The following is a 115343-nucleotide window of genomic DNA, read 5'->3' as shown; positions in this document are numbered from 1 at the left end:
GCCGGACAGTTGAACCAATGTGCTTCACAGATCATCTTTCCTTATGTGTTTGATGGAACGGCTGCAGAAGCTCGCACACAACTGGGTATCTATGGGGCTTGTATCAAGATTGCCATGATCATGGTCATGATTACTCAGGCTTTCCGTTATGCTTATGAACCTTTCGTATTCGGCAAGAGTAAGGATAAGGACAATAAAGAGACTTATGCCAAGGCTATGAAATTCTATATCATCTTCACCTTACTGGCTTTCCTCTGCGTCATGGGCTACATGGACATCTTGCGCCATATCGTAGGAAGAAGTTACTGGGAAGGTTTGGAAATCGTACCTATCGTGATGGCTGCCGAAATTATGTTCGGTATCTTCTTCAACCTAAGTTTCTGGTACAAACTTACCGACCGTACCATCTGGGGAGCTTATTTCAGTGGTATCGGTGCTGTGGTTCTCATCGCCATGGACATTTTGATGATTCCACGATTCAGTTACTGGGCCTGTGCTTGGGCTGGATTTGTTAGCTATGCTGTGAGCATGATACTCAGTTATATTTCGGGTCAGAAATACTACCCAATCAATTACCCGATCAAGGACATCATGATTTACATTGTTGTGGCTGTGCTGCTCTTTGCCGGTATTTCACTGACCAATGCTCAACTGCCAACCATCGCAGCACTTGCCATCAACACGTTGCTCATCATCGCCTTCATCACATTCATAGTGAAGCGTGACTTCCCGTTAAGCAGTCTCCCTGTCATTGGCAAGAAATTTAGAAAAGAATAATTATCTAATCTTATATAAGAATGAAAAAAGCGACTTTATTTTTAGCCGGTTTGATGGCTTTCTCTATGCAAAGCAAAGCCGATGAAGGTATGTGGACGCTCTACAATCTGCCTCAACAGGTGTATGAGACGATGGTAGACGAAGGTCTTCAGATGCCTTACAATGAACTGTACAACGGAGAGAATTCTCTGAAGAACGCCGTAGTCAACTTCTCGGGCTATTGCTCAGGCGTCGTTGTTTCACCAGACGGACTTGTGTTCACAAACCACCACTGTGGCTTTGAGGCCATCCGCTCTCACTCTACCGTAGAACACGACTATATGCTGAATGGCTTCTATGCCAAGAGTTATGCCGAAGAACTGCCTAACCCAAATATGTTCGTAAGTTTTATGCGCGAACAGAAAGACATCACGGAACTGGTAGAACAACTTGGATATGACAAGAAAAACAAACAAGAACGTGAAACTCTCATCGACTCTCTGGAGAATGCGATGACGAAACAAGTGAAAGAGAAAGACTCTACTCTGCACGTGAACATCGATGCTTTCTATGAGGGCAATAAGTGGTATGCCACTACTTACCAAGATTTCACCGACCTGCGCCTTGTGTTCACTGTTCCAAAGAGCATGGGTAAGTTTGGTGGTGAAACCGATAACTGGATGTGGCCGCGACAGACTTGCGATTTCTCTGTTTTCAGAATCTATGCTGATAAGAATAATCAGCCTGCCGCTTACAGCAAAGATAATGTACCTTATCACCCTAAACGCTGGGCTAAGGTAAGTACTGAGGGTTACAAGGAAGGTGACTACGCCATGACCATCGGTTACCCAGGCAGTACAGAACGTTACCTCTCAAGTTATGGTATCCAGATGATGCGCGATGCCAGCAACACCCCTCGTGCTCAGGTACGTGGCGTCAAGCAGGAAGTGATGACTCGCCATATGCGTGCCGATGAAGCTGTACGTATCAAATACGATTCTAAATTTGCTCAGAGTGCTAACTACTGGAAAAACTCTCTCGGTATGAACAAATGTATCGATTCTATCGGTATCGTTAACCTGAAACGTGAGTATGAGAAGAAGCTCCGCGCTTGGCAGGAGAATACCAATACAAACATCAAGAAGGTGGATTTCGATGCTTTGGAAAGTCTATACAAAAGACTGACTGAAGCTAGATATGTATACACCAACTTATACGAGAGTTTTGGCCGTTCCAGTGCCGTAGAATTCAACACTCGTGCCATGAAACTGATGCGTGGCATGGAAATCAAGGGCGACAGCAAGAAGGCAAAAGACCAGTATCAGGTGTTCGAGGATAATTCTAAGGAATGGGACGCAAATCTCGATAAAGAGGTAATGGCTGTTCTACTAAAGAACTATTGCGAACACGTAGATAAGAAATGGTGGCCTTCTATCTATCAGACCATTGATAAGAAATTCAAAGGCGATTACCAAAAGTATGTTGATTATCTCTATGACAAGAGTATCATCATGAAGTCGGGCAAGAAGATTTATTGCAACCGTAAGGAGTTTACCAAAGACCCAGGCATCAAATACGCACTTTCATTGATGGATATATACGCTCAGTTGAACGAAATCATGCCACCACTGATGGATTCTATCAACGAACAAGAAAAACGCCTCTGTGCTGCCAAAATCCGTATGGAAGAAGATTTACCACACTATAGTGATGCTAACTTCACCATGCGATTGAGCTATGGACAGGTTGGTGGCTTTGAACTGGGCGGTAAACCTTCAGGCTATTTCACCACAGCTGAGAGTATAGTGAAGAAGATGAAGCAAGGCGAAAACGGCGTCTTTGACTATAAGGCAGAACCTATCATGCAGACTTTACTTAGTGCTAAGGATTTTGGAAGATACCAGGACAAGAGAAGTGGTAAGATGCAACTCTGTTTCTTGACCAATAACGATATCACCGGCGGTAACTCAGGGTCTCCAATGTTCAACGGCAAAGGTGAACTCATCGGTTTGGCCTTCGATGGCAACTGGGACAGTCTGAGCAGCGACATCAATTTCGATAAGCGTTTGGCTCGTTGTATCGGTGTCGACATTCGCTATGTGCTCTTCATGATGGATAAGTGGGGACATGCCGACCGACTGATCAAAGAAATTGATGCCAAGTGATAGACTTGGGTAAAGGATAAAAAAAAGGATGAGAGTTTTTCTACTTCTCATCCTTTTGTGTTTATAATATCAAACTTGTTTTTGTATATCGCCGTTTTTGCTCTCAACAGGCAGTCAACAATTCTTTGATAGCTTCAAGCGTATCAGCAATAGCAATATAGTCATGATAATCGCCACGGATAAAGCCTTTTGCCTGTAAGTCATCAAGTGCTGCAATCAACGGATTCCAGAAGCCTTTGACATTATATAGAATCACTTTCTTATGATGATAGCCGATAGTGTGGGAGGCTGCCATCGAAAACACTTCATCGAGCGTACCTATACCTCCCGGCAAAGCGATGGCGACATCACTCTGCGCAAGCATCAAGTCCTTACGGTCGCTTAAATTGTCACAAGGAATTTCTACATCGACGAAATCGCTCACCCTGCCCGAAGTCTCCACCTTAGAAGGAATCACACCTATCGTCATCGCACCACCTTGCTTACAAGCCTTGGCGATACATTCCATCAAACCCATGTTACAACCACCGAAGACCAACGTATGGCCTTCCGCAGCCATCCAATGCCCCAACTCCTCGGTAGCCGAGAAGAAATCAGGGTCGATATTTCTATTTGCTGAACAATAAACTACTATTTTCATAGAAACAAAGGTAGTTAAAAGAAAATAAATATAATACAAAAATAAAGAAAAAAAGATGTAACTCACTAAAAATCACTATCTTTGCACCGCTTTAAAGATAATCACGACGATTATCAAAGAAAACAAGAGAAAGAAATACGCCCGATTTAAATGGCTGGGAGGGCGTTACCTTTCATCATTTAAATTAAGGTTAAAGATTGAAGACATTTGAAGAATTAGGCGTAAACGAAGAGATTCGACGCGCCATCGAGGAAATTGGATTTGAGAATCCAATGCCTGTTCAGGAAGAAGTAATCCCGTATTTACTTGGTAATAAAAATGACGTAATAGCACTTGCTCAGACGGGAACGGGCAAGACTGCTGCTTATGGTTTACCTGTTTTGCAGAAGGCTGTCCCTTCTGACAAAACCACTCAAGCTGTTATACTTAGTCCTACTCGTGAGCTCTGTCTACAGATTGCCGACGAACTCAACGCCTTTGCAAAGTACATTGATGGCTTGCATATCGTTGCTGTATATGGAGGTACCGATATCGGTCCGCAGATTCGTACATTGAAGCATGGTGTACAGATCATCGTGGCTACACCGGGACGACTTCTCGACTTGATGAATCGTGGTGTCGCCAAATTGGATGAGGTTCGTAACATCGTACTTGACGAGGCCGACGAGATGCTCAACATGGGTTTCTCTGAAAGTATCAATGCCATCTTCGAAGGTTTGCCAGAAGATCACAACACATTGCTCTTCTCGGCTACGATGAGTAAAGAGGTAGAGAAGATCGCCAAGAACTATTTGCACGACTACAAAGAAATCGTCGTAGGCAGTAGAAACGAAGGTGCCGAACACGTCAACCACATCTATTATCTTGTACACTCTAAGGATAAATACTTGGCACTGAAGCGTATCGTCGACTTCTACCCACGCATCTTCGCTATCATCTTCTGTCGCACGAAGTTAGAGACCCAAGAGGTTGCCGACAAACTCATCAAAGATGGTTACAACGCAGAAGCTCTGCACGGTGACCTGAGTCAGCAACAGCGCGACCTCACCATGCAGAAGTTCCGTCAACATACTGTTCAATTCCTTGTGGCTACAGACGTGGCTGCTCGTGGTCTTGATGTTGATGACCTCACCCATGTCATCAACTACGGATTACCTGATGACATCGAGAGTTATACTCATCGTAGCGGTCGTACCGGTCGTGCCGGCAAGAAGGGAACATCTATCAGCATCATCCACACCAAAGAGAAATGGAAAGTTCGTCAGATAGAGAAACAGATCGGCAAGGATTTCGTTGATGGTGAATTGCCAAGCCCTGAGGAAATCTGTAAAAAGCAGCTCTACAAGGTGATGGACGACATCATGAAGACTGATGTGGACGAGGAGCAGATAGCGCCTTACATGGAAGAAATCGACCGTCAATTCGAATATATCGACAAGGAAGACATCATCAAGAAGATGGTAGCCATCACTTTCGGACGATTCTTGGATTATTATCAGAATGCGCCAAAGATAGAGAAGCCGACAGGTCGCCGCAGCGAAGATGGAAAAGGTCGCGAGCGCAAACGTAGTGATCGTTCTTCCGGTGGTCGTCGCAGACGTGAGGCGGAGGAAGGTTACAAGCGTTTATTCATCAACCTCGGTAAGGACGATGGTTTCTATCCTGGTGAGGTGATGCAGTTCATCAACAAGAACGTACGCGGTCACATCGAGATTGGTCATATCGACTTGATGAGTAAATTCTCATACATTGAGGTACCTGAGGAGAGTGCTAAAAAGGTGATGAAAGGTTTGGACGGTTCCACCTACAAGCGCCGCACTGTAAGATGTAATGATGCCGACGAAGGTGGTCACGGAAGAGACGCTCGAGGAAAAGGTCGTGGTCGTGGAAAGGACAACACGCGTGGTAAGAGAAATGTACAGAACAAACAAGAGGAAAATTGGCGTGATCTGATCAAGGGCAAGCCTTTCAAACTGAAAGGTGAGAATCCGGATTTCTCAGAAGAGGGATGGGCACGCAGAAGACCCAAGAAGAAATAATATATAGAAAGCAAATAAGCAGCGCCATATAGCGTTGCTTATTTGCTTTCTAATGCCTATAGTTGTTGCGTTATCAATTTGAATTCACGCTCTTAGAATTTCATCTTCGCACCAAATTCCGGTGAGATGTAGTTATAGATGTCTTTGCAGCACTCTGCAGAGAAGAGTTGACCGCACTCTATAATCTTATCCCATTGTTCTTCTGTGAGTCCTCGATCGATGTCGTCACGAGTGATTCCGTATTTCAACATACCGTAGATGAAACCAGCATTGAAATTGTCACCGGCACCAATGGTGCTCACGGTCTGGGTGTTGCGTACAGGATAGCTCTTCTTGAATCCGTTTTCTGCACGTACCTCAATAGGTTTTGCCCCTTGGGTACAAATAAACTTCTTACAATAGAAACTAATCTCTGCATTGTAAACTTTATCAGGATCTTGCATATTGTAGAGTACACCGAAATCTTCATCACTACCACGAACGAAATCGGCATATTCCAGATTTTCAATGAGATTAGGTGTAATCTTCATGATTTCATGCTTGTGTGAACTGCGGTAGTTTACGTCATAATATAGAATGGCGCCTTTGTTGCGTGCGTTCTCCAAGAAACCTGCTACCTGTGGACGAATCACAGGGTTGATGGCAAAGAATGATCCGAAGATTACGATGTCGTCTTTCTGTACATCCGGGTCTTGAAACTCTAACTGGTCGTGTGGATGATCTTTATAGAAAATGTAATCAGGATGATTCTGTTCATCAAGGAAGGCCAATGAAACTGGTGATTTGCTTTCTGGGAATACGGCTATATTATCAGCATTGACGCCATTATCACGCAAAAACTTGATAACATATTCGCCTATACGGTCGTTTCCGGCCTCACTGATAAAGGTTGTATTTATTCCTGAACGTCCCAATGAAACTGCTGCATTAAAGGCTGAACCTCCAGGTACTGCACTCACGGGTTGATTGTCTTTGAATATAATATCGAGAACTGTTTCTCCTATTCCTATTACTTTACGCATAATTTTATTCTTTACGTGCAAATATACGAAAATCTGAAAACAAAGAACCTTAAACTCACAACTTTTTTGTAATTTTGTGATTGAATATGAAATATAATACTTTTACACTGGATAACGGACTTCGAATTATCCATCTTGATAGTTCTTCACCTGTGGTTTACTGTGGCTACGGAATCAATGCGGGAACACGCGATGAATTGCCGGGAGAAGAGGGACTTGCCCATTTCTGCGAACATGTGACCTTTAAAGGTACCACGCATCGCAAGGCTTGGCATATCCTGAACTGTCTGGAAAGCGTGGGAGGTGACTTGAATGCTTTTACGAACAAAGAGGATACGGTGTATTATGCTGCCATCCTGCAGGAACACACTGACCGTGCTGTTGACTTGCTGACTGATATCGTCTTCCATTCTGTCTATCCGCAAAACGAAATCGACAAAGAGGTTGAGGTTATCTGTGATGAAATTGAAAGCTATAACGATTCTCCATCAGAACTCATCTATGATGAATTCGAGAATGCTATCTTCTTTGGCCATGAACTGGGACATAATATTCTAGGAACAAGTGAGAAGGTGAAGGCGTTCACTACCGAAGATGCTCTGCGTTTTACCCGTAAGTATTACAGACCAGAAAACAGTATCTTCTTTATCTATGGACATGTGGACTTCAAGAGGTTGGTGCGCAGACTAGAGAAGGCTACTAGTGATTTCGGTAAGTGTGAACCTTTCGTGGAACAGAAAACTGCGAATGTGTTGGCACCTTATGAATCTCAACAAATTGTGGTGAACAAGGGTACGCATCAGGCTCATGTAATGATCGGAAATAGGGCTTATAATGTCTTTGACAATAAGAGAATAGGCCTTTATCTGCTGAATAATATCCTTGGTGGACCAGGAATGAATGCCAAACTGAATCTAAGCCTCAGAGAGCACCATGGATTGGTATATACCGTAGAAAGTAGTATGGTGAGCTATGGGGACACCGGTTTATGGTGTACTTACTTTGGATGTGACCCGGAAGATGTCAATAAATGCCGCAGACTGGTAAGAAAAGTGCTGGATAAGTTTATGGCTTCACCTATGACCGAAAGTCAGTTGCGCGCTGCTAAGAAGCAAATCAAGGGTCAGATTGGTGTGGCCCGTGACAGTAGAGAGAACTTTGCTCTTGACTTCGGAAAGAGTTTCTTGCATTACGGTTGGGAGAAGGATATCTCTGCACTCTACAAGCATATTGATGAGGTTACTCCGGAACTCATCCAACAGGTGGCACAGGAGATATTCGCAGAGGATCAGTTAACGACGCTCATCTACAAATAGTAGATAGATTCGTTACCTTCATTGAACAATAAATCGAGAATACTGAGATTAGGCTGAAATCCAAACTTCTGTTCGTATACTTGATAATATCTCTGTGGAGTGAAATCTGCATCTTCACCGGGATGTTTCGGACGAATAACATCTCTGAAATCGACTATATCTGTAAGATTGTCCGATGATAGATATTCATCGGTCAGTTCTATATGCGGGGTGATATCCAATAATTCACACATCTTTTGTGTGATCTCCATATTGAAATCGAACAGGAAGTCCCAGCGTTTCTCAAAGAAGGGACGTATATCATCTTGATAATATTCAAAGAAAGGACTTTCACCATAAGCTGACAACAAGGCATTCCAATGCAGATGACGCCAATTGCCATGATCGCTGATTTTGACATCCTTCAATGCAGTTTTGTCTAATCGCAGGCCTTCAGGTTTCTCTACAGGAATACTTAATGCCTGCAAACCATTTGTCGTAGCTATGATGCAACGATTACGATAAGTCTGCTTGACGAAATTATCATGCTGTTCTATCTTACTGTGGGAATAGCGATTGAGCTTCTGGTACCACTGTATAGGACCAAAATAGGTGGAAGAAAGTAATGCTGTTGTCAAAATTCTAAATTGAATAAGCGGTAAGCGCGACCTGTAAACTGATGCTTATGCACCAAAGCCTTCCGTTTACCTGATTTTACAAGATAATATTTGCAATCGGTACAACGGCACCGCTTGCAACAGATATGAGGGATGACATAACGCTCTGAATCCAATGTTATCGTATCTCCAGGAACGGCTATGATCTGTCCGATACGATAACTCGTACTGTCATCATAAACGACGTTATCGCCTCGCTGATAAGGCATACGGGTAAGGCGATTTACAATCACCCTGTCACCTTTATTGAATTCTGGAGTATATTCAGAACTAGGGACTGTGAAGATTGTAAATGCCCACGCGCGTACTGCCAACATAGCTAAGGAAGCTATGAGTAGCGCCAATATGAACTTGACGCTATTTTTTATCATCTTTATTTAATAGTATCTACAAATTTAAAGAGTCGGTTCCAACGTATTCCATTGAATCCTGGATGATCAGGACTGTGGCTCCACCAAATAAAGATTGGTTTACCTACGATATGATCCTCAGGAACAAATCCCCAATAACGGCTATCGGCTGAGTTGTGACGATTATCACCCATCATCCAATAATAGTCCATCTTGAAGGTATACTTGTTGGTAAGTTTACCATTGATATAGATTTTACCGTTCTTTACGTCTAACTGATTACCTTCATATACACGAATAGGACGCTCATAGATCGCGATATTCTTCATATTCAGAATAATCGTAGATCCCTTCTTTGGTATCCATATTGGTCCATAATTATCGCGTGTCCAACCTGTTACTGCATTCAAAGGATAAAGGTCTCCCGTATATGCGTCTGTATTCAGATGTATGTCAGCAACGATATCCTTGCGTGACTTCAACACCTCATAAGTATGCTTTGTCATTGGCATACAGCCACTTGTATTTAGGCTCTGGATATCTTCTACAGTAATACCAAGTTGGTCTATCAATGCGTCTGGCAACTGCCCTTTGAGTTTCATATAGTATGAATACTGCACGTTATCAGGCTCCTTATTGGCTTTACCATTTAGATAAACGATTCTGTTCTTGATCTGAAGTGTCTGACCAGGAAGACCTACACAACGTTTCACATAATTCTCGCGACGGTCTGTAGGACGTGAAATGATATCACCGAACTCACCAGGATTATTCACAATATAGTTGCGGCCTACAGCATATACCGTGGCGAAATAATCGCGCTGCTGCTGAGGATTCATGGTTTTCGGATTCTCTGCCAAACCATTCTGCTCCAACAGCGAGTTACCGAAAGAATAACACATCTGATAGTAGTCGTCAGACTGCTTCTCGTTAACAAGGGTATCACCAGCTGGATAGTTGAACACTACAATATCATTCAATTGTACCTTACCAAATCCTTTAACACGACGGTAATCCCAATGTGGCCACTCGAGATAACTCTTCACATTTATCAATGGAAGTGTGTGCTGGGTAAGTGGCATCGTAAGAGGGGTCTGAGGGATTCTCGGTCCATAACTCATCTTACTTACAAAAAGATAATCTCCAGTAAGGAGACTCTTCTCTAGAGAAGAAGATGGGATGACATAGTTCTGGAAGAAGAACTGATTGATGAAATACACAGCCACCAAGGCAAAAACTAATGCATCAACCCAACTCATCAGAAACTTCACTGGGCCTTCTGAGTCTTTCCACCATTGCCAATGGATTTTCTTTGAGATATAAGCATCATAGATAAAAGGAACGACAACAAGTCCAAGCCAACTCTTTACCCAAACGAGAAACAATAGATATAGGGCGAGAACAACGCAGAATTTAACCCATTGCAACTTCTTGTTAACAGGCTTCTTTCCACCGTTTACATCATATTTTACCTTCTTATAGAGAGACTTATATATAATATTCGACATATCTGCAAATTAGATTAGAACTTAAACAAATCAGAAGTGGTAAGAAGACCTGTATGTTCCTTGGTGTACTCTGCGGCGAGTACTGCACCAAGAGCAAATCCCTTACGAGAATGTGCATCATGGGTAATAACTATCTTATCAGCATCTGAATCATACGAGATGGTATGAATGCCAGGAACTTCATCATGACGAATACTGTTGACAAGCAACTCGTCTGACTGATGTTCCGCACTGCCTTCTATCTTACCATCATCCCATACCGTGGTACCTTTCTTCCATTCTTTCTTACGATCAATATTATCAAGGATTTCCTCGGCCAAAGTAATCGCTGTTCCTGATGGTGCATCGAGTTTGTGGATATGATGTGTTTCCTCCATCTCTACATCGTACTGAGGGAAACCATTCATGATCTTTGCCAAATACTTGTTGACTGCTGAGAAGATGGCTACTCCGATGGAGAAATTAGAAGCCCAGAATAGGGTTTGCTTTCCATCTTTGGTAAGAGCCTCAACATCGGCCTGATGGTCTTTCATCCAACCTGTAGAACCACTAACGACCTTCACATGATGCTTAAAAGCCTTGAGATAGTTATCGTAAGCAGCAGTAGGATTTGTAAATTCTATAGCTACATCAGCACTTGCAAATTCTGGAGAATCGAAGTCCTGTGGGTTATCAACATCGATTTTACACACAATTTCATGGCCACGCTGCAAGGCGATCTGTTCTATCATATGACCCATCTTGCCGTAGCCGATTAAAGCAATTTTCATATTAATTCGAATTAATTCTATCGCAAAGATACACTTTTCCCGCCAATTTTTCACTATAACTGATACAAAATAAGAAAAATTTATGTAGTTTTGTACTTCAAAAATAAAAATATCACAAAATGGAGCTTTTATTACATTATGTATGGAAGCATAAATTGTTCCCTCTCAGTAAACTGAAAACATCTGATGGGCATCCCGTAGAAGTGATAGATCCTGGCTTGCATAACCAAAATGCTGGCCCCGACTTCTTCAATGCTAAGGTAAAGATAAACGGAACTTTATGGATAGGAAATATTGAGATCCATGATAAGGCCAGCGACTGGTTTCTGCATGGCCATGACCATGATTCACGATATAATAATGTCATCCTCCACATATGTGGAATACTTGATGCTGTGGCAAAAACTGAAAATGGTGATTTACTTCCACAATTGCAGTTACCTATACCAGACTTTGTCCTCGATCATTATCAAGAACTTTTGAGCATTGATGCATATCCTCCTTGTTACAAGATTATCCCTGAGCTGTCAAAGTTTATGCTCCATTCCTGGATGAGTGCGCTACAAACGGAGCGACTTGAACAGAAAACTGAGGCTATCAACAGGAGGGTGAATTTATGTAATGGATCTTGGGAATCGGGATACTTCGTGACACTGGCCAGAAACTATGGATTTGGTATCAACGGAGATGCTTTTGAACAATGGGCCTTGAATATTCCTCTCCATGACGTGGACCATCATCGAGACGATTTATTCCAAATAGAGGCTATTTTTATGGGACAAGCGGGACTACTCGATCCCGAAGCCATCCCGGAACAATACCGAACAGAGGCTGCTAAAGAAGGGTACTTTGAGAAGCTACGCAATGAGTATTTATATCTCGCTCATAAGTTCTCTCTCAAACCTATGAATCGGAATCTGTGGAATTTCCTACGATTAAGGCCACAAAACTTTCCACACATCAGAATTTCACAGTTGGCTAACCTTTATTATCTCCGAAAGGCGGGACTTAGTCAGATCATAGAGGCAAAGGATGTTATAGAACTTTACGATATCCTCAAGGTTGGGGTTACACCTTATTGGGAAACGCATTACACTTTTGGATCGCCCAGTGAGAGAAACAAGAAGAGTCTTTCTCCTTTCTCGATCAACTTACTGCTCATCAACACTGTGGTTCCTATATTATTTGCTTATGGTAAGCACAAGATGGATGAGAAACTTTGTGACAAGGCTTTCGATATTCTCGACAGACTAAAGCCTGAGAATAATCGAATTGTGAGAATGTGGCATCAAGTGGGAATCAATGTGGAAAATGCTAGCGATAGTCAGGCTCTCATTCAACTCAAGAAGGAATATTGTGACAAAAAGGATTGCCTAAGATGTAGAATAGGTTATGAGTATCTGAAAGCACCCAATATAAAAAAATAACAAAAAAGTACAGATATATGAGTAAATACATCTATGAGACCGAAATGGAAGTAAGAGATTATGAGTGTGACATCGAGGGTATCGTCAATAATGCGAACTATTTGCATTATTTCGAGCATACACGTCATCGCTTTCTGATCTCTACAGGAGCCAGTTTTAGCGAAATGCACGAACGGGGTATTGATGCTGTAGTGGCCAGAATGAATCTGCAATATAAGACACCACTTCGTTGTGACGACTGGTTTATCAGTAGATTATGGCTGGAAAAACAGGGAATAAGGTATATCTTCCATCAAGACATCTTTAGAAAAAGCGATGAGAAGTTGTGTTGTAGGGCTACCGTAGAACTGGTTTGTCTCATCAATGGCAAACTTGGAAACAGCGAGGATTACGACAAGGCTTTCGCTAAATATATAGAACTATAATAAAACATATAAAATTGGATCAGCAGGAGATATTATACAGCATTGCGCTGACGAGAATTAATTATTTCAAACTTACAGGATTACTTCAACTCTATCGGAAATTAGGTTCTGCTACCTCTGTGATAGAACATAGAAATGATATTCTGGATATCATCCCAGACGCCTCTCCCCGATTGATCGATGCGTTGAAAAATATCGATGAGCCTTTGAAAAGAGCTGAAGTGGAACTAAAATACGATTCTGAACACAATATACAGGCTTTGCCTCTGAACGATGAACGTTATCCTCAGCGACTGAAAAATGTAGACGATGCTCCTATCGTGTTATTCTATAAAGGTAATGCGAACCTGAATCCGCAAAGGGTGATAAACATCATCGGAACAAGACAATGTACAGTATATGGACAGGATCTTATCAGAAAATTTGTTGCTGACTTAAAGGGACTCTGCCCTAATACGCTTATTGTAAGTGGACTTGCCTATGGTGTTGATGTCAATGCACACCGGTTTGCCTTACAAAACGGTTTTGAGACTGTTGGTGTATTAGCTCACGGACTGGATACACTTTATCCTTCTGCGCATCGGCAGACGGCCAACGAGATGATTCATCAAGGTGGATTGCTCACGGAGTTCCTCACCATGACAAACGCTGACAAAATCAACTTCGTAAGAAGAAACAGAATCGTCGCTGGAATGTCGGATGCTTGTATCCTCGTAGAAAGTGCTGCAAAGGGTGGCGGACTGATCACTACAGAGATCTCTCAAAGTTATGGCCGTGACGTCTTTGCATTCCCTGGCAGAATCGGTGATCATTACAGCGAAGGTTGTAACAATCTGATCAGGGATAATGGGGCTGGTCTCATCACTTCTGCTAAGGACTTTGTCAATGCCATGGGATGGCAGGATGACGCAAAACTCGCTAATGCGCAGAAAAAAGGTATTCAACGGGAAATGTTTCCTGAATTAAACGAAGATGAAAAGACTATCGTAAGAATACTACAAAAGAACAATGATCTCCAGATTAATATTCTTACCGTCCAGGCTAATATCCCTATCCATAAACTTACCGCCCTACTCTTCGACCTTGAAATGAAAGGTGTCGTCAAGGAACTTGCTGGCGGTATGTATCATCTGCTAAATATCTGAAAACAAAGAAAAACGTCCATGTGAGCAACTTTTGTTTGCACATGGACGTTTTTCTTGATTATTACTTACCGTTATTTGCTCTTGGTAGCTCTGATGAAATAGGCAATCAAGAGAACATAGGCTGCAAGTGAGCAAACCTCTGACAGTGGATTCGTCCACCATTGATCTGCAACAGAGACCTCTACTCCACCAAACTTGAGTAATGCACTAACAACGCCCATCAGCGCACCACCGGCTATAAATCCACTGGCAAGCAATGTTCCTTTCTCTCCACGAGCCTTGTTTACGTCTTCGTCCTTTGACCGTGTGGTTACATACCAGTTGATAGCACCACCCACTACTAATGGTACATTCAGTTCCAAAGGAATAAACATACCTAATGCAAAGGCTAATGCTGGAATGTGACAACGATCCAAGATAATCGCAATCAGGGCACCAATACCATAAAGTATCCATGGGGCACCCACTCCATTCATCAATGGGTCGATAACTGCGGCCATGGCATTTGCCTGAGGTGCAGCCAACTGTCCGCTGGCAAAACCATAGGTCTCGTTGAGCAACATCATCACGCCGCCTACTGTGGCAGCACTAACCAATGTTCCTAAAAATTTCCATGTCTCTTGCTTCTTTGGAGTTGTACCCAACCAATATCCTATCTTGAGGTCGGTAACAAAACTACCAGCCATTGACAATGCTGTACATACAACACCACCCATGATAAGAGCGGCAAGCATACCTCCAGGACCCTTGAGTCCTACTGCTACCATGACTACGGAAGCTAGAATCAAAGTCATCAGTGTCATACCGGAAACAGGATTGCTGCCTACAATTGCTATGGCGTTGGCAGCCACTGTGGTAAAGAGGAATGCAATGAGTGTTACCAATAGGATTCCTACGATGGCAAACAACAGATTATCCATAACACCCATCCAGAAGAAGATAAAGGTAATAAGGATTGTGACGGAACTACCAATAGCTATAATTTTGAATGAGATGTCGCGCTGGGTACGCTTCACAGATTCCTGATTTCCACCTTGACCCTTCAACTCACGAGAAGCCAGTCCCACTGCACTCTTGATGATACCCCAGCTCTTGATGATACCCAGAATACCAGCCATGGCGATACCGCCAATACCAATAGAACGGGCATATGACTTAAAAATTTCTTCTGGACTCATCGCTCCTACAGTCGATGTAATCGATGGATCCCACATATTCAATACTTGATCATGAAACAGGATGCTCATTCCTGGAACGATAAGCCACCATACTGCAAGACTTCCAAAGCAGATATACAAGGCATATTTCAAACCTACTATATATCCCAAACCTAAAACAGCAGCACCTGTATTTACCTTAAATACCAACTTTGCCTTATCGGCCAACTCTTGACCAAGTCCGATAACGCGACTTGTGAAATTCTCATTCCACCATCCAAAAGTAGCAACGATAAAGTCGTATAGACCACCCACAAGTCCTGCTATAAGCAAAGGCTTGGCCTGATCTCCACCTTTTGCACCACTTACCAATACTTGGGTTGTTGCGGTGGCTTCAGGGAAAGGATACTTGCCATGCATATCGCTCACAAAATATTTACGGAATGGTATCAAAAACAGAATACCCAAGACACCACCCAGTGCAGAGGCCATAAAGACTTTCAGAAAACTCGTGGTCATCTCTGGATATTTAGCTTGAAGGATATAGATAGCTGGCAGCGTAAAGATGGCACCAGCTACGACAGCTCCCGAACAAGCACCGATACTTTGGATAATGACATTTTCACCCAAAGCCTTGTTACGATGAGTTGCCGTAGATACTCCTACTGCAATAATAGCTATAGGAATAGCAGCCTCAAACACTTGCCCGACCTTTAAACCAAGATAAGCTGCCGCTGCAGAAAACAACATAGCCATCAAGATTCCCCAGGTTACCGACCATACATTCACTTCAGGATACACCTGACCAGACTTCATAATAGGAGTATATTCCTCTCCCTCTTTTAGTTCCCGAAAGGCATTTTCGGGAAGTTGAACATTTTCGTTCTCGTTATTTTCCATAAGAGTATTATTTATTTTTGTTTTATCCACAACAAATCAGCGCCAAAGATACGCATAAAATTCGAGAAATCAGTCAGTTTGGTTTGTAATATAAACGATTTTGATTAATTTTGCAGCCAGAATGAGAATAGGTAATTTAGAATTTGGAGAAAAGCCACTCTTCCTCGCTCCTATGGAAGATGTTACTGATATAGGCTTCCGCAAGCTGTGCAAACGTTATGGCGCAGCCATGGTATATACTGAGTTTGTGTCGGCTGATGCTATCATCCGCAGCATCAATTCAACCCTTAAGAAGATGGTTGTAAATGATGATGAGCGCCCTGTTGGCATACAAATTTATGGCAAAGAAGTAGAACCTATGGTAGAAGCTGCCAAGATTGTTGAGCAGTTTCATCCTGACGTCATCGACATCAACTTTGGATGTCCTGTCAAGAAGGTTGCCGGAAAAGGGGCGGGAGCTGGACTACTTAAGAACATTCCTTTGATGCTAGATATCACACGTGAGGTGGTAAAGGCTGTAAAGACTCCTGTAACGGCAAAAACTCGACTGGGATGGGATGCCAACAATCTTATTATCACCGATCTTGCAGAACAGTTACAAGACTGTGGTATTCAGGCACTCACTATACATGGTCGTACGCGTTCACAGATGTACACCGGTGATGCTGATTGGTCATTGATTGGTGAGGTAAAGAAGAATCCTCGCATTCATATTCCGATCATCGGAAATGGTGACATCACTTCTAAGGAAAAGGCTAAAGAGGCTTTCGATAAGTTTGGGGTGGATGCTGTAATGATTGGAAGAGCTACTTTTGGACGACCTTGGATTTTCAAAGAGATACGTGATTATCTGGATGCTGACGGAACTTTACCTGATGACTATCTGCCATTATCTCTCGATGATAAGATTGATATTCTGGAAGAGCAACTCAAGATCAATGTTGAACGCATTGATGAATATCGCGGTATTCTGCACACCAGACGTCATCTGGCTGCAAGTCCAATATTCAAAGGTATCCCTGATTTCAAACAGACGCGCATAGCCATGCTCAGAGCTACAAAGACCGATGAACTTATCGGAATCTTGGAGGAATGTAGAAAGATCCTAAAAGAAGTATCCCTTACCTAAGTCTAAGATAGAATTACAAAAACAAGAGAAAAGTTGAATTCACACTGTAGGATCTCTATAAAATAAAAAATACATATACCATTACGTAGATCAACGCAATGATATATGTATTTCCATTAAGTAAAGTGAGTTTAAAAGTGGGTCTCGATATAATCAAAGAACCAACGGTCAAAACTTTTTTCTACCTGAGTCTTTTTCTGGAGGTTTTGCGTATTCGCATCCAAATTCAATTCATTAGATTTCATATTCTTGTATCCTTTATTTTGCGCTGCAAAGGTACTTAATTTATATCAAAGGAAAACATACATTCTATTTTTTCTTTTCTGAATTTATGCAATCGATTTCACAGATTGTCTCTCATGAATACGATCCCATCGTAAATAAATTCCTGCCAAAATCGTACCGGATATAGAATGCCAGGCACAACTAATGGCACACGGAAGTACGGCCAATGGTTGGGCTGCAAAGAAATTACCTGCCAAAACCGTTGCTAAACCTGCATTCTGCATTCCTACCTCAATACTTATCGTACGCTTCTTGGCTACACTGAACCCTGCGGTCTTGCCTGCAAACCAACCTAGAATATATCCTAACGAATTGTGACAGAAGACAACAGCAAAAGTCCAAAGGAACAACATCAATCCACGATTGAGCAAATCATCGTGTACCGTGGAGATAACACCACCTACGATAAAAGCAAGACAGATGACACTAACTCCAGGCATCAAACTTTGAATGGTTGGAAATATGGCTTTCTTCGCATATACATAATTGAGAAAGCAACCAATGGCAACTGGTATGATCGTTACCATAAGTATGTTCGTAAACATACCAATGGCGTCTATGGCAATAATCTGACCAGCGACAAGTTTCATCAGAAAAGGCGTCATAAAAGGAGCCAACAAAGTAGATGCACAGGTCATACCTACAGAGAATGCCACATCGCCATGACAGAGATAACTCATGATATTGCTAGAGACACCACCTGGGCAACAACCTACAAGAAGAATACCTAAGACTAATGCAGGCTCCAAATGCCATACATTCACCAACAGATAAGCTATACCTGGCATGATGAGAAATTGTGCACATGCTCCTATAAAAATATCAAACGGACGACTGACTAGAATCTTGAAGTCTTGCGTGGTAAGCGTAAGGCCCATCGTCAGCATGATAATACCAAGTATCACCGTTTGTGTGTTACCTCTCACCCAGTCAAATAAATGAGGGAAAAACATAGTTACAATCGCAATTACAATAATAAATGCCGACGTATAATTAGCAAGCCATCGGCTGCATGCCTGTAAAAACCTCAACATACTTATAATCCTTAATTAAATTTTGAACACGACTGCAAAGTTATAACAAAAACACGAGTACAACAAATAAACAGTAACTTAATTATTACATTTACTTTCAATTTATCCGAAATACGAATATTTAAGTTATAAAATCATTATTTTTTCATTAGAATTGGAACAAGTAACTTTGTAGATGGTTTTGATATGTCTGTTCATATGTAACTACATGATTCCTATAACATTGTGGTAAACTCGTGAATTTATTACGTGTACCACGGCCGTGGTACAACTGTACGTCGAACGTGGTACAACTGTGCGACGGCCGTCGCACACGTATACCACGGCCGTCGCACACCAAACGAAGGTATATTTTCAGGACAACGTACCCATATATGACCAGTAACAGCCCTAGAATGTCTTAATCTTGAGATGTTGAGAGACATATAGAATATCCAATTCTTCAAAGATGAAAACAGGACAGTATCTTATCAAGAAAAGAAAAAAATACAGAAAAAACAACTTTATACTGTATTTTTTGTAACTTTGCAGCAAAAGATAGAAAAAATAGAATGGACGAAGATTTCGATATCAGAAACGAAAATATATCCTCGGCTGAAAAGGAGTTTGAAAATGCTCTCCGCCCTCTAAAGTTTTCAGACTTTAGTGGACAGCAGAAGGTTGTAGACAACCTCGAAGTGTTTGTAGAGGCTGCCAAATATCGTGGTGAGCCTCTTGACCATACACTCCTTTACGGTCCTCCTGGTCTTGGTAAAACGACGCTGAGCAATATCATTGCAAATGAATTAGGCGTAGGATTCAAGATTACCTCAGGACCTGTACTCGACAAACCGGGTGACTTAGCTGGTATCCTTACTTCCTTGGAGCCTAACGATGTGCTATTCATCGACGAGATACATCGCTTATCACCTGTGGTAGAGGAATATTTGTACTCAGCAATGGAGGATTATCGAATAGACATCATGATTGACAAAGGTCCTTCGGCACGTAGTATACAGATTGATTTGAATCCTTTTACCCTCGTAGGTGCAACGACCAGAAGTGGACTCCTTACGGCTCCGCTCAGAGCTCGTTTCGGTATTAAGATGCATCTGGAATACTATAATCCAGAAACGCTGCAGAAGATTATCAAGCGAAGTGCTATGCTACTGAAGATGCCTATCGAAGACAATGCTGCTGTGGAAATCAGCCGTCGAAGTCGTGGCACGCCTCGTATCGCAAACGCTATGCTACGACGAGTACGCGATTTTGCACAGGTAAAGGGTAATGGAACCATTACAAGTGAGATTACTCAAACTGCTCTACAAGCGCTGAACATCGACCAATATGGTCTGGACGAGATAGACAACAAAATATTGCTCACCATCATCGACAAATTCCGTGGTGGACCTGTAGGTATCTCTACTATCGCCACTGCAATCGGTGAGGATGCTGGCACCATAGAGGAGGTGTATGAACCGTTCCTGATCATGGAGGGATTCATCAAGCGTACTCCAAGAGGAAGAACTGCTACGAGACTGGCTTACGACCATCTAGGAAGAAATCCTTATAATAGCAATGTGATGGAACCAAATCTTTTTTAATAATGAGAATAGGTGTTTTTACAGGAACTTTCGACCCTTTTACCATAGGGCATCAGAATATCGTGGAGAGGGCTTTGCCTCTCTTTGACAAACTTGTAATTGCTGTGGCTGTAAGCAAATTGAAACATACACAGGATGAGATTTCGGAAAGACTGAACAATATTCAGACACTATATGCTGATAATAAGAATATCAAGGTCGTTGCCTATAGTGACTTGACTGTGGATATGGCCAAAAGAGAAGGCGCCAATTTCATTGTCAGAGGTGTAAGGTCGGTAAAAGACTTTGAATATGAACGCGAGCAGGCGGAAATCAACCGACGACTGAGCGGAATTGAGACTGTACTGCTATTCTCTGAACCAGCTCTATCAAGTATCAGCAGTACATTGGTAAGAGAATTGCAATTCTTTGGAAAGGATGCAAGTGAATTTATAGCAAAAAGAAAGGAGAAATAATTATGATTACTTATAATGCAGATGGCATTAAAATGCCAAAAATCAAAAAACGTGAGACCACAGCTTGGATTAAGGCTGTAGCTGCAACCTACGGAAGAAAGGTTGGTGAGATAGGTTACATGTTTGTAAATGATGAAAAGATTCTCGAGGTAAACAACGAATATCTGGGACACGATTACTATACCGACATCATTACTTTCGACTATGATGAGGATGACATTATCAATGGTGACCTTGTCATCTCGCTGGACACCGTGAGAACCAATGCAGAAAAGTTTGCTAAAGACTATACAGAAGAGCTGTATCGCGTGATCATCCACGGTATACTACATCTATGCGGTATCAACGACAAAGGCCCGGGAGAGCGAGAAATTATGGAGGCTAATGAGAATAAGGCATTAGATATCCTCAGAGAAATGAGAAAATAAAAATATCAGGGTTCTATTTTCACAGAACCCTGATATTTTTTGTTCATCCGATAAATGTATAGATCTTATCGGATAAACCTTTTTTATTTACGCGATATAGAGCAAATTTCTACTTTTTGATTACTTCCAATGCTCGCTGAATGATATCATCTGTTTCGTTTATAATCTGGAAGTATTCGTTCATATCAAACAAATCACGGGCTATGAGGGCCTTAAGTTGTATCTTCAGACTTGGAAGTGTTTTCTTGAGTTCGGCATCATCCTTAGCTTGTATCTTCTGTTTATTTCCTTCTGAAAGAATTGTATCTATCAAGCTCTGTGGAATTTCATATTTCTTATTAAAGTCCTCAAAACTGGTATATTGTTTCTTAAGATCTTTACGATGATTATCGATATACTTCAGATCTTCATTGACTATGATTCCCTTAATAGACAACTGACGGAACAAACGGGTGTAACGTGTGGTGTCTAGAGGTACGAATTCATCGGGCATGATACCACCACCTCCATAAACCAAACGATGTTTGCGCAAAGTACGGTAAACTGAGCTACTATCTAAATGGATAGAATCCTTGTTAGATAATTCACCATGATTATAACGGTTCTCAAAATCCATCTCATAATCCTTCAGGTCGCCTTTGCGATAAGGTTTCTGAATACAACGGCCACTTGGCGTATAATAATGAGCCACGGTGAGGCGAATCATACTACCATCATCGAATGGGATAGGACGCTGCACAAGTCCCTTACCGAAAGAGCGACGACCGACAACAATACCACGATCCTGATCCTGAATAGCTCCTGTGACAATTTCTGCCGCAGAGGCAGAGAACTCATCGATAAGGACTACAAGTTTTCCTGTAACAAAGCTTCCCTTGCCATCAGCACGATATTCCTGGCGAGGCACTTGACGTCCCTTGGTATAAACTACCAAATCACCCTCATGAAGAAATTCATTAGCAATAGCAGCAGCCGACTGCAGGTACCCCCCTCCATTCTGCTGAAGATCAAGGATAAGACTCTTCATGCCCTGTTGCTTCAACGTTCTTAGTCCGTCTGCAATTTCCTGAGGACTGGTCATTCCGAAACTACTCAATCGAATATAGCCAACTTGTGGACGAATCATATAGACTGCATCGACAGTCTTCAAAGGAATCTTATCACGCGTTACTGTGAAATAAAGTACATTCTTGACACCACGGCGAACAACACCTAATTTGACTTTTGTATTCTTTGGTCCACGAAGGCGTTTCATCATATTCTCTTTGCTCATTTTAACGCCCGCTATGGCCGTATCTTCTACTGAGACGATACGATCACCGGCAAGGATACCAACCTTCTCTGAGGGGCCATTTAAAACGGGTTGAATTACCACTAAAGTATCGGCAATAACATTGAACTGTATGCCAATGCCCTCGAAATTACCATTGAGCGACTCACTCATCGACTCGGTTTCCTTGGCTGTGGTATAAGATGAATGAGGGTCTAACTTCTCCAACATGCCCTGAATAGCATCTTCTACCAATTTATTTTCATTGACTGAATCAACATACAAATTGGAAATTGCAATCTCTGCCTGCTGCAATTTGCTTAATGGAGATTTATTACCCCAGTTGAAACGTAATTGTGCTTCAACTGGCATGAATAACATAAAGAGCAAGATGGTAACCATCATTGCTCTTTTATTTGTATTGATTACGTATTTCATGTTTTTCTAAAATTTACTAGATGAGAACTCTGTATACTTTGAAAGTATTTAATCCATAGGAACAGAGTCTTCTTCTGGAATATCTTCTTCGATCACCAAATTATCGATAATAAAGTTCTGGCGCTCCATCGTATTTTTACCCATATAATACTCCAAGAGTTTTTGTACCTGATCGTTTTTGTGCAAAGTTACCTGTTCAAGGCGCATATCTGAACCGATGAAATGTACGAACTCTTCTGGAGAAATTTCTCCAAGTCCTTTAAATCGTGTAATCTCAGGATCCGGTCCTAGGTCTTGTATGGCCTGTCGACGCTCTTCATCTGTATAGCAATAATGTGTTATGAAATCACTTTTCTTTTCTCTCTTTTCAAGTTTTTCATCTGCATCAGCTATCACTTGCTTATTTTTTATCTTCGTGCGACGATTTCTTACACGGAAGAGTGGCGTCTGGAGTACATACACATGCCCTTTCTTGATTAAATCTGGGAAGAACTGGAGGAAGAATGTAATAATGAGCAGACGGATATGCATGCCATCGACATCGGCATCTGTTGCTACAATCACCTTATTATAACGCAGGTTATCCAGTCCATCCTCGATATCCAAAGCAGCCTGTAAGAGGTTGAATTCCTCATTCTCGTAAACCACTTTCTTGGTAAGGCCAAAGCTATTAAGAGGTTTGCCACGCAATGAGAATACAGCCTGCGTATTCACATCACGGCTTTTGGTGATACTTCCACTGGCAGAGTCGCCCTCGGTGATAAAGATACAACTTTCTTCCTTTCGATTATTCTTGCTGTCACAATAGTGAATACGGCAATCGCGTAATTTACGATTGTGCAGATTAGCCTTTTTAGCTCTCTCACGGGCCAATTTGGTGACACCTGCCATTGCTTTACGCTCGTGTTCACTTTCCTTGATCTTGTTTTCTAGTACTTCGGCTACATCATTATGGATATGGAGGTAATTATCTACCTCTTTCTTGATAAAATCACCAACATATTTATTAATGCTGTCGCCATCTGGAGCCATCTGGGTACTACCTAGTTTTATCTTGGTCTGGCTTTCGAATACTGGTTCCTCTACATTCAAGGCGATAGCCGCTACAATACCATTTCGGATATCGGTATACTCGTAATTCTTATTGAAGAACTCCTTAATGGTCTTGGCGATATGTTCCTTGAAGGCGCTCTGATGTGTACCACCCTGAGTAGTGTGCTGTCCGTTGACAAAACTATGATACTCCTCACCATACTGATTGGTATGGGTAAAGGCTATCTCTATATCTTCACCTTTCATATGGATGATCGGATAAAGGCCATCCACGGTCATATTATCGGTCAACAGGTCTTCGAGACCATTACGACTCTTGATGCGTCGACCATTATACATGATGGTGAGCCCGGAGTTCAGATATGTGTAATTGCGAAGCATAGTTTCCACGATATCATCATGAAAACTATAGTTTTTGAATAAAGTGTTATCTGGTTGGAAATAGATGTAGGTACCATTTTCCTCCTCTGTCTTATGTGTCTTGTCGCTCAACTTGACACCTTTCTCAAAGACGAGCTCACGTACCTTTCCATCACGAAATGACTTTACTTCGAAATGGCTACTCAGCGCATTAACAGCCTTTACACCGACACCATTCAAACCAACGCTCTTCTTGAATGCCTTGCTATCATACTTACCACCCGTATTAAGCATACTCACGGCCTCTACAAGTTTTCCCTGAGGGATTCCTCGACCATAGTCACGCACTGAAACACGAAGATTTTCTTCAATCTCCACTTCGATGCGATCACCGGCATTCATCTTAAATTCATCTATAGAGTTGTCTATAACCTCTTTCAGAAGCACGTAGATACCATCTTCCGGTAGATTTCCATCACCAAGACGACCGATATACATACCAGGACGGGTTCTGACATGCTCCATATCGGATAGATGACGAATATTGTCGTCCGTATATTCTACAGACTGCTGGGGCTGAATCTTTTCGTTTTCTTCTGACATATCTTGATTATTTTATCTCTTTTTTATAACATCTGCGGCGCTTATGCTGGATTGTCTCCAAATATTGCCACTGGCTCTGCACCTTCTCATTGGTCTCCATCTCTACCTGAGACTCTCCCCATTCAAATCCGTATTTCTGATAGATTGGGATAAGATGAGCGAACATCAAGGCATTGGCACCCTTCTGACGATATTCTGGCAAGACTCCGATCATCTCCATATCAACAATCTTGGTCTTATGGAACTTAAGAGCACGCAACAGATGCCACCATCCTAAAGGTAACATACGACCTCTGTGACACTTTTGTACAGCCTTTGACAATGATGGCAGGGTAACACCTACACCAACGAGCTTTCTGTCTGCATTCCAGTCTTCTATCACCGGAATAAGATTCAGGTCGGCAAAAGGCAGATACATCTTGATATACTGGTCTATCTGTTTATCAGATAACTCAGAATAGCCATATAGATCCTTGAAGGTTTCGTTAATCAACTGGAATATCTTCCGACCGTATCCTTCCTTCCATATTTCATGCTTGGTAAGAATATGGACATGCAGATTGTAGCGTTTCTCTACCATCTGGGCAATCTTCACATACTTCTCAGGAACGGTCTTTGGAACTAATAGTTTGAACTCTACATAGTCATTATCTTTTACCCATCCTTCCAGCTGCTCCATGTGCTTGGAATAGTAAGGATAGTTATAAATAGTTGCAAAGGTTCCTAACTGATCGAAACCTTCTATTAACATTCCTTCTGGATCAAAGTCTGTAAAGCCCAACGGACCGACAACCTCGTTCATTCCTTTGCTGCGACCATAGTCTTCAACGGCTTTGAAGAGGGCCTTGGACACGTCTAGATCATCTACAAAATCAACCCATCCAAAACGCACGATCTTACGATCCCAGCGCTTATTAGCTTTATGATTAATGATAGCCGCAATGCGACCAACTAATTTTCCTTCTCTATAGGCTAAGAAATATTCTGCTTCGCAAAATTCAAAGGCTGCATTTTTATCTTTGCTCAACGTATTCACATCATCTGCAAATAATGATGGTACGTCATATTGATTGCCTTTGTATAAATCGTAATGAAACTCGATGAAAGTTTTAAGATCTTTCTTGGTTTCTACTTTTCTTATTTCTATCAATGACATTATCTGAGTTATTATGCTTTAAAATGCAAATTTAAAAAAAAATGAGCAAAAAGCAAAATAAAATACTATTTATCGTTGATTTAACGTGACTTCGATAGTTTGTTCGACTTTCTGCCTGAAAACAAACTGCGTGAAACGTCATCGCCATAGGGGTAAGAATTCTATGACAGTTTCTTTGTAACATATAGAATATGCCCACCATCGTTATTCGTCGTGGCAAATATATATACATCTCCCCCATCCTTGATTTTAAGACGCTTACGCAAAGTGGCAACATCCATCGGGAAATTACGAACTGTTATATTTGCTTTGGAAATGCCTACTAATGCTTTCCGTAATTCCTTTTTGTTCATTGTCGTGATAGTTTCTATAACGAATTTCCGACCTGGGAATTCCTCTACGACAGAATCTGAAACATATAAATGAGAATTCTTGCCAACAGCTGTTATGGGAAATCTCTTGGAAAGGACATCAAAACATCCGGCTTTCATAATGGAACTATTGGGCTCATATAGGTAACTGACCATATCAACCTTTTTCCAACTGCTGTCTACAACCTCTGCTTCAGTATACACAAAATCCACTTCATCATTAACACAATGAATTTCGAGTGTTTTTGTGTTTTTTGCCGACATTACCAAAAGGAGTTCTTTACATTCATTGCCTACGGATATGATATGTACCTCTATAGTGTGCTTTAATTTACGTACAGCATCATGCCAATCAAGCATTGGGGAAAGCTTTACGATAACGAAATCGGCCTTTGAGAGGAGTGTTTTTTCTATATCCAAAACATTAGGAGAACAATCTTCTATGCTAAACACTCTGGCACCATGATTATCTCGTCGAGCTGGATCCAGAAAGATGAGGTTTACTGGAGAGATTTGACGGAGATACTCAACGCCATCTGTACATACGACATGGGTATGATCTAGCTGTAAACATTTGAAATTATGTATCGCATTACGACATAGATGAGCTTGCTGCTCTACATAAGTGGCTGAATCAAATGACTGGGCTAAATAGGAAAAATCCACTCCAAAGCCTCCTGTCAGATCTACCATCGAATGCAAGTCTGTCAATAATCTGCTTACGAGAGAGGCTTTATAACGCGCTGTAGCCTCGCTAGAGCATTGTTCCATAGAAATATGAGGTGGATATACTATTCCATCGACAGAAGCCCAATATGGGAGCTTCTGAGCTGCTTTCTGCCGGCCTTCTATCTGCTCAAGAGCAAACATAAAGTCAACATCAGGGTATTTGTCTGACTTGAAAGCCAGATCTTTCACACGAGCAGAGGCGTGTTCTCTGATAAAATCCCATGTGGCAGAATTGATATCTCCTAGTTCTTTCATATTATTTGATTACTTGATAGTATTTCTTTGCTTCATCACGTGAACACAAATTAAAATGCCACCATTCTGTTGGCAAAGGTCTCCACCCTGCGTGCTTCATAACACGGCGCAGGAGTCTTCGATTTTGCCAAGCCTGCTCATTTATCTTATGCTGTGCTACAAGATACGTCTCGTTGTCAATATGCGCAGCATCGCCCATATAGTCTACCTTTGTACCCATACTGATCGTATCGCCATTCAACTTACACAGGGAGATGTCTACTGCCATTCCATAGTTGTGCATTCCTCCGCCATGGGCCGGGTTGGAAACATAATAATACTTACTGGTATTCTTAACTTTGTTCCACATCTTCTGTTGAATACTCATCGGTCGAGCTGCATCAAAGATTATCAGACTGAGATCTGGACGAATTGTTTTAAGATAGGTTTGGGCCTCTTTTAACGCTTTCGCTGCCTTGGGATGGAGATATGCTTCTTTCAGGTCGCCATATAGCACAACATTGCAGAAATTATCAGGACGACTATACATAAGACTCACAAAAATACTAGAGTCAACATCCTTAACATTGATATATCCTTGCTTATATAACGATAAGGCTGTTTTACTGAGACCTTTGAAAGCAGGAGCAACAGTCTTGCCTGATGATTTCTTATAATTTGCCTTATGATATGGTTTTTGCGCTTTGGAACTACACGAGATACATAAGATAAGAACAAACAGATAAAGTATTTTTTTCATATCGCAAAGATATAGATTTTTTGAAAGATATCAAAATATAATTCATAGAAAAGCCCTCAACTGAGAACAGTTGAGGGCTTATTTATTGTCCCCGAAAGGACGACATAATCAATTAATCAGCCAACTTAGCCTTGATGAACTCGCGATTTAAACGAGCAATATTGGCAATTGACTCATTCTTTGGACATTCTGCCTCACAAGCACGGGTATTAGTACAGTTACCAAAACCGAGTTCTTCCATCTTAGCAACCATTGCCTTAGCACGGCGTGCTGCCTCTGGACGACCCTGAGGAAGAAGTGCGAGCTGACTAACCTTAGAAGAAACAAACAGCATTGCTGATCCGTTCTTACAAGCTGCTACACAAGCACCACAACCAATACATGTAGCGCAATCCATAGCCTCGTCAGCATTTTCCTTAGGAATAAGAATCGCATTAGCATCTTGAGCCTGACCTGTACGAACTGAAGTATAACCACCAGCTGCAATAATCTTATCAAATGCAGAACGATCTACCATACAGTCCTTGATAACAGGGAAAGCTGCTGAACGCCAAGGCTCTACTGTGATAACATCACCATCCTTGAAACGGCGCATATAAAGTTGACAAGTTGTTGCACCCTGAGCAGGTCCATGTGGATGACCATTAACATATAGTGAGCACATACCACAGATACCCTCACGACAATCGTGATCGAAGACAAAAGGCTCTTTGTTGTCCTCTATCAGCTGTTCGTTTAGAATATCCAACATCTCGAGGAATGAAGTATCACCAGGGATATCCTTCATCTCAAAGGTATCAAAATGACCCTTCTCTTTAGGTCCGTTCTGACGCCATACTTTCAGTGTAAATGAAATATTTGTATCCATTTTTGAAATTCCTTTTTAAAATTACTTCTTGTAGTTACGAACCTGAACCTTAATATACTGGTAATCAAGGTTTTCCTTGAGAAGCTCAGGAGCTTTCTCGTCAGAACCTGCATACTTCCAGCAAGCTACATACATGTAGTTCTCATCATCACGCTTAGCCTCACCTTCTTCTGTCTGGCTCTCCTCACGGAAATGGCCACCACAGCTCTCGTTACGCTCTAATGCGTCATAAGCGATAAGCTCGCCCATTGTAATGAAGTCTCTCAAGTGAATAGCCTTATCAAGCTCTACATTCAAGCCTTCCTTAGCACCTGGAATACGAACATGCTCGTCGAATTCCTTGCGAAGATCCTTCAACATAGAAAGTGCCTTCTTCAAGCCTTCTGCATTACGGGCCATACCTACGTAATCCCACATGATATGATAGAGTTTCTTATGGATAGAATCTACACTCTCATCACCCTTAATATTATAGATGCGGTCAATCTCAGCCTGAACTGCCTTCTCTGCCTCCTCAAACTCAGGAAGATCTGTAGAGAAACGAGGAACCTGAATCTGATCTGCAAGATAGTTCTGCATGGTGTAAGGGATAACGAAGTAACCATCGCTAAGACCCTGCATCAAAGCTGATGCACCAAGACGGTTAGCACCATGATCAGAGAAGTTACACTCACCAAGAGCGAACAAACCTGTAATTGATGTTTCCAACTCGTAATCTACCCAAAGACCACCCATTGTATAGTGAATAGCAGGGAAAATCATCATTGGGTTGTCATGTGGATCAACATCGGTAATCTCCTGATACATATCAAAAAGGTTACCATAACGCTCATCTACACGCTGACGACCTAAGCGCTCAAATGCCTCAGAGAAGTCAAGGAATACTGCCAAGCCTGTATTGTTTACACCATAACCTGCATCTGTACGCTCCTTGGCTGCACGAGAAGCTACGTCACGAGGAACCAAGTTACCAAATGCTGGATAACGACGCTCCAAATAGTAATCGCGATCCTCTTCTGGGATATCACGACCCTTGATCTCACCACGCTGAAGTTTCTGTGCGTCCTCAAGTTTCTTAGGAACCCAGATACGACCATCGTTACGAAGTGATTCTGACATCAAGGTCAACTTACTCTGCTTATCTCCATGAACTGGAATACAGGTTGGGTGAATCTGTACAAAACATGGATTAGCAAAATATGCACCCTTACGATATGCCTGAATAGCTGCTGTACAGTTACATCCCATAGCGTTGGTAGAAAGGAAATAGGTGTTTCCGTAACCACCAGTAGCAAGACAAACTGCATGAGCAGAATAACGCTCCAACTTACCTGTTACAAGATTCTTGGCAATCACACCACGACAACGACCGTCAATAACAACAATATCCTCGATCTCTGTACGTGTATGAAGTTCTACAGTACCATTGTTTACTTCCTTCATCAAAGAAGAATAAGCACCCAAAAGAAGCTGCTGACCAGTCTGACCCTTTGCATAGAATGTACGGCTTACTTGAACACCACCAAAAGAACGGTTAGCAAGCATACCACCATATTCACGGGCAAAAGGAACACCCTGAGCAACACACTGGTCGATGATGGCTGCACTTACTTCTGCCAAACGATAAACATTTGCCTCACGAGCACGGTAGTCACCACCCTTGATTGTATCGTAGAATAGACGATATACAGCATCGCCATCATTCTGATAATTCTTAGCAGCATTTATACCACCCTGTGCTGCAATAGAGTGAGCACGACGTGGAGAATCCTGGATACAGAAATTAATTACATGGAAACCCATCTCACCAAGAGAAGCTGCAGCAGATGCACCAGCCAAACCTGTACCAACAACGATGATATCAAGTTTACGCTTGTTAGCTGGGTTTACAAGCTTCTGATGAGCTTTATAGTTAGTCCATTTCTCAGCCAAAGGGCCTTCAGGAATCTTAGAATCTATCTGTGACATAATCTTATATTCTTTAAATATTATGCTTTATACATTAAATTATTAGGCACAAAGGTTTGTAAGTCCAAAAACAAAAGCTAGAACAATTACAACAAAAGCAATCATCAAAATTGATACGTAGATCAATCCAATACACTGCCAACGCTTCAGCCAAATCTTTCCGCTTATACCAAGAGTCTGCATTGCACTCCAGAATCCATGAGAAAGATGGAACCAAATAGCAACAAGCCAAATGATATATAATACAACAAATACTGGATTTGAGAATGTCTGCTGAATCAGCTCATAACCATGTGTAGGAGGAATTGGAGTTGCAATACCTGCTAACTCTGCAAACATCATGTTGTACCAGAAATTGAATAAGTGAAGACCAAGGCCTAAAACAATGATAATACCGAGAACCAACATGTTCTGGCTAGCCCAACTTACTTCTGGACGACGACTTGTAACAGCATAACGCTCAGAGCCACGAGCACGAAGATTCTGAGCTGTCAGCATAAATGCATACACAATATGAATGCAAGCAAGTGCTGCCAATCCAATAGTGCCAATTACAGCATACCAATTAGATCCCAAAAATGCACAAACTGTGTTATAGGCATCTCCTGAGAAAAGAGCTACAGCATTCATGCACAAGTGGAATGTCAAAAATAGAATAAGGCAAATGCCGGTTAACGACATTACAACTTTTCTACCAATAGGTGAATTGATTAACCACATAAATGATTGATTTTAAAATATTTAACTGTTAGAAACTAATATCTTTTTTCTTTACAAAAGGAAATCGCATCAATAGAAAAACCTATCTTCTATATACCTCTTTTTAAGTATTATTTCTTCTCTTTTGCTGCAAAATTACTATAATTTAGTGATAAAACAAAGGGATTTCAACAAAAATTCAATTTTATTTCTTACTTTTGCGGAAAAATAAAAAGGATGGCTTTATTTCCTTTTTTAGTTAATTATTCTACAGGTTATGGAATTTTATTATGATGTAGTTGTTGTCGGCGGCGGTCATGCCGGATGCGAAGCGGCGGCGGCCTCTGCTAATATGGGGGCTAAGACTTGTCTGATAACAATGGATATGAACAAAATCGCACAGATGAGTTGTAACCCGGCAATCGGAGGTATTGCCAAGGGACAAATCGTACGAGAAATTGATGCTCTTGGTGGACAAATGGGAAAGATTACAGACCAGACTGCCATTCAATTTCGTATGCTAAACATTGGAAAAGGACCTGCTGTATGGAGTCCTAGAGCCCAATGTGATCGTGGTAAATTCATTTGGGCTTGGAGAACAGAACTTGACAACACTCCGAACCTTGATATTTGGCAAGATCAAGTAAATGAACTCATCGTCAAAGATGGAACTGCCATCGGAGTAAAAACCGTTTGGGATGTCGTATTCTATGCTAAAAGTATTGTCGTCACAGCTGGAACTTTCCTTAATGGATTAATGCATATTGGGCGAAACAAGCTTGAAGGTGGAAGATGCTCAGAGCCTGCTGTTCATAACTTTACGGAGAGTATTACACGATGGGGTATCAAATCTGCAAGAATGAAAACAGGAACTCCTGTGAGAATTGATAAGAGAAGTGTTCATTTTGAAGATATGGAAGAACAACCTGGAGATCTCGATTTCCATCAATTTTCATATATGGGTCCGCATCGTGTATTAAAGCAACTTCCTTGTTGGACAACTTACACGAATAAGGAGGTTCACGAAACCCTGAAAGGCGGACTGGCGGACTCTCCTCTTTTTAATGGTCAGATACAAAGTACAGGACCTAGATATTGCCCTTCTATCGAAACCAAACTTGTAACATTCCCAGATAAAGGCTCTCATCCTCTTTTCCTAGAACCTGAAGGCGAGGAGACTAACGAGATGTACCTGAATGGTTTCTCTTCTAGTATGCCTATGGATGTACAGCTGAATGCCATTCACAAGATTCCGGCTCTAAGAGATGCAAAAATTTACAGACCTGGCTATGCCATCGAATACGATTATTTCGACCCTACTCAACTTAAGCACTCTCTTGAATCTAAGATTCTGAAGGGCTTGTTCTTTGCAGGACAGGTAAACGGAACAACCGGATACGAAGAAGCTGGCGGACAAGGATTGGTTGCTGGTATCAATGCTGCAATACATTGCAACAATGGTAATCCTTTCGTAATGAACAGAGACGAAAGCTATATTGGCGTTTTAATCGATGATTTAACAACAAAAGGTGTTGACGAGCCATACAGAATGTTTACCTCTAGAGCCGAATACAGAATCTTATTAAGACAAGATGATGCTGACGCTCGTTTAACAGAGAAGAGCTACAACTTGGGGTTGGCAAAAAAAGACCGATATGATTGGTGGATGGAGAAAAAAGAAAATATCAATAAAATCATTGAATTCTGCAAAAATACATCCGTAAAACCGAAAGATATTAATAATCAACTGGAGAAATTAGGAACAACTCCACTTCATGGCGGTTGCAAAATCATCGACTTGATTGTCCGTCCACACATCAGTTTAAATCAATTATCTACCATTATCCCATCTTTGCACGAAGTTCTACAATCTCCAAACAACAGAAAAGAGGAAATTGCTGAAGCTGCAGAGATAAAGATGAAATACAAAGGTTACATTGATCGCGAAAATTTGGTTGCAGACAAAATGCACAGACTGGAGAGCATTAAAATCAAGGGACATTTCAAATATAGCGAAATTCTGGAGATATCAACAGAAGGCAGACAAAAGCTACAAAAAATAGATCCAGAAACACTCGGCCAGGCAAGTAGAATTCCCGGAGTTTCCCCGAGTGATATCAATGTTCTTCTTGTATTAATGGGAAGATGAGCATCCAAACACAGATATCGTTTCACGTGAAACATACGAAATGATAAATTGCTAAAAACCAATAGATTACGCATTAAAGAGAAACGTAAAACTTCGAAGAAAAGAAAGAAAAAAAACATTATATATATGAATAAGCAAATACTTTTAGACAACCTCCGTAGCATTCCAGATTGGCCAATAAAAGGAGTAAATTTTCGAGATGTTACTACCCTCTTCAAGAACTCTGAAGCTCTTAAAGAGATTAGCGACGAAATGTATGAATTATACCAAGACAAAGGTATCACCAAGATTGTAGGAATAGAAAGTAGAGGATTTGTTATGTCTTCAGCACTAGCCGTTAAATTAGGTGCTGGCGTAGTTCTTTGCAGAAAGCCCGGCAAACTTCCATGTAAAACAGTTCAAGAAAGCTATGCCAAAGAATATGGCATAGACACCATCGAAATCCACGAAGATGCCATCAACGAGAATGATATAGTTCTATTACACGATGATTTACTCGCAACTGGCGGAACAATGGAAGCTGCATGCAAATTGGTTAAGAAATTCCATCCTAAGAAAGTATATTGTAATTTCATCATCGAATTGCATAAGGAATTCCCTAATAGCAGAAAGATTTTCGAAGATAATGGAATAGAAGTAACTTCTTTACTTAAATTCTAATATCAACATACAGAAGGGGAATATAGGTGTCATACCTATATTCCTCTTTATTATTTAACGCGTTTCACGTGAAACACACATTCTCATAAATGCCTATAAACAAAGGAGAAAGCGTATGAACAAGCAAGAAAAAGAACAGTTAAATGCTTATCTAAAAAACATAGTGTTGAATATGCCAGAGAAGCCAGGAAGCTATCAATACTATGACGAGAATCATAACATTATATATGTAGGCAAAGCAAAAAATCTAAAAAAGAGAGTTTCTTCATACTTTCACAAAGAAGTAGATAGATTTAAAACAAAGGTGTTAGTATCGAAGATAAGAGACATATCATATAGCGTGGTAAACACAGAAGAGGATGCTTTGTTACTGGAAAACGCATTAATAAAGAAATATAAGCCTAAATACAATGTGCTTTTAAAAGATGGAAAAACATACCCTAGCATATGTATTACAAACGAATATTTTCCAAGAATTTTCAAGACGAGAAGCATAAATAAAAAATATGGCTCATACTATGGCCCATATCCACATATCACAGCCATGTATCAGGTATTGGAGCTCATCAAAAAAATATATAAGCCTCGGACATGCAGAATGACCATAACCAAAGAAGGCGTCAAACAAGGAAAATATAAGCCTTGTCTGGAATATCATATCCACAACTGTTATGCTCCATGCATTAATAAAATAAGCTACGAAGATTATCAAGAGAACATAAAGCAATCCCGAGAGATTCTCGAAGGTAACACGAGGAATGTCAGCAATCTTCTTTATAAGATTATGCTTAAAAATGCAGAGTTGCTCAAATTTGAAGTTGCAGAAGAAATTAAAAAGAAATACCTAATACTACAAGATTTCGTTGCCAAGAGCGAAGTTGTTAGTTTTACGATAAAAGAAGAAGATATATTCACCATCGTTGATGATGACAACAACAATAATGCTTACATCAACTATATCCATGTTAAGAACGGAACAATAAACCAGAGTTTTACTTACGAATATAAGAGAAAGCTAAATGAAAGTGATGAAGAACTACTGATAACCGCCATACCAGAGATTCGAGAAAGATTTAAGAGTACAGCCAAAGAGATACTTGTACCTTTCTATATAGACTGGAAGATCAAAGATGCCGAGTTCTTTGTACCGCAAAGAGGCGACAAAAAACATCTGTTAGACTTATCTGAAATGAATGGAAAACAATATAAATTTGATAGGCTAAAACAGGCTGAAAAACTAAATCCAGAACAGAAGCAAACAAGATTAATGAAAGAACTTCAAAACAAATTGAAGTTAAGCAAAATGCCATTCCAGATAGAGTGCTTTGACAACTCTAACATATCAGGTAAAGATGCCGTAGCAGGATGTATTGTATACAAAGGTATGAAGCCTTCCAAAAAGGATTATCGGAAATACAATATCAAAACCGTTGAAGGCCCTGATGACTATGCAAGTATGAAAGAAGTCGTGAGGAGAAGATATACAAGAATTCTGGAAGAAGGGGGAACTTTACCCGACCTTATTATAACAGATGGAGGCATTGGTCAAATGGATGTTGTAAGAGCTGTTGTTGAAGGAGAATTAGGCCTAAACATACCAATCGCCGGTCTTGCTAAAAATGATAAGCACAGAACCAATGAACTATTATATGGGTGGCCTCCACAAACTATTGGAATAGATATAAAAAGTGAACTATTCAAAGTTCTAACACAAATACAAGACGAAGTACATCGATATGCCATAACATTCCATAGAGACAAGAGAAGCAAGCATGCTCTTCATAGTGAACTTGATGATATTAAAGGGATTGGACCGAAAACGAAAGAACTTCTAATCAAGAAATTCAAGTCCGTCAAAGGTATACAAAGCGCTGGTTATCAAGATCTTACGGACACAATTGGTCCATCAAAGGCTGCTATAATCAAAGAATATTTTAAATTAAAAGTTGGAAAATAAAAATAAATAATGTACCTTTGCTAAGTTATAACATATAAAACATGAGGATTGTATTACAGCGAGTTTCAAAAGCATCAGTCACAATAAACAATACAGTTAAAAGTAAGATATCCAAAGGATTTCTGATTCTACTTGGGATAGAAAGCAGCGATACAGAAGAGGATATTAATTGGCTTGTAAAAAAAATAGTAAACCTGAGGGTGTTTGATGACGAAAATGGCATCATGAATCTTTCTATCCAGAAGGTAGACGGAGAAATACTTGTCGTAAGCCAATTTACACTCATGGCAAGTTATAAAAAAGGGAATAGACCTAGTTGGATCAGAGCTGCCTCACACGACATCTCTATTCCACTCTACGAACGCTTCTGCGAAGCACTCTCTCAAGCTATGGGTAAACAAGTATACACCGGCGAATTTGGAGCAGACATGAAAGTAGAATTACTCAACGACGGTCCCGTTACAATATGCATGGATACTAAAAATAAAGAATGATAATCCATTTTCAATTCTTCGGAAATTCCATATTATTTACATTTTGATAATCATAAAGTAATAATACATGAAAGAAATCACTATCAAGCAAGCCCAAGAAGCTGTAGACCAATGGATAAAAGAATATGGCGTTAGATATTTCTCAGAACTAACCAACATGGCTTGCCTCACAGAGGAGGTAGGAGAACTGGCAAGAATTATGGCACGAAAATATGGAGATCAAAGCTTCAAAGAAGGTGAGAAAGACAACATAGGAGAAGAAATCGCAGACATTTTCTGGGTTCTAATGTGCATAGCAAACCAAACAAATATTGACATCACGGAAGAACTAAAAAAAAGTTTTGAAAAGAAGACTAAAAGAGATTACACTCGACATAAAAACAACAAAAAATTACAAAAATAAGAATCATATGGCAAGTATCAAAGACACAGTTCTGAACGATATTGAAAACGAACAGAACAAAGGGAAAAAAGAGGAAAAAAGCAAATACGAACAGGCTCTGGATCTGTATAACACAGAAATCAATGAACAGGAAATCAAAGATGCTGTTAAGAAAATCATAACAGAAAAAGTTCCTGAGAATGACAACTTGGAAGTCAAGAAATTCCTTCTTGGTAGCGTTGAATTAACTTCACTTCATACAACCGATACAGAAGAAGAAATTCTGGCACTTACAGAGAAGGTAAACAGTTTTGACAAGGATTATCCAGACCTGCCACATGTTGCAGCAATTTGTGCCTACCCTACCTTTACAGAATTAATAGCAAAGACATTGGAGGTAGATGGAGTGGAAATAACCAACGTAACAGGCAATTTCCCTTCATCACAAAGTCGCATGGAAGTAAAAGTTGCAGAGACCTCTCTAGCTGTTGCCGATGGTGCTACAAACATAGATATTGTATTACCTGTAGGTAAATTCTTAAGTGGAGATTATGAAGGTACATGTGATGATATACATGAACTTAAGGAAGCATGCGGAGAAGTACCTATGAAGGTTATTCTGGAGACATGTGACCTAAAGAATTTAAGCAACATCAAGAAAGCAGCATTACTATCCATGTATGCAGGAGCCGACTATATCAAGACCTCTACTGGTAAGGAAAAAGCAGGAGCAACACCTGAAGGCGCATACGTAATGTGTCAAGCCATTAAGGAATACTACGATAAAACAGGCATACAGATAGGTTTTAAGCCTGCAGGAGGCATCAACACCGTAATGGACGCCATTATTCTATACACTATCGTAAAAGAGGTCCTAGGAGAAAAATGGCTAACGAACTATTGGTACAGAATGGGTACCAGCCGATTAACCAATCTTCTCTTAAGCGAGATTCTAGGTACAGAAATTAAGTATTTCTAATACTTAAACATTTCTTTCTATAACGAAATCAAGATAAGCTCGAAGAGCTGTTTTGATTTCGTTATCTTTTACATAAAGATCAAGGAAATCAATACATTCTTTATGGAAATCCCACATACGTTTATCAGCATATTCGATACCTCCATTAGCCTTTGTAAATTCAACTAATGATGCTATTTCCTTAGGACTAACTGTACGATTCTTTACCTTACGAGCAAGTTGAATCATATCAGCATTCTTTGTAGAATTCAGAGCATAGATTACAGGAAGGGTCAACTTCCCTTCTATCATATCATTTCCCGTAGGTTTACCTATCTCCTTACTATCATAATAATCGAAGATATCATCACGGATCTGGAATATAATACCAAGATTTTGTCCAAATTTCTTCGCCGCCTCAACTTCTTTTTCTGAAGCACCTGCACTTTCTGCACCAATAGCAGAACAAGCCTCAAACAAAGCCGCCGTTTTACGCTTAATAATTTGATAATAAACCTCTTCAGAAATTTCTTGATTCTGAATATTAGAAAGTTGTAGAATTTCACCATTAGATAATGTTCTACCCAACTCCGACAGATAACGTACGATAATTTCCGAATGAGTCTTAGAGACATATAATAAAGCTGTAGAAAGAATATAGTCACCTACAAGAACAGCAACTTTATTATCATAAGAAGCATTAACAGACGCTTGTCCTCTTCTTTCCAAGCTCTCATCAACAACATCATCATGCACAAGAGATGCTGTATGTAAAAGTTCCAAACCCACAGCAGCATATTGAGTAGAACTACTTATCTCACCAAAATTTCGAGCCATTAGCAGAATAAGCATAGGGCGCATACGTTTACCTGCACGTTTACGAATATGCTCTAAAGCACTAGCTAATAAGCCATTTGTATGAGAAAGAGATTGATTAAATAGATTTATAAAATCACTTAAATCATCATCTATAGGCTTTCTAATAAGAGATAAATAATCCATGCGTTTCAAATTTGATACAAAATTACTCAAAATATCGAGAAATATGCTATTTTTTTAGTAATTTTACGCAATCAAAATAAAATATTATGGATAAATTGTTTCTTTTAGACGCATATGCGCTAATTTACCGGTCATATTATGCTCTTATCAGGAATCCAAGAATCAATTCAAAAGGATTCAATACATCCGCAATTGTAGGTTTTTGCAACACATTAAACGAGATATTAACAAAAGAGAAACCTAATTATATAGGAGTCGCATTTGATCATGGAAAAACATTCCGTCACAAAGTTTTCCCTGAATATAAAGCACAAAGAGAGGAAACCCCAGAAGATATAAAAGCAGCTATACCTATTATAAAAGATATACTGAAAGCATATAAGATACCTATTCTACAAGTAGATGGCTATGAGGCTGACGATATCATCGGAACCGTAGCAACTATAACTGGAAAATTAGGTATCGAAACATATATGCTAACTCCCGATAAAGATTATGGTCAACTCGTAAAACCAAATGTTTATATGTATCGTCCACAACACGGAGGTGGGTATGAGATTTTAGGTGAAAAAGAAATCATCGAAAAATATGGTATAGGGTCATCAAAACAAGTCATCGATCTACTTGCCTTGATGGGAGATAGCGCAGACAACTATCCAGGATGTCCTGGTGTCGGCGAAAAGACTGCCACCAAATTGATTAATCAATTTGGTTCGGTCGAAGGTCTGCTTGCAAATACCGACAAGTTGAAAGGAAAAATGAAAGAAAAAGTCGAAAAGGCAACAGAAGATATCAAGATGAGCTATTTTCTCGCAACCATCAAAACAGATATCCCTTTAGAACAATTTAAAATTGATGACCTGAAAGTTGAAGAGCCTGATGAAGAAAAATTAGATAAAATCTTTACCGAATTAGAATTCAAGTCTTTCAAAAGCAAAATACTTAAAAAAAGCAAAAATAAGCAAAAAGACAATAATCAGCAACTTGATCTCTTTTCCGAATTTACGGACGATCGACAAGGAGATATCGAAAATTCAAGCTATGAGAGCCTTAAAACCACACCTCACGAATACAAACTTGTTGATAATCAGGAAGATATAAACAAACTTTATGACTTTTTATTAACAAAAGAAATTCTCAGTCTAGACACAGAGACAACATCAACCCACCCTGTTGATGCAGAATTGGTAGGTTTGAGTTTTTCCGTAGAAGAAAATAAGGCTTTCTATATTCCCATTCCATCAAAATACAAAGATGCTATAGAAATCATTAATAAGTTCAAACCTATATATGAAAATGAGAAAATTTTAAAGATTGGACAAAATATCAAATACGACTACGAAGTTCTCAAAAAATATGGAGTTGAGATAAAAGGTAAAATGTTTGATACCATGATTGCCCATTATCTTATCCAACCAGAACTCCATCATAATATGGACTACATGGCCGAGGTATATTTAAAATACCAGACTATCCATATCGAAGAACTTATAGGACCAAAAGGAAAGAATCAGAAGAATATGCGTGACCTCGACCCAAAAGAGATTTATGAATATGCTTCTGAAGATGCCGATGTCACTCTCAAACTCTATCATGTTTTAGAGCCAAAACTAAAAGAAGTGAATGCTGAGCATTTATTCTGGAACATTGAGATGCCATTAGTACCTGTATTAGCTGATATGGAATTAAACGGAGTATGCTTAGATACTGATGCTCTAAAGGAGACTTCAAAGATTTTCAACAAACGAATGGCTAAATACGAACAAGAAATCTATGAAGAAGCTGGAGAAACATTCAACATATCAAGTCCAAAACAAGTAGGCGAAATTCTGTTCGGTAAAATGAAGATCATAGAAAAACCGAAAAAGACTAAAACCGGACAGTACGTCACTTCAGAAGAAGTACTACAAACTCTTCGATCTAAAAATAAGATCGTTGATAACATACTAAACTATAGAGGATTAAAGAAGTTGTTGAATACCTATATCGACAACCTCCCTACTCTTATCAATCCCCAAACAGGTCACATACATACATCTTTCAACCAGGCATTAACAGCTACAGGAAGATTGAGTTCAAGTGATCCAAACCTCCAGAACATACCTATTCGTTCAGAAGACGGAAAAGAAATTAGAAAATGCTTTATTCCTGAATACGGATGTTTATTCTTTTCAGCAGATTACAGTCAGATAGAGCTACGCATTATGGCTCATCTCTCTGGAGATGAAAATATGATAGAGGCCTTTAAGGAAGGGTTCGACATCCATAAGACGACAGCAGCAAGAATATGGAAGAAGCCAATCGAAGAAGTTAGCGATAGCGAAAGAAAGAAGGCCAAACAAGCCAACTTTGGCATCATCTATGGTATCACAACCTACGGATTAGCACAAAGAATGGAGATTCCAAATGGAGAAGCTCGAGATTTGATTCACGACTATTTTGAGACTTTCCCAAAAGTCCATGAATATATGGAGAAAGCCAAAGAGATTGCACGCCAAAAAGGATATGCAGAAACCATCTTTGGCAGACGTCGTTATCTTGCAGACATCAACAGTCATAATGGAACCGTACGAGGATATGCCGAGCGAAATGCCATCAATGCCCCTATTCAGGGTTCCGAAGCTGATATCATCAAAGTCGCAATGATACGTATTTGGCAGCGCTTCCGCAAAGAAGGAATACAAAGTAAGATGATCCTTCAGGTTCACGACGAATTAAACTTCTCCGTATACCCTGAAGAAAAGGAAAAAGTAGAAAAGATCGTACTGGAAGAAATGCAAAACGCCTATCACCTGAATGTTCCTCTCATAGCAGATGCAGGATGGGGAAAAAACTGGCTCGAAGCACATTAACTTAGCTTTACGATTTAGGCTTCACATACGAACCATTTACTTTCAAAGGTTCTATATGAAGACTGATATGCGTACCACTCCCGAAACGATCCCGAAGCCTTTTCTCAATATTTGACGCATGCTGATGAGCCTCATATAAAGAGGTATCACCCGGCATGCGCAAATGCATTTCTATTGCAATACAGTTTCCAATACGTCGTGTTCGCAGATTATGTATTTGACTCACATAGGTATCCTCCTCTGCAATCTTCACGATTTCTGATTCCACACACGCAGGAAGACTTGCTTCCAGTAATTCTTCAAAAGCTTGTTTGATAAGACCATAAGCAGCCTTAACGATAAAGAAACTTACTATCATGGCAGCAAGTGGATCAAGAACAGCCCACTCATTACCCAACAAGATAGCACCACCAATACCGAAAACTGTTCCTATAGAAGAATAAGCATCCGAACGATGATGCCATGCATTAGCTATAACAGCTTGAGAATTAACCTTCTTCCCTACCCGATTTGTAAATTCAAACGCCCATTCTTTCAATACCACACTCACGATAGCTGCCACCAAAGCAATCATACCTGGCGAGTGCAACTGTTTGCCCTGAATAGCCCACCATATTTTGGTAACACCACTATAACAAATCATAATTCCCACTCCAAAAAGCGCAATTCCTATAATAGCGGTAGCCAAAGTTTCATATTTGCCATGCCCATAATCATGACTATCATCACTGGGTTTATTACCGAGTTTTACAAACACTAACACAATAGCATCTGTTATGAAATCCGATAACGAATGAACAGCATCAGCAATCATTGCAGCTGACCCACCTAAAACACCGGCAGTAAACTTAAAGACAAGCAATACCACATTAATAATACTACCGCCAATGGTAACTCGGAAAATACTTCTTTCCCGAGCCTTATTTTCTATAGATTCTTTCATCCTAAAAATTTTTAGTAGTTGCGAGACAAATTTCTACTGTCTCTATCATCGCAAAAACGATTATACAATGCAAATATAGAGATTATATTTGAGATTCTAATTTATTTTATGTAATTTTGCAGTCAGAATTCAAAATATTTGCTGGCCGTGAAGCTAGCTCATTTAAACGTTTAAATAAGATATGGCATTAAAATGTGGTATTGTAGGTCTCCCAAACGTGGGAAAGTCTACACTATTCAATTGTTTGTCAAGTGCAAAGGCACAGTCGGCAAACTTCCCTTTCTGTACGATAGAACCTAATCTTGGTGTTATCACCGTTCCTGATGAACGTCTCAATAAATTGGCAGAAATCGTTCATCCAGGACGAATTGTCCCTGCAACTTGCGAAATCGTCGATATTGCTGGTCTTGTAAAAGGTGCTTCCAAAGGCGAAGGTCTTGGAAATAAATTCCTCGGAAACATCCGTGAGTGTGATGCTATCATCCACGTCATCCGTTGTTTCGATGATGACAATATCGTGAGAGAAGGTGGCATGGCTGTCGACCCTATTGCCGACAAAGAAATCATCGATACCGAGCTTCAGTTGAAAGACCTTGAAACTATAGAGTCTCAACTTGCTAAGCAGCAAAAGATAGCAGCGTCTGGCAATAAGGATGCAAAGACTTTAGTTAATGTTCTCGAAGCTTATAAAGAAGTTCTAGAGCAAGGCAAGAATGCTCGTGAAGTATCTTTCGAAAGCAAAGAGGAAATTCAGGCTGCACACGATTTGTTCCTTCTTACCACCAAACCTGTATTATACGTTTGCAACGTTGATGAATCTAGTGCTAAGACTGGAAATGAATACTCTAAGAAAATCGAAGAGGTTGCAGCAAAGGAAGGTGCAGAAGCTATGATTATCGCAGCAAAGACCGAGGAAGATATCGCTTCTCTTGAAACATACGAAGACAAGAAGATGTTTCTCGACGAACTTGGACTTGAAGAAAGTGGTGTCAACCGCCTTATCAAAAAAGCCTATGCTCTTCTGAACCTCGAAACCTTCATCACCGCTGGTGAAATGGAAGTTAAGGCATGGACATACCACAAGGGGTGGAAAGCTCCTCAGTGTGCAGGTGTCATCCATACCGACTTTGAAAAGGGATTCATCCGTGCTGAAGTTATCAAATACGAAGATTATATCAAATATGGAAGCGAAGCCGCTGTCCGCGAGGCCGGAAAATTAGGCATTGAGGGCAAGGAATACGTTGTTCAGGATGGCGATATCATGCACTTCCGCTTCAATGTATAATAACTTCTTGGCGAGAGATAAACATAAATAGAATATGTTAGATATACTGAATTACATCGTATGGCAGCCTGACCCAGTATTTTTCCATATTGGGTCATATTCAGTGCGTTATTATGCTGTCTGCTGGGCTATAGGCCTTACTTTGGGTTACTTCCTCATGATGAAACTCTACAAACAACAGCAAATTCCAGACGAGAAGTTTGATCCATTGATGTTCTATATCTTCTTTGGTGCACTCATCGGTAGTCGATTAGGACATTGCCTATTCTACGAACCAGACTATTTTCTGTCAAGTGGTAAGCACCTGATAGAGATGATTGTCCCCATTCATTTCCTACCAGAAGGCGGAATCAAGATTACAGGGTATGCAGGTTTAGCTTCGCATGGTGGTGTCATTGGACTACTTATAGCTATTTGGCTCTATTGCCGCAACACAAAAGTACCAGGCTGGGTAGTTCTCGACAATATGGGTATTTGTTCCGGAATCGCCGCTGCCTTTATCCGACTTGGTAACTTGATGAATTCTGAAATTGTCGGTAAAGTTACCAATGTTCCATGGGCATTCATCTTCCTGAACGGAGAACCTTCTATAGCCCACGAGCCACGACATCCAGGACAGCTTTACGAAGCTATCATCTACGTTCTGATTTTTACCACCATTTTACTTATCTATCGCCATAAAGGTCCAAAGAGTGTGGGATCAGGACTCTATTTCGGCATCTGTCTCACCTTTATTTTCGTTGCGCGATTCTTTATAGAATATACCAAGGAAATCCAAGAGGCCTTCGAAGCAGGACTTCCTATCGATATGGGACAGATACTAAGTATTCCGCTCATCGCAATTGGTATTTGGGCGATAGTTACATCACGTCATCGCGTGACAACAATGGATTTCAAAAAATAAAAATAACTTTCTATTTATAATATCACAAAAGCGAACTCCTCTTCGAGAAGTTCGCTTTTTCTATGTGATTATCACTACCCTTCCAAGTTATTTTCCTTTTACGATTTTCTTAATCTCGTTTAGTTTGTTCAATGCCTCTACAGGGGTCAAATTATTTATATCCAAACCAAGGATTTCATCTCTGATCTGTTCCAGCACGGGATCATCCAACTGAAAGAAACTCAACTGGACACCATTGTCTACCTTCTGTAGTTTCTCCTTCGTCGATGGTTTACCGACCGAACCAACACCCTCATTTTCTGCCTCCAGTTGCTTCAAAATTACATTGGCACGTTTCACAATACTTCGAGGCATACCGGCAATCTCAGCCACGTGAATACCAAAACTATGCTCACTACCACCCTTCTCCAGTTTACGGAGGAATATCACTTTACCATCTATCTCCTTAACACTCACATTATAATTCTTGATGCGAGCAAAGAGTTTCTCCATCTCATTCAATTCATGATAGTGAGTGGCAAAAAGTGTGCGAGCCCTTGATTTCTCATGTTCATGTAAATATTCCACAATAGCCCAAGCTATTGAAATACCATCATAGGTAGAGGTACCACGACCCAATTCATCAAATAATACTAAACTCTTCGGCGTAACATTATTTAGAATATTCGCAGCTTCCGTCATCTCCACCATAAATGTAGATTCACCTAAAGCAATATTATCCGAAGCTCCTACACGGGTAAATATCTTATCTACCAAACCAATTCTTGCACTTTCAGCAGGAACGAAACAACCTATCTGTGCTAATAACACGATCAATGCAGTCTGACGCAAAAGAGCTGATTTACCAGCCATATTAGGACCGGTAATCATCATTATCTGTTGTTTTTCCGTATCCAGATACACATCATTGGCAACATACTTCTCCCCTATTGGCAACTGTGTCTCTATCACAGCATGTCTTCCTTTCTTGATATCTATCACATCACTATTATCAACGACTGGTCGTACATATTGATTTTCTTGTGATATCTTGGCAAAACTCAACAGGCAATCGAGATGAGCCACCAGATTGGCATTAATCTGAATCTGTGGGATAAATTCCTGCATATCAGCTACCAATTCATTAAAGAGTTGTGCCTCCATAGAGAGAATTTTATCATCTGCACCTAAGATTTTCTCTTCATATTCTTTTAGTTCTTGTGTGATATAACGCTCAGCATTCGCTAAAGTCTGTTTACGGATCCATCCCTCAGGAACTTTATCCTTATAGGTATTTCTCACCTCAAGATAATAGCCAAAAACATTGTTAAATCCTATCTTCAGACTTGAGATTCCGGTCTGCTCTATCTCACGATTTTGAATTTCCATGAGATACTGTTTTCCATGATCACGGATAGATCTTAAATCATCAAGTTCCTTACTATATCCAGGAGCTATCACATCACCCTTATTGACAAGCTGAGGAGGGTCTGGTTGAATTTCCTTATTTATTCTATCACGAATACTCTCACACAGATTCAACCGTTCTCCCAATCGTTTCAAGGCATCGTTCTTCGCATATAGACAAGCCGACTTTACGGGTTGAATAGCCGCCAATGCATTTTTCAACTGTACAACCTCACGAGGCGAAACTCTGCCTACAGCTACTTTTGAGATGATACGTTCCAAATCGCCCATGCGATGAAATTCATCATCTATAACCTGTCTGAACTCCGGTTCTTTAAAGAAATACTCTACAATTTCAAGTCTGCTCTGGATAGGATTTACATCTTTCAATGGAAAAATCATCCATCTTCTGAGCATACGACCACCCATTGGAGTCACCGTTCTGTCTATTACATCCAACAGACTTCTACCATCTTCCTGCATAGGAGCAATTAGTTCCAAACTGCGGATGGTAAACTTATCCAGTCTTACATATTTCTCCTCCTCTATACGAGCAAGCGATGTGATATGATTGATATGAGTATGCTGGGTGAGTTCCAAATACTGCATGATAGCACCACTCGCAATGATACCATTCTTAAGATGCTCCACGCCAAATCCCTTCAAACTCTTTGTCTGGAAGTGTTTCAGCAGTTTCTGCCTTGCAGTTTGTTCGGTAAATACCCAGTCATCCAGTTCAAAGGTACAGAGCTTATTACCAAAGTATCTGTCAAAGTCAGCTTTCTTTGCACGATCATAAAGGACCTCCTTCGGCATGAAGTTACCGAGAAGTTTTTCTACATAGTCATAAGTACCTTCACCCGTGAGAAACTCTCCTGTAGAAATGTCCAAGAAACTTACACCACATGCACTTTTACCAAAATGGACAGCAGCAAGGAAATTGTTTTCCTTGTAATTGAGCACATTATCTCCCATGGCCACACCTGGTGTCACAAGTTCTGTGATACCACGCTTCACCATCTTATCCATCTCGCTTAGACCCTTCTTTCCTTTTATCATCTCACGCTTCTTCTTTGGGTCTTCCAATTGGTCACAGATAGCAACACGTTTACCTGCACGTATCAGTTTCGGCAGATAAGTATCTAGCGCGTGATGTGGGAATCCAGCCATTTCAGCACTACCAGAATTACCACCATTGTTACGCCTTGTCAACGTAATACCAAGAATTCTACTAGCTTCTATGGCATCCTCACAATATGTCTCATAAAAATCTCCACAACGAAAAAGCATCAGTGCATCAGGATGCTCAGCCTTCATACTGAAGAATTGTTTCATCATTGGGGTTAACCCACTCTTATCTTTCGCCATTTTATAATTACTTTTTGCAGGATACAAGTATGCAAAATTACTCAAAATCAATCATTTATACAAATAATTAAAATATTTTTAAAAAAATCATTGCAGATTAATATTTTATTTCTTAAATTTGCATTTGGACAATAGTGCGTAACTATCATGAGCATTAAGAGAATCTTCATATTGGTTTTCATCTATACAACTACTCTAGTCACACAGGCACAAATTGCCGACTCTTGTCGAGTTGCTTTCCGTTTTCGTCCGGGACAGGATATGTTTTGGGAGATGTACGGTTCTAATAAAAACGGACTAAAAAAAATTCTTTCTTGTATTGATAAGCATAAACTTAAAGATGGTGCTATCAAGGTAGTTGGCTATAGTGATGGCGATATCTATGAAAATATGCGTAGATGTAATCGCGTAAAGACTGCACTTATTACTCGCAAGGGGATCAAAGAGCGTCACTTCAAAACCTATAATCTTACAGAAACTTATCATGGCGTGAATAACATCGTTCTCGTCGATTTCTGTCGTGTCGTTAATCATACTGGCATTAAGATTCCTTATCGTGATGATTCAGAATATGAAGGGCACGATGTTCAACTCTCTATATATCAGCCTACTCTATTCAAGAATTCTTCCGATACTATTGTACATCCGAAGTACGATACCATTCGGAGTGATAAAACTACCATTCCAAAGATATCACGACCTATACAACTTACTCCACACATCGCAGAATCAACAGAGGTTTCTACTCATGGAGATAGTATCTACATTACATATACCCCTCTATTTGCTATAAAATCCAATTTACTATACGATGCTGCTTTGGCTCCAAACATAGAATTGGAAAGATGGATAGGTCGCAAGCAACAGTTCTCTATCATGGCAGAGACATGGTTTCCATGGTACAGATGGCATAATAACGAAAGATCATACGAGGTATTCTATGCAGGAGGTGAATTACGTTGGTGGTTCAACCGTAACCACAAGCAGAATAACATATCCTCTCGACCTCTTACCGGTCATTTCCTTGGTGCATATGCCGGTGGTGGTCTTTACGATTTAGAATGGGATGCCAAGGGCCATCAAGGAGAATATTTCACGACAGGACTTACTTATGGATATGCCTGCCGTCTCAAACGGAATTTCAACCTTGAATTCTCTATTTCCGCAGGTTATGTCGGTGGGCCATATCGTAGTTACGAAGCTCATTGCAACAATAAAATGCTAGTATGGCGTAAGAATTCTAATTTCAGTTATTTTGGTCCAACAAAAGCAAAAGTCAGTTTAGTGTGGATTCTTGCAACTCATAAAAAAGAAAGGAGGTAAACCATGAGAAAGCTATTTTTCTCCTGCTCTTTGGTTTTTACCATAATTTTTTGCATCACGGCACTAACTTCATGCGATGAAGAAAGTTTCATCAATCGACGCAATGTTTATAAGTTTAGTGAAATCAATGCAAATTTCAGTGTGGATGTAGACTGGATGACCGATTTTGGTTCTCTCCCTACTGGTATGTCCGTATTTACGTATGGAGAAAATACAGGTGTAAAAAGTGAGATCACCAACAGCGTAAATACGATAGACCTCAAACGCCCTGTCGACAACTATCGTCTACTGATATTCAATCTTACTCCAGATGAGTTCAGTACACTCAGTTTCCACAACACCCAAAATATAGACTCCTTTTATGTCAAACTTAACCCACTCACCCAATATGTGAATGGAAAGTGGGATCAAGGAGTTGAATACATGTGTGACCCTGAACCTTTCGCTTTTGCCTACGATACAATAGAAATAACCAAAGACATGGTTGAATCCTCTTATTGTAAGGCTTTCCAAACAGAAGATTGCGATGAATGTTCTGATTCCATTGTATATGTTTACAAGGAAATACCTCAGCCCATGGCAATCAAACTGGAGATTCGTATTCGTACTAATGGCATCACCAATCTGAAGAAACTAGCTGGTAGTCTTTCAGGACTGGCAGACGGATATATGCCAGGAGTACAACACAATACGACAGAAAGCGGTATACACTTATTGGATGATTGGAAAATAACATTAGATTCCGTGGGCGCTACTAACGGATGGGTATCTACCGTCATTACTACTTTCGGTCTTCCTCACGGCACTGAAGATGTCACAGAACGAGACAGTTCTCTCAACCGTCTTACCCTCAACTATACTTTGCGTGACAAATCCACCCTCACTCTTTCTTTCTGTGTAGGTGATATGTTCTCATATGCAGATGCCACCCGTGCGATAGCAATACCAGCAATGCAAAACCTTGAGTTAATCATCAATACAGATATTGACGAGAACGACCCAAGCGGTGAAGAAAAGCCTCGACCTCGCTTTATAATACCAAAACTTCCAGATGTAATTCCTGTCGATGATGATGACGGAAGTGGTAGCGGATTCGATGCCGAAGTAGATAAATGGGAAGAAGGAGGCGACATAGATATCGGCCTATAAAATTCTCCGCTCAAGCGAAAACATTAACTTACCAAAAATAAAAACATGCGATTAAATTTAACTTTGTTAACCTTATGCATCATGGCAACAATGCTAATAGGATGCAATAAGGATTCCGACCTTGAGAACGGAATAAATGTTAATAAATACAATATTAAGAATAGTTTACCAATCCTCACTATTACGGAAAATAACAATAGTAACAGTAATAGTGAGAGATTTTATTATGCAAAACTTCGAGTAAACTTCAGAGTTAAAAACAATATGGGTAATATCATCGAACAAAGTAATCATAATACAATGGTATCGGTATCAAATATTAAAGTCACAGCAGTAAAAGATGATCAGGTATTACATCATGAGGAAAGTCTCTCTGCCGACAGCAACAGAATTGCTGTGTTTATCTTATCTGGTGATGCCACTATCAAGATAGAAACCACTTATCAGATACGTACACTTGACCATCATTTACAGAAAGGATACAGCGAAATCAAAAGTACTATCACCAAGACTTTTAAGTCTCGTAATTTCATTGCTGGAAACAATTATGAGATAAACGTCATACTAAACCTTGAAAACATGCAATTTTCCGGTGAGGTAAGTGGATGGAACTAATACCTCAGAAATTCCGGACAGACAGAATAAAGAACTAATTAAAATATAAACTATGAATAATAAATTTGAGAATTTATTGATTTTGTTTCTGCTATCAGCATCCATAGCTTTTGCACAAAAGAAATCAACAAATCTGTATCTATCACTCGATCAATTTCCAAATGCCGTAAATTATCTTCCTGCTCCCCCTGACACGGCATCACTTTCGTTTGTTGATGACTTCAACCAGTATCTATGGGGAAAGACTCAAAGAAACAACCCTAAACGTGTAGAGCAAGCTCGCTTTGGAGCCGTATGGGACCTCGACAGCACATTGGTTTATTTCAGTAGTGCCTTTGGAATGACCATCACCAAAGAGCGTACACCCAAACTCTATCACTTGGTCGAAAAATACCTGAATTCTACCTATCAGGCTGTTACCAAGGCCAAGAAATATTATTTCCGTCGTCGCCCTTACGCACAATTCAACGAACATACCATCTACCCTATGGATGAAGAGGATCTGCTTCATGATGGTTCCTACCCTTCCGGCCATACCAACCGAGGCTGGTGTTTGGCACTACTACTTAGTGAAATCAATCCAACCCGCCAAGATACGATTATTTCGTGTGGTTATCAGTATGGTATCAACCGTGTTATAGCCGGATTTCATTGGCAGAGCGATGTAGATGCAGCCTTCACGGTAGCTGCCGCTGCCTATGCACGCATACATGCCGACACACAATTCTGTAAGGACTTAGAGTCTGCAAAGAAAGAATATATCAAGATATCGAAAACACAAATAAACAATATCCCTAGTAGCAACGGATTTCTTCCTGTTGATCAATATGCTTCCGTCCGAAAGTTTATGCCTGCTCCTCCAGATACCATGAATATTCGTATATTCAAAGACTATTATGGCTACTGGCAAGGCAAGGGGTTGAGAACCGAAAGAGGCTCACAGGCAATTACAGATGCTGCAGCGTGGGCAAAAGATATTGCAACCAACTATTCTAAGGCTTTCGGTAGTACGATAAACAAACAGACTTTGCCAAAACTATTGACTCTCATGGAGAAAGTAAGCAATGATCTCTACGCAGTGGGGAAATTTCTCAAGAACCAGTCTTTCCGTAAGCGTCCTTATGTGCGCTTTGGCGAGGGTACTATTATTCCTTCAGAGGAAGCAAGTCATATCAAGAGTAGCTCCTACCCTTCTTATCATACCTTAGCTGGTTGGATGGATGCTTTGTTGTTGACAGAGATCAACCCTACACGCAGCGAAGAAATTCTGAAGCGTGGTTTTGATTATGGACAGAGTCGTGTCATAGCCGGTTATCACTGGCAGAGTGATGTAGACGCTGCAAGAATTCAGGCATCCGTAATGTTTGCCCGTCTGCATGCTGTTCCTGAATTTGTCAAGGAATTAGATGCTGCCAAAAATGAATATTCAAAATTCCTTGCAACTTCAAATTCTAAATAAAAGATGACGCTTCTGCGTTCTAAACATAATGCCCTCACACATTTTTTTGTCTAAGATGTATGAGGGCATTTTATCAAAAATAAATAATAAAGATTACCGTACTTTAAAGTCGTTCAGAGCATAAAGTTTCGTGGTATTCTTGTTCTCGACCTCGATACTTGGATTCGTTATATAAACATACTCTTTAAACTGTTTACCAGGTACACAAGCGCGGAATTTAACGATATACGAGCCACTTGTCTTGAAATGACCAAGCAACTGTTCACCACCATTTGGTACTGTATTTTTGAAAATACGATATAATCTCGAAACTTCGCCCAAATTAAGCATCTTTTAATTATTCTTAGCACATCATCAAAAAAATGTTTTCTACTAATTCACCCTACTATTATTTTTCTTACCTTTGCAATATAATACAGATAATAACTAAAAAGACGATGATTTTATTAAATGTCATGGGAATCCATAATTATGTTTTACTAATTATATTCACAATTGGTATTATAATGGTTGCATATTCTCTATTTGAATCCTGTTAATTTAAACTTTACCATGGAAATGTTAAAAATTAATTGACAAGATTTTTGCTTCATCTAGAGTATGCGACAATCGTCAAAACTCGAAAAAGGTCGAAAAATGATTCACAAAAGATTGGATTTTTGAACGCAGTTAACTTCATCGACTTACGTAGTTAACTTCGTAAACTCACACGAATAGGTGTGTAGCCTTATGTAGTTAACTGAATAAGCCGATATTTCCAGTATATTTCAAAGATATATGCAGGCATAAAATTACAACTCTCTGATAATCACCAAATTACATTTTACTCATATTTTCAATATTCATAATCAACCTGTCTTTAATTTTAAATTCGCGAATTATGAGCACCTTTTATCGATGAAAAATTAAGGAATTTAATGTTCGTTAAACATTTCTGAATTCAACTGTCATTTGTCATCTGTCACCCCTACCCTATGATTCATCAAGTTGCCACTTTATCTGAATCTTGTAAACAATTATACGGGTATTCGAATACAATAAAGAAATTTCGCCATTCAACATATTTGCGATATATTGAATGGCGAAAAAATAAATGATCAGAAAAACTATTCTTCTACGGCCGAAAAATCTTCTTTACCGACACCACATACAGGGCACTCCCAGTCATCTGGAATACTCTCAAAAGGTGTCCCTGGCTGTATACCACTATCAGGATCGCCCTTTGCCGGATCATATACATATCCGCAAACATTACATACATACTTCTTCATAATGTCTTGTTTTTTATAAGTTAATAAAATGCTTACTTTAGATTATTATGATCTCAAGTCGTTGCAAATATAATTTTTAAAACCATACCCTCCAAGGAATTTCCTATTTATTATTTTGCTATCTCGCTATTTTATAGTAATTTTGCGGTTTGAACGCGTGTGCGTTCTTCTTTATATAAGAAAACAAAACAAATAATATAGATTCAAATGGATTACAACTTCAGTGAAATCGAAGAGAGATGGCAACGGGAATGGGTCAAGAACAAGACCTATAAGGTTGTCGAAGACAAGAACAAAAAGAAATTCTACGTACTCAACATGTTCCCTTATCCATCAGGTGCGGGTCTTCATGTAGGTCACCCTCTAGGATATATCGCCAGCGACATCTATGCTCGCTATAAACGACTGAAAGGTTTCAACGTGCTCAACCCTATGGGTTATGATGCCTATGGCCTTCCTGCAGAACAGTATGCTATCCAGACTGGACAGCACCCTGCCATCACGACAGAAGCAAATATCGCCCACTATCGTGAACAGCTCGACAAGATTGGCTTCTGCTTCGATTGGGATCGTGAAGTTCGTACCTGTGACCCTAAATATTATCATTGGACTCAATGGGCTTTCCAGAAAATGTTCAAGGAGTTCTATTGCAACGATTGCAAGAAAGCTCAGCCTATCGAAAAGTTGATAGAACATTTCGAGAAAGAGGGTACCAACAACCTGAATGTCGCACAGAGCGAAGAACTCGAGTTTACTGCTGATGAGTGGAAGGCTATGAGCGACGTCGAGAAACAGAAAACGCTGATGAACTATCGTATCGCTTATCTTGGCGAAACTGTAGTAAACTGGTGTCCTGGACTAGGAACTGTATTGGCCAACGATGAGGTGGTAAATGGTGTCTCTGAACGTGGCGGATATCCTGTTGTTCAGAAAAAAATGCAGCAATGGTGTCTCCGTGTAAGCGCTTATGCTCAACGCTTGCTGGATGGACTCGACACCGTAAAGTGGAGCGATTCTATTACCGAAACTCAGAAGAACTGGATTGGTCGCTCTGAAGGTACTGAGGTTCAATTCGCTGTGAAGGATAGTGATGTTAAGCTTACGATCTTCACCACACGTGCAGATACCATGTTTGGTGTCACCTTCATGGTTCTAGCTCCGGAAAGTGAATATGTAGAACAGGTAGTAACAGCCGAACAGAAAGAAGAAGTAGAGAAATATCTCGACTACGTGAAGAAACGTACCGAACTGGAGCGTATGTCAGACCGTAAGGTTACCGGTGTTTTCTCTGGTAGCTATGGCATCAACCCATTCACAGGTGAAGCTATTCCTATATGGATTTCAGAATATGTCTTGGCCGGTTATGGTACAGGAGCTATCATGGCTGTACCAGCACACGATAGTCGTGACTATGCTTTTGCCAAGCATTTCAACTTGCCTATCATCCCGTTGATTGAGGGGGCTGATGTTAGTGAGGAAAGTTTCGATGCCAAAGAGGGTATCGTCACCAATTCTCCTGCTGCAGGAAAACAAGGTATGGATGGCTTCAGCCTGAACGGTCTCACCGTAAAGGAAGCTATCGCAGCCACTAAGAAGTTTGTTACCGAGAAGGGAATAGGTCGTGTTAAAGTAAACTATCGTCTTCGCGATGCTATCTTCTCTCGTCAAAGATACTGGGGTGAACCATTCCCTGTATATTACAAAGACGGTATGCCACAGATGGTTCCAGAGGAGTGCTTGCCACTGGAATTGCCTGAAATCGACAAATATGAACCTACAGAGAGCGGTGAACCACCATTGGGCCGTGCTAAGAAATGGGCTTGGGATGCTGAGAAGAAACAAATTGTTGATAAGGAATTGGTAGACAACAAGACTGTTTTCCCTCTCGAACTTTGCACAATGCCAGGTTTCGCTGGTTCAAGTGCTTATTATCTGCGCTATATGGATCCTAAGAACGACGAGGCTCTCGTTAGCAAGGAAGCTGACGAATACTGGCAGAATGTGGATCTCTATGTAGGTGGTACAGAGCATGCTACAGGTCACTTGATATACAGTCGTTTCTGGAACAAGTTCTTGTTTGATAACGGTATAAGCTGCCAAGAAGAACCTTTCCATAAACTTGTAAACCAAGGTATGATTCAAGGTCGTTCTAACTTTGTATATCGCGTAAATAGCGACGATCACAGTAAGGCACCGGTCTTTGTATCTAAGGGATTAAAAGATCAATATGATACAACTCCTATCCATGTATGGGTAAACTTGGTAAAGAATGATATCCTTGATACTGAAGCTTTCAAAAATTGGCGCCCAGAATACAAAGATGCAGAATTTATCCTTGAAGATGGTAAATATATATGTGGATGGGCTATCGAGAAAATGTCTAAATCTATGTACAACGTAGTAAATCCAGACGACATCATTGCTGAATATGGTGCTGATACTCTTCGTCTATATGAAATGTTCTTAGGTCCTGTAGAAGCAAGTAAACCTTGGGACACCAACGGTATCGATGGTTGCTTCCGCTTCCTGAAGAAGTTCTGGAATCTATTCTGGGAAAAGAATAGTGACCAGTTGGCTGTAAACGATGAAGAAGCAAGCAAGGACAGTTTGAAGAGTGTACACAAGTTGATTAAGAAGGTAAGCGAGGATATCGAGAAATTCAGTTACAACACTTCTATCTCTGCCTTCATGATTGCAGTAAACGAATTGGGTCAGCAGAAATGCCACAATCGTCAACTTCTGCAGGATATGGTAGTGCTGATAGCTCCTTTCGCTCCTCATATCGCTGAGGAACTCTGGCACGCATTAGGCAACGAGGGTAGTGTCTGCGACGCACAATGGCCAAGCTATGATGAGAAATATCTGATAGAAAGTGAAATGCAACTTACCATCAGTTTCAATGGAAAGGCTCGTTTCCAAATGAACTTTGCAGCCGATGCTACAAACGATCAGATAGAGAAAGCTGTATTGGCTGACGAAAGAAGTGCTAAATACATCGACGGAAAGGATATCCTGAAAGTGATCGTAGTACCTAAGCGAATCGTAAACATCGTATTGAAAAAGTAATAATTATCTGTATGATAAAAACACTGAATAAACAGGAATACTGGAATGAGGCAAAGGATTATATCTATATAACCCTCGGCCTCATGCTGTACACCTTCGGATGGACAGTTTTCTTATTGCCATATAAAATTGTAACAGGTGGCATCACGGGTTTGTCGGCTATCATCTTCTATGCTACCGGCATTGAAATCTCTTTTTCGTATTTTATCATCAATGCCTTACTGCTGGTAATGGCACTGAAAATACTGGGATTAAAATTCCTAATGAAGACCATTTATGCAATCTTTATGCTTTCATTCCTGTTGTGGGCTGCTCAAAGGATGGTGACAGGGCCTCATGGTGAAATGCATCAAATACTTGGAGCAGGACAGGAATTTATGTCGCTCGTCATTGGATGTATTATGACGGGTACTTCACTGGCTATCGTATTCTTGCATAATGGTTCTACGGGGGGTACTGATATTATTGCTGCATCGGTAAACAAATATCATAACTTCTCGCTGGGTACGGTATTGATCGCTGTCGACCTATGTATCATCGGTTCCTGTATCTTCATCCCTAATTTCGGTGCTGACTTTCTTACCCGCGCTCACACTGTAGTTTTCGGCTTATGCACTATGGTTGTAGAAAACTTTATGCTCGACTACGTGATGAACGTGCGAAGGGAGAGTGTACAGTTTATGATTTTCAGTCATAAATACCAGGAAATTGCTGATGCCATCGGTACACAAATGGATCACGGTGTAACCATTCTCGATGGTCATGGTTGGTACACAGGAAACGACATGAAGGTACTGTGTATTCTGGCAAAGAAGAACGAAAGTCAGACAATCTTCCGACTGATCAAGATGATAGACCCTAATGCTTTTGTATCTCAATCTGCAGTAATTGGTGTCTATGGTGAGGGATTCGATGAAATGAAGGTAAGAATCAAGAATACCAAGAAATTGGAAAAGAAAGAGTAATCATGAAAATTGTCTTTGCAACAAATAATCAAAATAAACTACGCGAAATCAGAGAAATCCTCGGAGACCAATTTGATGTGGTTTCCCTGAAAGATATTGGATGCGATGTGGATATCCCTGAAACAGGAAATACACTTGAAGAAAATGCTCATCAGAAAGCTGAATATATCTATGATCATTATGGATTAGATTGTTTCGCTGACGATACGGGTCTGGAAGTTGATGCACTCGACGGAGCTCCTGGTGTTCATTCTGCACGATATGCTGAAGGTACCGACCACAATAGCGAGGCTAACATGGCCAAACTTTTGAACGAACTGGGAAACAATAAAAACCGTAAGGCTCGTTTTCGCACTGTCATCGCATTAATACAAAGAGAAGGTGATAATGTAAGATGCAGTCGTGAATACAGATTTGAAGGTATTGTGGAAGGACATATCGCTACTGAGAAACATGGAAATGAGGGATTCGGATATGATCCTATCTTTGTACCTGAAGGTTATGACAAGAGTTTTGCTGAACTTGGCGAAGAAATAAAAAATACTATCAGCCATCGTGCAAGAGCTGTTGCTAAACTGGCTGATCATCTGAAAGATGAATAAATGATAGACAGGCTGTCGATACTCTTACCCACCTATAATTGCGATTGCAGACAACTGGTGGCGGCATTGCATGAACAATGTGAGGATATTGACAGCCTGAACTATGAAATCATTGTCGCTGATGATGGTTCTAGTGAACAAAAATATGTTGACCTGAATAGAGAAATCGAGAAACTAAATGATGTAAGATATATCATTAAGACACGGAATGTGGGACGCTCTGCCATCAGAAACTTTCTGGTGGATGAAGCTCGATATGAATGGATTCTCTTCATTGATGGTGATCTATCTCTCCGCAATCCTTCCTTCATCAGAAACTATTTATCGACGGTATGCGATGTCGTGGTAGGGGGCATAAGGATAGGGGAATCAAAAAAAAGATGGGGAAATAACCTAAGATGGAAATATGAGAAATCCTGTGAAAAGAAGCATAGTATTGAGAACCGCAGAAAGAATAAGTATAATGAATTCAGAACTACTAACTTTCTGATCAAAAAGCATATCCTGCAAGAAATAAAATTCAATGAGGATATTCATCAATATGGATACGAAGATGTTCTCTTGGGAAAACAACTGAACAAAAGACATATTCCTATATATCATATCGATAATCCGATATTGCTCAATGAATTCGAAGACAATTCTATCTATATAGAAAAGATAGAGGAGGCGATGAACACACTGTTTGAGCAACGAGAACAACTGAGAGGTTATTCTAAACTATTAGATATTGTATTAAGTTTTAATCAACTGCAATTAAAAGTTATCAACATTGTTTTTAACATTGTGAATAACCGTATAAAGCACTGTCTCAAAGGCAATAAGCCACTCATTTTAGAGTTTAATATCTATAGATTATTATATTTATCACATATCATATACACTAAATCCTAGAACCATGATCAAGAGAAGTATCATCATATCATTATTTCTGATATTGACTTTCCAAACGGGTAAAGCTTATAATGCGGGAAAATGGAATTCGTACTTATCTTATTATAAGATACAAAATGTAGAAAAGGCAAATGATATTCTCTTTGTTCAAGCCTCTAATGCTTTATATGCTTATAATACAAAAAATAAAAGTATACAGACGTTCAGTAAAACTGATTTCCTAAATGATACTGAGATAACGAGAATATCATATAATAGACAGACTAGAAAACTGCTCATTATCTATTCGAATGGAAATATGGATATCATGGACGTGGATAACTATGAGGTTACTAATCTGTCGGATTATTATAATGTTTCTACTACCAACGATAAAAGTATTAATGATATATTTCAATATGGTAAATATGCATATATCAGTACTGGATTTGGAATTGTAAAGGTAAATATAGACGAAGCGGAAATCACAGATACTTATCATCTCGGATTTAATGTAAACTGGTGTATGATAGAGCAAAACTATATATATGCTTATAGTGCTGAAAATGGCAGATATCGTGCTCTTATCACGGATAATCTTTTGAACAGGAGTAATTGGAAAAGGGATGGGGAATATACGACTAAAACTGAAGATAATAAAGATTCACTTAAGGCTATTGTAGGAAAATTGAACCCTGGAGGACCGAAATATAATTATTTCGGTTTTATGAAATATCATCATGGGAAACTTTATACTACCGATGGCGTCTCTCATGCCACATATGATTATGGTAAGGAAGGAACCATTCAGGTGTATAACGATAATGAATGGCAGATCTACGAGGATAGTTTATCCCAGAAAACAGGACATGCTTATGCTGACCTCGCATCACTGGATATTGACCCGAAAGATGATAATCATGTATTTGCAAGTGGAAGAACCGGATTGTATGAGTTCAGAAATGGGAAATTCGTAAAGGAATACAATAACTATAACGGGAGTCCTTTCAAAACTGCATCTACCGTGGGTAACGACAATAGGGACTATGTGATGGTGCAAGGTATTACATTTGATACAGAAGGGAATCTATGGACACTGAACAGTATTAGTCCTTCTACCAACTTAATCGTACTGAAGAATAACCAATGGATTAATTTATTCCAAAAAAATTTGATGCTGGAAACAAACAAATCATACGAAAATATGATCAACTTGTTTGAGGATAATGAACATAATCTATGGTTCTGTAATAATCATTGGCGCAAACCTGGTGTGTTCAGATATCATCCTTACACCAATCAACAGGACCTTTATAATGATATTACCAATCAGAATGGAGAAAAAGAACATATCACTTTCATCAACTGTATAGCCAAGGACTTGGAAAACAATATCTGGATAGGTAGTGATATAGGACCATTTGTAATTTATCGGAATGATATAGAACAAAATAATTCTGTATATTCCAAAATCATAGTACCAAGAAATGATGATACAAACCTTGGTAACTATTTATTATCTGGTATTGAAATTACAAGTATTGTTGTAGATGGTGGTGGACAGAAGTGGATCGGTACTGCCAATAATGGTCTTTATCTTATCAGTGAAGATAACGATACTCAATTAGAACACTTCACATGGGACAATAGTATGCTACTATCGAACAATATCCTTAGTTTGGCTCTTTCACCAGAAGGTGTGTTATATATAGGTACTGACAAAGGATTATGTTCCTATAAAACCGATTCCAGTGAGCCTAACAGCACGATGACCCATGAAACGGTGTATGCATATCCTAATCCTGTAAGACCGGAATATAGAGGAAATATAACGATCACAGGACTTTCATATCATGCTGATATTAAAATTGTAACCTCAAATGGGGTATTGGTGAATCAGGGAAGAAGTACTGGAGGTTCGTATGTCTGGGATGGAAACGACCAGAAGGGTAGAAGAGTGGCCAGTGGAATATATATGGTACAAACGGCTACAAGCAGTGGCGATAAAGGTACTGTATGTAAAATAGCCATCATCAACTAAATATCAAATTATCCAATCGATAAGAATGGAAAATCTAATATCTGTTATTGTCATCACATATAATCAGGAGAAAACAATTGGGCGTACGCTTGATGCTATCCTCATGCAAAAATGTCACCTGCCTATTGAGATAGAACTGAGAGATGACTGCTCTCAGGATGCAACAGACACGATTTGTAGAAAGTATGCTAATAAGTATCCATCGATCATAAAATATCGCCAAAATGAGAAGAATAAAGGACTCATAGACAACTATTATGATACCTTATTAGAATGCCGAGGAAAATATATCGCTGACTGTGCCGGTGATGATCATTGGACTGATGTGCTGAAACTGGAAAAGGAAAGCAGAATATTAGAAGAACATGAGGATGTGACTTTAGTGCATACTGCATGGAATAGATATGATAACAACAATCATACTGTTATCAGAAAAGAAAATTCTATTTTTACTTCTGCTTTTACTGATGGCAAAAGGATGCTCGAGGATATCATTTGTCAGACTTCTAACCCTGTTATTCATCTATGTACTTCGCTTTATCGAAAAGATATTTTCTTGAAAGCCTATCAAAAGGATAAATATCTTTTCACTAATAAGGCTTTCAACTGTGAAGATCTCCAACTGGCTTTTATGATGGCTTACCATGGTAAAATAGCATATCTTCAGGATGTAACATTAAACTATGGTATAGAGGAGAATTCTGTATCAAATACTACAGATGAAAAGAAACTCTTTCTCTTTTTTACCGGAACAACGAATTTATGTGCATATCTTGCCCGTCAATATCATATAAAAAGTGATAAAACAACAGCTTTCTTCACAGAAAGAATGTATAAGTTGTATATGCATGCCTTTAGAGCAAACTGTAAAGAACTAAAACTAAAAGCTGATGATATGGCTAACTTATGGCAAGTAAATCTTAACTATAAAACAAAATTCATACGATGGACTATGTGTCATTCTGTTTTATGGAAATTACTTTCTATAATAAGAATGGTGTATATCTCATTTACTGATATTAACGTAAAACTGAAATAATTCATGTAGTTGCTTCCCGATGATAGATGGAGAAAATGTATGATAAGCAAGGTTGGATAAATGATACTTATCTATCTCCGGATAACGTTCTATCATCTGATCCATTGCACTAGATAACGATGCTATATCATCAATAGGAACGATTATACAACTATCGGCAAAACGAAGATTATGAGGTACTGCCTCTGTAGATATGTATGGTATACCTGTACTCAAAGCTTCTATAATACTCAATGGTTGTACTTCACTACGACTAGGTAATACAAGAGCATCACACTGATAAAGAAGTGTTCTTACATCTTTTTTATCTAATTCACCATGTATAATAATCTTGGCATCTAGAGCTGATGCTTGTACCATTCTCCTCAAACTATCAGTATTCTTTCCGGCAATATGAAGTTCTATTCTATGGTTTCTCATCTGACGAAAAGCTGGAATGAGAATATCATAACCCTTACGACTTTCATTATTGGCAAGACAACAATATCGGAAATTTCGTTCCGATAAAGGCTGACGATCGCAATAAGCAAAAAAATGTGTATCTATAATATTAGGTAAGGTTGTATGCCGATATTCCTTGCCAAAATAACAACTTAGATCATCTACCCATTCATCTGATACTGTAATAACATGGTCAGCAGTTTCGTAGGCTTTCTTTAATAATGGTATCTGCCAGACTTTTTGATAACCTTTGAATTCTATATCATAATTCATCTTGGGAAGATGTTCTGTTATAACGTAAGGAATAGCATACCGCTCGTGTATAAGCATCGCAGCATATCCCGCCCACTTACAACAGTGGGCATGGATGATATCGGGTTTTCCACACTTATCCACATAGTTATCAAACATTGATAACACTATAGAGAGCCATCTACGTACATTGGGATAAATGACTTTTGGAATACCTCGTTGATAAGAGCGATAAAGAGAAATTCCATCAATTTCTTCTGTCCACCGATTAAAAGGTAGAGTAAGAAACTGACGGAAATTCTTTTTTATAGAGATCTGCACATTACTTAAAATACGAACTTCATCTCCTTGAAATTGCAATGCTTTTGCCTGTTCTAGACAAAATTCACCACCATAAGGAGTAAAGAAAGATGGTATCTCTAAGATGTGCATAACTTGCCGATTAACTCAAACTAAGCATCTTTTCAATAGGCTTCACTGCTTCCTTAGCAATTGCAGGATCTACCTCGATAGATGGCCAACCATATTTCAATGTATTATAGATTTTCTTCAAACTGTTCAGTTTCATATAATTACATTCATTACAACTGCATCCTAAGCTACCCTCGCTTACTTCCGGAGGCACAGGAATAAATGTAACGTCTGGACATGTACGCTGCATCTCGTGCAAGATACCAGCCTCTGTAGCTACAATATATTTCTTGGTCTCAGGATGCGACTGGGCATATTTCAACATAGTTGCAGTACTACCTTTTATATCAGCAACAGCAAGAACTGGAGCTTTACACTCAAGATGAGCCATAACTAGAGCATCAGGATTTTCTTTCTTAAGCTTGATAATCTCTTCGACAGAGAATTTCTCATGCACATGGCATCCACCGTTCCAGAGCAACATATTTCGACCTGTAACGCTATTAATATAATTGCCTAGATTATAGTCAGGACCAAAAATAAGTTTTGCATCCTTAGGAAAAGCGTTTATCACCTTTTCTGCATTACCACTGGTAACCACACAATCAGTAAGAGCTTTCACCGCAGCTGTGGTATTTACATAACTGATAACTTGATAACCTGGATGCTCTTCTTTGTAGACTTTTAAATCTTCTGCCTTGCAACTATCCGCCAAACTACAGCCAGCATTTAAATCGGGACAAAGAACTGTCTTATCAGGACTTAGCAATTTACAGGTCTCTGCCATAAAATGAACACCACACATGACCATAATCTTAGCATCCGTTTCTGCTGCCTTACGAGCTAACGCCAATGAATCACCGACAAAGTCTGCTATATCTTGAATATCGCCAACAGTATAGTAGTGAGCTAGGATAATAGCTCCTTTCTCTTTACACATTCGACGAATTTCTTTTTTCAGATCAAGAGTATCATCTACAGGTTCATCAACAAACCCTTTTTTTATCCATTCTTCTTTAACCATATCAATATTAATATATCCTTTTATTCTTTAATTTTAAAAAAGAGAATGTTCTTGATGATATACTGTGGATACGTGAATAACTTTTTTGCTTTTTTCTTGTATATTTCGTTATCAACACATGTATTCCAGTTGTACACATACTTTGTGGATTTTTTATAACTGATTTATAGCGACTTAACATCGTTATCCACAATTTCTCATTTTGGTGCAAAGTTAATAAGTTTATATCTTTTATCATTAAAAAAACGTGGAAAAGTTATGAAATTCGATGGTATAAAGATGTTGATATCCACTTTTTTGAGGAATGGGTATAGATGCGGTGGATATCTCCAAAGTTATGCATTGGGTTATACAGGTGATATCAACGTGGTTATACACGAAGTTATCAACAGTAATAAAGAATATAATTACTTCTTAAGTTTTAATGTAGCTTCGATACGGGCTACGATAAGTTCTGGTGTGATGTTCTGCAAACATGCATAATCACCACGCATACATGGCTTTTTACCATATATACTACAAGGACGACATTCTAATGATATCTGAACTGCATTATCAGGATTCTGTCCCCATCCCATAAATCCTGCATAAGGATGGGTTGCTCCCCAAACGCTGACTACAGGAGTGTGGACAAGTGATGCTAAGTGCATATTGGCGCTATCCATACTTACCATCACGTCAAGATGACTCATAAGTATCAGTTCTTGGCTTAGTCCTTTGAGTTCTGCAGATGCATTAATACAATTATCATATTTAGAAGCCCAACCATTAAGTATCTCTTTTTCTTCCTTACCTCCTCCAAAAAGATAGATTCGGCAAGAAGGATGATTGTTGATAAGTTGGTTGATAACTTGTTCCATTAATCTAATAGGGTAGATTTTACCCTTATGGGCAGCAAAAGGAGCTATACCTATCCATTGTTGGAACCCCTTCTTTTCACCTATTATATTATTAGGAAGTAAGCGAAGGTTTCCTCCCTCTGGAGGGAATATAGAGGTAAAATCAATGTGGATAGGATATCCTAATTCTGCTAATACGTCGGCATAATTCTGAAAAGATGTAGGTTGTTGTTGCATCTTCTTATTTGAAGTAGCTGTAAGTCGACGCTTTCCATCACGATGCTTGTTAATATGTGCAACAGGATATTTGGCCATATTGAATCTCAATCTAAGATAGTTAGATCGCAAGACATTGTGGAAATCTGCTACTGCTGTAAAATGCTTGGCTGCCAATCGACGATACAAAGCATTGAGACCTTTTATGCCATGGTATTCTACTTTGATATCTGCTCCCATGAATCCTACGTTCGGAGCTAAGTTCTCAAAGAAGTGACGAGCAAAAGGACGACTGAGCACAGTAATACGGAGATGTGGATACTGTTTGGCCAGAGAGTAGACTACTGGTACTGTCATAGCCACATCGCCTATCGCTGAAAAGCGAATAATAAGAATATGCTCAGCCTTCATTTTATTTTAAGTAATTTATTTCTTACCGTAAAGGATAGGATTGGTTTCCTTATCGTTGTACATCTTCATCTGTCGATATACTTTCATATACTTATGCCCGGAAGCAATATCATCAAGCAACTGGTCGATAGCGGCGCTAAGGTCTTTCTGCTGCTCAAGAAGGATGTTCAGTTTAGCTTGGCATTTGGCAATATGCTCCTCACTGGCATCCTTACGGTCTACCTGTTCTTGCATATGATAAATTTTAAGTGCAAGAATACTTAATCTGTCGATAGCCCATGCAGGACTCTCTGTATTGATACTTGCATTAGCCAAAGGCTTCACATCTTTATACTTATCCAAGAAGTATGAATCAATTTGCTCAACAAGATCAGTACGATCCTGATTACTTTTATCAATACGATGCTTGAGATTCATACCTGCAACAGGGTCGATATTAGGATCACGAATGATATCCTCAAAATGCCACTGAACAGTATCAATCCAGTTCTTCAAATACAATATGTTTTCAATAGAACCTATTGTAAATGGGTTATTGATTGGAGTGTCAATGTTATCTTTTACATGATAATCGGCAATAGCCTGATTGAAAATCTTGTTAGCCTGGTTAGTAAATGACATACTTCCTTGATTTTTATTAATTATTTTTGATTGTACAAAAGTAGCTAATTTATTCTAAATGAGCAACTAAAACACGAAAAAAGGCATAAAAGTTGCACAAAATAGGGGTTTGTGTGCACTAAAATGCGCTTTTTCCTAAAAATAATTTGCTAATTCGAAGAAAAATGTGTTTCTTTGCAACCGTTTTTTAATTAGAAACTATTTATAAACATTTTAAAAGTTACAATTATGTCAGAAATTGAAAACAAAGTAAAAGCTATTATCGTTGATAAACTTGGTGTTGATGAGGCAGAAGTTAAGCCAGAAGCAAGCTTCACTAACGATCTTGGTGCAGATTCTCTTGACACTGTAGAGTTGATCATGGAATTTGAAAAAGAGTTCTCTATTTCTATTCCTGATGATAAGGCTGAGAAGATTGCTACTGTAGGCGACGCTATCAAGTACATTGAAGAGAACGCTAAGTAATTGCAATTTAATCGATATAAATGGAATTAAAAAGAGTAGTAGTAACAGGACTCGGTGCCGTAACTCCTGTAGGTAATACACCTGAGGAGACTTGGAATAATCTCCTTGCTGGTAAAAGCGGTGCTGCTCCTATTACTTCATTTGACGCTTCTAAATTCAAGACCCAGTTTGCTTGCGAGGTAAAAGACTTAAATGTCAATGACTATCTCGATCGTAAAGAGGCTCGTAAGATGGATCGTTACACTCAGCTTGCTATGATTTCAGCAATGCAGGGTGTTAAGGATGCTGGTCTTGATTTGGAAAAAGAAGATAAAAACCGCATCGGTGTTGTATTTGGTGTAGGTATTGGTGGTATTCGTACTTTCGAGGAAGAAGTGGTTTACTATGGCCAGCATATTGAAAATGGTCCAAAGTTCAATCCTTTCTTTATTCCTAAGATGATTGCTGATATCGCATCTGGTCAGATTTCAATTCATTTTGGATTCCATGGACCAAACTACACAACAACTTCTGCCTGTGCTTCTTCAAGTAATGCACTTGCTGATGCATTCAACCTAATCCGTTTGGGTAAGGCAAATGTCATTGTTAGTGGTGGTGCTGAGAGTGCAATCTGTGCTACAGGTGTTGGTGGATTTAACGCGATGAAGGCTTTATCTACACGTAATGATGATCCTGAGCATGCATCACGTCCATTCAGCGGAAGCCGTGATGGATTTATCATGGGCGAGGGTGCTGGTTGCTTGATTCTCGAGGAACTGGAGCATGCCAAAGCTCGTGGTGCAAAGATTTATGCTGAGATGGTCGGTGAAGGTGAAAGTGCTGATGCTTATCATATCACTGCTTCTCACCCAGAAGGTCTCGGTGCAAAACTGGTTATGCAGAATGCACTTGAGGATGCCAACTTGAAACCTGAGGATATTGATTACATCAATGTTCATGGTACTTCAACTCATGTTGGTGATATCTCTGAGGCTAAGGCTATCAAGGATGTCTTTGGTGATCATGCATACGAACTTAACATCTCTTCTACCAAGTCAATGACAGGTCACCTTCTTGGTGCTGCCGGTGCTGTAGAGGCAATGGTTTGTGTATTGAGTGTTAAGAACGACATTATACCTCCAACCATCAACCATGAAGAGGGTGATGAGGATCCGGAATTGGATTACAAGATGAACTTCACATTCAACAAGGCGCAGAAGCGTACTGTTCGTGCAGCTCTAAGTAATACATTTGGATTTGGTGGTCATAACTGCTGTGTAGTATTCAAAAAGTATGCTGAATAATATACTAGATAAAATAAAGCTCCCATTCCGTAAGGATAAGGAGCTTTATTTGTCTTTATACCAGATTATCGGTTTCTATCCTCACGACATTAAACTCTACAAACTTGCTTTAATGCATAAGAGTGTAATGCATCGTAATGCAAAAGGTAAGCCTGTAAATAATGAAAGATTGGAATTCTTAGGCGATGCTATTCTTGATGCTATCGTTGGTGATATCGTCTATCAGCATTTCCCAGGAAAAAGAGAAGGATTCTTGACAAACACTCGTAGTAAACTTGTGCAGAGAGAAACTCTGAACAAACTTGCTAAGGAGTTAGGTATCAATCAATTGATTTTGAGTAGTGGACACAGTTCTTCTCATAATAGTTATATGGGAGGAAATGCTTTCGAAGCTCTGGTTGGTGCTATGTATCTAGATCGTGGTTACGATGCTTGTATGAAATTTATGAAGCAGCGTATTCTGTCACAAATGATAAACATTGATAAGGTTGCTTACAAAGAGGTTAATTTTAAGAGCAAACTCATCGAATGGAGTCAGAAGAACCGTGTAGAACTAGAATATTCTCAGATTGGTCAGGACAAAGATGCTAATGGAAGTCCTATCTTTAGTTATGAGGTAATTATTGAGGGTATAAAAGGAGGAGATGGCCGTGGATTCTCTAAAAAGGAGAGCCAACAGCAGGCATCTAAGGTAACCTTAGAGCGACTTCGTAAGGATAGTTCTTTTCTCGATGCTGTGTTTGAGGCAAAAACCAATAGAACGAAGATGGAGGAAGAACCTGTGGAAATCGTTCCTGATACTGAGGTTAAAGACGATTTTATTATCTCACATGATGAATGTGAGAAACAGCCTGAAAAACATGTTAATGTTTTCCAGGAGGAAGTATTTGAAGATAAACCAAGTAACAATCGCAGGAATGTTCCAATGTATTCTTCTAACAAGAGCGGTAAAAAGCGCGATGAATTTGATTTGAGCGATATTACTTCATCTCCAAAGAAATTATCTAAAGAAGATATTGTTGCAGCTGCTGAAAATGCTGCCTTTGAAGATTAACAGATGCATCCACAAATGATATCAAAAATCATTTGTGGATGTTTTTTCTATATTAAAAATCTTAAATATATTCCATTATCTCAAAACTTTAGGTTACTTTTGCAATTTAATAGATATATCTAAAGAAATGAGTTTAACAAAACTTGTAGCAAATGTTTTTAAACCTCGTCAGAGGGAATTTGAAAAATATATTAATGATGCAGAACAATTGCAGCATGATGTATTGATGCGCCTTGTCGAAAAGGGACAGAATACGGAATATGGAATCAATCATCTACTTAACAATACCAAAGATTATGAAGATTTCTCAAAGAATGTTCCTGTAAATTCCTATGAAGAACTGAAAGGGGATATCGACAGAATGCGTCATGGTGAGAGTGATGTACTTTGGCCTGGACAAGTAAGATGGTATGCAAAGTCATCTGGAACAACTAATGACAAGAGTAAATTCATTCCTGTATCAAGTGATGGTTTACAGAATATCCATTACAAGGGAGGATTCGATACAGTAGCACTATATCTCCGTAATCACCCTAATAGTAAAATCTTTGATGGTCGTGCATTAATACTTGGAGGTAGTCATGCTCCTAATTATAATATAGAAGGAAGTCTGGTAGGTGACCTGAGCGCTATCCTTATCGAGAATATTAATCCATTGGCTAATCTGGTTCGTGTACCAAAGAAATCCACAGCCTTGTTGAGTGATTTTGAATTGAAGCGTGACCGTATAGCTCATGAATGTCTCCATAAGAATGTGACAAATATATCTGGTGTTCCTAGTTGGATGCTCAGTGTGTTAGTGCGCGTTATGGAGATTTCTGGTAAAAAGCATCTCGAAGATGTATGGCCTAATCTGGAAGTATTCTTCCATGGAGGCATTGCCTTCACACCTTATCGTAAACAGTATGAGCAACTAATCACTTCGCCTAATATGCATTATATGGAAACTTATAATGCAAGTGAAGGATTTTTTGGATTACAGAGTGATCCAGAAGACAAGAGCATGCTATTGATGTTAGACTATGACGTGTTCTATGAATTCATTCCAATGGATGAGTTTGGTACAGATCATCCTACAATAGTACCTCTTACTGGTGTAGAGATTGGTAAGAACTATGCTATGGTGATTACGACATCTTGTGGCCTTTGGAGATATCTGATAGGAGATACAGTTCAGTTTACAAGTAAGAATCCATATAAATTTGTGATCACAGGTCGTACTAAATATTTTATCAACGCCTTTGGTGAAGAACTCATCATGGATAATGCAGAGAAAGGACTGGCCTATGCTTGTGAGAAGACTGGTGCACAAGTCTCAGAATATACAGCAGCACCAGTATATATGGATAGTAATGCCAAATGTCGCCATCAATGGCTGATAGAATTCTCCAAGGAGCCGACAAATCTCGATGAGTTTGCTAAGATACTTGATAATAAATTACAGGAAATCAATAGTGACTATGAGGCAAAACGTTTCCATAATGTGACACTACAGCCTCTGGAAATTGTCAAGGCTCGTGTGGGACTGTTTAATGATTGGTTGAAATCAAAGGGTAAATTAGGTGGACAGCATAAAATACCAAGATTAAGTAATTCAAGAAAGAATCTTGATGAAATGCTCGAAATGAATAAATAATAATGAAGAAACTATTCTATATACATATCTATAGTCTTTTAGCATTAATACTTTTTAGTGCTTGTGCTAAGATGGGTAGTCCTGATGGTGGATGGTATGATGAGACACCACCAAAAGTAATTGGTGCTTCACCTGCTGATAAGGCTACCAATGTAAAGACTAAAAATATCAAGATATACTTTGATGAATTTATCAAGATTGAGGATGCGCAAAATAAGGTTGTGGTTTCTCCTCCGCAATTGGAAGCAGCTGAGATTGTTGGTAAGGGTAAATATATAGATATCAAACTACTGGATTCTCTAAAGGAGAATACCACTTATACCATTGATTTCAGTGATGCAATCAGTGATAATAACGAAGGAAATCCATTAGGCAATTATACTTATAGTTTCTCTACAGGTGAAGTTATAGATACGATGGAAGTATCAGGCTATGTCCTTGAATCAGAGAATCTGGAACCTATCAAAGGAATTTTGGTGGGTTTGTATAATAATCTGTCGGATACAGTATTCTGTAAAGAACCGATGCTCCGCGTAAGTAGAACGGATAGTCGTGGGCATTTTGTCATTAAAGGCATAGCTCCGGGATCCTATCGGATATATGCATTACAAGATGCTGATGGAGACTATGTATTCAATCAGAAGAGTGAGAAAATAGCATTTTCACATGATATCATCGTTCCCTCTTCTCGTCCAGATATAAGACAGGATACCACTTGGGTGGATTCTTTACATATCAAGTCTATAGAACAAGTTCCTTATACTCATTTCTTGCCAGATGATATAGTCTTACGTGCTTTTACAGAGACGCTTACAGATAGAGCATTTATAAAGAGTGAACGTAAGGAGGCCGATCACTTTACGTTATATTTCACCTATGGTAATGAGAAATTACCTGAAATCAAGGGATTGAATTTTGATGCAAACAATGCTTTCGTAGTTGAAAGTTCAGAAAAGAAAGATACTGTCACTTATTGGCTGAAGGATACTGCTTTGGTTAACCAAGATACACTTCGTTTTGATATGACTTATCTGAAGACAGACAGTATGGGTGTACTTCAGAATTCTACGGAGTCGTTGGAAGTATTATCCAAGGATACTTATGTCAAGAGGATGAAGCGTTTAGAGAAGGAACAAGAAAAATGGGAAAAGGCACAAAAGAAAGCAAAAGAAAAAGGAGAACCTTACGATTCTATCCGTAAACCAGAGCCTTTGATCTTCAACATTAGTGCCCCTTCTATGCTCGATCCTGATAAAAATATCATATTTGAGTTTATGAAGCCATTGGCAAAAGTGGATGTTTCGAAGATACATCTCTATGCTAAGCACGATACACTATGGTATAGATCACCTTTTGCTTTTGACAAATTGGAGAATCGAAGATATCAGCTCAGAGGAGAGTGGCGCCCTGATATCGAATATAGTTTGGAAATAGATTCTGCTGCATTCCAAGATATATATGGTCTTGTTTCTATTGCTCAGAAGAAAGGATTCAAGGTTAAGAGTAATGATTCCTATAGTTCACTTTTTATCAATATATCCAAATATAATGGTAAACAGATTATAGTCCAGTTGCTGGATGGTTCCGACAAAGTAGTGAAAGAGGTTATTACCAATAATGGTTTGGCTGAGTTCTATTATATCAATCCTGGTACTTATTATATGAGAATGATTGTGGATAGCAATCAGAATGGCAAATGGGATACGGGTGATTATGGTAAAGACCTGCAACCAGAGGCTGTTTATTATTATCCAGAATCGATAGAATGTCGTGAAAAGTGGGATGTCAATGAAAACTGGGATCCAGAAGAGCGACCTCTTTATTTGCAGAAACCAGGTAAGGTGACCAAGCAGAAACCAGATAAGGAAAAGAAAATAAAAAATCAGAATGCCCAAAGAGCTAGTAAATTGGGTATTCAATATATTGCTAAATAACATGAAACACTTAAGAACTCTTTTAATATCAGCCATGATGATGTGTGCTACATCATCGGCTTTGGCACAATGCAGTTATAAGAATACTGCTTTTGGCTCTGGTGAATTTCTTACTTATAATATGTATTATAACTGGAAATTCGTATGGGTAAAAGCAGGTACTGCTAGTATGTATACCGTGAAAAGTAATTATCATGGACAGCCTGCATATCGTGGAAGTCTTACCACGAGAGGTAACAATAGACTGGATGATTTTTTCGTCTTGCGTGATACCCTTCTCTGTTATAATAGTTTAGACTTGGAGCCACTTTATTTCAGAAAAGGTGCTCGTGAAGGTAACCGATATACTGTAGATGAAGTATTCTATAGCTATGCTGGTGGCAATACCAATATTCGTCAGCATCGCATTCGTCATACTGGTGAACAGTTGTGGAAGAAACGTTCTTATAGCGACTGTGTATATGATATGATGAGCATTTTCCTAAGAGCCCGTAGTTTTAATCCTAAGGGGTGGGCAAAGGGATATATGGTGAAATTCCCGATTGTAGATGGAGACGACCGTACACCGGCTCAATTACGCTATATGGGCGTTCAGAAGGTTAAGGCTGATAATGGTCATACCTATCGTTGCCTAAAGTTGGCTTATATGGAACAAGAGGATGGTAAATTCAAGCGTATTGTAGATTTCTATGTTACCGATGACAACAACCATATACCAGTACGTTTGGATATGTTCTTGAAGTTTGGTAGTGCTAAAGCCTTCCTTGTTGGTATGAAGGGTATCAGAAATCCGATTACTTCTATTATTAAATAATAGCAATTGCCTTATACTGTTGATAACATAATCCGGCAGAGTTCTTAACAGTAGGTGAATAGAGTATCAGAAGATTCAATAGATCTATAGGACATAATAAGAAAAGTGAACCAAATTAATTGGTTCACTTTTCTATTTATAGTCTGTCCGTAAATTTATTTTTGGTCACTTTTTATTAAAGCCAAAAGATGCTCTACGGCCAATTCCTCAGGAATGTTTTTCTCAATACATACCTGTTTACGATATAGACTGACACGCTTTGGACCAGCACCGACATATCCATAATCAGCATCAGCCATTTCTCCTGGTCCGTTTACGATACATCCCATGATTCCAATTTTTAGTCCCTTCATACCTTTGGTCGCCTCACGAATCTTGGCAATGGTATCTCTTAGATCATAAAGAGTTCTTCCACAACCAGGACAGCTGATATATTCAGTTTTTGATGTGCGAAGCCGTGCAGCTTGTAGGATACCGAATGCAGTCTCTGTAATATCCTGTTCACTAAGGTTACCATCGTTCATCAACCAGATACCGTCAGTAAGCCCGTCAATAAGAAGTGCTCCTAGGTCAGCAGCAGATTCCAATTGGAAATCACTCTTCTCGTTTTGGTTATGGTGATACATCTCTGTGAAGATGACAGGGTTTTTCACACCAGCATTCATCATCTCATGTACTAAAGCACGCTGGTCGCCAAGTCGATTCTGATGATTTGTAGCACATACTACTACAACTTCTGGATGATACTTCAGACAAGTGAGGTATTCTTCTGCTGGAGTACCAAACTGTAAAACCAAGAACTTCATCTTACATTGCAGCATGGACAGCATAGGAATAGCTACAACAGGGAATATTGGATAAAGTTGGCAGTCTACATCTTTAAGTTTACCATCGGCTGTGAGCTTATTTTCCTGCTCAAGCATACCATAGACATTATAATCCACGATATAGGTCTCGTTAGATTTAGGATGCTTAGGGAGTTGACTTCCAACATAGATATAATCAGCCTTGATATCAGAATCCGATACAACCTCAATATCCTTTCCTGTACGACTTGTGATAACTATAGGTACGTTTTCTCCACCAATATTATTGTTGGCCAATGTCTCGCGACGCGTAGGATGTAACCAGTCAAAGTCTTTAGCTTCTGTCGCAGGAATCACCAGATGTCCCTCCCTTTGACCAATGTAGTCAATTAGATGACGAGCAACAGGTATCTCACATTCTGGTTCCTCGGTAAGGCTTACACGAACAGTATCTCCAATACCGTCAGAAAGTAATGCGCCGATACCCACAGCACTCTTGATTCTTCCGTCTTCACCTTCACCAGCTTCGGTAACACCGAGATGGAGAGGATAGTTCATACCTTCCTTGTTCATGGTATCAACAAGTAATCGAACAGAGCGTACCATGACAACAGTATTTGAAGACTTGATAGAGATGACAACATCATTGAAGTTTTCCTTCTTGAAGATACGAAGGAATTCCATACAACTTTCTACAATACCCTCAGGAGTGTCACCATATCTGTTGCGAATACGATCGCTGAGAGAGCCATGGTTTACACCAATACGTACAGCAGTATGATTCTCTTTGCAAATATTGATGAAAGGAACAAGACGGTCTTCAATCTTCTGGAGTTCTTGAGCATATTCCTCATCGGTGTATTCTTGATGAATGAACTTACGTGCTGGGTCTACGTAGTTGCCCGGATTGATACGTACTTTCTCTGCATATAGTGCAGCAACATCAGCAACATGAGGATTGAAATGAATATCAGCTACCAATGGTGTATTGTAGCCATCGGCACGAATACCCGCATTGATATTCTTCAGATTCTCAGCCTCGCGAGAACCTTGTGTGGTGAGTCGTACTAATTCTCCACCTGCCTTGATGATGCGTTCAGCCTGTTCTATGCAGGCTTGTGTATCATTAGTATTGGTTGTTGTCATCGATTGCACACGTATAGGGTTCTCTCCACCCATATCGATGGAACCTACGTGGACAACAGATGTTTCTCGTCTATGATAATTAAAAAGATCCATATCTCTAGAAATATTCTTTATTTGAAAGAAATATTAGTTACATTTAAACTGATAATCTTTGATTTCTGCCAGATCTTTGTTAGCTTTTTCAATCTTGGCTCCGAGACCGGCTTTCCATGCATCAACCTTCTTAGCTATTTCAGTATCGGTAAGAGCAATCATCTCAGCTGCGAGGATTGCAGCATTCTGTGCTGCGTTTACACCAACAGTAGCTACAGGAATACCAGGAGGCATCTGGATGATAGAAAGCATAGCGTCAAGACCATCAAGCATACCCTTGATAGGTACACCGATCACGGGTAATGGAGTAGACGCAGCAATGACACCTGGTAATGCTGCTGCCATACCTGCTGCTGCGATAATAACTTTGATACCACGATTTTTAGCTTCTTTAGCGAAAGCCTCTACGGCATCAGGTGTACGGTGAGCTGACAGTGCGTTGACCTCGAAAGGTATCTCGTTGTCGTTCAACCATTTACATGCTTTTTCCATAACGGGCAGATCGCTTGTAGAGCCCATGATAATGCTGACTAATGGTTTCATATAATTTTATTTTATTGTTGTTTAATATTATTCTATATAATGATATAGGCAGAAACAAAGCCTAATATGAATCCAATAAGCACTTGGGATAGACTGTGTTGCTTTAAGATCATTCTGCTGGTACCTACCATTCCGGATACTAGAAGCACAAGACAGAGCCACCAAGTGGGATTGAAAGTGAATATCTCAGCAAAGGCCAGAAGTGCTCCTGCCACTCCTCCGATAGCTGCCGAATGTGTAGATATTTTCCACCAGATGTTGACAAATGCACAAACCATTTGGATGGTGAGGGCTGCAACCAAGATGATGCTGAGAAATCGCGGTACATTATGGTATACCATCCAGAAGAAGCAGAATACATAGCAGATGATGGATATGATATATGGAACTATTCGGCGTTCCTTTCGTCCTAATTGCATAGGTGTCCATCCCTGGTATCTACGATATAGATGTATCAGCATTGATGGTATCAATACCGTGAAGAGGTATACGAAGAGAATCATAAAGAGTTTATAGCTAAAAGGTAATTCTCTCATATAACTAAAGATAAAGAGGGCTAGAAATCCTACAAGTGGAAGATAGAACGGTGTGAAGATCAAACTCATCACCCTTGCTGTAAATATGATATTTTTTTCTTTCATTTTCTTCTTAATCGAGCTACTGGTATTCCTAACTGCTCACGATATTTGGTAATGGTTCTTCGAGCTATAGGATATCCTTTTTCTTTCATCTCAGAAGCTAAAGTCTCATCGCTTTTTGGCTTTTGATGGTCTTCATTCTCTATAATTTCCTTTAGTGCTATCTTTATTTTCCTTGTAGACAGTTCTTCTCCATCTTCGGTAGTATAACTATCCGTAAAGAAGAATTTCAGAGGATAGATACCCCATTTCGTTTGTACATACTTTACGTTGCTCACTCGCGATATCGTAGAAATATCAAGATTTGTTTTATCTGCAATATCTTTTAGAATCATAGGTCGCAAGTCTGCCTCGTCTCCATCCTGGAAGAATTTCTTTTGCCATTCGATGATGGCTTTGATGGTAATGGTCAGAGTATGTTGTCGTTGACGTATAGCATCGATATACCCTTTAGCCTTATCTACCTTTTCCTTGATATAAAGTAGTGCGTCTTTTTCCTGTCTGTTCAGTCCTTCTTTATTGTTTTTCAAGGAGTCCATCATTTCAGAGAAAGACGGTGAGATGGTAAGTTGTGGAAGACTGTCATTGTTGAGAGAAAAACTGATGCTTCCATCATCATTTGTCTCAACGATGAAGTCAGGTGTAATCTGTTGGATGTTTCTACCTTCAGTTTCCCCTAAAGACGAACCAGGTTTAGGATTAAGCTTACGTATTTCATCTTGTACCGTCTCAACCTGAGTATCAGAAAGTTGCATGCCAGATTTAATTTTATCCCAATGCTTCTTTGTGAAGTCATCGAAATACTCCTGGATTACGGTGCGCATGGTATCAGCGAGTTTTCCTTGTGGTAATCTTTGAATCTGCAGCAACAAACATTCTTGTAGATTTCTTCCTCCTATACCAGCAGGATCAAACTGTTGTAGTCTTTTCAGAATATTTTCGATGTGCGTACTATCTACATCTATGTTATGATAGATAGCGAGTTCATCGCAGATAGAGTCAAGATCTTTTCGCAGAATACCATCATTATCGAGTGATCCGATGAGATATTCCATGATGTCATGATCCTGATCTGTAAGTTCGAGCATATCCATTTGCTCTTTCAGTTTATCATAGAAGGATGTGGTATCTCCATATACGATTTCTTCGTAGTCAGCATTTTGTTTATTGTAATGCCCATTGTCATAGTCAGGCATTTCATCGTCTCGACCGATACTCTCTAGTGCAGAATCCAAAGCCTCTTCTCTTTCCTCACGTTCATTCTGCATTTCGAAGTCTTCTTCATTATTCTCGTCGTCAGAGTCACTTGATGGAGTAACAGCTTCCTCATTGAAATTGCTTTCCTCGTCGATTTTTTCGAGAGCAGGGTTATCATCAAGTTCTGCATCTATATTCTCCTCCAGTTCAGTCAATGGCATCTCGAGCAACTTCACCTGTAGCATCTGTTGTGCCGACAGTCGTTGAAGCTGCTGTAACTTCTGCGTTTGTGTTTGAACTAATTTCTGAACCATATATACCTATATAGAGATTTACAGTATTTTTCTATCCGTTTGCCTATTTGTAGTATTCTTTGAGTTGTGTTGCTAAGTTGTATAATATCTTTGGATTATCATTTCCAAATTTATTCCATATACTCTGGCAGGGTGCAAGTAATGGTGATATCATCAAATCATCCCTATTAAGATAAGGATCACAGAATTGGTACACTTGTAACACCTCAGAGATAAGAATAGGATTCACGTGAATAAGTTTACCCAAATCAATAATTTCCGGAGTCTCAGGAACCATAGTGATGGGGGTAAGTTGAAAGTATAAATTCAGGATGAGGATAAGTTTAACATTCGTAAGATCTGGATACCCATTGATGGGCTTCCAATCTTTCTCAAAAGATTCTTTGATGTTTACTCCTTCGTAGAATTTTTCAGCATTACCATATCCTTTCATGTTTCTGAGTAAGTTTACCTCTTTGGCCAGTTTTCTCGGATTCTTCCCGTAGGCATCCCAAAGCCTTTTCATCTTAGGAGTGACCATTCTGAGTTTAAACATTTGTTCATACAGAAACTGTGGTGGTATGTGAAGCTCCAGACTCAAGTCGACAATGGAACGAGAGTAAAGGGGCTTTACTCCGACTGGCTTTTTCATATATAGTTGCATGAGCAGTAACCAGTATTCATCAGACCACAAAGGATGTTTTGCCATAATACTTTCCGTATTTATACTTTGATGCAAAAATACAAAAAAAGAGAGTAAACACAAAATATTATATGATGGTTTTTTCGGTTCATTCTTAAAAGTTTGTGGAAAGGATAAATCAGGACTATCTGTGGAGACTGTTTTCATGCTTTTCTTAGTGTAAGAAGAAAAGTATAGACAATAAAAAACGCGTGGCATTATTGCTACGCGTCCATCTATTTCTTTCTTCTCAAATTTTTCATAACCTTTAAAGGTCTGTTCTATCCCTCATCATGTAACCTGTGGTTGCAAATATTGCAGCCCAGGTAATTACTAACATCATGTTCATCTTTCTACCTTTCTTTCTATCTACCTACTGAATTGTCGTCCCTTGTAAAACAATCTTTAATTTACCTTATCCTTATTCTAATACCTGTTGTCCCTTAATAACAATCTCAATTTACCTATCTAATCTAATCCTATTTCAAACTAACAATCTTTCTTACCTTTCCTAATCCTATCAACTAAACAATCTTAAACCTAAAAACCTAATAACCATGTGCGGAACAACTTCCGCTTTTTCCTTTTGACATTGCAAAGGTAGGTTGATTTTTGGTAATGCACAATGTTTTTCAAGAAAAAGACGATAAATGATATGCTTTCTTGATATATATCAAATGATTGTGTGCGAACACAATATGTTATTAAGCAGTTTTTGATATAAATCAAGCCATAAAGGAGGTTATCTGTAGATTTTTAGTTTTATATTTGCAACATCTAAGATTTAATAAAAATGAAAAGAACTATTATTATGCTTTCTTTGATGATGCTGTCTGTTTCTATGATGGGACAACAGGCAAAGAAAGATTTTAAGTTAGATCGTCGTTTATCGGCTAGTAATTATCTTGCATATCCGGGACCATTACAGAAGCAACTCACTCCTGCTCCTACAGGATACCACGCTTTTTATCTGAGTCATTATGGGCGTCATGGCAGTAGATATCAGATTGGAAAGGGCGATTATGACAAACCGTATTTTATTTTGCTTAAGGCTGATTCTCTCAACAAACTTACTCCTAAGGGTAAGGAACTGTTGGAGAAGGTGCGCCGTATCCGCGAGTCTGCCATGGGTAGAGATGGAGAGCTGACGCTTCGTGGTGCAGAGCAGCATAAGCAGATAGCAAAGCGTATGTATGAGAATTTCCCTGAGATATTCAGCGATTCTGCTCATGTAGATGCTAAAAGTACCGTTGTAATCCGCTGTATTCTTTCGATGGAAAATGCTCTGCAACAGTTATTGATAGAGAATCCTAAACTTAAAATACGTCATGATGCAAGTTATCATGATATGTATTACATGAATCTTAGTGATGATGACAATATTGGTGGTTGGAAGAAAAAGGGTACTCATTGCAAGGAATACACAGATTTCATAAAGAGCCATACCAATTATAGTCATGCCATGAAGTTGATCTTTAATGATGAAGATTACTGGAAGAAGCAAATTGATGCAAATCGGTTAGGTCATAAGTTGTTCAGTATGGCCAGCAATATGCAGAGTTTAGATTTGCGTGATAGTATCTCTTTGTATGATATATTTAGTGATGAGGAGATATACAACAGTTGGAAATGTGACAATGCTTTTTGGTATGTTTCTTTCGGACCATCTCCTTTGAGTGGTGGACAGCAACCTTACAGTCAGCGTAATCTTCTTCGCAAGATCATCACCGAGGCTGATAGCTGTATTGCCCTTGAACATCCTGGCGCAACATTACGTTACGGACACGATACGATGGTTATGCCACTTACCTGTCTGCTTGATCTAGACGGATTTGGTAAACAAATCAAGAATCTTGATGACCTGGATAAAGAAGGCTGGCTTGATTATCGTATTTTCCCAATGGCATGTAATATCCAGTTTGTTTTCTATCGTAAAAACTATGGAGATAAAGATATCATCTTTAAGGTACTAAGAAATGAAAATGAGGCTACCTTGCCTATCAAGACCGATATAGCCCCATATTACCATTGGAACGACTTCAAAGAATATTATCTGAAAAAACTAGATGGTTATCTTAAATGATAATCTCTAATAACTGTTTATTTCTGTCTTGACAGACCATAACAGATCGTTTTCATCGCCACATATTCATAGCTCAGGTACATAAATCCATGAAGAGGATTGCCTGTTCCCCATGAATTTTTGGCGATGAAATATTTTCTCCCCTTCTTGTCATGAGCCAATCCTACAAGTGTCATGGCGTGGTCATCAGTTGTTTGGTGGTTCTCAAACATCCGTTGTCGGTTCTCCTGTGTTATGTTACATGAAGAAGGTAATATGGCAATGCCGTCAGCAAATGAGAAACCAGGTTCGCTGATGTCACCTTCCCAGAATACAGGATGCCCCTTGCGAATATAATTCTCGATGGTCGTCATCATCGTTTTCATATCTACATTATAGCACCGATCATTCATCATGTTGTCCGGAGATTCTATAACAAACTCTTTTCCAAAAGGGTGATGAGTGAAACTGGTAAAGAATAGATACTCATCAGGCACACAAACACTATGAGCAAACTCTAATGGCGTGTATTCAGCACCGAGCATATGTACGAATTTTGCTGGCATATATCCCATATCTTCATCGATGGCATCCTCCACATCCTCCTGATAAGTTCGGAGACCTTTCGATAGACGAGTGTAGCACAAGGCCATCTTTTCAATCTTCCTTGATAACACCTTATAGTTGATATTATCCTTGTCAGGGTATGAATCGTATGGCTCGGCACCATACTTATTAATAAGGTGAATGAAAGTCATACCCATACCTCTCATAGAGATACTACAGTTTCTATTATTGAAAAATAATTTATAGGCTTTATCCCTGAGCATCATTCTGGCATAGAAAGCAGGTGACAGATTCACGGAATCCCCCTTCATCAGATGTTCACTTTCGATAGTGGCAAGCATAGCGTAAATCCAGCATACATCACTATGCCCTTGGTTCTTCACAGGAGTGGTTTTCAGAAATACATCGTTATGTATTCCAAGATGCTGAGCAACAGGCACTTTGTGGTCCCTGCACCCACATAAAAAGATGATAAGAGCAATAAAAAATACATGATTCTTCATACAAGATGCAAAAATACAATTTTTTTTGTAACTTTGCAGCCATGAATGCAAAAATTGAAGAATTCGAAGTTATGGCGCCTGTCGGTTCGCGCGAATCGTTGGCGGCTGCTATTCAAGCTGGTGCCGACTCTGTATATTTCGGTATTGGTAAGTTGAATATGCGTTCTCATTCAGCCAATCACTTTGATATTAGTGATTTGCGTGAGATTGCAGCTACTTGTAATGATCACGGTATAAAGACCTATCTCACGGTAAATACCGTAATTTATGATGGAGACATTGCTACGATGAAGGAAATTATAGATGCAGCCAAAGAGGCAGGTATCTCTGCAGTCATCGCAAGTGATGTTGCTGTAATGTCATATTGTAATGAAGTGGGTGAGGAAGTACATCTCTCAACCCAACTTAACATATCAAATACAGAAGCATTAAAGTTTTATTCTCGTTTTGCTGATGTCTCTGTATTGGCACGTGAACTGAATATGGATCAGGTGAAGGCGATCCATGAACAGATTATCAAGCAGAACATTTGTGGTCCGATGGGTAAGCAAATTCGTATCGAGATGTTTTGTCATGGAGCACTTTGCATGGCAGTGAGCGGCAAATGTTATCTCAGTCTTGCCAATGCCAATCGTTCAGCCAATCGTGGTGAGTGTGTGCAAATCTGTCGTCGTTCTTATACGGTAACAGATAATGAAACCGGTAATCAACTGGAAATAGATAATAAGTACGTGATGAGTCCGAAAGACTTGAAGACAGTTCGCTTCATCGATCGTATGATGGATGCAGGTGTAAGAGTGTTCAAGATAGAAGGACGTGCCCGTGGCCCAGAATATGTATATACTGTAGTCAAGTGTTACAAAGAGGCTATCCAGAGCGTACTTGACGGTACCTTCACCGAAGAGAAGAAGGACGAATGGGATAAGCGATTAGCTACCGTATTCAATCGTGGTTTTTGGGATGGCTATTATCAGGGACAGACCTTCGGCGAGTGGAACAAGCATTATGGAAGTGTAGCCACAGAGAAGAAAGTTCTTGTAGGTAAGGTGATGAAATACTTTAGCAAGTTGAATGTGGCAGAGGTAGCAGTAGAGGCTTCTGAGTTTAACAAGGGTGATAAACTGCTCATCACAGGTCCAACAACAGGTGTGATGTATTTGAATGCCGACGAGATACGCTTCGATTTGAATCCTGTAGAAGTTGCTAAACAGGGACAGAGAGTTTCTATTCCGGTAAAGGGTAAAGTGCGTCCTTCCGACAAACTTTATAAACTTATAACAGTAAACGAAATTAAGGAGATAAAATAATGACGATAAAGGAAGCACAAGATGAAGTCATCGAAGAGTTTTCCGACTTCACCGACTGGATGGATAAATACCAGATGCTGATAGATTTAGGTAATGATCTTGAGGTTTTGGACGAAAAATATAAGAACGATACCAATCTGATAGACGGTTGTCAGAGTCGTGTATGGGTACAATGTGACTATGAGGATGGTAAACTCGTGTTTACGGCCGATAGTGACGCATTGATCGTGAAAGGTATTATCGCCTTGCTCATCCAGGTGTTGAGCGGTCATACCCCAACAGAAATTCTTGATGCCGACCTCTATTTCATCGACAAGATAGGTTTGAGAGACCATTTAAGTCCTACACGTAGTAATGGCCTCTTGGCAATGATCAAACAGATCAAAGCATATGCTTTGGCCTATAAAGCAAAAGAAGAAGCATGAGAAAACTGAAAGCGATAGAAATGCATCGCATGAGTATAGAACAATTTAAGGAGGCCGAAAAGCTTCCTTTAATTGTTGTACTTGACGATGTACGCTCATTATATAATGTAGGTAGTGTCTTCCGTTGTGGTGATGCTTTTCGTGTAGAAGCAGTATATCTCTGTGGTATTACGGCTTGTCCTCCTCATGCTGAGATTCACAAGACTGCCCTTGGAGGTGAGGATAGCGTCGACTGGAAGTATTTTGAGCGCACAGAAGATGCTGTCGAGGAATTGCATCGTAAGGGATATTACGTGTATAGTATTGAACAGGTGGAAGGCAGTACAAAACTTCAGGACTTAGGTAGCGACTTAAGAAGACTTATATCTGCAGAAACCTCCGAGAAGCCTCAGGGATTCGCTATGATTATGGGTAATGAGGTGAAAGGAGTAAAGCAAAATGTTGTAGATATGAGCGATAACTGTCTGGAGATTCCACAGTTTGGAACCAAGCATTCCCTAAATGTTAGTACCACTACCGGTATCGTAATTTGGGAATTTGTCAAACACCTCTTTATATAAATTGTAAAATAATGCAGTAAGCTGTTTGAACTATTTCAAATTATTACTATATTTGTTTTCGTAGAAATATGCTCGCTAGTTCGTACTATCCGATACTAGACGTATAAGTATACGTTTGAGAAGAAAAATATAGTATTTTATGCAGTAATAGGCCCGTATTTATGAAAAAATATGTACCTTTGCTTGCAAATAAAGATAATAATTAGATGGCTTACACTAGAATAACCGCTGCTGAAGCTGCAGCATTAATAAAAGATAATGCATATATAGGATTAGGGGGATTCACACCGAATGGAGTCCCTAAGGCTGTATTTCGCGAATTATCAAAGCGAGCAATATCCGAGCATGAAGCTGGTCGTCCTTTTCAGGTAGGAATACTTACAGGCGCTTCTTCTCTCCAAAGTGTTGAGGGAGATATGGCCAATGCTCACGCTATCAAGTTTCGCGCCCCATTTTCTACCAATAAGGATTTTCGTACACATACCAATCTTGGCGAGATAGATTATGAAGACACCCATCTCGGTCACATGGCAGAGCGTCTGCGTCATGGCTTTTATGGCGAGATAGACTGGGCTATTATCGAGGTGAGTGATTTAGAAGAAGGAGAGAACCTATGTAAGGCATATCTTACTTCTGCTGGAGGTATTGCCGTGACAATAGCCCGACTGGCAAAACGAGTGATCATAGAATATAACCATTTCCACAATCCAAGTGCAAAATTGCTTCATGATTGTTATGAACCCGGTGAGTGTGGATTTGCCCGTCAGCCTATTCCTATTATCCATGTAGGTGATAAGGTGGGTAAGAACTATATCGAGATAGATCCTCACAAGATAGTTGGAGTAGTAGAATGTAACATTCCTGAGGAGGCACGTTCTTTCAAGGCTATGACAGCAGAAACCCAACAGATGGGATATAATGTTGCAGAGTTTTTGGTTAAGGACATGAACGAGGGAAGAATACCTCCACAGTTTTTGCCTTTGCAGAGTGGTGTCGGTGCTACGGGAAATGCGGTGCTGCAAGCACTTGGACAAAATCCACATATACCTCATTTTGAAGTCTATTCGGAAGTCGTTCAGGATGCAGCCATCGATTTAATACAAAAAGGTATCATCACGAATGCATCGGCTACAGCGATGACGGTGACCAATGAAACCTTGAAGACCGTTTACGACAATATGCGCTTCTTCAAGCAGCATCTCGTTATCCGTCAGAGCGAGATTGCCAACTCACCGGAAGTCATCCGTCGCTTAGGCGTCATCGCCCTGAACACAGCCATAGAGTGTGATATGTACGGTAACGAGAATTCCAGTCATATCTGTGGCAGTAAGTTGATGAATGGTATTGGTGGTTCATGTGATTACGAACGTAATGGATATATCAGTATCTTTACGACGGCATCTACAGCAAAGGACGGAAAGATATCCGCCATAGTACCGATGTGCTCTCATGTAGATTCTACGGAGCATGATGTAGATGTTATTGTAACAGAACAAGGTGTTGCCGATCTTCGTGGCAAGGGACCTATGCGTCGTGCTAAGGAAATCATCGAGAACTGTGCACATCCCGATTACCGTCCGCTGTTGCGTGAATACCTCAGAATTGCCGAGAAGGGGCATGAGCCACAGTCTATGCGTGCAGCTCTTTCCTTTCATGATACATTCATGAAGAAAGGAGATATGCGACTTACCGATTTCGGAGATTATCTGAAATGATGATAAAAAATAACGCTTGCAGATTCTTCTGCAAGCGTTATTATATATTATTAAGGTGTTAGTATTACTTGTTAAGTTTCCAAGTTACACCATCCTTAGTATCTTTTACCTCGAAGCCATTGGCAGCAAGTTCGTCACGAATCTGATCACTTGTAGCCCAATCTTTGTTGGCTTTAGCCTTAGCGCGAAGTTCCAGTACCATATCTACCACCTTACCGTAAGCTTCCTCACGTGCATCGTTATTGTCACCCTTTTCACTTCTTAAACCTAAGAGTTCGAAAGTGAATAGATTCATCGTCTCCGTGAGTTCTTTCAGACACTCAGCACTGATCTTAGCCTTATGGTCGAGCAAACTGTTGATGACATGGCAAGCCTCGAAGAGATAACTGATGACCAGAGGAGTCTGCAAATCATCATTCATGGCATCATAGCACTTCTGTCGCAGCGCTTTGACGAATTTCTCCGTTTCAGGGTCACACTGGTCAGAAACAGGAATACGACTTAAGTCATGGATACCGTTCATCAGTCTGTTGTATCCCTTTTCTGCAGCATGCAGAGCATCATTAGAGAAATCCACAGTACCACGATAATGCGCACTAAGAATGAAGAAGCGGATAGTCATTGGAGAATAAGGCTGGTCAAGACTCTCGTGATTACCTGTAAAGAATTGCTCCAGTGTGATGAAGTTACCCAACGATTTACCCATCTTTTGACCATTGATGGTAATCATGTTGTTGTGCATCCAGTAATGTACCATCTGATCACCCTGACTGGCAACAGCTTGTGCAATCTCACATTCATGATGAGGGAATACAAGGTCCATACCACCACCGTGAATATCAAAGTGGTTGCCGAGATATTTTCGTCCCATAGCGGTACACTCACAATGCCATCCTGGGAAACCGTCACTCCAAGGACTAGGCCAGCGCATGATATGCTCAGGTTGAGCCTTCTTCCAAAGCGCGAAGTCCACCTGATTTTTCTTTTCGCCCACACCGTTCAGCGTACGGCTGTTGTTGATCATATCCGTCAGGTTACGGCCTGAGAGAATACCATATTTATGGTCTTTGTTATACTTCTCGATGTCGAAATATACCGAGCCGTTGCTGATATAAGCATAACCATTATCAAGAATCTGCTGTACCAGTTGCTCCTGCTCGATGATATGCCCGGTAGCGTGAGGCTCGATAGAAGGAGGGAGCACATTCAGCGCATTCATGGCATCATGATAGCGATTGGTATAATATTGTGCAATCTCCATAGGCTCCAACTGCTCAAGTCGTGCCTTCTTCTCGATTTTGTCGTCACCCTCGTCAGCATCATGTTCCAGATGACCTACATCAGTAATGTTACGAACATAGCGCACCTTATAGCCCTGATGCTTCAGATAACGGAAGAGAATATCGAAAGTGATGGCAGGACGAGCATGTCCCAGATGCGGGTCACCATATACCGTAGGGCCACAGACATACATGCCAACATTAGGAGCATGTAGTGGTTTAAAAAGCTCTTTCTGTCGAGAAAGAGTATTATAAATCAGAAAGTTTTGTGTCATAATGAAAGAATTTCTATTTATCCAACAGCATCATAACCATTAGTACTGTTATTTTTCAGAAGGTCGTGTAGGTTCATCTCATGGAAACCTGTTGCACGCTTCTGTTCCTCTATTTCCTCAGCCTCTTTCTTCTCAGCCTCAGAGTGAGTAAAAGTCATCTTACCTTTTAGTTCGGCAATACCCCAGCCGACGAGTGCTACAACAATGAATAGCACGAATGCTAATTGAATTGACATAATATACGTATATTTGAAATTTCTGACTGCAAAGTTAATTGTTTTTTCTGAAACCACCTTATTATATATACGAAAATTTTAGTTTACACGGGATATCCTGTGATAAATTACTCTTTCTGATGGAACCCGACGCCTTGCTGGGTTGCAACATAGATGTTGCCGAATTTATCTTGTGAAACTTTTCCTTTCAAGTGTATGGTGTATTTTATCTTTTGTGTCTTAGGGTCGATAATGATGAAAGTATTGGCCTGATCTTTGTTATTTGTAGAATAGACATCGCGTATATCGTGGAAATAGACGCTGTCGGCAGGCAGAAGTTCACAACTGCCATCAGCTTTGATCACGTTGACGTCCTGTCCATACACTTCTACCAAGAGTTGGTCTTTATTCGTCATCACGTTTTCAGGGATTCCGTCCTTGGTAACCTTTATAGTATCGCATATCACAAAGTTGGGAAAGCCTTCTTGCGGCGAGTGCGTCGTGTTAGGCTTCCATTTTATCTCGTGAACCGTACTGTCTCCCTCTTCGTTGTAAAAGAATTGATTGTCGGTTTGCCAGTATGTTCTACCCCTGACGATTATTCCTCCTATCACCTTCTTCTTGATATCTATCATTGCCAGTGAGAGCTGCTTTCCTGTATTTCTGTCATAGATAGCCGTAAAAGGTCGTCCACATCTACCGACAAATTGGTTCTGAAAAGCTATACCATAGTTTTGCATGTATATTTTATCCCCATAGATTTTGAGCGAAGACTTAGAACCGCATTGTGCAGGGAGGTCGGTTGTCCATCTCGTTTTGAGATCCTTGTCAAGACAGTAGAGGTGTTCGGCATCCGCAACGAAAAGACTGTCACCGGAGAAAATGATGTTGCTGTGTGTACCGGTGAGAATAGCGCTCATATCAACGGAGAAGATAGCCTCATTTACGAAATCACTACTAGGAAGGGTGTATCTCGGTTTAGCGAAGCTTAATCTCGATTTCAATGGTTCTTTGATTCCTGCCGTAAAGGCATGGCGAAGGGTATCTCCCGTGACGACATTTAATCGGATAAGACTGTCGCCCATGATGTAGATAATTTTATCAGAGTTGTCATCAAAAATGTTAGTCCAAGGGTAGTGTATGTTTCCTGTGATAGTCTTGTGCCAAAGAGGTTTGCCGGTTGTTGTCTCATAGGCTGTGAAGAGGTCGCCTTTTCTGTTTCCCGAACAGATGGTCACCTGCTTAGTTTTGCTAAGCAATACCAGTTCATCCTTTGTTGTCCACACCTTTTCACCCTTGAGATTGAAGAAAGTAGGCTTTCCATAACGGAAAGAGAACATTTTTCCAAGCGAATAGGTCATATATCCCATCATGTTGGCATATATGAGTTGTTGGTTCTTGAAGGTAGGTTCTGCAATTTCCTCGAGCGTTTCAGTGTTAAACAACTTGTTTCCGTTTTTATCCCCCACCAGGAGTAAAGGAGCATCGGAGAACAGTTTGAGCTTCTTAACTTCTCCGTCGGTAGAGACGTAATGGCACATGAAAGGCTTTCCATCTGCGCACTTGCCCAATTGCACTTCCGGATAATCCGCCAATGACTTCTTTTGGGCTTGAATAGATAGTATCGAGAGGACGGCAATGATTAGACTGAGTATTTTTTTCATTGTAGTAAGTAAATGATTGTTGAAGACAAAGGTACACTTTTTTTCACAATATAGATGCTGTTAGCACAAAGAAAATCAACATATTTGCCTTCCACCCCTCCGCATCGCTCGGACGTCTCCTTGTGACCCTTCGGGATGCCTTCGGGACTGGGGAGCGCTACACCCCGTCCTTCAGGATTGCGATGGCAAAGATACAACATCCCCAAAAGCCGATGATGCGTTGTTATACGTTACGCTCCTTTTGATGCCTTCTTATACGTTTCTTTACGGCTCCCCTAGGAAATAGACGATAATTCGTGCCTGGCGAGGGGTAAGATATTTGTCTTTTTCCATGCCCGACTCACCGACGAGATGAGCCAAGAGTCCGCAAGGCTCCTTCCACGTATTGTCCGGATACATGAACTCCGTTCCGAAAATGTAAGCTCCCAAAGCAGGAAAAAGCATCGGTACGATAACTTCACGCATATCAGGTGAGATTTGAGAGACCAAAAGTTTGATACATTCGGTACCTTTACCGAGGTATGGCATCATAGGAGATGCCTGTTTCGTAATATCGTATTTCATTTTAAAATCGTTAAATTATTGATATTCAACTTCTTAGAGAAAGAGCTAAGATTTAAAGCGTTACAGTTACAGTTGTTACAGTTGTTTTTTATGCGTTATGCACAATTAGGGAATTTTACACCCTTATTAGTTTTTATATATATTATATATATAATATATATAAACATATAAATAGATAATAAAGAGTATAGAGTGTACTACCTCACAGAAAACGAACTGTAACTGTAACAACTGTAACGCTTTTCTTTTAATTCATTCTCATCTCCCCCAAAATCGCCTTCTTCTCTACGAAGCCCAGCGCCATCTTCAGTTCCTCAGCCGCATGGAGACAGAAGTCACGGAAAAGTTTGTTCTTACGAAGCATCTCCTTGATGACTGAACCGATCAAACAAGGCTCCGCATGATACTTACCATGAGGAGCCTTGTTGCGTTAATGTCGGGGACGGAAGACCTTATGGGCCTTTTGTTATTTTTATGTTTTCGCGGAAATTGAAGACGATACATTTATCTAGATGACGAAAAAAGTCTGTATCTTTTGGTTTAACATTTGCTGTTCTAACGTTAATAATTTTAACTTGTTGGATGGTTGCTGATGACAGATGACAATTTGCATTTTTGTGTGATATTTTAGTGATATTCAAAAGAAAAACCGTATCTTTGTGTTTGATTAGATACAAAATTCTTATGAAAAAGCGCTTGTTATTAACTTCGGTTTTTATAGCCGTGTGTACAGGTATCTTTGCACAGTCGGATATGAACCAGTATATCGACAAACTGATGCAGAAGATGACCTTGCAAGAGAAAATAGGTCAGTTGAATTTGCTTCCTGGTAACGACATCACTACGGGAGCTGTCATGAAAAGTCCTTTGGGCGAACTTACGGCTAAAGGCGAACTTGGTGCGGTGCTCAATGTCAAGGGGCTCGACAAGATTCGTGCCTTGCAGGAGGTCGCTGTCAAGAAGAGCCGACTCGGCATTCCGCTGATCTTCGGTCAGGATGTCATCCATGGCTATCAGACGGTCTTTCCTATTCCTTTGGCATTATCATGTAGCTGGGATATCGCTGCTATCGAGAACAGTGCCCGCATCGCTGCCAAGGAGGCTACGGCCTTAGGAATCAACTGGGCATACAGTCCGATGGTAGATATTGCCCTAGATCCTCGTTGGGGACGTATTGCCGAGGGCAATGGCGAAGATCCGTTCCTCGGCGCTTGTATCGCTCAGGCTATGGTGAAAGGCTTGCAGGGTAATTATGGTAAGGAGAACGTGATGGCGTGTGTGAAGCATTATGCGCTTTATGGCGCTATTGAGGCCGGTCGCGACTATAATACCGTGGACATGAGTAAGGTGCGTATGTATAATCAGTATTTCGCAGGTTATAAGGCTGCTGCCGAGGCTGGAGCCGGCTCTTTTATGACGAGCTTCAATCTCGTAGACGGTATCCCTGCCACTGCCAATAAGTGGCTTGTCACGGATGTGCTGCGCAACCAGTGGAAATATGATGGCTTTGTGGTGACCGACTATGGTTCTATCAAGGAGATGACGAGTCATGGACTGGGCGACCAGATGACTTGTTCTGCGCTCGCTCTGAAGGCTGGTACTGATATGGATATGTGCAGCAATGCGTTCATAGAGAATTTGGAGAAATGCTTGAAGTCCGGCACCGTCTCTCAGGCTGATATCGACCGTGCATGCCGTAAAGTTCTCGAAGCAAAATATAAGTTGGGATTGTTCAAAGACCCATATCGTTTCATTGATAAGAAGCGTCTGCAGAAAGATCTTTATACTGCCGAGAATCGTGCTGCTGCACGTCAGTTGGCTGCAGAGACTTTCGTCTTGTTGAAGAATGATGATCATATCCTTCCTTTGCAGAAGAAGGGCAAGATTGCCTTGATCGGCCCTCTTGGTGACAATCGTAGTAATATGGTGGGCTGTTGGTCTACCGGTGATATTCCGGAGAAATACAGTACTCTGAAAGAGGCTATGCAACGTGCGGTGAAGGGTAAGGCTGTCGTGGAATATGCACAGGGCTGTAATATCTATGCCGATGAGACCACTCAGAAAGGGGCTACTTTCGGTCGCCCGATACCCCGTGTGAATGATGCGGAGGCTCAGAAGGAGGCTTTGCAGTTGGCTCAGCGCGCTGATGTTATCGTGTGTGCTATGGGTGAGATGGCAGAGATGAGCGGTGAGAGTTCTAGTCGCTCTGACCTTGCTTTACCGGATGTACAGATGCAACTGCTTCAGAAACTTGTAGCTTTGGGCAAACCGTTGGTGTTGTTGAACTTCTCGGGTCGCCCTACCATCATGAAGTGGGAGAGTGAGCATGTTCCTGCCATCATGAATGTATGGTTTGCCGGCAGTGAGGCTGGTGATGCCATCAGTGATGTTCTCTTCGGCGACCAGATGCCATCGGGCAAGTTGACGACGACATTCCCTCAGTCGCTGGGACAGATTCCTTTGTATTACAATCATCTGAATACCGGTCGCCCTGTTGCGCCGCGTGCCAAGGAATATCAGAAATTCCAGAGCAACTATATCGATGTAAGAAACGACCCTCTCTATCCTTTCGGTTATGGCCTGTCTTACACCACCTTCTCTTATAGTGACATCACCTTGAGCGGTAAAACCCTCGGGCGTGACGGTAGGCTCACGGCTACTGTTACCGTGACCAACACGGGCAGTCGCGATGGTGATGAGATCGTACAGATGTACACTCACGACCCAGCAGCCCGTGTGGCTCGTCCTGTCAAAGAACTTAAAGGCTTCCGCCGTATTCATCTGAAGGCAGGCGAAAGCACTCAAGTAAGTTTCGAGATTACACCGGAACTCCTGAAATATTACGATGCCGATTTGAATCATGTCATCGACCCAGGAGAAATAGAGGTGATGGTGGGCCCTGACAGTGATGATCGGAATCTCAGGAAGTCTACGATTACTGTTTTGTGATCATATTGATGAAGTATTGGTGAATTCTCGGGTCATCATTCAGTTCCGGATGGAATGAAGTGACCAGTTGGTTTCCCTGTTGCGCAGCGACGATATGTCCGCCTGTTTCGGCAAGGATGTCGACATGAGGTTCTCCTCTCATGATATAAGGTGCTCTGATGAAAGTCATGGGCACCTTTCCTATTTCTTGGAAGTTGTCTTCGGTATAGAAGCTACCCATCTGTCTGCCGTAGGCATTCCTCTTCACGTGGATGTCCATGGTTGAGATCCTTTCAAAATCCTCACCCTCTACATCTTTCGCCAGCAGAATCAATCCCGCACAGGTTCCAAACACAGGAAGTCCTTTCCGGATATCTTCCTGTATGGGCTTCAACAGTTCCAAATCCTTCAGCAGTTTCAGTTGCGTCGTACTCTCACCGCCCGGGATGATGAGTCCGTCTTTATGCTCATCCCAATCAGATCGTTGTCTGATTTCAAAACTGTCTATGCCCAAGTTGCAGAGCATCTTGCGATGCTCAGCAAAGGCACCTTGTAAAGCTAATACCGCTATTCTCATCATCTTCTACGATACCTATTATTTACCACGTTCAGCCATCAGTAATTTTATCTCTTGCTCGTTGATGCCCACCATGGCCTCACCTAAGTCTTCACTGATCTCGGCTAGTATCTTAGGGTCGTTGTAGTTGGTTACAGCCTGTACGATGGCTGTGGCACGCTTGCGTGGGTTGCCGCTCTTGAAGATACCGCTGCCCACGAAGACACCTTCTGCACCCAACTGCATCATCAGCGCAGCATCGGCAGGGGTTGCTACACCACCGGCTGCAAAGTTGACTACCGGTAGTTTGCCATGGTCGTGAACATATTTCACCAAGTCGTAAGGCGCCTGCAACTGTTTGGCAGCTTCATAGAGCTCGTCTTCACTTTTGCTTACGATGTCGCGAATCTGACTCTGCATCATCCTCATGTGCTTCACGGCCTGTACGACATCGCCTGTGCCCGGTTCGCCCTTGGTACGAATCATCGTGGCCCCCTCAGCGATTCGGCGGAGAGCCTCACTCAGGTTCTTGGCGCCACATACGAATGGTACTTCAAATTTTGTCTTGTCGATGTGATATACATCATCTGCTGGTGAGAGAACCTCGCTCTCGTCGATATAGTCTATCTCGATGGCTTGCAGAATCTGAGCTTCTGCGAAGTGACCGATGCGGCATTTAGCCATTACCGGAATACTTACAGCCTCTTGTATTCCCTTGATTATCTTGGGGTCGCTCATGCGCGATACGCCACCTGCTGCACGAATGTCGGCAGGGATGCGTTCTAGTGCCATTACTGCACAAGCGCCTGATTCTTCTGCGATACGAGCCTGTTCTGGAGTGGTTACGTCCATAATCACACCGCCCTTCAGCATCTGAGCCAAATTGCGGTTCAAAGTCTGTCTGTTTTCTGACATAATAAAATCTTTCTTCTTTAAAAAAGGTAATTCTTTGATACTGATCAATCCTTTTGTTTCCGGAATTTACTCGGGGTTAATCCTGTAAGTTTTCTAAAATATCTTGTCATGTGAGCCTGAGAAGAGAATCCCAGTGCGTATGCGATTTGTTGCACGTTGTTCTGTGTGGTAAGCAGCTGTCGCTTGATGTTCTTGATCAGATAGTCGTCGATGATTGCCTTAGGGGATTGTTCCGACACACGGCGCGTCACCTGAGCCAAGTATCTGCTGCTTACATTCAGCATGTCGGCATAGAACTGTACGTCGCTATGCTTTTGGTAATGCTTGTGCATGAGGTTGATGAAGGCATTATATAGCTCACTACTTCGCCCTTGTAGATTGTTGTGTCTGAGCGCTTTCTGCACAACATATTCGTGGGCTTTCTTTATCGCCTCATGGAGTTCGACACCTTGACAGCGATAGGCGGCCAGTGCCGAGGCAAAGGCATTGGTTTGTCCGTGTATCACAGGCAATGTTTCATCGATGACAAGCAGATGCCTTTGATCGTCGGGATGGAAATACCCGATATCTTTTCTTTTGATGATAATCCAGTCGCACAACGGGAACAACTGTCGGCCGACGAGAGTGAGAATATCCTCATTCATAAGTTGCTCGCCTCGTGCTGAGAATATCACGGGGTGATAGATCACTTGGGCCGGATGATATTTCAGAATAGCTCTGCAGAGTACGTCGAGCACCTTTTGGTTACGAATCATACCAATCTTTACCACTTCTGGTGCCACATCATTCATGATGGCGTCTATCTGTCCTGCGATGACATCTGCCGGTAGGTCGTAGAACTCTTGAATGCCCAGTGTGTTCTGAATGGTGATAGAGGTGATCACCGATAGAGCATTGCCACCAAGTTCCGATATGGTTTTCACATCGGCCTGTATACCTGATTCGCCTGTGCTATCGGAACCGGTTATCGTCAATATCACCTTCTTATTTTCCATCACGACTGCAAAATAAGGAAATAATATCGAGAAAAATGAAAATTGTTCTCGTTTTGGTAAAAAATAATTCAGTTTGGGATAATTTGGTATACTTTTTTAGATATATTGCATCAGAATGTCCCAAACAGCGATGATATGGCAGATGCTTCCTGCCAAAACAAAGAAATGGAATACGGTATGCATGTATTTGCGTTTGCGGAGACTATAGAATAATGCTCCCGTGATATAGCATACGCCTTCGGCTACAATCCAAATGAAAGCTGCTGTGGTAAGTGCGTCGAGGAGTGGTTTCAATGCGGTGAGCACGCACAGACCCATACCGACGAAGGTTAGTGTTTCCAGATTGCTGTGCCCTTTCAGTTTATAGAAACTGGAGATGGTGCCGGCAATGGCGCACACCCATACGAATATGAATAATGCCCATCCCCAATAGCCTTCATCGCGCAAGGCTATCAAGGTGATGGGTGAATAGCTTCCGGCGATATGCCAGTAGATTGCTGCATGATCCCATTTGCGCAGTCGTTCTTTCCATTTGCTCCATGCTGATACTGCATGATAGATCGTTGAGGCGATGTATGACATGAGCATACCGAAGAGATATAGGATGACACCAGCCGTTGCCCATCCATTGCTGTTGGTGAAACAGTAATATAGGAAGATGGTACCGACAATGATGCCCAGTACAATTCCTCCGGCATGGCTCCATGAGTTCCATAGCTCTTCTTTATGCGAGAAAAATATCTTTAGTTTCATACATCTATTTGTAGATTTACTGCTGCAAAAGTAGTGATTTATTTCGTTATTGCTGCAAAATTAATATGGTTTTACATTCCTTTGTAGTAGAATGCCGTTAATAGACGATAAGACCGACGATGCCACAGAGGGCAAGTACAAGGATAGGGTTGGCCTTGTAGAATCTTGTGGCAACGAAGGCTGCGGCAAAGAGTGCGATGCTGATGGCGAAGGAGAACATATCCTCATGAGGTGAACCAAAGTTGTCTTTGTTCATCAGCATGATGGCAGCAGCGGCAATCAGTCCGATGATGGCTGGACGAAGGGCTGCAAAGATATCCTTCACGATCGGGGAGTCTTTATGATTCAACAGATAATGACTGATACAAATCATGAGGATGAATGGTAGCCATATGATAGCCAGTGAGGCGATGACGGCACTTATGATGCCTGCCCAATGGGGAAATCCTGCATTTACTACGGCCACATAGCCTGTATAGGTGGCCGCGTTGATACCGATAGGGCCTGGGGTGGACTGACTGATGGCTACGATATCGGTAAACTCGGAACTTGTGAGCCAATGGTTCTTTACTACTACATCGTTGTAGATAAGGGAGATCATGGCATAACCACCACCAAAGTTGAATATGCCGATCTGTGAGAATATCCAAAATATTTTTACGAATAACATCTGTCTTGCTTTTTAGTCTTTTATATTGTTTCTCTTTCTCTTGTATTTGCCATAGAGGAATCCTGATATTCCGGCTGCAATGATAATCCAAATTGGTGATACGCCCATAGCTGCTATTAGCAGACAGCAGACGATGGGAATCCAACAGTTGTATCGGTTGATGTTGGCTGTCTTGGCCATCTTGAAACAGGGTGCTGCGATGAGAGCCACTACTGCAGGACGAGCTCCGCGGAAAAACTTAGCAACATAAATGTTATCCTTGAAAGTATGGAAGAACATGGCAATGAGCAGAATCATGATGATAGAAGGTAAGGCTATGCCAATAGCACCGACGATGCCGCCCCAGACGCCTTTCATCTTATATCCGATATGGCTGGCCATATCTATTGAAAATATACCTGGGGTGGTTTGTGCCACTACCATGATATCCATGAATTCTTGTCGTTCCATCCAATGGTTCTTGTCTACAAACTCCTGTTCCATGATTGGAATCATAGCGTATCCTCCTCCTAAGGTGAAAGCTCCAATCTTATTACAGGTTAAGAAAAATTTTAATAACATATTTCTTTTTGTTTAGTTTCTTTATCAATGTCTTTTACCTCATTCTTATTCCGCTGCAAAGGTAGTGCTTTTTTCTTTATTCTTATTTGTATATCGCATTAAATTATTATAAGTAGTGATTAGAATTCTCTCATAGAGATATCTACAAACATGAATCCCATGAAATCTATTTTTTGTATATATAGACTTCATGGGACTCATATGAATATCTCACCGAGAAGAGTTATCGTTTCTTCTTTTCTTGTTCTATGATCGTAAAATCAAGTTGCTTCTTCTCCAGATTGGCTTTGGCAACCTTAATTCGGACAGCATCACCTAGCTGATATTTGTGATGGTGACGGCGTCCTACAAGACAGAAGTTGCGCTCATCGAACTCATAATAGTCGTCGTCAAGGTCACGCATAGGAATCATACCTTCACAATGATTCTCGTCAATCTCGGCATAGATACCGAAACTGGTGATACCACTGATGTGAGCAGGATATTCGTTGCCTATCTTGTCGCCCATAAACTCTACCATCTTATATTTTATAGAGTCGCGTTCGGCACTCTGGGCTATTAACTCCATGTCACTGCTATGTTCGCAAAGTTTCTCGTAATATTTTTCGTTGGCACTTCTTCCACCTTGCTGATAACGGGTGATCAAACGATGAACCATCGTATCCGGATATCTTCGGATAGGAGAGGTAAAATGGGTGTAGTATTCGAAGGCCAAACCGAAGTGACCGATGTTGTGAACACTATATTTCGCCTTCATCATTGCTCTAAGAGCAACGGTCTGTATCATCTTCTGCTCTGGCTTTTCCTCGCAGTCGTCCATCAATTTGTTCAGAGCGCGAGCCGTCGCTCCCATAGTACTGGTGCTCTTCAGTTTGTAACCGAACTTCACGATGAACTGGCGCAATGTTTCCAACTTCTGAGGGTCTGGATTGTCGTGAATACGATAAGGCAGGGTCTTAGCCTTTTTACCTTTCTTCACCTTACCAACATCCTCGGCAACGGTTCTGTTGGCAAGAAGCATAAACTCCTCAACAAGTTTGTTGGCATCCTTTGACCGTTTGAAGAAACAGCGTATTGGCTTTCCTTTCTCATCAACTTCAAAGTGCAACTCTTCAGAGTCGAACTTCACGGAACCATCTTTAAATCTCTTGGCACGGAGCTTTTTGGCCAGACGGTCAAGCATAATCAGATTGTCGGCATAATCTCCTTTGTATCCTTCCTTAGGAGCTGCAGGAGCAGGTTCGCCGGTGCCGTCAATCACACCATTGTCTTCTAGAATCTGTTGTACCTCTTCATAAGCATATCGGCGATCGCTCTTGATGACACAATGCACGATTCTGTATTTCTTAACATCGCCATTTTCATTCAAGTCGAATATGACGCTGAAGGCTAACTTCTCCTCGTTAGGGCGAAGACTACATACAAAGTTGCAAAGATGCTCTGGGAGCATAGGAATGGTGCGGTCGACAAGATAGATACTTGTGGCACGCTTTTGAGCCTCACGGTCGATGATGTCGCCTTCTTTCACATAATGACTGACGTCAGCAATGTGAACACCTACCTGATAGAGTCCATTATCTAACTTCTTGAACGATAAAGCATCATCAAAGTCTTTAGCATCCTTCGGGTCGATGGTACAAGTCCATGTATCGCGGAAGTCTTCACGTTCCTTCAGGTCTTGTTCGGTAATCTCTCCTGTAATCTTGTTGGCAGCATCCTCTACAGCCTTTGGATATTTGTAAGGTAGACCATACTGAGCGAGAATGGTGTTCATCTCTACATCGTTGTCACCGGTTTGTCCTAAAATGTCCACAACCTCACCGATAGGACTCTTTACCTCACCGTCAGGCCATTCTATGACCTTCACGATAGCCTTATCATCCATTTTTCCTCCTTTCAGCTTGCGTCTAGGAATGATAATGTTGTGAGCAAAGGTATCACCTTGGGTTACCAGATAAGCTAGTTCCTTATCTACCTTCAGGCGACCGACAAAAGTGTCTTTGGCACGCTGGAGTACTTGGTTGACTTGCGCTTCACGAATATGATTGCGACGGCGCGCAAGAAAGGTGAATTCTACCTTATCTCCGCTGAGAGCTCCCATAGAGTTACGTTCAGAAACAAAGATCGGTTGGTCGCTGCCCTCAGGAATCACAGAGTTCTTACCATTCGCCTTACGAACAAATGTTCCTTTCTGTACCTGACCAGACTGGTTAAGTTGATAACTGTTATCGCTGACTCTTTTCAGAAAATCATCCCATGCCATTTCTTCCATGGTGTCAATGGCAAGCATCTTCAGGGGATGAGTGTTTAGCTTGAGTGCTTTGAATATCTCTTTAAATGAGAAAACTTTGCCAGGTTGAGATGCGAAGAAATTTTCCAATTTCTCACTCAACAGTTTCTTCGACATTCGTTTTCCACCTTTCTTTCCTTTTCCCATAGATATGTGTTTTTTATATTTTATGGGCAAAGTAACAAAAATATTTGTATCTTTGCAAGCGAATTATATTATTTTTAATGAAAATTCTAATTACAGGCGCATCCGGCTTTATCGGTAGCTATATCGTAGAAGAGGCTTTACGACAAGGTATGGAGACCTGGGCAGCGGTACGTAAGTCTAGCTCTCGTAAGTACTTGCAGGATAAGCGCATACATTTTATTGAACTCAATCTCTCATCAGAAACCGACCTGTTGAAAGAATTGGAGGGTCACGATTTTGATTATATTGTTCATGCTGCTGGTGTTACAAAATGCTTGCATCATGAAGATTTCTTCCGTGTGAACACAGAAGGTACAAAGAACCTTGTTCATGCAATTCTGAAACTTAAAATTCCAATCAAAAGATTTGTCTATTTAAGTTCTCTGAGTATCTTTGGCGCTATCAAGGAAAAGCAACCTTATCAAGAGATTACGGAGGGGGATATTCCTCGTCCGAATACGGCTTATGGTAAGAGTAAACTGGCTGCCGAGAAGTTCTTGGATTCTATTGGAAACAATTTCCCGTATATTGTGCTTCGTCCGACAGGTGTCTATGGCCCTCGCGAACGAGATTATTTCTTGATGGCAAAGAGTATCAAGCAGCATACTGATTTCTCGGTGGGTTTCAAACGCCAGGATATCACCTTTGTGTATGTTCAGGATGTGGTACAGGCTGTATTCCTAGCACTAGACCATGGAAAGGATGGACGCAAATACTTCCTGAGTGATGGTGAGGTATACCAGAGTGAGACTTTCAGTAATTTGATACACGAAGAACTTGGATGCCCTTGGTGGATTCGCATCAAGGCACCGGTATGGGTACTTCGTGTGGTTACCTTCTTCGGTGAGTATATCGGTAGAATGACAGGTAAGATTTCGGCTCTGAACAATGATAAATATAATATATTGAAACAACGTAACTGGCGGTGCGATATAGAACCGGCTGTAGATGAACTCGGATATCATCCTCAATATGACTTGGAGCAAGGTGTACATCTGTCTATGGAATGGTATAAGGAGAATCATTGGTTGTAATTATATAGATAAAAAGCATGTTGAAAGATATTTTCAAAATTACCAAGAATCCTAAGAAAGGATTGTTAGCCCTAGAGTGGGTGGTACTGGCATATCTGTTCTTTACTTTGGCCATCATGGCCTTTACTTATACACGTATTGAAAATCCTCAGGCTATGCTTTGGGGACGATTGAGAGTGCTCTTCATGACAGTTGCGGTATGGGGCGTGTATCGTATGCTCCCTTGTAGGTTTACGTTGTTGGTACGTGTGGGTGTACAAATGGGGTTACTGGCATGGTGGTATCCGGATACTTATGAGATAAATCGTATGTTCCCTAATCTAGACCATATTGTGGCGGGGTGGGAACAGAGCCTTTTTGGATTCCAACCAGCACTGGTATTTGCCAAGAATTTCCATTGGGCGATAATAAGTGAGCTCATGGATATGGGATATGTGATGTATTATCCGATGATAGCAGTAGTGGCATTGTTCTACTTCTTTTGTCGTTATCAGGAGTTTGAGCGTTGTTCGTTTATCATCCTCGCTTCTTTCTTTATATATTATGTGATATTTATCTTCTTCCCGGTAGCAGGTCCTACATTCTATTACGATGCAGTAGGAGTGAATGATATTGCGCATGGTATATTCCCGTCACTTGGTGACTATTTCAGTCATACCCAAGACTGTCTTGTGTCACCGGGTTATCAGGACGGATTCTTCTATCAGTTGGTGGAGGATGCAAAGAATGCGGGAGAACGTCCTACGGCAGCTTTTCCAAGTTCACATGTCGGTGTGAGCACAATATGTATGCTTTTGGCTTTGCATAGTAAGAATCGCCGACTCGTCTATGTCTTATTGCCTTTCTATGTATTCCTCTGTATGGCTACGGTCTACATTCAGGCACATTATGCCGTAGATGCTATTGCAGGTCTTATTAGTGCGTTTATTATCTATTATGCACTTCTGTTGGTGTCTAAACCACTAAAACACTAATCCAAAAGTTGGAAAAATAGGGGGTAATTTGTGTAAATCATTTATTTTCAGTAACTTTGCACCCTAAAATGTTTATGAACATATGAGTAAGAAATTATATATAGAGACTTATGGCTGTCAGATGAATGTTGCTGACAGTGAGGTTGTTGCTTCTGTGATGAAGATGGCCGATTATGAAGTTTGCGAGAATGAAGATGAGGCTGATGCTGTATTCTTGAACACTTGCAGTATACGAGAAAATGCAGAGAATAAGATTTATCATCGTCTTGATACTCTTCATGCAGAGCAGAAGAAGGGTCGCAAGTTGATCTTGGGTGTGCTTGGGTGTATGGCCGAGCGTGTTAAAGACGATTTAATCAATAACCATCATGCCAATCTGGTATGTGGACCGGATTCTTACTTGAACCTTCCTGATATGATTGCTCAATGTGAGATGGGACATAATGCGGAGAATGTAGAGCTTTCTACCACTGAAACTTATCGCAATATAATTCCTCAGCGTATTGGCGGCAATCGTGTGAGTGGTTTTGTAAGCATCATGCGTGGTTGCAATAACTTCTGTCACTATTGTATTGTACCTTATACTCGTGGTCGTGAACGTAGTCGTGATGTAGAGAGTATTCTTGCCGAGGTACGCGATTTGCACGATAAAGGATTCAAAGAAGTAACCTTATTAGGTCAGAATGTCAACTCTTACGGATTGTTACCGAACGGTAAGCGTCCTGAGAATGGAACATCATTTGCAGAACTTCTCCGTTTGGTTGCCGAAGCTGTGCCTGATATGCGTGTGCGCTTTACAACCTCTAATCCTGAGGATATGAGCGAAGACATCTTGCATGCCATTGCCGATGAGCCAAATCTCTGTAACCACATCCATTTCCCTGCACAGAGTGGAAGCAACAAGATATTGAAGTTGATGAATCGTAAATATACGCGTGAGGATTATCTGAGTAAGGTAGAGGCTATCCGCCGAATTATCCCAGGTTGCGGTATTACCACTGATATCTTTGTAGGTTATCATGATGAGACCGAAGAAGATTTCCAGAAAACCTTGTCGTTGGTTCGCGAGGTGGGATATGATAGTGCCTTTATGTTCAAATACAGCGAGCGTCCTGGTACCTATGCTGCCAAGCATTTACCTGATAACGTATCAGAGGATGAGAAGATCCGTCGACTCAATGAACTAATCAAGCTACAGACAGAGATAAGTGCTGAACAGAATAAGAAAGATGAAGGTAAAGAATTCGTCATCCTTATCGAACGATTCAGTAAGCGCAGTCGTGAGCAACTCATGGGACGCACAGAACAGAATAAAGCTGTCGTCATCAACAAGGGAAATCATCATGTTGGTGATTTTGTCAAAGTTCGTATTACCGGTTCATCATCGGCAACCCTCTTTGGCGAAGAAGTAAAATAAAAACAGAAAACCCTTTGAGGGTTTGTATAGAAATACTATCTTTGCATCGTTATGAAGGAATTTCTGCAAGTATTACGTCGATTTGTGCCTCCTTATAAGAAGTATTTGGCATTTTCGATCTTTTTTAATATATTATCAGCCATACTTAATATCTTCTCGTTTATGGCTTTGGTTCCGATTCTCCAGATCCTTTTCGAGGTAGATGGTGGATTGCGTGTTAATGATTTGATGCCATGGGCATTTGATAAAGAGGTATTGCAGAACAACCTTTCTTATTATGTACAGGAATTGATGATAGATTATGGAGCTACCACAACACTTTTGATTATTGGTATGTTCCTTGCTTTCATGACATTTCTGAAAACGGCAGCATATTTTCTTTCTTCTGCCACGATCATTCCGATCCGTACAGGTGTGGTCCGTGATATCCGTAACCAACTGTATCAGAAGATAACCTCTTTGTCTTTGGAATTTTTCAGTGAAGAGCGCAAGGGCGATATCATTGCCAGAATGAGTGGTGATGTACAGGAAGTAGAAAACAGCATCATGTCGAGTATTGATATGCTATTCAAGAATCCTGTTCTTATCATTATCTATTTCGGAACCCTGTTGGCTATCAGTTGGCAACTGACATTGTTTACCATTATCTTTGTACCAATTTTCGGTTGGTTCATGGGATTTGTCGGCAGAAAGTTGAAGGCACAGAGTACCTTTGCACAAACTTTGTGGAGTGATACCATGAGTCAAGTAGAAGAAACCCTTGGAGGTCTGCGCATCATCAAGGCTTTCTGTGCAGAAGATAAGATGAATGCCCGTTTTGATAAGATCAACACCTCCTATCGTGACAATATCATGAAAGTGAACATTCGTCAGCAGATGGCTCATCCGATGAGCGAATTCTTGGGCACCATCATGATTATCGTAGTCTTGTGGGTTGGTGGTATCCTTGTGTTACGTTATGATGCCCTTGACGGTCCGATATTCATTTACTATCTAGTGATGCTCTATAGTATCATAGCACCATTGAAGGAATTCTCCAAAGCCAGTTACAATATTCCGAAGGGTCTTGCCAGTATCGACAGAATTGATAAAATCCTTAAGGCAGAGATAGAAATACAGGAGAAGCCGGACGCTAAGCATATCACAAGTTTTGAACATCAGATAGAGTTTCGTCATGTTAGTTTTGCCTATACTGATAGTCAGACTGCCGAACTGAAGTATGTGCTTAAGGATATTAATCTCACGATACCAAAAGGTAAAATGGTAGCATTGGTAGGGCAAAGCGGTTCTGGTAAGTCGACATTGGTAGATTTGATACCACGCTATTATGATGTACAGGAAGGAGAAGTGCTCATAGATGGTATTAATGTGAAAGACTTAGGTATTCACGACCTCCGTTCCTTGATAGGTAATGTCAACCAGGAAGCAATTCTCTTCAATGACTCTTTTAAGAATAATATCCGATTTGGTAATGAAGAGGCTACGGATGAAGAAATCATCAATGCAGCCAAGATTGCTAATGCTTATGAGTTTATTATGGAATCGGAACATGGCTTTGATACAAATATCGGAGATCGGGGAGGTCGTCTGTCAGGTGGTCAGCGTCAACGTGTAAGTATTGCACGTGCCATCCTGAAGAATCCTCCTATCCTTATCCTTGATGAAGCAACTTCTGCTCTAGACACAGAGAGTGAGCGATTGGTACAGGATGCACTCACTCATCTGATGAAGACACGTACCACCGTGGCTGTAGCCCATCGACTGAGTACCATCAAGAATGCTGATGAAATTTGTGTGTTGCATGAAGGTGTCATTGTAGAGCGTGGTTCACATGACGATCTGATAGCAAAGGATGGATATTACAAGAAACTGCATGATATGCAGCAAGTATAAAATAGGTATAGAATGAAACGTATTCTCAAATCAACTTTTGGTTCGCCAGTAGCATTGATTTTGAATTTAATCCTGGCTTATGCTATTTATTTTATAGCCAGGGTTACTTATTTTTGTGTAAACTACAGTTATTTCATAGAAGGATTTGCATCTACTCCGCTCAGCCATTGGCTTAAGGGCGGATTTATGTTTGATACAACAGCGATCCTTTACACCAACGCTCTTTATCTTCTGATGATGCTGTTTCCTCTTTGGCAGAAGGAAACCAAGATATATCATAGGGTATGTAAATGGGTTTTCATCATCGTTAATGCGATTACGTTAGCTATCAATCTTGCTGATTCTGTATATTTTCCGTTTACACTTCGTCGTACCACAACTTCTGTATTCCAAGAGTTTGATCATGAGAACAATATAGCAGGAATCATTCTCAACAATACATTTACCCATTGGTATCTTGTCGTTGTCTTTGCCTTTGTGGTCTATCTGGCATGGAAACTCTACGTGATGCCTCGTACGGAAGCCAAGGATTATACCACCGCAAAGAGTCGATGGATATATACCGGTAAACTTTTTGCTTGTCTTGCCATTGCTGTTGTCCTTACCATTGGTGGTTGTCGTGGAGGATTACAGTCCGGTGTTCGTCCCATCACAATCAGCAATGCCAACGAATATGTTGAGCGCCCGACAGATTGTGCTATTGTACTGAATACGCCTTTTGCCCTAATCCGTACAATAGGCAAATCAGACTTTGTAGTTCCTGATTACTATCAGTCACTTCAGGCTTCTGCACAAATCTATCAACCTATTCACAAGGAAGAATATCTGAACTCGATGGTAGATGCAGAACCTACAAAACTACATAAGAAGAATATTGTGATTCTAATTGTAGAAAGTTTTGGACGTGAGTATATCGGTGGCTTCAACAAGGACTTTTTTGGTGGTAAATACAAAGGTTATACCCCAAATGTAGATAAGATTATAGAGAAGAGTTTGGTATATCGCTATTCATTTTGTAATGGTAGAAAGAGTATCGACGGTATGCCATCCGTGCTCTGTAGTATTCCGCGATTTGGAGAACCTTTTATCCTTACACCAGCATCCATGAATACCTATACCGGTATTCCAGGACTGTTGAGCAAGTGGGGCTATCAGACAGCTTTCTTCCATGGCGCAAACAGAGGGTCTATGGGATTCCTTGCTTTTGCCAACAAGATAGGATTCCAGAACTATTATGGTCGACAAGACTATGATGAAGATGCCCGTTTTGGTGGTGATAAAGACTTTGACGGCAACTGGGGAATCTGGGATGAACCGTTCATGCAGTATTATTGCACGAAGATGGGAGAAATGAAAGAACCTTTCATGACGGCTATCTTTACCGTATCTAGTCATGATCCGTTCGTTGTTCCCGATAAATATAAGAATGTATATAAAGAAGAGCATCTTCCTATCCAGAAATGTATCCGTTATACTGATATGGCTATTGGTAAGTTCTTCAAGTCTGCAAGTAAACAAAAATGGTTTAAGAATACCATTTTCGTGATTACCAGCGATCATACAAACCAGAGTGATCATGAACAGTATAAGACGGATATTGGTGGCTTCTGTTCTCCTATTATCATCTATGATCCATCGGGTGAAATCAAGGCTCAACGTGTAGACGGTATCGCTCAGCAGATAGATATCATGCCGACATTACTCAACTATATAGGTTATCCTCATACCTATATGGCCTTTGGTGCCGACTTACTTCGTACTCCTGCACGGGAAACATGGGCTGTAAACTATCTTAATGGTATCTATCAGTATGTGAAATATGGTTATGTCATGCAGTTTGATGGCAAGAAAACCAAAGCAATGTATAAACTTACTGACCTTCTGATGCAGCATAACCTCGTAGGTAAGGTGCCTGAACAAAAGAAAATGGAAACGGAACTTAAGGCTATGATTTATCAATACATGTATCGCATGGTGCATGATAAATTGATGCCTACGAAAAAGTGAAGAGTATGGGTGCAAGGCTGAGTTATATATTCCATAGTGGAAAGAATTCCAAACTGAAATACTATATCGAGTCATTTTGGTCTATTCGGAAACCCCATTGGTTGAAGGTATGGCAATATCGTCATGCCTTATGTTCTTTGGAAAAGCGATTAGACAAGGAGTATATCTTAGAGCGAGTAAACTATTATAACCAACTCACTCAGGATTCTTTTGATAAGAGAACTTTTGCAGAGAAATCTTTGACGCTGAGAGAACAGCCGATAGTACATCCGAAGGTGTATTTCTTGGATTCTTATCGTTATGCAAAGAGTTTCCCTCTTTCCAATCGCTGGTGCCTGTTGGCAGGTGATGTTAATTATGTTCCGGATGTCCCTGCAGTTGTCAAGACCCGTCCTTTGGGAAAAGATACCTGTAATTCAGTTTTGATGAAACTTGATAAGGTACGTCATTTTCTGTTCGTGCATGACAAGAAAAAGTGGATCGAGAAAAAAAATGTGGCTATCTTCCGTGGACTTATTGGTCAAGATGGACAGGTAGATGCCTTCAAACGTAATCGCTATGAGTTCGTCAAACGTTATTTTGGAGACCCGATGGTGGATATTGGTGTACTTGATAAGCAATGCCCGGAATGGTATTCCGAGAAGATGACGATAGGCGAACATCTTGATTATAAGTTTATCATGTCTTTGGAAGGCAATGATGTCGCTAGTAATCTGAAATGGGTGATGTCATCTAATTCGATAGCGGTTATGCCAAGGCCCACCTGTGAGAGTTGGTTTATGGAAGGCAAACTGATCCCTAACTATCACTATATAGAGATCAAATCAGATTATTCTGATTTAAAAGAACGGTTGGCCTATTATATTGATCATCCGGAAGAGGCAGAAGCAATCATTCGTCATGCACACGAATATGTAGATCAGTTTAGAGATCGCAAACGAGAGCATCTGATATCTTATCTAGTTCTAAAAAAATATTTTGATATAACAAATTCATGAAAAAGAGTCTTAGTTTCTTATTATATACCATAGCTTATGGATTTTGGTATCTGATGTCATTGTTACCATTACGGGTATTGTATATCATCTCAGATATACTGTGCTTGTTGGTTGCCGATGTCGTGAGATATCGGCATAAGGTAATCTGGAATAATCTGAAGACATCCTTTCCGGAAAAGACAGATCAAGAACTGAAAGAGATACAAAGAGGGTTCTATCATTATTTCTGTGATTATCTCGTGGAAACTATCAAGTTGATGACGATGAGTCAGGATGAACTCCGTAAACGTATGACTTTTACGGGTATGGAGGAGTTCAACAAAGCATTATCCGAAGGTCAGTCGTTAGGGGTCTATCTAGGTCATCTAGGCAATTGGGAATGGATTACAGCGATGCCTCTTTGGACACCGGATGCTTTGTGTTGCCAACTATATCATCCGTTGGAGAACGAATATTTCGACAGACTCTTTAAGTATGTTCGTGAGCGCCAAGGTGCGCTCTGTATTCCGATGCAAGAGTCCTTGCGTAAGATCATACAGTTCAGACGTGAGGGGAAACCTCTGGTTGTCGGATATATATCAGATCAGGTACCTCTATGGTGGAATATCCACCACTGGCTCGATTTCCTTCATCACGATACCCCAGTGCTTACGGGAGCCGAGAGAATCGTGAAGCATACAGGACAAGCCTTTGTCTATGGCGATGTCACGCGTGTAAGACGAGGCTATTATAATTGTGAGATGAAGGTAATTCGTAGAGATACTAAGGATATTCCGGATTACGAACTTACCGATATCTATTTCCACGAATTAGAGAAGACGATACTCCGACAGCCAGAGATTTATCTTTGGAGTCATAATCGTTGGAAGAGAACACGTGAAGAATTCAACCGTTATTACTATGTCGATGATAATGGTAAGGTAATCATGCGAAAGAATTTGTCATAACTTTATTTTTATGCAGTATCAGGTAAAAGAAGGTTGTAAGAAGGTTGTTATAGTTATTCCGATATATCAATCTGTATTGAAAGACTATGAGATGTCAGCACTAAAGAATAATCTGAAAGTGTTGGCTAAATATCCAACAGTCTTTTTGAAACCTAAAGGATTGGATATCACTAATCTTAAGTCACAGTTTCCACAAGTTGGCGAAGTCACAGTCTCCGATCGTTGGCTTGGTACCAAACGTGGTATTGCCGGGTATAACGAGATGATGCTTTCTGCCGACTTCTATAGTCTATTTTTAGCATATGAATATATGCTTATCTGTCATGTTGATGCTTGGGTATTCCGTGATGAATTAGATTTTTGGTGTAATCAAGGATATGATCATATAGCTTCTCCTTGGCCAAAACGAGAGAGATATACTTATTTTCCTTTGAAACAGTATTTGGAATTAAAACTCTTCTTTAAGCCAAAAAGAAAGAATCTCCATTGTCAGATGTTTGGGCGTATAGGAAATGGCGGGTTCTCATTACGAAGAGTAAGACCTTTCTATAATGCTTGTTTCAAATATAGTAAGGAGATTTCCTATTTCAATTCAAAGTCATGTGATCTCTATAATGAAGATGTATTTTGGTCTTTGATTCCTAAAGAATTGAAGACCCCGAGTGCTCATGAAGCCTTGAAATTCTCTTTTGATATTAAGCCTCAGGTATGTTCTAAGCAGAATAATTATCAACTGCCAATGGCTGTTCATGGATTTCATCAACCTAAACGTCGTGAGTTCTGGAAGTCATATATCGACTGTTTATCAAACTAAAAAGATGAATATCAAGAATACCTTTTTATATCAACTCATAGATTTCTGGAGTCAGAAACTTCGTTATCGAGGCGTCTGTAAGGTGGAATTTGGTGCCCATGTGAAGCATGGAAGTTATTTTGAGGGGAGAAACGTTATAGGAGAGTATACTGTTTTTAAAGGTTCTCTTGGACTTGGTTCCTATCTCGAAAAGAATTGTAATTTATCTGCTCAGATAGGTCGATTTTCTAGTATAGCTCCTCATGTGATTTGTAATCCTGGAATACATTCTTATAAAGCTCCGTTTGCATCAACGTCACCTTTCTTTTTTGATTCTCATCGCAAGAAAAAGTTGACCTTTGCGTCTGAAGATGCCATGAAATTCTTTAGGAGAGTTGATGATGATAATAGTATAGATGTACAAATTGGTAACGACTGTTGGATAGGTGAGGGAGCATTCTTGGTAGGAGGAATTCATATTGGCGATGGAGCCGTGGTGCTTGCCCGTGCAGTCGTAACACATGATGTAGAGCCTTATGCTATTGTTGGAGGGGTACCGGCTCGTGTTATCGGTTATCGATACGATAAGGAAACGATCAAATTCCTGTTACATCGCAAATGGTGGGACGAATCAGAAGACTGGCTTCGCGAAAACTGGAAATTATTGACAGATATAGAAGCACTCAAAGCTTCTTCTACACAGAATATTGATAAACAATAAAGATTAGAAAATTGAAAACAGATTATATTATAGGATATGATGCCAAGCGTATTGTTCGAAATCGAACGGGACTGGGCAGTTATGGACGAAACCTAGTCAATGCCTTGACTCAGGTGGAACATCCCAAGGAGATGCTTCTGTATACACCGGATTCCGGATATGATGATTTGAGTCGTCAGATGAAACTTTCAGATGGTGTCCGCTTTGTATATCCTGAGCATATTCATTTCCGTATTCAGAAAGATATGTGGCGCAATAAAGGTATCGTCAAAGACCTGAAACGCGATCATGTGGATGTCTTTCACGGACTTTCCGGTGAACTGCCTAAAGGATTGAAGAAGGAAGGTATCAGAGGACTTGTTACCATCCATGACCTTATCTTCCTGCGTCATCCTGAGTTTTACCATTGGATAGATGTTCAGATCTATCGTCGTAAGTTTCTGCGTACATTAAAAGAGGCTACAAGAATTATTGCGATTAGTGAATGCACAAAACGGGATATTTTATATTATGGAAATTTCCCAGAAGACAAAATTGATGTTGTTTATCAAGGTTGTAGTAATCGTTTTAGAACTTCGGTGGAAGAGGAGATCTTAAAGCGTGTAAAAGAAAAGTATGCATTACCAGATAGATATATACTTAATGTTGGTTCTATAGAGGCCCGTAAGAACGTTCTTTTGGCTGTTAAGGCACTCTGTAAACTTCCTGAAGATATATCCATCGTTATTGTAGGAAAGCATACTAAGTATACAGATCAGGTGATGGAATATGCAAAGAAGCATCAGTTGACTTCGCGTGTACATATCCTTCACGGAGTTTCCAACGAAGATTTACCGGCCATTTATCATCTAGCAGAAGTCTTTGTATATCCATCTCGTTATGAAGGATTTGGTATTCCGATCATAGAGGCTATCCAGTCTGGATTGCCTGTCGTGGCATGTACAGGCAGTTGTCTAGAAGAGGCTGGAGGTCCTGATAGCTTATATGTCGACCCAGATGATGAGAAAGCTATGGCTGATGCTATCCAAAAAGCATCAGAAGAGAAAGAAATACGTGTCAGAAAAAGTCAGGAATACATTCAACGATTTGAGAATAGTAATCTAGCAAATCAGATGATGGAGGAGTACGATAAAACAATGAATGACGAGTAGGAGGATATATTATTTCCTTCATAATCGAAGTTCTGTTGTTGGATGTATTTATGTGCGTTCGATGTACCACGGCCGTGGTACAAGTGTGCGACGGTCGTGGTATAGTTGTGCGACGGCCGTCGCACACTTGTGCGTCGAACGTCATACATGAAATAATACCAGAAAAGATCAAATCATTTATTAGTTAACATTATCTATGTCGTTATGAGATAACCGAACATAGTCTTTAGTATAGAGTTCATAGCACAATTTGAACCATACGATACTTACAGGGAGAGCACGTAAGGCGTATGGTTGGATGAGTCCCTTTCTCACAATTCTAGGTAATATATCACTATTGCCCATCCCCGCGATGATAAACGCGAGTACCATCAAGGCAAGGTCCCATCTGCTACGTTTCCAGGGAGATACTGTATACCAGATGCATATTCCAGTCATCGCAATGATATATCCGCTCGACTCACTACCTGTACTGAAAAGTATGGTGAACATGAGGGTGGAAGCAAGTATCGTTTCACGGAAGGAGAGATTCTTGATTTGTTTGAATCTTAAGTAAGGCAACAAGAACATTACCATTCCAGGAATAACAAGCCATAGGTCGGAATAGGAATCGTTGCCGCTGATTCTACGTGCCATGCCTAGTAGAGATACATTCTGATAGATGGAGTCTGTATTCAGCCCATTCTTATTGACCAAACTTGGTAGCCAGTCTTGATATTGTTGGATAACATATTCCGGACTACTGATAAGCATTGGTAAGACGAATAATATAGAAGTCCAAAATACCAATGAGAGAATAAATCTACCCTTATGTTTCGAGAAGAAAAAGAAGGCTAGTCCCATGACTCCATAGATCTTGGTCATGGTACCCAATACAATGAACAAGGCGGCCCATCCGTCTTTCTCTTTTTCGATTAGGAAGAATGAAGAGACGATGATGGCCGCAATAGCCACGTTGAACTGCTGCATGAAGAGCGCATCCAGAAGGATAGGTGCGCAAAACCAATAGATAAAGTTCTTTTGATGATCGGTTAAGGTTGACTTCCTGATAACCCAGTAGAGCCACATAGACAGAAAAACAAGCCAAAACAAGAGACCTGCCCATTCGGGGAGTAATGCAAATGGGGCAACAACCATTGAGAATATAGGACCATAATAGTTGTAATCAAAATATTCTTTAGGATATGCTGCATAAAGAGATGTGCCATTGACGGTATGCCAAAATACCCCTCGGAAGACCTTGAAGTTGTTATCTTTGGATAGTTTCAGCATGCCTATAAGAGCAAGGATGATCCAAAGGAATAGAGTGGTTTTCCTTTCTTTGAAGAAAGGGCGCATACAGAACATATTGATCTTTTGATATGCGATATCGAGTTTTTCTCTCATTCTTAATATGAATTGAAAATATATTATTTCTGACTATGCTTTTTGGTGAAAGCCTCCTTGATGACATAAACGGGACGGTTTTTCGATTCAATGAATATTTTGCCAAGATATTCCCCCATCACCCCTAAAGCAATCAGTTGTACGCCACTCAAGAATAGAATTGTTGTCATCAGGGTTGGATATCCAGCCACAGGATCTCCATAGAGCCATGTGTGTATTAATGTGTATGTCATGAAGATGAAAGCCAATATAGAGACCAGGATCCCTAAGTATGCTGCCCATTTCAGAGGAGCTACACTAAAGCTCGTGATACCATCAACGGCAAGATGCATCAGAGAACGATAGCTCATGTGACTCTCACCGGCTATGCGAGGTTGTGTTTCAAATTCCACATAGGTTTTGTTGAATCCTATCCAAGCATACATACCCTTGGTATATCTTTCCGATTCCCTTAGTCTTTTGAGTTCATCGATGCACTTTCTGTCTAAGAGTCTGAAGTCTCCGACATTAGGGAGAATATCATATCTGGCAGATTTCTGTAACAGTTTATAGAAGAGTAACGAACAGTTTCTCCTTATCCACGACTCTTTACCTCGAGACAGTCTCTTGCCATATACATCATCAAATCCTTCTTCCCATTTCTCCAACATCTTAGGAATTGCCGATACAGGATGCTGTAGGTCGGCATCCATGATAATGATGCAGTCGCCGCTGGCATAATCGAATCCTGCCAAAAGAGCGTTCTCCTTACCGAAATTGCGAGAAAGATCGATGAACGAAACCCTTGGGTCTTCCTGATGCAGCTGGTGTATCAGTTCCATAGTTTTGTCAGAACTTCCATCATTGATCAATAGAATCTCCCATTCATATTGTTGATGTTGCTCAGTCAACTCTTTTAATACACCGTATAATGCCGATAACGAAGCTTCTTCGTTATAGCACGGAATGACAAGTGAAACCAGTTTCTTATTCATCGTCTTTTAAGTTTTTTTTCTTGAAGGCAAAGAATCTTTGTCCTAGATAGTTGAGGACGGTAAAGAATCCGCTACCTGCAAGCATAGCGATGTTTTCGAGGAATGCCTTGCTGAAAGCAAAGTCTAATAGCAACAGGCACCATCTTACTATTGGTCGGGCTATGCTGAAAGCAATGAAATAACAGATAGCGATATTCACGACAAATCGAATAAACGAATAGCCGTCATCTTCCTTATATTTAAATGTATAGTTTTTGTTCAGAAAATAGCTGATGATGCTGGCGATAACATAGTCTAGTGCTGTGGATAGCCAATAACCGAAATGAAATAAGTTGTAGCATGAAAACATGATAGCCAGTCCGATAATAGTATTGATAACACCTACTATTATGAATTTTAAAAAAGATTGGTCTTTAAATAAAAATATAATCTTGGAGATCATCTGGTTTTTTCTTTTCGGTTGTATGCTTCTTATCGTTTTGCAAAGATAACGTTTTTATTACGAAATGTCGATAAAAAGAGTAAATTCTTTATATTACAATGTATGATCATGGATTTTTTTGTACTTTTGCCTCCGAATTTAAATTTCGAAGAAAGAAAATGATACTATTAAGTTTTGATACAGAAGAGTTTGAGGTACCCCGTGAACATGGTGTAGAGATTTCCTTGGAAGAAGGAATGAAGGTGTCTGTATATGGTACAAATAAAATCTTGGATGTCTTAAAACAGAATCAAGTACATGCCACATTCTTTTGTACGGGTAACTTTGCAGAGAATGCTCCTGAGGTTATCGAACGTATCAAGCGAGAAGGTCAT

99 protein-coding genes (2 of these 99 only partly in view) are annotated in these 115343 nt (G+C 40.3%); 53 read left to right on the top strand and 46 right to left on the bottom strand.

Annotated features, from left to right (window positions below; all coding sequences use genetic code 11):
- Positions 1–777: the 3' portion of an oligosaccharide flippase family protein gene (locus tag K333_RS0101545; RefSeq protein ID WP_024990180.1), read on the top strand. It extends 720 nt beyond the left edge of the window; the window shows 777 of its 1497 coding nt (coding positions 721–1497); its start codon lies beyond the left edge, outside the window; the stop codon is at positions 775–777.
- Between the two features lie 20 nt (positions 778–797).
- The gene (locus K333_RS0101540; RefSeq protein ID WP_024990179.1) at positions 798–2921 is read left to right on the top strand and encodes a S46 family peptidase; all 2124 of its coding nucleotides are present in this window, start codon (positions 798–800) and stop codon (positions 2919–2921) included.
- A gap of 103 nt (positions 2922–3024) precedes the next feature.
- On the opposite strand, the gene K333_RS0101535 is transcribed toward K333_RS0101540, so the two are convergent.
- The gene (locus K333_RS0101535; protein WP_024990178.1) at positions 3025–3561 is read right to left on the bottom strand and encodes an LOG family protein; all 537 of its coding nucleotides are present in this window, start codon (positions 3559–3561) and stop codon (positions 3025–3027) included.
- 197 nt (positions 3562–3758) lie between these two features.
- On the opposite strand from K333_RS0101535, the gene K333_RS0101530 reads away from it, so the two are divergent.
- Complete coding sequence (locus K333_RS0101530; RefSeq protein WP_024990177.1) at positions 3759–5600, top strand: DEAD/DEAH box helicase; 1842 nt, start codon at positions 3759–3761, stop codon at positions 5598–5600.
- A gap of 92 nt (positions 5601–5692) precedes the next feature.
- Here the strand turns inward: K333_RS0101530 and K333_RS0101525 are convergent, their stop codons facing one another.
- Positions 5693–6622 (bottom strand): carbohydrate kinase family protein, encoded by a 930-nt coding sequence (locus K333_RS0101525; RefSeq protein ID WP_024990176.1) that lies wholly within the window; start codon positions 6620–6622, stop codon positions 5693–5695.
- Positions 6623–6708: 86 nt separating this feature from the next.
- Here K333_RS0101525 and K333_RS0101520 point away from each other — a divergent pair, with 86 nt between their 5' ends.
- Positions 6709–7938, top strand: a complete 1230-nt coding sequence (locus K333_RS0101520) for a M16 family metallopeptidase (RefSeq protein ID WP_024990175.1) — start codon at positions 6709–6711, stop codon at positions 7936–7938.
- On the opposite strand, the gene K333_RS0101515 is transcribed toward K333_RS0101520, so the two are convergent.
- The 4 genes from K333_RS0101515 to dapB are packed head-to-tail and all read right to left on the bottom strand — an operon-like array spanning position 7929 to position 11222.
- Positions 7929–8555, bottom strand: coding sequence for a WbqC family protein (locus K333_RS0101515; RefSeq protein WP_024990174.1), 627 nt, complete (start codon positions 8553–8555; stop codon positions 7929–7931). The two genes, K333_RS0101520 and K333_RS0101515, sit on opposite strands and share 10 nt — an antisense overlap.
- On the bottom strand, positions 8552–8965 hold the full coding sequence (gene lepB / locus K333_RS0101510) for a signal peptidase I (RefSeq protein WP_024990173.1): 414 nt from the start codon (positions 8963–8965) through the stop codon (positions 8552–8554). The genes K333_RS0101515 and lepB (K333_RS0101510) overlap by 4 nt, the downstream gene beginning before the upstream one ends.
- A 2-nt stretch (positions 8966–8967) precedes the next feature.
- Positions 8968–10452, bottom strand: a complete 1485-nt coding sequence (gene lepB, locus K333_RS0101505; RefSeq protein WP_024990172.1) for a signal peptidase I — start codon at positions 10450–10452, stop codon at positions 8968–8970.
- 14 nt (positions 10453–10466) lie between these two features.
- Positions 10467–11222: a 4-hydroxy-tetrahydrodipicolinate reductase gene (gene dapB, locus K333_RS0101500; protein ID WP_024990171.1), complete on the bottom strand. Its 756-nt coding sequence runs from the start codon at positions 11220–11222 to the stop codon at positions 10467–10469.
- A gap of 119 nt (positions 11223–11341) precedes the next feature.
- On the opposite strand from dapB, the gene K333_RS0101495 reads away from it, so the two are divergent.
- Genes K333_RS0101495 through dprA form a run of 3 tightly spaced genes read left to right on the top strand, consistent with a single transcriptional unit; the run spans position 11342 to position 14219 of the window.
- Complete coding sequence (locus K333_RS0101495; protein ID WP_024990170.1) at positions 11342–12649, top strand: DUF2851 family protein; 1308 nt, start codon at positions 11342–11344, stop codon at positions 12647–12649.
- 17 nt (positions 12650–12666) lie between these two features.
- On the top strand, positions 12667–13074 hold the full coding sequence (locus tag K333_RS0101490; RefSeq protein WP_024990169.1) for an acyl-CoA thioesterase: 408 nt from the start codon (positions 12667–12669) through the stop codon (positions 13072–13074).
- Between the two features lie 14 nt (positions 13075–13088).
- Positions 13089–14219 (top strand): DNA-processing protein DprA, encoded by a 1131-nt coding sequence (gene dprA, locus K333_RS0101485; protein WP_027452247.1) that lies wholly within the window; start codon positions 13089–13091, stop codon positions 14217–14219.
- Positions 14220–14290: 71 nt separating this feature from the next.
- Here dprA and K333_RS0101480 read toward each other — a convergent pair whose 3' ends face one another.
- Positions 14291–16276 carry an OPT family oligopeptide transporter gene (locus K333_RS0101480; RefSeq protein ID WP_024990168.1) on the bottom strand — a complete coding sequence of 662 codons (1986 nt, stop codon included), beginning with the start codon at positions 16274–16276 and terminating at the stop codon, positions 14291–14293.
- Between the two features lie 121 nt (positions 16277–16397).
- On the opposite strand from K333_RS0101480, the gene dusB reads away from it, so the two are divergent.
- Entirely contained in the window at positions 16398–17405 is a 1008-nt protein-coding gene (gene dusB / locus K333_RS0101475) for a tRNA dihydrouridine synthase DusB (RefSeq protein ID WP_024990167.1), read from the top strand.
- Positions 17406–17734: 329 nt separating this feature from the next.
- Here dusB and K333_RS0101465 read toward each other — a convergent pair whose 3' ends face one another.
- Entirely contained in the window at positions 17735–18724 is a 990-nt protein-coding gene (locus tag K333_RS0101465; RefSeq protein ID WP_027452246.1) for a bile acid:sodium symporter family protein, read from the bottom strand.
- Positions 18725–19275: 551 nt separating this feature from the next.
- Here K333_RS0101465 and ruvB point away from each other — a divergent pair.
- Genes ruvB through ybeY form a run of 3 tightly spaced genes read left to right on the top strand, consistent with a single transcriptional unit; the run spans position 19276 to position 21190 of the window.
- Positions 19276–20307 carry a Holliday junction branch migration DNA helicase RuvB gene (gene ruvB / locus K333_RS0101460; RefSeq protein WP_024990165.1) on the top strand — a complete coding sequence of 344 codons (1032 nt, stop codon included), beginning with the start codon at positions 19276–19278 and terminating at the stop codon, positions 20305–20307.
- Between the two features lie 2 nt (positions 20308–20309).
- On the top strand, positions 20310–20762 hold the full coding sequence (coaD, locus tag K333_RS0101455; RefSeq protein ID WP_024990164.1) for a pantetheine-phosphate adenylyltransferase: 453 nt from the start codon (positions 20310–20312) through the stop codon (positions 20760–20762).
- Positions 20763–20764: 2 nt separating this feature from the next.
- A complete protein-coding gene (ybeY, locus tag K333_RS0101450; RefSeq protein WP_024990163.1) occupies positions 20765–21190 on the top strand; it encodes an rRNA maturation RNase YbeY in 426 nt (141 codons plus the stop codon).
- Between the two features lie 109 nt (positions 21191–21299).
- Here the strand turns inward: ybeY and K333_RS0101445 are convergent, their stop codons facing one another.
- From K333_RS0101445 to K333_RS0101410, 8 genes are all read right to left on the bottom strand, one after another.
- The gene (locus K333_RS0101445) at positions 21300–22898 is read right to left on the bottom strand and encodes a S41 family peptidase (protein WP_024990162.1); all 1599 of its coding nucleotides are present in this window, start codon (positions 22896–22898) and stop codon (positions 21300–21302) included.
- Positions 22899–22946: 48 nt separating this feature from the next.
- Positions 22947–24914 carry a DNA topoisomerase IV subunit B gene (locus K333_RS0101440; protein WP_024990161.1) on the bottom strand — a complete coding sequence of 656 codons (1968 nt, stop codon included), beginning with the start codon at positions 24912–24914 and terminating at the stop codon, positions 22947–22949.
- A gap of 7 nt (positions 24915–24921) precedes the next feature.
- Positions 24922–26070, bottom strand: coding sequence for a hypothetical protein (locus K333_RS0101435; RefSeq protein WP_024990160.1), 1149 nt, complete (start codon positions 26068–26070; stop codon positions 24922–24924).
- A gap of 161 nt (positions 26071–26231) precedes the next feature.
- Positions 26232–27425, bottom strand: coding sequence for a class I SAM-dependent methyltransferase (locus K333_RS0101430; protein ID WP_036886328.1), 1194 nt, complete (start codon positions 27423–27425; stop codon positions 26232–26234).
- A 1-nt stretch (position 27426) separates the two neighbouring features.
- On the bottom strand, positions 27427–28164 hold the full coding sequence (locus tag K333_RS0101425; protein WP_024990158.1) for a M15 family metallopeptidase: 738 nt from the start codon (positions 28162–28164) through the stop codon (positions 27427–27429).
- 112 nt (positions 28165–28276) lie between these two features.
- Positions 28277–29032: a succinate dehydrogenase/fumarate reductase iron-sulfur subunit gene (locus tag K333_RS0101420; protein ID WP_024990157.1), complete on the bottom strand. Its 756-nt coding sequence runs from the start codon at positions 29030–29032 to the stop codon at positions 28277–28279.
- A gap of 21 nt (positions 29033–29053) precedes the next feature.
- Positions 29054–31000 (bottom strand): fumarate reductase/succinate dehydrogenase flavoprotein subunit, encoded by a 1947-nt coding sequence (locus K333_RS0101415; protein WP_024990156.1) that lies wholly within the window; start codon positions 30998–31000, stop codon positions 29054–29056.
- 42 nt (positions 31001–31042) lie between these two features.
- Complete coding sequence (locus K333_RS0101410; RefSeq protein WP_024990155.1) at positions 31043–31720, bottom strand: succinate dehydrogenase cytochrome b subunit; 678 nt, start codon at positions 31718–31720, stop codon at positions 31043–31045.
- 256 nt (positions 31721–31976) lie between these two features.
- On the opposite strand from K333_RS0101410, the gene mnmG reads away from it, so the two are divergent.
- From mnmG to deoC, 6 genes are all read left to right on the top strand, one after another.
- Positions 31977–33848 carry a tRNA uridine-5-carboxymethylaminomethyl(34) synthesis enzyme MnmG gene (gene mnmG / locus K333_RS0101405; protein ID WP_024990154.1) on the top strand — a complete coding sequence of 624 codons (1872 nt, stop codon included), beginning with the start codon at positions 31977–31979 and terminating at the stop codon, positions 33846–33848.
- Positions 33849–33974: 126 nt separating this feature from the next.
- Complete coding sequence (locus K333_RS0101400) at positions 33975–34508, top strand: adenine phosphoribosyltransferase (protein WP_024990153.1); 534 nt, start codon at positions 33975–33977, stop codon at positions 34506–34508.
- 115 nt (positions 34509–34623) lie between these two features.
- Positions 34624–36465 (top strand): excinuclease ABC subunit UvrC, encoded by a 1842-nt coding sequence (gene uvrC, locus K333_RS0101395; RefSeq protein ID WP_027452244.1) that lies wholly within the window; start codon positions 34624–34626, stop codon positions 36463–36465.
- A 41-nt stretch (positions 36466–36506) separates the two neighbouring features.
- Positions 36507–36959 (top strand): D-aminoacyl-tRNA deacylase, encoded by a 453-nt coding sequence (gene dtd, locus K333_RS0101390; RefSeq protein ID WP_024990152.1) that lies wholly within the window; start codon positions 36507–36509, stop codon positions 36957–36959.
- 76 nt (positions 36960–37035) lie between these two features.
- Positions 37036–37362: a nucleotide pyrophosphohydrolase gene (locus tag K333_RS0101385; protein WP_027452243.1), complete on the top strand. Its 327-nt coding sequence runs from the start codon at positions 37036–37038 to the stop codon at positions 37360–37362.
- Positions 37363–37369: 7 nt separating this feature from the next.
- A complete protein-coding gene (gene deoC, locus K333_RS0101380; RefSeq protein ID WP_024990151.1) occupies positions 37370–38320 on the top strand; it encodes a deoxyribose-phosphate aldolase in 951 nt (316 codons plus the stop codon).
- A gap of 3 nt (positions 38321–38323) precedes the next feature.
- On the opposite strand, the gene K333_RS0101375 is transcribed toward deoC, so the two are convergent.
- Entirely contained in the window at positions 38324–39301 is a 978-nt protein-coding gene (locus K333_RS0101375; protein ID WP_024990150.1) for a polyprenyl synthetase family protein, read from the bottom strand.
- 86 nt (positions 39302–39387) lie between these two features.
- Between K333_RS0101375 and polA the strand changes: the two genes are divergently transcribed.
- Entirely contained in the window at positions 39388–42153 is a 2766-nt protein-coding gene (polA, locus tag K333_RS0101370; protein WP_027452242.1) for a DNA polymerase I, read from the top strand.
- 7 nt (positions 42154–42160) lie between these two features.
- Here the strand turns inward: polA and K333_RS0101365 are convergent, their stop codons facing one another.
- The gene (locus tag K333_RS0101365; RefSeq protein WP_202900236.1) at positions 42161–43096 is read right to left on the bottom strand and encodes a cation diffusion facilitator family transporter; all 936 of its coding nucleotides are present in this window, start codon (positions 43094–43096) and stop codon (positions 42161–42163) included.
- Positions 43097–43277: 181 nt separating this feature from the next.
- On the opposite strand from K333_RS0101365, the gene ychF reads away from it, so the two are divergent.
- Positions 43278–44381 carry a redox-regulated ATPase YchF gene (ychF, locus tag K333_RS0101360; protein WP_024990148.1) on the top strand — a complete coding sequence of 368 codons (1104 nt, stop codon included), beginning with the start codon at positions 43278–43280 and terminating at the stop codon, positions 44379–44381.
- Positions 44382–44415: 34 nt separating this feature from the next.
- The gene (gene lgt / locus K333_RS0101355) at positions 44416–45285 is read left to right on the top strand and encodes a prolipoprotein diacylglyceryl transferase (RefSeq protein ID WP_024990147.1); all 870 of its coding nucleotides are present in this window, start codon (positions 44416–44418) and stop codon (positions 45283–45285) included.
- Positions 45286–45372: 87 nt separating this feature from the next.
- On the opposite strand, the gene mutS is transcribed toward lgt, so the two are convergent.
- Entirely contained in the window at positions 45373–48039 is a 2667-nt protein-coding gene (mutS, locus tag K333_RS0101350) for a DNA mismatch repair protein MutS (protein WP_027452241.1), read from the bottom strand.
- A gap of 147 nt (positions 48040–48186) precedes the next feature.
- Here mutS and K333_RS12605 point away from each other — a divergent pair, with 147 nt between their 5' ends.
- The 4 genes from K333_RS12605 to K333_RS12600 all read left to right on the top strand — a co-directional run bounded on the left by K333_RS12605 (position 48187) and on the right by K333_RS12600 (position 52585).
- Complete coding sequence (locus tag K333_RS12605; protein WP_024990146.1) at positions 48187–49362, top strand: DUF3575 domain-containing protein; 1176 nt, start codon at positions 48187–48189, stop codon at positions 49360–49362.
- Between the two features lie 3 nt (positions 49363–49365).
- The gene (locus K333_RS0101340; protein WP_024990145.1) at positions 49366–50511 is read left to right on the top strand and encodes a DUF5119 domain-containing protein; all 1146 of its coding nucleotides are present in this window, start codon (positions 49366–49368) and stop codon (positions 50509–50511) included.
- An 81-nt stretch (positions 50512–50592) separates the two neighbouring features.
- Positions 50593–51126, top strand: a complete 534-nt coding sequence (locus K333_RS0101335) for a hypothetical protein (RefSeq protein WP_024990144.1) — start codon at positions 50593–50595, stop codon at positions 51124–51126.
- 52 nt (positions 51127–51178) lie between these two features.
- On the top strand, positions 51179–52585 hold the full coding sequence (locus K333_RS12600) for an acid phosphatase (RefSeq protein WP_081657174.1): 1407 nt from the start codon (positions 51179–51181) through the stop codon (positions 52583–52585).
- A gap of 93 nt (positions 52586–52678) precedes the next feature.
- Here K333_RS12600 and K333_RS0101325 read toward each other — a convergent pair whose 3' ends face one another.
- Both K333_RS0101325 and rd read right to left on the bottom strand, forming a co-directional pair.
- Positions 52679–52915: a hypothetical protein gene (locus K333_RS0101325; RefSeq protein WP_024990143.1), complete on the bottom strand. Its 237-nt coding sequence runs from the start codon at positions 52913–52915 to the stop codon at positions 52679–52681.
- 776 nt (positions 52916–53691) lie between these two features.
- Complete coding sequence (gene rd / locus K333_RS12820; protein ID WP_081657173.1) at positions 53692–53856, bottom strand: rubredoxin; 165 nt, start codon at positions 53854–53856, stop codon at positions 53692–53694.
- Between the two features lie 207 nt (positions 53857–54063).
- Here rd and leuS point away from each other — a divergent pair, with 207 nt between their 5' ends.
- Genes leuS through K333_RS12595 form a run of 6 tightly spaced genes read left to right on the top strand, consistent with a single transcriptional unit; the run spans position 54064 to position 62442 of the window.
- Positions 54064–56922 carry a leucine--tRNA ligase gene (gene leuS / locus K333_RS0101315; RefSeq protein WP_027452240.1) on the top strand — a complete coding sequence of 953 codons (2859 nt, stop codon included), beginning with the start codon at positions 54064–54066 and terminating at the stop codon, positions 56920–56922.
- 11 nt (positions 56923–56933) lie between these two features.
- Positions 56934–57887, top strand: a complete 954-nt coding sequence (locus K333_RS0101310; protein WP_027452239.1) for a YitT family protein — start codon at positions 56934–56936, stop codon at positions 57885–57887.
- A gap of 2 nt (positions 57888–57889) precedes the next feature.
- Positions 57890–58489, top strand: coding sequence for a non-canonical purine NTP diphosphatase (locus K333_RS0101305; protein ID WP_024990142.1), 600 nt, complete (start codon positions 57890–57892; stop codon positions 58487–58489).
- A complete protein-coding gene (locus tag K333_RS0101300) occupies positions 58490–59383 on the top strand; it encodes a glycosyltransferase family 2 protein (protein WP_027452238.1) in 894 nt (297 codons plus the stop codon). It begins immediately after the preceding gene.
- A gap of 4 nt (positions 59384–59387) precedes the next feature.
- A complete protein-coding gene (gene porZ / locus K333_RS0101295) occupies positions 59388–61403 on the top strand; it encodes a type IX secretion system anionic LPS delivery protein PorZ (protein ID WP_024990140.1) in 2016 nt (671 codons plus the stop codon).
- Between the two features lie 25 nt (positions 61404–61428).
- On the top strand, positions 61429–62442 hold the full coding sequence (locus tag K333_RS12595) for a glycosyltransferase family 2 protein (protein ID WP_024990139.1): 1014 nt from the start codon (positions 61429–61431) through the stop codon (positions 62440–62442).
- Here the strand turns inward: K333_RS12595 and K333_RS12590 are convergent.
- The 4 genes from K333_RS12590 to K333_RS0101270 form a co-directional block, all read right to left on the bottom strand.
- Entirely contained in the window at positions 62410–63567 is a 1158-nt protein-coding gene (locus K333_RS12590) for a glycosyltransferase family 4 protein (protein WP_024990138.1), read from the bottom strand. The two genes, K333_RS12595 and K333_RS12590, sit on opposite strands and share 33 nt — an antisense overlap.
- 10 nt (positions 63568–63577) lie before the next feature.
- Positions 63578–64570, bottom strand: coding sequence for a quinolinate synthase NadA (gene nadA, locus K333_RS0101280; RefSeq protein ID WP_024990137.1), 993 nt, complete (start codon positions 64568–64570; stop codon positions 63578–63580).
- 407 nt (positions 64571–64977) lie between these two features.
- On the bottom strand, positions 64978–66036 hold the full coding sequence (locus tag K333_RS0101275; RefSeq protein WP_024990136.1) for a glycosyltransferase family 9 protein: 1059 nt from the start codon (positions 66034–66036) through the stop codon (positions 64978–64980).
- A gap of 15 nt (positions 66037–66051) precedes the next feature.
- On the bottom strand, positions 66052–66657 hold the full coding sequence (locus tag K333_RS0101270) for a DUF4254 domain-containing protein (RefSeq protein ID WP_024990135.1): 606 nt from the start codon (positions 66655–66657) through the stop codon (positions 66052–66054).
- A gap of 228 nt (positions 66658–66885) precedes the next feature.
- Between K333_RS0101270 and K333_RS0101265 the strand changes: the two genes are divergently transcribed.
- From K333_RS0101265 to K333_RS0101240, 6 genes are all read left to right on the top strand, one after another.
- Positions 66886–67122 (top strand): acyl carrier protein, encoded by a 237-nt coding sequence (locus K333_RS0101265; RefSeq protein ID WP_024990134.1) that lies wholly within the window; start codon positions 66886–66888, stop codon positions 67120–67122.
- A gap of 20 nt (positions 67123–67142) precedes the next feature.
- Entirely contained in the window at positions 67143–68405 is a 1263-nt protein-coding gene (gene fabF, locus K333_RS0101260) for a beta-ketoacyl-ACP synthase II (RefSeq protein WP_024990133.1), read from the top strand.
- Entirely contained in the window at positions 68395–69459 is a 1065-nt protein-coding gene (rnc, locus tag K333_RS0101255) for a ribonuclease III (RefSeq protein WP_024990132.1), read from the top strand. The genes fabF and rnc overlap by 11 nt, the downstream gene beginning before the upstream one ends.
- Before the next feature lie 127 nt (positions 69460–69586).
- On the top strand, positions 69587–71095 hold the full coding sequence (locus K333_RS0101250; protein WP_024990131.1) for a GH3 auxin-responsive promoter family protein: 1509 nt from the start codon (positions 69587–69589) through the stop codon (positions 71093–71095).
- Between the two features lie 2 nt (positions 71096–71097).
- Positions 71098–73029, top strand: coding sequence for an Ig-like domain-containing protein (locus K333_RS0101245; protein WP_024990130.1), 1932 nt, complete (start codon positions 71098–71100; stop codon positions 73027–73029).
- 1 nt (position 73030) lies between these two features.
- A complete protein-coding gene (locus tag K333_RS0101240; RefSeq protein WP_024990129.1) occupies positions 73031–73843 on the top strand; it encodes a DUF3108 domain-containing protein in 813 nt (270 codons plus the stop codon).
- A gap of 155 nt (positions 73844–73998) precedes the next feature.
- On the opposite strand, the gene K333_RS0101235 is transcribed toward K333_RS0101240, so the two are convergent.
- From K333_RS0101235 to K333_RS0101215, 5 genes are read right to left on the bottom strand one after another with little or no spacing between them, the layout of a single operon-like run.
- A complete protein-coding gene (locus K333_RS0101235; RefSeq protein WP_024990128.1) occupies positions 73999–75888 on the bottom strand; it encodes a 4-hydroxy-3-methylbut-2-en-1-yl diphosphate synthase in 1890 nt (629 codons plus the stop codon).
- Positions 75889–75921: 33 nt separating this feature from the next.
- The gene (gene purE / locus K333_RS0101230) at positions 75922–76431 is read right to left on the bottom strand and encodes a 5-(carboxyamino)imidazole ribonucleotide mutase (protein WP_024990127.1); all 510 of its coding nucleotides are present in this window, start codon (positions 76429–76431) and stop codon (positions 75922–75924) included.
- Positions 76432–76463: 32 nt separating this feature from the next.
- Positions 76464–77072: a phosphatase PAP2 family protein gene (locus K333_RS0101225; RefSeq protein ID WP_027452237.1), complete on the bottom strand. Its 609-nt coding sequence runs from the start codon at positions 77070–77072 to the stop codon at positions 76464–76466.
- On the bottom strand, positions 77069–78580 hold the full coding sequence (gene rpoN, locus K333_RS0101220) for an RNA polymerase factor sigma-54 (protein ID WP_024990125.1): 1512 nt from the start codon (positions 78578–78580) through the stop codon (positions 77069–77071). The genes K333_RS0101225 and rpoN overlap by 4 nt, the downstream gene beginning before the upstream one ends.
- A gap of 43 nt (positions 78581–78623) precedes the next feature.
- Complete coding sequence (locus K333_RS0101215) at positions 78624–79268, bottom strand: hypothetical protein (protein WP_024990124.1); 645 nt, start codon at positions 79266–79268, stop codon at positions 78624–78626.
- A gap of 766 nt (positions 79269–80034) precedes the next feature.
- Between K333_RS0101215 and K333_RS0101210 the strand changes: the two genes are divergently transcribed.
- Positions 80035–81324 (top strand): histidine-type phosphatase, encoded by a 1290-nt coding sequence (locus K333_RS0101210; protein ID WP_024990123.1) that lies wholly within the window; start codon positions 80035–80037, stop codon positions 81322–81324.
- 17 nt (positions 81325–81341) lie between these two features.
- Here the strand turns inward: K333_RS0101210 and K333_RS0101205 are convergent, their stop codons facing one another.
- Positions 81342–82373 (bottom strand): C1 family peptidase, encoded by a 1032-nt coding sequence (locus K333_RS0101205; RefSeq protein ID WP_024990122.1) that lies wholly within the window; start codon positions 82371–82373, stop codon positions 81342–81344.
- Between the two features lie 41 nt (positions 82374–82414).
- On the opposite strand from K333_RS0101205, the gene K333_RS0101200 reads away from it, so the two are divergent.
- The 4 genes from K333_RS0101200 (at position 82415) to K333_RS0101185 (ending at position 86380) form a co-directional block, all read left to right on the top strand.
- A complete protein-coding gene (locus K333_RS0101200) occupies positions 82415–83680 on the top strand; it encodes a peptidase U32 family protein (RefSeq protein WP_024990121.1) in 1266 nt (421 codons plus the stop codon).
- A complete protein-coding gene (locus K333_RS0101195) occupies positions 83680–84105 on the top strand; it encodes a SufE family protein (protein WP_024990120.1) in 426 nt (141 codons plus the stop codon). Before K333_RS0101200 ends, K333_RS0101195 begins: the two co-directional genes overlap by 1 nt.
- Complete coding sequence (locus K333_RS0101190) at positions 84102–84665, top strand: TrmH family RNA methyltransferase (RefSeq protein ID WP_027452236.1); 564 nt, start codon at positions 84102–84104, stop codon at positions 84663–84665. Before K333_RS0101195 ends, K333_RS0101190 begins: the two co-directional genes overlap by 4 nt.
- Positions 84666–84871: 206 nt before the next feature.
- Complete coding sequence (locus tag K333_RS0101185) at positions 84872–86380, top strand: acetyl-CoA hydrolase/transferase C-terminal domain-containing protein (protein WP_024990119.1); 1509 nt, start codon at positions 84872–84874, stop codon at positions 86378–86380.
- 64 nt (positions 86381–86444) lie between these two features.
- On the opposite strand, the gene cysS is transcribed toward K333_RS0101185, so the two are convergent.
- The 5 genes from cysS to K333_RS13270 all read right to left on the bottom strand — a co-directional run bounded on the left by cysS (position 86445) and on the right by K333_RS13270 (position 90766).
- Positions 86445–87935, bottom strand: coding sequence for a cysteine--tRNA ligase (gene cysS, locus K333_RS0101180; RefSeq protein ID WP_024990118.1), 1491 nt, complete (start codon positions 87933–87935; stop codon positions 86445–86447).
- Positions 87936–87952: 17 nt separating this feature from the next.
- Complete coding sequence (locus tag K333_RS0101175; RefSeq protein WP_024990117.1) at positions 87953–88171, bottom strand: hypothetical protein; 219 nt, start codon at positions 88169–88171, stop codon at positions 87953–87955.
- A 107-nt stretch (positions 88172–88278) separates the two neighbouring features.
- Entirely contained in the window at positions 88279–89814 is a 1536-nt protein-coding gene (locus K333_RS0101170) for a PQQ-binding-like beta-propeller repeat protein (protein WP_024990116.1), read from the bottom strand.
- A gap of 264 nt (positions 89815–90078) precedes the next feature.
- A complete protein-coding gene (locus tag K333_RS0101165; protein ID WP_024990115.1) occupies positions 90079–90378 on the bottom strand; it encodes a hypothetical protein in 300 nt (99 codons plus the stop codon).
- 247 nt (positions 90379–90625) lie between these two features.
- Positions 90626–90766: a hypothetical protein gene (locus K333_RS13270; RefSeq protein WP_161624543.1), complete on the bottom strand. Its 141-nt coding sequence runs from the start codon at positions 90764–90766 to the stop codon at positions 90626–90628.
- A 296-nt stretch (positions 90767–91062) separates the two neighbouring features.
- Between K333_RS13270 and bglX the strand changes: the two genes are divergently transcribed.
- A complete protein-coding gene (gene bglX, locus K333_RS0101155) occupies positions 91063–93327 on the top strand; it encodes a beta-glucosidase BglX (RefSeq protein WP_027452235.1) in 2265 nt (754 codons plus the stop codon).
- Here bglX and pdxT read toward each other — a convergent pair.
- From pdxT to rnr, 7 genes are all read right to left on the bottom strand, one after another.
- The gene (pdxT, locus tag K333_RS0101150; protein WP_024989525.1) at positions 93314–93883 is read right to left on the bottom strand and encodes a pyridoxal 5'-phosphate synthase glutaminase subunit PdxT; all 570 of its coding nucleotides are present in this window, start codon (positions 93881–93883) and stop codon (positions 93314–93316) included. The two genes, bglX and pdxT, sit on opposite strands and share 14 nt — an antisense overlap.
- 18 nt (positions 93884–93901) lie before the next feature.
- Positions 93902–94777: a pyridoxal 5'-phosphate synthase lyase subunit PdxS gene (gene pdxS, locus K333_RS0101145; protein WP_024989524.1), complete on the bottom strand. Its 876-nt coding sequence runs from the start codon at positions 94775–94777 to the stop codon at positions 93902–93904.
- A 44-nt stretch (positions 94778–94821) separates the two neighbouring features.
- Positions 94822–95772, bottom strand: a complete 951-nt coding sequence (locus tag K333_RS0101140) for a hydroxymethylpyrimidine/phosphomethylpyrimidine kinase (protein WP_024989523.1) — start codon at positions 95770–95772, stop codon at positions 94822–94824.
- Positions 95773–95868: 96 nt separating this feature from the next.
- On the bottom strand, positions 95869–96525 hold the full coding sequence (gene trhA, locus K333_RS0101135; RefSeq protein WP_027452234.1) for a PAQR family membrane homeostasis protein TrhA: 657 nt from the start codon (positions 96523–96525) through the stop codon (positions 95869–95871).
- A 97-nt stretch (positions 96526–96622) separates the two neighbouring features.
- Positions 96623–97195, bottom strand: a complete 573-nt coding sequence (locus K333_RS0101130) for a chromate transporter (protein ID WP_027452233.1) — start codon at positions 97193–97195, stop codon at positions 96623–96625.
- 12 nt (positions 97196–97207) lie between these two features.
- Complete coding sequence (locus tag K333_RS0101125) at positions 97208–97756, bottom strand: chromate transporter (RefSeq protein ID WP_024989522.1); 549 nt, start codon at positions 97754–97756, stop codon at positions 97208–97210.
- Positions 97757–97979: 223 nt separating this feature from the next.
- The gene (gene rnr / locus K333_RS0101120) at positions 97980–100193 is read right to left on the bottom strand and encodes a ribonuclease R (RefSeq protein WP_024989521.1); all 2214 of its coding nucleotides are present in this window, start codon (positions 100191–100193) and stop codon (positions 97980–97982) included.
- A 77-nt stretch (positions 100194–100270) separates the two neighbouring features.
- On the opposite strand from rnr, the gene K333_RS0101115 reads away from it, so the two are divergent.
- From K333_RS0101115 to K333_RS0101070, 10 genes are all read left to right on the top strand, one after another.
- Positions 100271–101266, top strand: coding sequence for an NAD-dependent epimerase/dehydratase family protein (locus tag K333_RS0101115; RefSeq protein WP_024989520.1), 996 nt, complete (start codon positions 100271–100273; stop codon positions 101264–101266).
- Between the two features lie 17 nt (positions 101267–101283).
- Positions 101284–102240, top strand: a complete 957-nt coding sequence (locus K333_RS0101110; RefSeq protein WP_036886017.1) for a phosphatase PAP2 family protein — start codon at positions 101284–101286, stop codon at positions 102238–102240.
- Positions 102241–102322: 82 nt separating this feature from the next.
- The gene (miaB, locus tag K333_RS0101105; RefSeq protein ID WP_024989518.1) at positions 102323–103657 is read left to right on the top strand and encodes a tRNA (N6-isopentenyl adenosine(37)-C2)-methylthiotransferase MiaB; all 1335 of its coding nucleotides are present in this window, start codon (positions 102323–102325) and stop codon (positions 103655–103657) included.
- 51 nt (positions 103658–103708) lie between these two features.
- Entirely contained in the window at positions 103709–105550 is a 1842-nt protein-coding gene (locus K333_RS0101100; RefSeq protein ID WP_024989517.1) for an ABC transporter ATP-binding protein, read from the top strand.
- Positions 105551–105562: 12 nt separating this feature from the next.
- Positions 105563–107557 (top strand): LTA synthase family protein, encoded by a 1995-nt coding sequence (locus tag K333_RS0101095; protein WP_027452232.1) that lies wholly within the window; start codon positions 105563–105565, stop codon positions 107555–107557.
- A gap of 5 nt (positions 107558–107562) precedes the next feature.
- A complete protein-coding gene (locus tag K333_RS0101090) occupies positions 107563–108555 on the top strand; it encodes a glycosyl transferase family 90 (RefSeq protein WP_024989516.1) in 993 nt (330 codons plus the stop codon).
- The gene (locus K333_RS0101085; RefSeq protein ID WP_024989515.1) at positions 108552–109502 is read left to right on the top strand and encodes a lysophospholipid acyltransferase family protein; all 951 of its coding nucleotides are present in this window, start codon (positions 108552–108554) and stop codon (positions 109500–109502) included. The genes K333_RS0101090 and K333_RS0101085 overlap by 4 nt, the downstream gene beginning before the upstream one ends.
- A gap of 10 nt (positions 109503–109512) precedes the next feature.
- Entirely contained in the window at positions 109513–110316 is an 804-nt protein-coding gene (locus K333_RS0101080) for a DUF5672 family protein (protein WP_024989514.1), read from the top strand.
- Positions 110317–110320: 4 nt separating this feature from the next.
- Complete coding sequence (locus tag K333_RS0101075; RefSeq protein ID WP_024989513.1) at positions 110321–111016, top strand: CatB-related O-acetyltransferase; 696 nt, start codon at positions 110321–110323, stop codon at positions 111014–111016.
- An 11-nt stretch (positions 111017–111027) separates the two neighbouring features.
- Positions 111028–112167 carry a glycosyltransferase family 4 protein gene (locus K333_RS0101070; protein WP_404827989.1) on the top strand — a complete coding sequence of 380 codons (1140 nt, stop codon included), beginning with the start codon at positions 111028–111030 and terminating at the stop codon, positions 112165–112167.
- Between the two features lie 180 nt (positions 112168–112347).
- On the opposite strand, the gene K333_RS0101065 is transcribed toward K333_RS0101070, so the two are convergent.
- Genes K333_RS0101065 through K333_RS0101055 form a run of 3 tightly spaced genes read right to left on the bottom strand, consistent with a single transcriptional unit; the run spans position 112348 to position 114969 of the window.
- Positions 112348–113553: a glycosyltransferase family 87 protein gene (locus K333_RS0101065; RefSeq protein WP_373276994.1), complete on the bottom strand. Its 1206-nt coding sequence runs from the start codon at positions 113551–113553 to the stop codon at positions 112348–112350.
- Between the two features lie 23 nt (positions 113554–113576).
- Complete coding sequence (locus tag K333_RS0101060; protein WP_024989511.1) at positions 113577–114527, bottom strand: glycosyltransferase family 2 protein; 951 nt, start codon at positions 114525–114527, stop codon at positions 113577–113579.
- Entirely contained in the window at positions 114520–114969 is a 450-nt protein-coding gene (locus tag K333_RS0101055; RefSeq protein ID WP_051230824.1) for a GtrA family protein, read from the bottom strand. Before K333_RS0101055 ends, K333_RS0101060 begins: the two co-directional genes overlap by 8 nt.
- A gap of 158 nt (positions 114970–115127) precedes the next feature.
- On the opposite strand from K333_RS0101055, the gene K333_RS0101050 reads away from it, so the two are divergent.
- Positions 115128–115343, top strand: the 5' portion of a protein-coding gene (locus K333_RS0101050; protein ID WP_024989510.1) for a polysaccharide deacetylase family protein. Its footprint extends 567 nt past the window's final position; 216 of the gene's 783 nt are visible here — the first part of the coding sequence; it begins with the start codon at positions 115128–115130; its stop codon lies off the right edge, out of view.

It is taken from the genome of Segatella albensis DSM 11370 = JCM 12258, assembly GCF_000426565.1.
GTDB lineage: Bacteria > Bacteroidota > Bacteroidia > Bacteroidales > Bacteroidaceae > Prevotella > Prevotella albensis.
The sequence above is the reverse complement of the archived record's forward strand: the minus strand, read 5'-3'. Positions and strand labels throughout refer to the sequence as shown.

Coding starts and splice junctions, on each gene's coding strand:
- K333_RS0101540 (WP_024990179.1), top strand. CDS start 798: ATGAAAAAAGCGACTTTATTTTTAGCCGGTTTGATGGCTTTCTCTATG.
- K333_RS0101535 (WP_024990178.1), bottom strand. CDS start 3,561: ATGAAAATAGTAGTTTATTGTTCAGCAAATAGAAATATCGACCCTGAT.
- K333_RS0101525 (WP_024990176.1), bottom strand. CDS start 6,622: ATGCGTAAAGTAATAGGAATAGGAGAAACAGTTCTCGATATTATATTC.
- K333_RS0101520 (WP_024990175.1), top strand. CDS start 6,709: ATGAAATATAATACTTTTACACTGGATAACGGACTTCGAATTATCCAT.
- lepB (WP_024990173.1), bottom strand. CDS start 8,965: ATGATAAAAAATAGCGTCAAGTTCATATTGGCGCTACTCATAGCTTCC.
- lepB (WP_024990172.1), bottom strand. CDS start 10,452: ATGTCGAATATTATATATAAGTCTCTCTATAAGAAGGTAAAATATGAT.
- dapB (WP_024990171.1), bottom strand. CDS start 11,222: ATGAAAATTGCTTTAATCGGCTACGGCAAGATGGGTCATATGATAGAA.
- K333_RS0101495 (WP_024990170.1), top strand. CDS start 11,342: ATGGAGCTTTTATTACATTATGTATGGAAGCATAAATTGTTCCCTCTC.
- K333_RS0101490 (WP_024990169.1), top strand. CDS start 12,667: ATGAGTAAATACATCTATGAGACCGAAATGGAAGTAAGAGATTATGAG.
- K333_RS0101480 (WP_024990168.1), bottom strand. CDS start 16,276: ATGGAAAATAACGAGAACGAAAATGTTCAACTTCCCGAAAATGCCTTT.
- dusB (WP_024990167.1), top strand. CDS start 16,398: ATGAGAATAGGTAATTTAGAATTTGGAGAAAAGCCACTCTTCCTCGCT.
- K333_RS0101465 (WP_027452246.1), bottom strand. CDS start 18,724: ATGTTGAGGTTTTTACAGGCATGCAGCCGATGGCTTGCTAATTATACG.
- ruvB (WP_024990165.1), top strand. CDS start 19,276: ATGGACGAAGATTTCGATATCAGAAACGAAAATATATCCTCGGCTGAA.
- coaD (WP_024990164.1), top strand. CDS start 20,310: ATGAGAATAGGTGTTTTTACAGGAACTTTCGACCCTTTTACCATAGGG.
- ybeY (WP_024990163.1), top strand. CDS start 20,765: ATGATTACTTATAATGCAGATGGCATTAAAATGCCAAAAATCAAAAAA.
- K333_RS0101445 (WP_024990162.1), bottom strand. CDS start 22,898: ATGAAATACGTAATCAATACAAATAAAAGAGCAATGATGGTTACCATC.
- K333_RS0101440 (WP_024990161.1), bottom strand. CDS start 24,914: ATGTCAGAAGAAAACGAAAAGATTCAGCCCCAGCAGTCTGTAGAATAT.
- K333_RS0101435 (WP_024990160.1), bottom strand. CDS start 26,070: ATGTCATTGATAGAAATAAGAAAAGTAGAAACCAAGAAAGATCTTAAA.
- K333_RS0101430 (WP_036886328.1), bottom strand. CDS start 27,425: ATGAAAGAACTAGGAGATATCAATTCTGCCACATGGGATTTTATCAGA.
- K333_RS0101425 (WP_024990158.1), bottom strand. CDS start 28,164: ATGAAAAAAATACTTTATCTGTTTGTTCTTATCTTATGTATCTCGTGT.
- K333_RS0101420 (WP_024990157.1), bottom strand. CDS start 29,032: ATGGATACAAATATTTCATTTACACTGAAAGTATGGCGTCAGAACGGA.
- K333_RS0101415 (WP_024990156.1), bottom strand. CDS start 31,000: ATGTCACAGATAGATTCTAAGATTCCTGAAGGCCCTTTGGCTGAGAAA.
- K333_RS0101410 (WP_024990155.1), bottom strand. CDS start 31,720: ATGTGGTTAATCAATTCACCTATTGGTAGAAAAGTTGTAATGTCGTTA.
- mnmG (WP_024990154.1), top strand. CDS start 31,977: ATGGAATTTTATTATGATGTAGTTGTTGTCGGCGGCGGTCATGCCGGA.
- K333_RS0101400 (WP_024990153.1), top strand. CDS start 33,975: ATGAATAAGCAAATACTTTTAGACAACCTCCGTAGCATTCCAGATTGG.
- uvrC (WP_027452244.1), top strand. CDS start 34,624: ATGAACAAGCAAGAAAAAGAACAGTTAAATGCTTATCTAAAAAACATA.
- dtd (WP_024990152.1), top strand. CDS start 36,507: ATGAGGATTGTATTACAGCGAGTTTCAAAAGCATCAGTCACAATAAAC.
- deoC (WP_024990151.1), top strand. CDS start 37,370: ATGGCAAGTATCAAAGACACAGTTCTGAACGATATTGAAAACGAACAG.
- K333_RS0101375 (WP_024990150.1), bottom strand. CDS start 39,301: ATGGATTATTTATCTCTTATTAGAAAGCCTATAGATGATGATTTAAGT.
- polA (WP_027452242.1), top strand. CDS start 39,388: ATGGATAAATTGTTTCTTTTAGACGCATATGCGCTAATTTACCGGTCA.
- K333_RS0101365 (WP_202900236.1), bottom strand. CDS start 43,096: ATGAAAGAATCTATAGAAAATAAGGCTCGGGAAAGAAGTATTTTCCGA.
- ychF (WP_024990148.1), top strand. CDS start 43,278: ATGGCATTAAAATGTGGTATTGTAGGTCTCCCAAACGTGGGAAAGTCT.
- lgt (WP_024990147.1), top strand. CDS start 44,416: ATGTTAGATATACTGAATTACATCGTATGGCAGCCTGACCCAGTATTT.
- mutS (WP_027452241.1), bottom strand. CDS start 48,039: ATGGCGAAAGATAAGAGTGGGTTAACCCCAATGATGAAACAATTCTTC.
- K333_RS12605 (WP_024990146.1), top strand. CDS start 48,187: ATGAGCATTAAGAGAATCTTCATATTGGTTTTCATCTATACAACTACT.
- K333_RS0101340 (WP_024990145.1), top strand. CDS start 49,366: ATGAGAAAGCTATTTTTCTCCTGCTCTTTGGTTTTTACCATAATTTTT.
- K333_RS0101335 (WP_024990144.1), top strand. CDS start 50,593: ATGGCAACAATGCTAATAGGATGCAATAAGGATTCCGACCTTGAGAAC.
- K333_RS12600 (WP_081657174.1), top strand. CDS start 51,179: ATGAATAATAAATTTGAGAATTTATTGATTTTGTTTCTGCTATCAGCA.
- K333_RS0101325 (WP_024990143.1), bottom strand. CDS start 52,915: ATGCTTAATTTGGGCGAAGTTTCGAGATTATATCGTATTTTCAAAAAT.
- rd (WP_081657173.1), bottom strand. CDS start 53,856: ATGAAGAAGTATGTATGTAATGTTTGCGGATATGTATATGATCCGGCA.
- leuS (WP_027452240.1), top strand. CDS start 54,064: ATGGATTACAACTTCAGTGAAATCGAAGAGAGATGGCAACGGGAATGG.
- K333_RS0101310 (WP_027452239.1), top strand. CDS start 56,934: ATGATAAAAACACTGAATAAACAGGAATACTGGAATGAGGCAAAGGAT.
- K333_RS0101305 (WP_024990142.1), top strand. CDS start 57,890: ATGAAAATTGTCTTTGCAACAAATAATCAAAATAAACTACGCGAAATC.
- K333_RS0101300 (WP_027452238.1), top strand. CDS start 58,490: ATGATAGACAGGCTGTCGATACTCTTACCCACCTATAATTGCGATTGC.
- porZ (WP_024990140.1), top strand. CDS start 59,388: ATGATCAAGAGAAGTATCATCATATCATTATTTCTGATATTGACTTTC.
- K333_RS12595 (WP_024990139.1), top strand. CDS start 61,429: ATGGAAAATCTAATATCTGTTATTGTCATCACATATAATCAGGAGAAA.
- K333_RS12590 (WP_024990138.1), bottom strand. CDS start 63,567: ATGCACATCTTAGAGATACCATCTTTCTTTACTCCTTATGGTGGTGAA.
- nadA (WP_024990137.1), bottom strand. CDS start 64,570: ATGGTTAAAGAAGAATGGATAAAAAAAGGGTTTGTTGATGAACCTGTA.
- K333_RS0101275 (WP_024990136.1), bottom strand. CDS start 66,036: ATGAAGGCTGAGCATATTCTTATTATTCGCTTTTCAGCGATAGGCGAT.
- K333_RS0101270 (WP_024990135.1), bottom strand. CDS start 66,657: ATGTCATTTACTAACCAGGCTAACAAGATTTTCAATCAGGCTATTGCC.
- K333_RS0101265 (WP_024990134.1), top strand. CDS start 66,886: ATGTCAGAAATTGAAAACAAAGTAAAAGCTATTATCGTTGATAAACTT.
- fabF (WP_024990133.1), top strand. CDS start 67,143: ATGGAATTAAAAAGAGTAGTAGTAACAGGACTCGGTGCCGTAACTCCT.
- rnc (WP_024990132.1), top strand. CDS start 68,395: ATGCTGAATAATATACTAGATAAAATAAAGCTCCCATTCCGTAAGGAT.
- K333_RS0101250 (WP_024990131.1), top strand. CDS start 69,587: ATGAGTTTAACAAAACTTGTAGCAAATGTTTTTAAACCTCGTCAGAGG.
- K333_RS0101245 (WP_024990130.1), top strand. CDS start 71,098: ATGAAGAAACTATTCTATATACATATCTATAGTCTTTTAGCATTAATA.
- K333_RS0101240 (WP_024990129.1), top strand. CDS start 73,031: ATGAAACACTTAAGAACTCTTTTAATATCAGCCATGATGATGTGTGCT.
- K333_RS0101235 (WP_024990128.1), bottom strand. CDS start 75,888: ATGGATCTTTTTAATTATCATAGACGAGAAACATCTGTTGTCCACGTA.
- purE (WP_024990127.1), bottom strand. CDS start 76,431: ATGAAACCATTAGTCAGCATTATCATGGGCTCTACAAGCGATCTGCCC.
- K333_RS0101225 (WP_027452237.1), bottom strand. CDS start 77,072: ATGAAAGAAAAAAATATCATATTTACAGCAAGGGTGATGAGTTTGATC.
- rpoN (WP_024990125.1), bottom strand. CDS start 78,580: ATGGTTCAGAAATTAGTTCAAACACAAACGCAGAAGTTACAGCAGCTT.
- K333_RS0101215 (WP_024990124.1), bottom strand. CDS start 79,268: ATGGCAAAACATCCTTTGTGGTCTGATGAATACTGGTTACTGCTCATG.
- K333_RS0101210 (WP_024990123.1), top strand. CDS start 80,035: ATGAAAAGAACTATTATTATGCTTTCTTTGATGATGCTGTCTGTTTCT.
- K333_RS0101205 (WP_024990122.1), bottom strand. CDS start 82,373: ATGAAGAATCATGTATTTTTTATTGCTCTTATCATCTTTTTATGTGGG.
- K333_RS0101200 (WP_024990121.1), top strand. CDS start 82,415: ATGAATGCAAAAATTGAAGAATTCGAAGTTATGGCGCCTGTCGGTTCG.
- K333_RS0101195 (WP_024990120.1), top strand. CDS start 83,680: ATGACGATAAAGGAAGCACAAGATGAAGTCATCGAAGAGTTTTCCGAC.
- K333_RS0101190 (WP_027452236.1), top strand. CDS start 84,102: ATGAGAAAACTGAAAGCGATAGAAATGCATCGCATGAGTATAGAACAA.
- K333_RS0101185 (WP_024990119.1), top strand. CDS start 84,872: ATGGCTTACACTAGAATAACCGCTGCTGAAGCTGCAGCATTAATAAAA.
- cysS (WP_024990118.1), bottom strand. CDS start 87,935: ATGACACAAAACTTTCTGATTTATAATACTCTTTCTCGACAGAAAGAG.
- K333_RS0101175 (WP_024990117.1), bottom strand. CDS start 88,171: ATGTCAATTCAATTAGCATTCGTGCTATTCATTGTTGTAGCACTCGTC.
- K333_RS0101170 (WP_024990116.1), bottom strand. CDS start 89,814: ATGAAAAAAATACTCAGTCTAATCATTGCCGTCCTCTCGATACTATCT.
- K333_RS0101165 (WP_024990115.1), bottom strand. CDS start 90,378: ATGAAATACGATATTACGAAACAGGCATCTCCTATGATGCCATACCTC.
- bglX (WP_027452235.1), top strand. CDS start 91,063: ATGAAAAAGCGCTTGTTATTAACTTCGGTTTTTATAGCCGTGTGTACA.
- pdxT (WP_024989525.1), bottom strand. CDS start 93,883: ATGAGAATAGCGGTATTAGCTTTACAAGGTGCCTTTGCTGAGCATCGC.
- pdxS (WP_024989524.1), bottom strand. CDS start 94,777: ATGTCAGAAAACAGACAGACTTTGAACCGCAATTTGGCTCAGATGCTG.
- K333_RS0101140 (WP_024989523.1), bottom strand. CDS start 95,772: ATGGAAAATAAGAAGGTGATATTGACGATAACCGGTTCCGATAGCACA.
- trhA (WP_027452234.1), bottom strand. CDS start 96,525: ATGAAACTAAAGATATTTTTCTCGCATAAAGAAGAGCTATGGAACTCA.
- K333_RS0101130 (WP_027452233.1), bottom strand. CDS start 97,195: ATGTTATTCGTAAAAATATTTTGGATATTCTCACAGATCGGCATATTC.
- K333_RS0101125 (WP_024989522.1), bottom strand. CDS start 97,756: ATGTTATTAAAATTTTTCTTAACCTGTAATAAGATTGGAGCTTTCACC.
- rnr (WP_024989521.1), bottom strand. CDS start 100,193: ATGGGAAAAGGAAAGAAAGGTGGAAAACGAATGTCGAAGAAACTGTTG.
- K333_RS0101115 (WP_024989520.1), top strand. CDS start 100,271: ATGAAAATTCTAATTACAGGCGCATCCGGCTTTATCGGTAGCTATATC.
- K333_RS0101110 (WP_036886017.1), top strand. CDS start 101,284: ATGTTGAAAGATATTTTCAAAATTACCAAGAATCCTAAGAAAGGATTG.
- miaB (WP_024989518.1), top strand. CDS start 102,323: ATGAGTAAGAAATTATATATAGAGACTTATGGCTGTCAGATGAATGTT.
- K333_RS0101100 (WP_024989517.1), top strand. CDS start 103,709: ATGAAGGAATTTCTGCAAGTATTACGTCGATTTGTGCCTCCTTATAAG.
- K333_RS0101095 (WP_027452232.1), top strand. CDS start 105,563: ATGAAACGTATTCTCAAATCAACTTTTGGTTCGCCAGTAGCATTGATT.
- K333_RS0101090 (WP_024989516.1), top strand. CDS start 107,563: ATGGGTGCAAGGCTGAGTTATATATTCCATAGTGGAAAGAATTCCAAA.
- K333_RS0101085 (WP_024989515.1), top strand. CDS start 108,552: ATGAAAAAGAGTCTTAGTTTCTTATTATATACCATAGCTTATGGATTT.
- K333_RS0101080 (WP_024989514.1), top strand. CDS start 109,513: ATGCAGTATCAGGTAAAAGAAGGTTGTAAGAAGGTTGTTATAGTTATT.
- K333_RS0101075 (WP_024989513.1), top strand. CDS start 110,321: ATGAATATCAAGAATACCTTTTTATATCAACTCATAGATTTCTGGAGT.
- K333_RS0101065 (WP_373276994.1), bottom strand. CDS start 113,553: ATGAGAGAAAAACTCGATATCGCATATCAAAAGATCAATATGTTCTGT.
- K333_RS0101060 (WP_024989511.1), bottom strand. CDS start 114,527: ATGAATAAGAAACTGGTTTCACTTGTCATTCCGTGCTATAACGAAGAA.
- K333_RS0101055 (WP_051230824.1), bottom strand. CDS start 114,969: ATGATCTCCAAGATTATATTTTTATTTAAAGACCAATCTTTTTTAAAA.